At 61.4% G+C, this 115,343-nt stretch carries 102 protein-coding genes, 1 tRNA gene, 1 pseudogene and 1 riboswitch (1 of these 105 running past the window's edge); of the genes and pseudogenes, 67 read left to right on the top strand and 37 right to left on the bottom strand.

Annotated elements, in window-relative coordinates:
• The 6 genes from U3648_RS14075 to U3648_RS14050 all read left to right on the top strand — a co-directional run.
• Positions 1 to 175, top strand: partial view of a class I SAM-dependent methyltransferase gene (locus tag U3648_RS14075; protein WP_420859867.1) — the 3' end only. The gene continues 1,031 nt to the left of window position 1, outside the view; 175 of the gene's 1,206 nt are visible here — the last part of the coding sequence; its start codon lies beyond the left edge, outside the window; the stop codon is at positions 173 to 175.
• Positions 175 to 852, top strand: a complete 678-nt coding sequence (locus tag U3648_RS14070) for an SOS response-associated peptidase (protein WP_420859866.1) — start codon at positions 175 to 177, stop codon at positions 850 to 852. The genes U3648_RS14075 and U3648_RS14070 overlap by 1 nt, the downstream gene beginning before the upstream one ends.
• 36 nt (positions 853 to 888) lie before the next feature.
• Positions 889 to 962, top strand: a tRNA-Gly gene (locus U3648_RS14065).
• A 201-nt stretch (positions 963 to 1,163) separates the two neighbouring features.
• Positions 1,164 to 2,957: an ABC transporter transmembrane domain-containing protein gene (locus U3648_RS14060; RefSeq protein WP_420859865.1), complete on the top strand. Its 1,794-nt coding sequence runs from the start codon at positions 1,164 to 1,166 to the stop codon at positions 2,955 to 2,957.
• Positions 2,958 to 3,024: 67 nt separating this feature from the next.
• Positions 3,025 to 3,672, top strand: coding sequence for a suppressor of fused domain protein (locus U3648_RS14055; protein WP_420859864.1), 648 nt, complete (start codon positions 3,025 to 3,027; stop codon positions 3,670 to 3,672).
• A gap of 118 nt (positions 3,673 to 3,790) precedes the next feature.
• On the top strand, positions 3,791 to 5,683 hold the full coding sequence (locus tag U3648_RS14050) for an acyl-CoA synthetase (protein WP_420859863.1): 1,893 nt from the start codon (positions 3,791 to 3,793) through the stop codon (positions 5,681 to 5,683).
• Between the two features lie 69 nt (positions 5,684 to 5,752).
• Here U3648_RS14050 and U3648_RS14045 read toward each other — a convergent pair whose 3' ends face one another.
• Both U3648_RS14045 and U3648_RS14040 read right to left on the bottom strand, forming a co-directional pair.
• On the bottom strand, positions 5,753 to 6,835 hold the full coding sequence (locus tag U3648_RS14045; RefSeq protein WP_420859862.1) for a Gfo/Idh/MocA family protein: 1,083 nt from the start codon (positions 6,833 to 6,835) through the stop codon (positions 5,753 to 5,755).
• Positions 6,832 to 7,554, bottom strand: coding sequence for a GntR family transcriptional regulator (locus U3648_RS14040; protein ID WP_420859861.1), 723 nt, complete (start codon positions 7,552 to 7,554; stop codon positions 6,832 to 6,834). Before U3648_RS14040 ends, U3648_RS14045 begins: the two co-directional genes overlap by 4 nt.
• A 128-nt stretch (positions 7,555 to 7,682) precedes the next feature.
• Here U3648_RS14040 and U3648_RS14035 point away from each other — a divergent pair, with 128 nt between their 5' ends.
• From U3648_RS14035 to U3648_RS14010, 6 genes are all read left to right on the top strand, one after another.
• Positions 7,683 to 8,837, top strand: coding sequence for an LLM class flavin-dependent oxidoreductase (locus U3648_RS14035; RefSeq protein ID WP_420859860.1), 1,155 nt, complete (start codon positions 7,683 to 7,685; stop codon positions 8,835 to 8,837).
• Positions 8,837 to 9,721 (top strand): aldo/keto reductase, encoded by an 885-nt coding sequence (locus U3648_RS14030; protein ID WP_420859919.1) that lies wholly within the window; start codon positions 8,837 to 8,839, stop codon positions 9,719 to 9,721. Before U3648_RS14035 ends, U3648_RS14030 begins: the two co-directional genes overlap by 1 nt.
• Position 9,722: 1 nt before the next feature.
• On the top strand, positions 9,723 to 10,232 hold the full coding sequence (locus tag U3648_RS14025) for a flavin reductase family protein (protein WP_420859859.1): 510 nt from the start codon (positions 9,723 to 9,725) through the stop codon (positions 10,230 to 10,232).
• A 78-nt stretch (positions 10,233 to 10,310) separates the two neighbouring features.
• Entirely contained in the window at positions 10,311 to 10,907 is a 597-nt protein-coding gene (locus U3648_RS14020) for a TRAP transporter small permease (RefSeq protein WP_420859858.1), read from the top strand.
• Positions 10,907 to 12,478, top strand: coding sequence for a TRAP transporter large permease (locus U3648_RS14015; RefSeq protein WP_420859857.1), 1,572 nt, complete (start codon positions 10,907 to 10,909; stop codon positions 12,476 to 12,478). The genes U3648_RS14020 and U3648_RS14015 overlap by 1 nt, the downstream gene beginning before the upstream one ends.
• Positions 12,479 to 12,504: 26 nt before the next feature.
• Entirely contained in the window at positions 12,505 to 13,572 is a 1,068-nt protein-coding gene (locus tag U3648_RS14010; protein ID WP_420859856.1) for a TRAP transporter substrate-binding protein, read from the top strand.
• A 305-nt stretch (positions 13,573 to 13,877) separates the two neighbouring features.
• Here the strand turns inward: U3648_RS14010 and U3648_RS14005 are convergent, their stop codons facing one another.
• Positions 13,878 to 14,357, bottom strand: coding sequence for a tetratricopeptide repeat protein (locus U3648_RS14005; RefSeq protein ID WP_420859918.1), 480 nt, complete (start codon positions 14,355 to 14,357; stop codon positions 13,878 to 13,880).
• Between U3648_RS14005 and U3648_RS14000 the strand changes: the two genes are divergently transcribed.
• Complete coding sequence (locus U3648_RS14000) at positions 14,349 to 15,668, top strand: cytochrome-c peroxidase (RefSeq protein WP_420859855.1); 1,320 nt, start codon at positions 14,349 to 14,351, stop codon at positions 15,666 to 15,668. The genes U3648_RS14005 and U3648_RS14000 overlap by 9 nt on opposite strands.
• Before the next feature lie 228 nt (positions 15,669 to 15,896).
• On the opposite strand, the gene U3648_RS13995 is transcribed toward U3648_RS14000, so the two are convergent.
• Together U3648_RS13995 and U3648_RS13990 are read right to left on the bottom strand one after the other, a co-directional pair.
• A complete protein-coding gene (locus U3648_RS13995) occupies positions 15,897 to 16,142 on the bottom strand; it encodes a DUF2842 domain-containing protein (protein ID WP_420859854.1) in 246 nt (81 codons plus the stop codon).
• Positions 16,142 to 17,437: an adenylosuccinate synthase gene (locus U3648_RS13990; protein WP_129679339.1), complete on the bottom strand. Its 1,296-nt coding sequence runs from the start codon at positions 17,435 to 17,437 to the stop codon at positions 16,142 to 16,144. The genes U3648_RS13995 and U3648_RS13990 overlap by 1 nt, the downstream gene beginning before the upstream one ends.
• A 158-nt stretch (positions 17,438 to 17,595) precedes the next feature.
• On the opposite strand from U3648_RS13990, the gene U3648_RS13985 reads away from it, so the two are divergent.
• From U3648_RS13985 to U3648_RS13915, 15 genes are all read left to right on the top strand, one after another.
• Entirely contained in the window at positions 17,596 to 17,994 is a 399-nt protein-coding gene (locus tag U3648_RS13985) for a DUF6524 family protein (protein WP_420859853.1), read from the top strand.
• 49 nt (positions 17,995 to 18,043) lie between these two features.
• Complete coding sequence (locus U3648_RS13980; protein ID WP_420859852.1) at positions 18,044 to 18,319, top strand: hypothetical protein; 276 nt, start codon at positions 18,044 to 18,046, stop codon at positions 18,317 to 18,319.
• Between the two features lie 86 nt (positions 18,320 to 18,405).
• A complete protein-coding gene (gene secG, locus U3648_RS13975; protein WP_420859851.1) occupies positions 18,406 to 18,768 on the top strand; it encodes a preprotein translocase subunit SecG in 363 nt (120 codons plus the stop codon).
• 179 nt (positions 18,769 to 18,947) lie between these two features.
• Positions 18,948 to 20,591, top strand: a complete 1,644-nt coding sequence (gene pyrG, locus U3648_RS13970; protein ID WP_420859850.1) for a CTP synthase — start codon at positions 18,948 to 18,950, stop codon at positions 20,589 to 20,591.
• Positions 20,588 to 21,292, top strand: coding sequence for a hypothetical protein (locus tag U3648_RS13965; protein ID WP_420859849.1), 705 nt, complete (start codon positions 20,588 to 20,590; stop codon positions 21,290 to 21,292). Before pyrG ends, U3648_RS13965 begins: the two co-directional genes overlap by 4 nt.
• 89 nt (positions 21,293 to 21,381) lie before the next feature.
• The gene (locus U3648_RS13960) at positions 21,382 to 22,161 is read left to right on the top strand and encodes a 23S rRNA (adenine(2030)-N(6))-methyltransferase RlmJ (RefSeq protein WP_420859848.1); all 780 of its coding nucleotides are present in this window, start codon (positions 21,382 to 21,384) and stop codon (positions 22,159 to 22,161) included.
• A gap of 54 nt (positions 22,162 to 22,215) precedes the next feature.
• Positions 22,216 to 22,656, top strand: a complete 441-nt coding sequence (locus tag U3648_RS13955; protein ID WP_420859847.1) for a tellurite resistance TerB family protein — start codon at positions 22,216 to 22,218, stop codon at positions 22,654 to 22,656.
• Positions 22,656 to 23,453: a phosphate/phosphite/phosphonate ABC transporter substrate-binding protein gene (locus U3648_RS13950; RefSeq protein WP_420859846.1), complete on the top strand. Its 798-nt coding sequence runs from the start codon at positions 22,656 to 22,658 to the stop codon at positions 23,451 to 23,453. The genes U3648_RS13955 and U3648_RS13950 overlap by 1 nt, the downstream gene beginning before the upstream one ends.
• Before the next feature lie 78 nt (positions 23,454 to 23,531).
• The gene (locus U3648_RS13945; RefSeq protein WP_420859845.1) at positions 23,532 to 24,308 is read left to right on the top strand and encodes an ABC transporter ATP-binding protein; all 777 of its coding nucleotides are present in this window, start codon (positions 23,532 to 23,534) and stop codon (positions 24,306 to 24,308) included.
• 32 nt (positions 24,309 to 24,340) lie between these two features.
• The gene (locus U3648_RS13940; RefSeq protein ID WP_420859844.1) at positions 24,341 to 25,060 is read left to right on the top strand and encodes a transporter substrate-binding domain-containing protein; all 720 of its coding nucleotides are present in this window, start codon (positions 24,341 to 24,343) and stop codon (positions 25,058 to 25,060) included.
• A 63-nt stretch (positions 25,061 to 25,123) separates the two neighbouring features.
• Complete coding sequence (locus U3648_RS13935; RefSeq protein ID WP_420859843.1) at positions 25,124 to 26,008, top strand: ABC transporter permease; 885 nt, start codon at positions 25,124 to 25,126, stop codon at positions 26,006 to 26,008.
• Entirely contained in the window at positions 26,008 to 26,811 is an 804-nt protein-coding gene (locus tag U3648_RS13930) for an ABC transporter permease (RefSeq protein WP_420859917.1), read from the top strand. The genes U3648_RS13935 and U3648_RS13930 overlap by 1 nt, the downstream gene beginning before the upstream one ends.
• A gap of 249 nt (positions 26,812 to 27,060) precedes the next feature.
• Complete coding sequence (locus tag U3648_RS13925) at positions 27,061 to 28,395, top strand: glutamine synthetase family protein (RefSeq protein WP_420859842.1); 1,335 nt, start codon at positions 27,061 to 27,063, stop codon at positions 28,393 to 28,395.
• A 63-nt stretch (positions 28,396 to 28,458) separates the two neighbouring features.
• On the top strand, positions 28,459 to 29,139 hold the full coding sequence (locus tag U3648_RS13920; RefSeq protein ID WP_420859841.1) for a type 1 glutamine amidotransferase: 681 nt from the start codon (positions 28,459 to 28,461) through the stop codon (positions 29,137 to 29,139).
• A 3-nt stretch (positions 29,140 to 29,142) separates the two neighbouring features.
• Complete coding sequence (locus tag U3648_RS13915; protein ID WP_420859840.1) at positions 29,143 to 30,504, top strand: glutamine synthetase family protein; 1,362 nt, start codon at positions 29,143 to 29,145, stop codon at positions 30,502 to 30,504.
• On the opposite strand, the gene U3648_RS13910 is transcribed toward U3648_RS13915, so the two are convergent.
• The 10 genes from U3648_RS13910 to coxB form a co-directional block, all read right to left on the bottom strand.
• Positions 30,501 to 31,913 carry an FAD-binding oxidoreductase gene (locus tag U3648_RS13910; RefSeq protein WP_420859839.1) on the bottom strand — a complete coding sequence of 471 codons (1,413 nt, stop codon included), beginning with the start codon at positions 31,911 to 31,913 and terminating at the stop codon, positions 30,501 to 30,503. The genes U3648_RS13915 and U3648_RS13910 overlap by 4 nt on opposite strands.
• A gap of 235 nt (positions 31,914 to 32,148) precedes the next feature.
• Positions 32,149 to 32,739, bottom strand: a complete 591-nt coding sequence (locus U3648_RS13905; protein WP_420859838.1) for a GNAT family N-acetyltransferase — start codon at positions 32,737 to 32,739, stop codon at positions 32,149 to 32,151.
• On the bottom strand, positions 32,739 to 34,004 hold the full coding sequence (locus U3648_RS13900; protein ID WP_420859837.1) for a M16 family metallopeptidase: 1,266 nt from the start codon (positions 34,002 to 34,004) through the stop codon (positions 32,739 to 32,741). Before U3648_RS13900 ends, U3648_RS13905 begins: the two co-directional genes overlap by 1 nt.
• Positions 34,001 to 35,389 carry a threonine synthase gene (thrC, locus tag U3648_RS13895; RefSeq protein ID WP_420859836.1) on the bottom strand — a complete coding sequence of 463 codons (1,389 nt, stop codon included), beginning with the start codon at positions 35,387 to 35,389 and terminating at the stop codon, positions 34,001 to 34,003. The genes U3648_RS13900 and thrC overlap by 4 nt, the downstream gene beginning before the upstream one ends.
• Positions 35,389 to 36,072, bottom strand: coding sequence for an SURF1 family protein (locus tag U3648_RS13890; RefSeq protein WP_420859835.1), 684 nt, complete (start codon positions 36,070 to 36,072; stop codon positions 35,389 to 35,391). The genes thrC and U3648_RS13890 overlap by 1 nt, the downstream gene beginning before the upstream one ends.
• A 99-nt stretch (positions 36,073 to 36,171) precedes the next feature.
• Complete coding sequence (locus tag U3648_RS13885) at positions 36,172 to 36,993, bottom strand: cytochrome c oxidase subunit 3 (RefSeq protein ID WP_420859834.1); 822 nt, start codon at positions 36,991 to 36,993, stop codon at positions 36,172 to 36,174.
• A gap of 26 nt (positions 36,994 to 37,019) precedes the next feature.
• Complete coding sequence (locus U3648_RS13880) at positions 37,020 to 37,622, bottom strand: cytochrome c oxidase assembly protein (RefSeq protein WP_420859833.1); 603 nt, start codon at positions 37,620 to 37,622, stop codon at positions 37,020 to 37,022.
• The gene (locus U3648_RS13875) at positions 37,619 to 37,831 is read right to left on the bottom strand and encodes a hypothetical protein (RefSeq protein WP_420859832.1); all 213 of its coding nucleotides are present in this window, start codon (positions 37,829 to 37,831) and stop codon (positions 37,619 to 37,621) included. The genes U3648_RS13880 and U3648_RS13875 overlap by 4 nt, the downstream gene beginning before the upstream one ends.
• Before the next feature lies 1 nt (position 37,832).
• The gene (gene cyoE / locus U3648_RS13870; protein WP_420859831.1) at positions 37,833 to 38,768 is read right to left on the bottom strand and encodes a heme o synthase; all 936 of its coding nucleotides are present in this window, start codon (positions 38,766 to 38,768) and stop codon (positions 37,833 to 37,835) included.
• A 111-nt stretch (positions 38,769 to 38,879) separates the two neighbouring features.
• Entirely contained in the window at positions 38,880 to 39,710 is an 831-nt protein-coding gene (gene coxB / locus U3648_RS13865; protein WP_420859830.1) for a cytochrome c oxidase subunit II, read from the bottom strand.
• Positions 39,711 to 39,895: 185 nt separating this feature from the next.
• Between coxB and tldD the strand changes: the two genes are divergently transcribed.
• The 7 genes from tldD (at position 39,896) to U3648_RS13830 (ending at position 49,218) form a co-directional block, all read left to right on the top strand.
• The gene (gene tldD / locus U3648_RS13860) at positions 39,896 to 41,317 is read left to right on the top strand and encodes a metalloprotease TldD (protein ID WP_420859829.1); all 1,422 of its coding nucleotides are present in this window, start codon (positions 39,896 to 39,898) and stop codon (positions 41,315 to 41,317) included.
• Positions 41,318 to 41,415: 98 nt separating this feature from the next.
• Positions 41,416 to 42,570: a DNA-processing protein DprA gene (dprA, locus tag U3648_RS13855; protein ID WP_420859828.1), complete on the top strand. Its 1,155-nt coding sequence runs from the start codon at positions 41,416 to 41,418 to the stop codon at positions 42,568 to 42,570.
• Between the two features lie 142 nt (positions 42,571 to 42,712).
• On the top strand, positions 42,713 to 45,265 hold the full coding sequence (topA, locus tag U3648_RS13850) for a type I DNA topoisomerase (RefSeq protein ID WP_420859827.1): 2,553 nt from the start codon (positions 42,713 to 42,715) through the stop codon (positions 45,263 to 45,265).
• A gap of 132 nt (positions 45,266 to 45,397) precedes the next feature.
• A complete protein-coding gene (locus U3648_RS13845; RefSeq protein WP_420859826.1) occupies positions 45,398 to 46,387 on the top strand; it encodes a lysylphosphatidylglycerol synthase transmembrane domain-containing protein in 990 nt (329 codons plus the stop codon).
• The gene (locus U3648_RS13840) at positions 46,387 to 47,685 is read left to right on the top strand and encodes an FAD-binding protein (RefSeq protein WP_420859825.1); all 1,299 of its coding nucleotides are present in this window, start codon (positions 46,387 to 46,389) and stop codon (positions 47,683 to 47,685) included. The genes U3648_RS13845 and U3648_RS13840 overlap by 1 nt, the downstream gene beginning before the upstream one ends.
• The gene (locus tag U3648_RS13835; protein WP_420859824.1) at positions 47,682 to 48,419 is read left to right on the top strand and encodes an SDR family NAD(P)-dependent oxidoreductase; all 738 of its coding nucleotides are present in this window, start codon (positions 47,682 to 47,684) and stop codon (positions 48,417 to 48,419) included. The genes U3648_RS13840 and U3648_RS13835 overlap by 4 nt, the downstream gene beginning before the upstream one ends.
• Positions 48,420 to 48,525: 106 nt before the next feature.
• Entirely contained in the window at positions 48,526 to 49,218 is a 693-nt protein-coding gene (locus U3648_RS13830; protein WP_420859823.1) for a hypothetical protein, read from the top strand.
• Positions 49,219 to 49,353: 135 nt separating this feature from the next.
• On the opposite strand, the gene U3648_RS13825 is transcribed toward U3648_RS13830, so the two are convergent.
• From U3648_RS13825 to U3648_RS13815, 3 genes are all read right to left on the bottom strand, one after another.
• A complete protein-coding gene (locus tag U3648_RS13825; RefSeq protein ID WP_420859822.1) occupies positions 49,354 to 49,665 on the bottom strand; it encodes a hypothetical protein in 312 nt (103 codons plus the stop codon).
• A gap of 155 nt (positions 49,666 to 49,820) precedes the next feature.
• On the bottom strand, positions 49,821 to 51,254 hold the full coding sequence (locus tag U3648_RS13820; RefSeq protein WP_420859821.1) for a UbiA family prenyltransferase: 1,434 nt from the start codon (positions 51,252 to 51,254) through the stop codon (positions 49,821 to 49,823).
• A 2-nt stretch (positions 51,255 to 51,256) separates the two neighbouring features.
• On the bottom strand, positions 51,257 to 52,096 hold the full coding sequence (locus U3648_RS13815) for a lytic transglycosylase domain-containing protein (RefSeq protein WP_420859820.1): 840 nt from the start codon (positions 52,094 to 52,096) through the stop codon (positions 51,257 to 51,259).
• A gap of 353 nt (positions 52,097 to 52,449) precedes the next feature.
• On the opposite strand from U3648_RS13815, the gene U3648_RS13810 reads away from it, so the two are divergent.
• From U3648_RS13810 to U3648_RS13750, 13 genes are all read left to right on the top strand, one after another.
• The gene (locus U3648_RS13810; protein ID WP_129679275.1) at positions 52,450 to 52,635 is read left to right on the top strand and encodes a Flp family type IVb pilin; all 186 of its coding nucleotides are present in this window, start codon (positions 52,450 to 52,452) and stop codon (positions 52,633 to 52,635) included.
• A 25-nt stretch (positions 52,636 to 52,660) separates the two neighbouring features.
• Entirely contained in the window at positions 52,661 to 52,846 is a 186-nt protein-coding gene (locus U3648_RS13805; RefSeq protein WP_129679275.1) for a Flp family type IVb pilin, read from the top strand.
• 180 nt (positions 52,847 to 53,026) lie between these two features.
• Positions 53,027 to 53,212 (top strand): hypothetical protein, encoded by a 186-nt coding sequence (locus tag U3648_RS13800; protein ID WP_420859819.1) that lies wholly within the window; start codon positions 53,027 to 53,029, stop codon positions 53,210 to 53,212.
• Positions 53,213 to 53,359: 147 nt separating this feature from the next.
• The gene (gene cpaB / locus U3648_RS13795; RefSeq protein WP_420859818.1) at positions 53,360 to 54,223 is read left to right on the top strand and encodes a Flp pilus assembly protein CpaB; all 864 of its coding nucleotides are present in this window, start codon (positions 53,360 to 53,362) and stop codon (positions 54,221 to 54,223) included.
• Positions 54,224 to 54,433: 210 nt separating this feature from the next.
• Positions 54,434 to 55,858, top strand: a complete 1,425-nt coding sequence (locus tag U3648_RS13790) for a type II and III secretion system protein family protein (RefSeq protein WP_420859817.1) — start codon at positions 54,434 to 54,436, stop codon at positions 55,856 to 55,858.
• Positions 55,859 to 55,880: 22 nt separating this feature from the next.
• The gene (locus tag U3648_RS13785) at positions 55,881 to 56,540 is read left to right on the top strand and encodes an OmpA family protein (protein ID WP_420859816.1); all 660 of its coding nucleotides are present in this window, start codon (positions 55,881 to 55,883) and stop codon (positions 56,538 to 56,540) included.
• Positions 56,541 to 56,774: 234 nt separating this feature from the next.
• A complete protein-coding gene (locus U3648_RS13780) occupies positions 56,775 to 58,022 on the top strand; it encodes a CpaE/TadZ family protein (RefSeq protein WP_420859815.1) in 1,248 nt (415 codons plus the stop codon).
• 12 nt (positions 58,023 to 58,034) lie between these two features.
• Positions 58,035 to 59,504, top strand: a complete 1,470-nt coding sequence (locus U3648_RS13775) for a TadA family conjugal transfer-associated ATPase (protein ID WP_420859814.1) — start codon at positions 58,035 to 58,037, stop codon at positions 59,502 to 59,504.
• 5 nt (positions 59,505 to 59,509) lie between these two features.
• Entirely contained in the window at positions 59,510 to 60,478 is a 969-nt protein-coding gene (locus tag U3648_RS13770; RefSeq protein WP_420859813.1) for a type II secretion system F family protein, read from the top strand.
• Between the two features lie 7 nt (positions 60,479 to 60,485).
• Positions 60,486 to 61,463: a type II secretion system F family protein gene (locus U3648_RS13765; protein WP_420859812.1), complete on the top strand. Its 978-nt coding sequence runs from the start codon at positions 60,486 to 60,488 to the stop codon at positions 61,461 to 61,463.
• A 10-nt stretch (positions 61,464 to 61,473) separates the two neighbouring features.
• On the top strand, positions 61,474 to 62,034 hold the full coding sequence (locus tag U3648_RS13760) for a tetratricopeptide repeat protein (protein WP_420859811.1): 561 nt from the start codon (positions 61,474 to 61,476) through the stop codon (positions 62,032 to 62,034).
• Between the two features lie 27 nt (positions 62,035 to 62,061).
• Entirely contained in the window at positions 62,062 to 62,919 is an 858-nt protein-coding gene (locus U3648_RS13755) for a tetratricopeptide repeat protein (RefSeq protein ID WP_420859810.1), read from the top strand.
• Positions 62,920 to 62,921: 2 nt separating this feature from the next.
• Entirely contained in the window at positions 62,922 to 63,419 is a 498-nt protein-coding gene (locus U3648_RS13750) for a prepilin peptidase (RefSeq protein ID WP_420859809.1), read from the top strand.
• A gap of 77 nt (positions 63,420 to 63,496) precedes the next feature.
• On the opposite strand, the gene gndA is transcribed toward U3648_RS13750, so the two are convergent.
• On the bottom strand, positions 63,497 to 64,900 hold the full coding sequence (gene gndA, locus U3648_RS13745; RefSeq protein WP_420859808.1) for an NADP-dependent phosphogluconate dehydrogenase: 1,404 nt from the start codon (positions 64,898 to 64,900) through the stop codon (positions 63,497 to 63,499).
• 137 nt (positions 64,901 to 65,037) lie between these two features.
• Between gndA and U3648_RS13740 the strand changes: the two genes are divergently transcribed.
• The 3 genes from U3648_RS13740 (at position 65,038) to U3648_RS13730 (ending at position 68,241) form a co-directional block, all read left to right on the top strand.
• The gene (locus U3648_RS13740) at positions 65,038 to 65,451 is read left to right on the top strand and encodes an NUDIX hydrolase (protein ID WP_420859807.1); all 414 of its coding nucleotides are present in this window, start codon (positions 65,038 to 65,040) and stop codon (positions 65,449 to 65,451) included.
• 137 nt (positions 65,452 to 65,588) lie between these two features.
• Positions 65,589 to 67,070, top strand: a complete 1,482-nt coding sequence (locus tag U3648_RS13735) for an inorganic phosphate transporter (RefSeq protein WP_420859806.1) — start codon at positions 65,589 to 65,591, stop codon at positions 67,068 to 67,070.
• A 70-nt stretch (positions 67,071 to 67,140) separates the two neighbouring features.
• Complete coding sequence (locus U3648_RS13730; protein ID WP_420859805.1) at positions 67,141 to 68,241, top strand: cupin domain-containing protein; 1,101 nt, start codon at positions 67,141 to 67,143, stop codon at positions 68,239 to 68,241.
• 200 nt (positions 68,242 to 68,441) lie between these two features.
• On the opposite strand, the gene argF is transcribed toward U3648_RS13730, so the two are convergent.
• The 3 genes from argF to U3648_RS13715 form a co-directional block, all read right to left on the bottom strand.
• On the bottom strand, positions 68,442 to 69,368 hold the full coding sequence (gene argF / locus U3648_RS13725; RefSeq protein WP_420859804.1) for an ornithine carbamoyltransferase: 927 nt from the start codon (positions 69,366 to 69,368) through the stop codon (positions 68,442 to 68,444).
• Between the two features lie 20 nt (positions 69,369 to 69,388).
• On the bottom strand, positions 69,389 to 70,564 hold the full coding sequence (locus U3648_RS13720) for an aspartate aminotransferase family protein (protein ID WP_420859803.1): 1,176 nt from the start codon (positions 70,562 to 70,564) through the stop codon (positions 69,389 to 69,391).
• 209 nt (positions 70,565 to 70,773) lie between these two features.
• Positions 70,774 to 71,577, bottom strand: a complete 804-nt coding sequence (locus U3648_RS13715) for an ABC transporter permease (protein WP_420859802.1) — start codon at positions 71,575 to 71,577, stop codon at positions 70,774 to 70,776.
• 132 nt (positions 71,578 to 71,709) lie between these two features.
• Between U3648_RS13715 and U3648_RS13710 the strand changes: the two genes are divergently transcribed.
• Positions 71,710 to 72,306: a GcrA family cell cycle regulator gene (locus U3648_RS13710; protein WP_420859801.1), complete on the top strand. Its 597-nt coding sequence runs from the start codon at positions 71,710 to 71,712 to the stop codon at positions 72,304 to 72,306.
• Positions 72,307 to 72,377: 71 nt separating this feature from the next.
• Here the strand turns inward: U3648_RS13710 and U3648_RS13705 are convergent, their stop codons facing one another.
• The 13 genes from U3648_RS13705 to U3648_RS13645 all read right to left on the bottom strand — a co-directional run bounded on the left by U3648_RS13705 (position 72,378) and on the right by U3648_RS13645 (position 88,909).
• Positions 72,378 to 73,385: an ABC transporter ATP-binding protein gene (locus U3648_RS13705; RefSeq protein WP_420859800.1), complete on the bottom strand. Its 1,008-nt coding sequence runs from the start codon at positions 73,383 to 73,385 to the stop codon at positions 72,378 to 72,380.
• A 13-nt stretch (positions 73,386 to 73,398) separates the two neighbouring features.
• Positions 73,399 to 74,229, bottom strand: coding sequence for a carbohydrate ABC transporter permease (locus U3648_RS13700; protein ID WP_420859799.1), 831 nt, complete (start codon positions 74,227 to 74,229; stop codon positions 73,399 to 73,401).
• Positions 74,229 to 75,209: a carbohydrate ABC transporter permease gene (locus U3648_RS13695; RefSeq protein WP_420859798.1), complete on the bottom strand. Its 981-nt coding sequence runs from the start codon at positions 75,207 to 75,209 to the stop codon at positions 74,229 to 74,231. Before U3648_RS13695 ends, U3648_RS13700 begins: the two co-directional genes overlap by 1 nt.
• 85 nt (positions 75,210 to 75,294) lie before the next feature.
• The gene (locus U3648_RS13690; protein WP_420859797.1) at positions 75,295 to 76,572 is read right to left on the bottom strand and encodes an ABC transporter substrate-binding protein; all 1,278 of its coding nucleotides are present in this window, start codon (positions 76,570 to 76,572) and stop codon (positions 75,295 to 75,297) included.
• A 142-nt stretch (positions 76,573 to 76,714) separates the two neighbouring features.
• On the bottom strand, positions 76,715 to 77,779 hold the full coding sequence (locus U3648_RS13685; protein WP_420859796.1) for a LacI family DNA-binding transcriptional regulator: 1,065 nt from the start codon (positions 77,777 to 77,779) through the stop codon (positions 76,715 to 76,717).
• Positions 77,780 to 77,898: 119 nt separating this feature from the next.
• Entirely contained in the window at positions 77,899 to 78,402 is a 504-nt protein-coding gene (locus U3648_RS13680; RefSeq protein ID WP_420859795.1) for a DUF2478 domain-containing protein, read from the bottom strand.
• Between the two features lie 72 nt (positions 78,403 to 78,474).
• Positions 78,475 to 79,290: a peptidylprolyl isomerase gene (locus tag U3648_RS13675; RefSeq protein ID WP_420859794.1), complete on the bottom strand. Its 816-nt coding sequence runs from the start codon at positions 79,288 to 79,290 to the stop codon at positions 78,475 to 78,477.
• Positions 79,291 to 79,294: 4 nt separating this feature from the next.
• Complete coding sequence (narI, locus tag U3648_RS13670; RefSeq protein WP_420859793.1) at positions 79,295 to 79,999, bottom strand: respiratory nitrate reductase subunit gamma; 705 nt, start codon at positions 79,997 to 79,999, stop codon at positions 79,295 to 79,297.
• Positions 80,000 to 80,010: 11 nt separating this feature from the next.
• On the bottom strand, positions 80,011 to 80,715 hold the full coding sequence (gene narJ / locus U3648_RS13665) for a nitrate reductase molybdenum cofactor assembly chaperone (protein ID WP_420859792.1): 705 nt from the start codon (positions 80,713 to 80,715) through the stop codon (positions 80,011 to 80,013).
• Complete coding sequence (gene narH / locus U3648_RS13660; protein ID WP_420859791.1) at positions 80,715 to 82,238, bottom strand: nitrate reductase subunit beta; 1,524 nt, start codon at positions 82,236 to 82,238, stop codon at positions 80,715 to 80,717. The genes narJ and narH overlap by 1 nt, the downstream gene beginning before the upstream one ends.
• 3 nt (positions 82,239 to 82,241) lie before the next feature.
• Entirely contained in the window at positions 82,242 to 85,964 is a 3,723-nt protein-coding gene (locus U3648_RS13655; RefSeq protein WP_420859790.1) for a nitrate reductase subunit alpha, read from the bottom strand.
• 71 nt (positions 85,965 to 86,035) lie between these two features.
• Complete coding sequence (locus tag U3648_RS13650) at positions 86,036 to 87,427, bottom strand: NarK family nitrate/nitrite MFS transporter (protein WP_420859789.1); 1,392 nt, start codon at positions 87,425 to 87,427, stop codon at positions 86,036 to 86,038.
• 69 nt (positions 87,428 to 87,496) lie between these two features.
• Positions 87,497 to 88,909, bottom strand: coding sequence for an MFS transporter (locus U3648_RS13645; protein ID WP_420859788.1), 1,413 nt, complete (start codon positions 88,907 to 88,909; stop codon positions 87,497 to 87,499).
• Between the two features lie 252 nt (positions 88,910 to 89,161).
• On the opposite strand from U3648_RS13645, the gene U3648_RS13640 reads away from it, so the two are divergent.
• From U3648_RS13640 to U3648_RS13615, 6 genes are all read left to right on the top strand, one after another.
• On the top strand, positions 89,162 to 89,866 hold the full coding sequence (locus U3648_RS13640) for a helix-turn-helix domain-containing protein (RefSeq protein WP_420859787.1): 705 nt from the start codon (positions 89,162 to 89,164) through the stop codon (positions 89,864 to 89,866).
• Between the two features lie 185 nt (positions 89,867 to 90,051).
• A riboswitch (SAM-I-IV-variant riboswitch) is annotated at positions 90,052 to 90,154 on the top strand.
• 46 nt (positions 90,155 to 90,200) lie between these two features.
• On the top strand, positions 90,201 to 90,803 hold the full coding sequence (locus tag U3648_RS13635) for a hypothetical protein (RefSeq protein WP_420859786.1): 603 nt from the start codon (positions 90,201 to 90,203) through the stop codon (positions 90,801 to 90,803).
• 273 nt (positions 90,804 to 91,076) lie between these two features.
• Positions 91,077 to 91,706, top strand: coding sequence for a hypothetical protein (locus tag U3648_RS13630; RefSeq protein WP_420859785.1), 630 nt, complete (start codon positions 91,077 to 91,079; stop codon positions 91,704 to 91,706).
• Between the two features lie 54 nt (positions 91,707 to 91,760).
• Positions 91,761 to 91,958, top strand: a complete 198-nt coding sequence (locus U3648_RS13625) for a metallophosphoesterase family protein (protein WP_420859784.1) — start codon at positions 91,761 to 91,763, stop codon at positions 91,956 to 91,958.
• Between the two features lie 12 nt (positions 91,959 to 91,970).
• Positions 91,971 to 92,714, top strand: coding sequence for a hypothetical protein (locus U3648_RS13620; RefSeq protein WP_420859783.1), 744 nt, complete (start codon positions 91,971 to 91,973; stop codon positions 92,712 to 92,714).
• Between the two features lie 57 nt (positions 92,715 to 92,771).
• Positions 92,772 to 93,686 (top strand): metallophosphoesterase, encoded by a 915-nt coding sequence (locus U3648_RS13615; RefSeq protein WP_420859782.1) that lies wholly within the window; start codon positions 92,772 to 92,774, stop codon positions 93,684 to 93,686.
• 141 nt (positions 93,687 to 93,827) lie between these two features.
• Here U3648_RS13615 and U3648_RS13610 read toward each other — a convergent pair whose 3' ends face one another.
• Positions 93,828 to 97,163, bottom strand: coding sequence for a TM0106 family RecB-like putative nuclease (locus tag U3648_RS13610; protein WP_420859781.1), 3,336 nt, complete (start codon positions 97,161 to 97,163; stop codon positions 93,828 to 93,830).
• Between the two features lie 65 nt (positions 97,164 to 97,228).
• Between U3648_RS13610 and U3648_RS13605 the strand changes: the two genes are divergently transcribed.
• The 9 genes from U3648_RS13605 to U3648_RS13565 all read left to right on the top strand — a co-directional run bounded on the left by U3648_RS13605 (position 97,229) and on the right by U3648_RS13565 (position 113,732).
• Positions 97,229 to 97,894: a hypothetical protein gene (locus U3648_RS13605; RefSeq protein WP_420859780.1), complete on the top strand. Its 666-nt coding sequence runs from the start codon at positions 97,229 to 97,231 to the stop codon at positions 97,892 to 97,894.
• A gap of 337 nt (positions 97,895 to 98,231) precedes the next feature.
• A complete protein-coding gene (locus U3648_RS13600; RefSeq protein WP_420859779.1) occupies positions 98,232 to 99,092 on the top strand; it encodes a BrxR family helix-turn-helix transcriptional regulator in 861 nt (286 codons plus the stop codon).
• The gene (locus tag U3648_RS13595) at positions 99,085 to 99,885 is read left to right on the top strand and encodes a hypothetical protein (protein ID WP_420859778.1); all 801 of its coding nucleotides are present in this window, start codon (positions 99,085 to 99,087) and stop codon (positions 99,883 to 99,885) included. Before U3648_RS13600 ends, U3648_RS13595 begins: the two co-directional genes overlap by 8 nt.
• Entirely contained in the window at positions 99,873 to 100,433 is a 561-nt protein-coding gene (locus tag U3648_RS13590) for a BREX protein BrxB domain-containing protein (protein WP_420859777.1), read from the top strand. The genes U3648_RS13595 and U3648_RS13590 overlap by 13 nt, the downstream gene beginning before the upstream one ends.
• Positions 100,434 to 100,447: 14 nt before the next feature.
• Positions 100,448 to 103,891, top strand: a complete 3,444-nt coding sequence (gene brxC / locus U3648_RS13585; RefSeq protein ID WP_420859776.1) for a BREX system P-loop protein BrxC — start codon at positions 100,448 to 100,450, stop codon at positions 103,889 to 103,891.
• A gap of 9 nt (positions 103,892 to 103,900) precedes the next feature.
• A complete protein-coding gene (locus U3648_RS13580; protein WP_420859775.1) occupies positions 103,901 to 107,335 on the top strand; it encodes an Eco57I restriction-modification methylase domain-containing protein in 3,435 nt (1,144 codons plus the stop codon).
• A complete protein-coding gene (gene pglZ, locus U3648_RS13575; protein ID WP_420859774.1) occupies positions 107,332 to 109,677 on the top strand; it encodes a BREX-1 system phosphatase PglZ type B in 2,346 nt (781 codons plus the stop codon). The genes U3648_RS13580 and pglZ overlap by 4 nt, the downstream gene beginning before the upstream one ends.
• On the top strand, positions 109,674 to 111,725 hold the full coding sequence (gene brxL, locus U3648_RS13570; RefSeq protein WP_420859773.1) for a BREX system Lon protease-like protein BrxL: 2,052 nt from the start codon (positions 109,674 to 109,676) through the stop codon (positions 111,723 to 111,725). The genes pglZ and brxL overlap by 4 nt, the downstream gene beginning before the upstream one ends.
• A gap of 54 nt (positions 111,726 to 111,779) precedes the next feature.
• Positions 111,780 to 113,732 (top strand): GmrSD restriction endonuclease domain-containing protein, encoded by a 1,953-nt coding sequence (locus tag U3648_RS13565; protein ID WP_420859772.1) that lies wholly within the window; start codon positions 111,780 to 111,782, stop codon positions 113,730 to 113,732.
• A 246-nt stretch (positions 113,733 to 113,978) separates the two neighbouring features.
• Here the strand turns inward: U3648_RS13565 and tnpC are convergent.
• A pseudogene (gene tnpC / locus U3648_RS13560) lies at positions 113,979 to 115,223 on the bottom strand (IS66 family transposase); the annotation flags it as partial.
• Positions 115,224 to 115,343 lie beyond the last annotated feature (120 nt).

The following is a 115,343-nucleotide window of genomic DNA, read 5'->3' as shown; positions in this document are numbered from 1 at the left end:
CGAGGCCGCGCCGCTGATCGCACGGATCGACGGGCGCAGCAGCATCGGCGCGATCACCAAGGCGGCGGGGCTGACCACGGACACCGCCCGCCCGCTGTGGCTGGCGCTGGAACAGGCGCTGTCGCCCTGGGGGCTTTACCAATACTCGGCGCTCCTGAAGGGGCGGGTCCGCTGATGTGCGGGCGCATGGCGATCACCCTTCCGCAGGACGCGATGGCGCAGATGTTCGCCGCCACCCCTGACAACGACCTGCCGCAGGACCCCAACTTCAACGTCTGCCCCACGAACCGGATCGCGGTTGCCACCTCGGACGCGGGCGCCCGGCGGCTGCGACCGATGCGCTGGGGCTTCGTGCCCGCCTGGTACAAGACCCCGACCGACGGGCCGCTGCTGATCAACGCAAGGTCCGAAACCATCGCCGAAAAGCCCGCCTTTCGCGAGGCCTGCCGCCAGCGCCGCTGCCTGATCGCCGCCGACGGGTTCTATGAATGGGAACGGCCCAAGGGCGGACAGCCCTTGCCCTGGTATGTCACCCGGGCGGATGGCGTGCCGATGGTCTTTGCCGGCATCTGGCAGGACTGGGAAAAACCGGGCCACGACCCGCTGACCGCCTGCGCCATCGTCACCTGCGCGGCCAATGCCGACATGGCCCGCATCCACCACCGGCTGCCCGTGGTGCTTGACCCCGCTGACTGGGCGCTATGGCTGGGCGAGGAAGGCAAGGGCGCGGCCCGGCTGATGCGCCCCGCCCCGGATGGGGCCCTGCACCTGCGGCGGGTCGGGACCGAGGTGAACTCCAACCGGGCCAGCGGGCCGCAATTGATCGAACCGATCGGTGACGCGGGGGCTTGAACCTCCCCCGCGCTGCATCTTATACGGGGGGCCGAAGCGGGCGTTGTGTAATGGTAAGACCCTTGCCTTCCAAGCAAGAGATACGGGTTCGATTCCCGTCGCCCGCTCCATCCTTTCCCCAAGGGTCCAATCCATCGCGCCCGGTCCTGTCCTTCTTTGGGTGGGTAAATATCCCGGGGTGAATGGCCCGGAAGGGCCAGAGGGGCAGCGCCCCTTCGTCACCATGGGTCTTGACCCATGGGCCCCTCCTGCTTGCGCCCCGCGCCCGCGCCGCTTAAGTGGATGCAACGCGAACCCATGCAGGAAACGATATGTCTGACGCCCCGCTGCCCGTCGAGGCCGAACGTGCCAAGTCGAAACGCGTTGGCGCGCTGGCCGGTCTTTGGCCCTTCCTGCGCCCCTACCGGTTGATGATCGCGGCCGCCGGGGTGGCCCTTGTCCTGACGGCGATGATTTCGCTGACCCTGCCCTTGGCCGTGCGCCGCGTGGTCGACAATTTCGAAGGCGGGGCCACCACCCTTCTGGACCAGTATTTCGGCGCGGCGCTGGCCATTGCCGCCCTTCTCGCCGCCGGGACCGCGCTGCGCTACTACCTTGTCACCCGGCTGGGCGAACGGGTCGTGGCCGATATCCGCGAGGCAGTGTTCAACCGCGTCATCGGGATGAGCCCCTCGTTCTTCGAAAACATCATGACCGGTGAGGTCCTGAGCCGGATCACCACCGACACCACCCTGATCCTGTCGGTGATCGGCTCCTCCGTCTCGGTCGCGCTGCGCAACGTGCTGATCTTCCTTGGCGGCATGGTCCTGATGCTCTTCACCTCGGCCAAGCTGACCGGGCTGGTCCTGTTGATCGTGCCTGCCGTGATCGTGCCCATTGTCGTTCTGGGCCGCCGCCTTCGCGCGCTGAGCCGGGAAAACCAGGACTGGATCGCGGCCTCCTCGGGCAATGCGTCCGAGGCGTTGTTGTCGGTGCAAACCGTGCAGGCCTTTACCCAGGAAGTCCGTGCCGCCGCCCGATTTGCCGAAGTGACCGAGAAAAGCTTTGTCTCGGCCAAGCGCCGGATCGCGACCCGGTCGCTGATGACGATGATCGTGATCTTCCTGATCTTCGCGGGCGTCGTCGGTGTCTTGTGGGTTGGTGCGCGCGATGTGCGGCTGAACATGATGACCGTGGGCGAGTTGGTGCAGTTTGTCATCTATGCCGTCATGGTTGCCGGCGCGGTTGGCGCCCTGTCGGAAATCTGGGGCGAATTGCAGCGGGCCGCCGGCGCGACCGAGCGGCTGGTCGAACTGTTGAACGCCGACGACCGGGTGAAAGACCCGGACCAGCCCGCCCCGACCCCCGACATGCGGGGCGAGCCGATCCGGTTTGACGGGGTCACCTTCCACTACCCGTCCCGGCCCAACATGGCCGCGCTGGACAGAATCGACCTGACCGTTGCGCCGGGCGAAACCGTGGCCCTTGTCGGCCCGTCGGGCGCGGGAAAATCCACCATCATCCAGCTTCTGCTGCGGTTCTACGACCCCGACAGCGGTGCAATCCGGCTGGGCGACGCGGCCCTGACCGACCTGTCCCGCGCCGCCTTCCGCCAGCAGATCGCCCTTGTCCCGCAGGACCCGGTGATCTTTGCCGAAACCGCGCGGGAAAATATCCGTTTTGGCCGCCCCGATGCCACCGATGCCGAGGTCGAGGAGGCCGCCCGCGCCGCCGCCGCGCACGATTTCCTGACCGCGCTGCCCAATGGCTATGACACCTATGTGGGCGAACGCGGCGTGATGCTGTCGGGCGGCCAGAAACAGCGCATCGCCATTGCCCGCGCCATCCTGCGCGACGCGCCGATCCTGCTTCTGGACGAAGCGACCAGCGCGCTGGACGCCGAAAGCGAACGCCTTGTGCAGCAGGCGGTGGACCGGCTGGCCGAAACCCGGACCACGCTGATCGTTGCCCACCGTCTTGCCACCGTGAAAAAGGCCGACCGCATCGTCGTCTTCGACGAGGGCCGGATCGTGGCGCAGGGCACGCATGAGGCGCTGGTGGCCGAAGGTGGCCTCTACGCCCGTCTGGCCCGCCTGCAGTTCACCGAAGGTCTGGCCGCCGAATAACCATTCCTTGCCAGATTTCCCTGAATGCGGGATGCTTCCGGTCATTAGACAGGAAGGGACAGAGTTCATGGATTTGGCAGCGATCAGGAAAATTCGGGAAAAGGACGTCTATCCGGAGCTGTTCGGAGAGGCGAACCGACCGCCGTTCAAATTGCAGCAGGAAGTTTTCGGCGCCTTCGGCGATGTCGAGGTGGATGCCCATTGGCTGGAGTTCCAGATTTGCGAATTCAAGCCAACGACAGAGCGTGCCAGCTGGCTCTACGTCACCTCTGGCTATTCCGATCCGCAGGGCGTGGACCCTGCCGATTACAACCCCAACGGCGAATCCGGCGTCGGGGTCGAGTTCTTCCTTGAGACCGAGGAGAAGGCGGATTGGGCGATCATGCGCCTGCAAAGCCTTCTGACCTATGACCTGCTCTTGGCCGACGGGCAGGTGGACGGCGAGCCGCTGGCGTTTCACGATGTGATCCCGCTGAACCATCCGGTGGACGGCAATGACCGTTGCCAGATCATGAACATGGTGATGATCCCGCCCGAACGCCCGCCCGAGGCGTTTTCGCTTCCGTCCGGCAATGTGATGCTGGCGGGCTTTGTCGGGATCACCAATGCCGAACGCGACTTTGCCGCCGAGTTCGGGATGGAGCACCTGACCGACAAGCTGCGCGCCGCCGGGGCCTGTCCCCTAACCCTGCCCAAGCGGGAAAGCGTGGTCTGACGGACCGGCAAAAGGGGTGTTTCGCTGCGTCATACTTGCGCGACGCGACACAGCGATTACCTCTTGAGGCACAAGAAGGCGGGGCGAAGATCCCGCGTTACTCAGGGAGGAGTTAACGGTGACCTATGCGACGGTCGCGGATCGCGACGCAATCGTGAACGAAATGCCGTGGGACAAGCGCGATCTGCCGGTCACCACATATGGGATGCTGTCCCATACCGCCGCCGCCCATGGTGGCCGCGCGGCTGTCAGCTATCAGATCCTGTCGGACCCCAAGTCCAAGAAGGAAACCCTGTCCTGGTCCGAACTGAAGGACCGCACCAGCCAGACCGCCAACCTGCTGCGCAGCCTTGGCGTGGGGCCGACCGATGTGGTGGCCTATCTTCTGCCCAACTGCAACGAAACGGTGCTGACCTATCTGGGCGGGCAGGTCGCGGGGATCGTCAACCCGATCAACCCGCTGCTGGAGGCCGAACAGATTGCGGCCATCCTGCGGGAAACCAACGCCAAGGTTCTGGTCACCCTGAAGGGGTTCCCAAAGACCGACGTGCCGCAAAAGGCGGCCGAGGCGGTGCGCCTTGCCCCCAATGTCGAAACCGTTCTCGAGGTGGACCTTGTCCGCTACCTGTCGGGGCTGAAAAAGGTCATCGTGCCGCTGATCCGGCCCAAGGTCGCCGTGACCCACAAGGCAAAGGTGCTGGATTTCAACGCGGAAATCGCCAAGCAGCCGACCAAGCTGACGTTCGAGGATGTTCAGCAGGACCGGGTCGCCGCCTATTTCCATACCGGCGGCACCACAGGGATGCCGAAGGTGGCGCAGCACCGCTATTCCGGGATCATCTACAACGCCTGGCTGGGCGACCGGCTGTTGTTCTCGCCCGAGGACGTCCAGATTTGCCCGCTGCCGATGTTCCACGTCTTCGCGGCCATCGTCTGTATGGGCGCCTCACTGTCCTCTGGCGCGCATATCGTATTCCCGACGCCCGCCGGTTATCGCGGCGACGGGGTGTTCGACAATTTCTGGAAACTGGTCGAACGCTACAAGGTGACCTTCATGATCACCGTGCCGACCGCCATGTCCGCGCTGATGCAGCGCAAGGTCGATGCGGATATTTCCAGCCTGAAACTGGCCTTCTGCGGGTCGGCCCCGCTGCCGGTGGAGCTGTATAAACGCTTCGAACAGGCCGCCGGGGTGACCATCTGCGAAGGCTATGGCCTGACCGAGGCGACCTGCCTTGTGTCGATCAACCCGCCGGACGGGGAAAAGAAGATCGGGTCGATCGGCCTTCCCTTCCCCTATACCGATATCAAGATCATGGCGGTGGACACCCACGAGGAATGCCCGACCGACCATGTGGGCGAAATCTGCGTGTCGAATCCCGGCGTTTACATGGGCAACACCTATACCGAAGAGGCCAAGAACGCCGATCTGTTCTATCCCGGCCCGAAATCCAACGCCCAGTATCTGCGCACCGGCGACCTTGGCCGGGTGGACAAGGATGGCTACCTCTGGATCACCGGCCGCGCCAAGGACCTGATCATTCGCGGCGGTCACAACATCGACCCGGCCGAGATCGAAGAGGCGCTGGCGGGTCACCCCGATGTGGCCTTTGTCGGCGCGATTGGCCAGCCGGATGCACATGCGGGCGAAATCCCCTGCGCCTATGTGGAACTGGTTGATGGCGGCAGCGCCTCGGAAGACGAGCTTTTGGCCTATGCCAAAGAGAAGATCCACGAACGCGCGGCTCATCCGAAGCATCTGGAAATCCTGCCCGAACTGCCGAAAACCGCCGTGGGCAAGATCTTTAAGCCGGACCTGCGCAAGCGCGCGATCACCCGCGTCTATAACGAGGCGCTGGCCCATGCCGACGCCGCCGCCGAAGTGGCAGAGGTGGTCGAGGACAAGAAGCGCGGCCTGGTCGCCCGGCTGCAAAAGACCGGCACCGTGTCCGAACAGGACATTGTCAGTGCGCTTGGGGCCTTTACCCGTCCGTGGGAATGGATGGAGTAATCCGGTCGCAATGAACAATGGAAAAGGGCGCCCGCGGGCGCCCTTTTCTGTTTCGGATCGTCCGAAGGATCAAAGGCTGACAGCCTGCCCTGTCCGGGCGCTTTCCTGTGCGGCCAGCCCGATCCGGACGGCCCACATCCCGTCTTCCAACGTCACCTCGGGCGTGCCTTCGCCCCGGACCACGGCATTGAACCGCTGGTGCTGGTAGAAAGTGGATCCGTTGTGATCCCCGGCGGCCAGAAGCGTCGGGTCGACCGGAATCTCGGACATCCGGGGCCCCTTGGGGCTGCGCGGCGAGACAATCAGTTGCGGCACCGGCGGATCACCCAGATCCTTCGGCCAGAACCGGCCCGGACCGGGCACCAGCGCCTCGATCTTGCCGGTGGGACCGACCGCCGTGACCTCTTCCTGATAGCGCGACCCTTCGGCGAACATGCACAATTCCAACATCGCCCGCGCCCCGCCCGCAAAATCGACGATGACATAGGCATTGTCCCAGATGTCGGGAACCTGCCCGTCATAGGTTTCGTTCAGGTGATTTACCGACTGCCCGCCGGTGGCCATGACGCGCACCGGATCGTCCTTCAGGACCAGCCGCATCAGGTCGAAGAAGTGGCAGCATTTCTCGACCAATGTCCCGCCTTTATTAGCGTTGAACCGGTTCCAGTCGCCGATCTTGGGCAGGAAGGGAAAGCGGTGTTCGCGGATCGTCAGCATCTTGATCCCGCCGGTCGCGCCCTCGGCCTGATCCAGCAGGGCGGCGATGGGCGGCATATAGCGGTATTCCATCGCCACCCAGATCGGGGCGGGGTAGTCCGCGATCAGCTCTTGCAGAAACGCAACATCCGCCGGATCGGTATAGAGCGGCTTTTCACAGAGGATCGGCAAGGGGCGCGTGTCGCGGATTTCGCGTAGCTGGCTGACGTGCAGGTGGTTGGGGCTGACAATCACCAGCGCGCCAAGATCGTCTATCGCCAGCATATCAGCGATGGAGGCGCAGACGGTCGCGCCGCCCGCCTCTTTCGCCGCATGTTCGGCCAGCGAGGCAACCGGGTCGTAGACGGCTGTCACCCGCGCCTCGGGCAGAAGCGCGATGTTGTGGATGTGTTCGTGCCCCATCATGCCGCAGCCGATAAGCCCGTAGTTGATCATGTTTTTCCTCCGCCGATCCGGCTGACATAGTTGACCGTTTTCGGGTCGAACCAGTTACGTGAAAATTCCACCGCCCGGCCCAGGCTGTCGCGCCCGACCCGTTCGACATATCCTGCAATCTCTCCGACCCGCATGGGAAAGCGCGGGTCGGTCCAGTCGGGCACCGGCGCGACCGAAGCCCGGTCTTCCGCCGACAGGATCGTGACCCCCAGCGATTCGCGGTAGAAGAGGTAGAGCGATTCCGAGACCGCCCCGGCCTCGATTGTTTCTGCCAAAGACCCGTCGAGCCAGATTTCCTCCATCGCGGCGGGAACGCCGGACAGGAAGCGCAAACGCCGGAACCGCCAGCCGTCCGACGACGGTCCGAAGGCAGGCGCCCCTGCGGGCTTGGGCAGAAGATCGACCGACAGAACCTCTGCCGTGGGCATCCCCCCACCTTCTTTCAGTTCCAGCCGCAGCATGGAGTAGACAGAGGCGACCGAGGGTCTGTGTCGGATATAGTTCCCAGAGCCCTGCACCCGTTCCAGCAGGCCTTTTTCCTCAAGTATCCGCAGCGATTTTCGCAGGGTTCCGACGGCGGTATTCAACGAGGCGGCCATGTCCCGTTCGGGCGGCAGCTTGGCCCCGTCGGCCAGACGCCCGGCGGCGATATCGCGGATCAGCATCTCGCTGATCTGGACATAGATCGGAAGTGCCGTAATCGGCCTGCTGCGCGCCAAAACCCTGTTTCCCCCCTTGGCCGCATCTTTGGCAATGCGGCAAATTGATACACCATTGATGCATCAAAAATCAGATGCTATGCAAGGGGCAATCGAACGCGAACACAGCCACCGAATGGAAGACCCCAATGACCGTCGTCCCGATCACATCGCCGGACCTTGATGCCGCCGAAGTCAGTTGGTTTTCAGCACTTTGTTCGGACGACTACCGCTATCTTGGCGTTCCGGACGGGGCGTTGCGGTCGTCCTGGGAACATTGCCGCGATATCGTGCTTGAGGCGGAAAAACAGGGGTTCCGCAATATCCTTGCCCCGTCGTCCTATCAGGTTGGACAGGACACGCTGAGCTTTGTTGCCGGAATGGCGCCGCTGACCGAGCGAATCAACATGCTGGCCGCGATCCGCTGCGGCGAGGTGCAGCCGATCATGCTGGCCCGCACGGTGGCCACATTGGATCACATGATGAAGGGCCGGCTGACGCTGAACGTCATTTCGTCGGACTTCCCCGGTGAAAAGGCCGACAGTTCCTATCGCTACCAGCGGTCGCGCGAGGTGGTGGAGATCCTGAAACAGGCCTGGACCCAGGACGAGATCAACTACCACGGCGAGATTTACAATTTCGAAGGGCTGACCACCGATCCGGTCCGCCCCTATCAGACCGGCGGCCCGCTTCTGTATTTCGGGGGCTATTCGCCGGATGCGCTGGAACTGTGCGGCCAGCATTGCGACGTCTACCTGATGTGGCCGGAAACGAAGGACCAGCTGGCCGAGCGGATGAAGGCGGTGAACGCCGCCGCCGAACGCCACAACCGGACGCTGGATTATGGTCTGCGGGTGCACATGATCGTCCGCGACACCGAGGCCGAGGCCCGCGAATACGCCGAAAGCCTTGTGTCTAAACTGGACGATGAATACGGCCGCCTGATCCGCGAACGGGCCCATGACAGCGCGTCGCTGGGCGTGTCGCATCAGGCCCGCGCCCGCGAATTGGCCGACCAGTTTGGATACATCGAACCGAACCTCTGGACCGGCGTTGGCCGGGCGCGGTCGGGCTGTGGCGCGGCGCTGGTCGGCTCTGCCGATCAGGTGCTGTCGGCGATCGAGGACTATCGCAAGATGGGCATCCGCGCCTTCATCTTCTCGGGCTACCCGCATATCGACGAGGCGCAGCATTTTGGCCGGCTGGTCCTGCCCGAGCTGAAGACCTGTTCGATGCCCCATGCCTATGGCCGGGTTCCTGCCGAAACCCCTGCAACGCCGCTGGGCGCGGGAGAGCGCAAATGATGGACCGGATCGAAATTCAGGACGGTCTGTCCTTTTCCCGCATCGTCTATGGCCTGTGGAGGCTGGGCGATGATGCCGACACATCGCCCGCGCATGTGCAGGCCAAGATCGAGGCCTGCCTTGAGCAGGGCATCACCACGATGGATCAGGCCGACATCTACGGCGAATACATGGCCGAAGAGATCATGGGTGCGGGGCTGACCCCGGCCCTGAAGGACCAGATCGAGATCGTCACCAAATGCGATATCGTGGCCCCCTGTGGCCGGTTCTCGGACGCCAAGGTCAAGTATTACGACACCAGCCGCGCCCATATCCTGAAGTCGGTCGACGATTCCCTGCGCCTGATGGGGATCGACAAAATTGACCTTCTACTGGTTCACCGCCCCGACCCGTTCATGGATCACCATGAAACCGGCGCGGCGCTGGACGAGGTTGTGGCCAGCGGCAAGGTCCGCGCCGTGGGCGTGTCGAACTTCAAACCCTGGGACTGGACCCTTCTGCAATCGGCGATGAAGACGAAGCTGGTGACCAACCAGATCGAGCTGAGCCTGACCGCCCATGACGGGTTAACCAATGGCGATGTGGCGTTCCTTCAGGAACGGGGCCTGCCGCCGATGGCGTGGTCCCCGCTGGGTGGCGGCAGCCTGATGACCGCAGATACCGACCTGACCCGGCTGATGGACCAGATCGCCGCCGAAAGCGGCACCGACCGCGCCGCCGTGGCCACCGCATGGCTGCTGGCCCATCCGGCCCGCATTCTGCCGGTCATGGGCACCAACAACCTTGGCCGGATCGCCAAGATTTCCGATGCGCTCAAGGTGGAAATGGGCCGCGAACGCTGGTTCGAATTGTATACCGCGGCACTGGGACGGGAGGTCGCCTGACATGGACGGAGGCTGGGATCATCAGATGCAGGTTCTTGACCCGACAACGGATTCGCGTGGCTACCGCAGCGCGCTGGGCGCATTCGCAACTGGCGTGACCATTGTCACCACCGACAGCGACGAAGGCCCGGTGGGGATCACGGTGAACAGCTTTTCCTCGGTCAGTCTTGATCCGCCGCTGGTGCTGTGGTCCCCTGCGAAGGGGTCAAACCGGTTCCACCATTTCGCCGAGGCCAAGCATTTCGCAATTCATGTTCTCCACAGCCATCAGCGCTATATCTGCGAGGGGTTTGCCCGCAGCAAGACGGCGTTCGAGGGGCTGGACTGGGAGGTTGGAGACCATGGCGTGCCGATCATCGGTGGCTGCCTTGCCTGTTTCGAATGTGATCTGGAGGCCTCGCACGATGCGGGGGATCACGTGATCCAGGTGGGCCGCGTCCGCCGCGCCGCCTTTCGCGAAGGCGCGCCGCTGTTGTTCCAAAGCGGCAAACTGGTCAGCCTGCCGGGCTGATCCATCCGGACCGGGCCGAAAAGAGCCCGGCCGATCCAACGGGACGGGGCATTGCGCCCCGATATAGGGAGGACCGCAATGGCGGTATTGATGGGGCTGCTTTGGCCCCTCGAGCGATTGAACAACGCTGTTCTGGCCGTCGGCCGCGTCATCGCGGTCGCGGCCCTTGCCGTTATGGTCTGCCTGATCCTTGGGCAGGTCTTTTTCCGCTATGTGCTGAACGACGCCCCCAACTGGACCGAGGAAGGCGCCCGGTTCGGAATGCTGTGGATGACCGGGCTGATGGCGCCGCTGGCCTTTCGGCAGGGCGGGTTCGTCGCCATCGACATGCTGGAACGCGCCCTGCCCAAGATCGGCGCGACGCTGCTGTCGCTGGCCCTGTTGTGCATCTCGTTCTGGGTTCTGATCATCGCCTGGGACAAGGGGCTGAACAACCACGTCGACAGCCTGACCGGGCGCGGCTGTTCATCCTCGCTACGCTGGCCCTTTGGGATCGAGGTCGGCAAATGCGGGCCGAAGTTCGCCAACCAATATCAATACGCGGCGCTTTGGGTGGGGATCAACCTGCTGATCCTCGTGAACGTCGAGCTGATCCTGCGCAACCTGATCACCCTGATGGGCGGGGCCGACCGGCTGACCGACCTTCGGGGCGAAGACATGGCGGGGGCTGACTGATGCTGTTGTGGTTTCTACCCCTTTTCCTGATCCTGATCATGATCGGCCTGCCGGTGGTTTTTGCCCTGCTGGCCGCCCCCTTCGGCCTGTTGGTTCTGGACGATCAGGCCCGCCAACTGTCGGTCCTCTATCGAAATTTTTACAACGGGATGGACAGCTTCCCGCTGATGGCCCTGCCCTTCTTCATGCTGGCGGGCGAGATCATGAACCGTGGCGGCATCACCATCCGCCTGGTGGAGTTTTCGCAGGCGATCATGGGGCATCTGCGCGGCGGGCTGGCCCATGTGAACATCCTGTCGTCGATCCTTTTCGCGGGCCTGTCCGGGTCGGCGGTGGCCGATACCTCGGCCCTTGGGTCCACCCTGATCCCGGCGATGGAAAAGAACGGCTATACCCGCAAATTCGCCGCCGCCGTGACAGCGGCCAGTTCGGTGATCGGGCCGATCATCCCGCCCTCGGGGATCATGATCATTTATGCCTATGTCATGGGCGAAAGCGTCGCGGCCCTGTTCCTTGCCGGGATCGTGCCGGGCATCCTTGTCGGCGTAGGACTGATGATCATGGTCCGCGTCATGGCCGACCGTTACGACCTGCCCAAGGCGGAACGGATCGTCACCAAGAACCAGACAGTCAGCCCGGTGGAATACTGGGTCAGCTTCCTGCTGCTGCGGCTGAATGTGGCGGGCCTGTTGATGGCCGTCTATTCGGGCCTTTCGGTGCGGGTCGGTCTGGCCACGCTCGCCGACAATGGCGACAAGCTGCACCAGATCAACCTGTGGATCGTCTTTGCCGTCATGCTCGTCATCGCGCATGGGCTGATGATGGGTTACCGCCGCCGCGTCAGCCACGATTTCCGCATGGTCTGCAAAAAGGCAATCGCGCCGCTGCAAACCCCGATCATCATCCTTGGCGGCATCCTGATCGGGGTGATGACCCCGACCGAGGCCTCGGCCATCGCGGTCCTTTATGCGCTGATCGTCAGCTTCTTCGTGCTGCGCTCGATGACCGTGAAAGACCTGATCGAGGTGCTGTCACGCTCGGCGCTGGCCACCTCGGCGGTGTTGATGCTGGTCGGTGCGGCGGTGGCGTTCAAGACGGTGGTGTCGCTGTCCTATGCGCCGCAGATCCTGACCGAACAGATCCTGAGCCTGAGTCAGAACCCGTTGGTCCTTCTGTTCCTGATCAACGTGCTCTTGTTCATCGTCGGCATGTTCCTGGACGCCGGGCCCGCGATCATCATCCTTGGGCCGATCCTTGGCCCGATCTTCGTCGAACTGGGGGTTCACCCGGTTCACTTCGCCATCATCATGAGCGTCAACCTGACCGTCGGCCTTGCCACCCCGCCCATGGGGCTGGTGTTGTTCGTCGCCTCAACGGTCAGCCGGGAGCGGGTGGAAACCATCGCCCGCGCGATCCTGCCCTTCCTTGCAGTCGAGGTCGCGGTGATCTTCCTGATCACCTATTTCCCGCAAATTTCGATGACGGTTCCCTATCTTGCGGACTTCTTGGGATGTTCGCCGGACGCCGGCTACATGGCGTGCATAAGCCCTGAGCCACAATTCACCAACTAAGAGACAGCCAACTGGGAGGACTCCGAATGCTGAAACATCTCTTGACCGCGGCGACCATTACCGCCGCTTCCTTTGCGGGGGTCGCCGCATATGCCGAAGGGCATGGCGAAACGATCACCCTGCGCGCCACCGCGAACTCGAACGAAGCGGACGAAGACTATGCCGGTCTGATCGTGTTCAAGGACTACGTCGAAGCCGCATCGAACGGCGCGATCGAAGTGGAACTGTTCATCGGCACCCAGCTGTGCTCGAACGGCGCCGAATGCCTTGAGGGCGTGTCGGAAGGGTCGATCGACATCTACATTTCCACCTCGGGCGGGGCCGCGGGCATCTTCCCCTATGTGCAGGTTCTGGACCTGCCCTATCTGATGGCCGACGACCGCGTGGCCGAACACGTGCTGCAAGGTGATTTCGTGCGCACCATGCGCGACATGGCCCTTGCCGACAGCGGCGACACCATCCGTCTGATGACCATTGGCAACACCGGCGGCTGGCGCAACTTCGCCAACACCCAGCGGCGCATCCAGACCCCCGCCGACATGGAAGGCCTGAAGATCCGCACCGTGGTCGCCGATTTGCCGCAGGAACTGGTCCGCGCCCTTGGCGCCTCGCCGACCCCGATCCCGTGGCCGGAACTGTTCACCTCGTTCCAGACCGGCGTTGTTGACGGGTCCAAGAACGGCATCACCGACATCATGGGCATGAAGTTCCCCGATGCGGGCCTGCAGTACATCACCCTTGATGGGCACGCCTATATGGGCGCCCTGTGGTGGATGAACAACGACAAGTTTATGGACATGGACCCGGCGATGCGCCGCGTTGTCGTGGACGGCTTCTATGCGCTTCAGCAGGCCACCTTTGCCGCGCCCAAGCGGGGCGCGATCCAAGCCTATGCCGATTTCGTTGAAGGTGGCGGTGACATCTACGTCCCGACCCCGGAAGAAAAGGCCATGTTCGCCGAGGCCGCCGCCCCGGTGCAGGGCTGGTTCCGCGAGAACGTTCAGGGCGGGGACCAGATCCTTGACGCGCTGATCGCCGCCGTGGCCGATGCCGAGGCAGACCTTGCCGCCGCCTACGAGGCCGACCTGAACTAAGGGTTCAGAGGTCCGAGACAGGGGCCGCTCCGGGACACCGGGGCGGCCTTTCATCTTGTGAAGGGGCCGTCAGGCATGAGCTTTGGTCCGACGTTCGCAGGAGGCCCATCGGCAGACCGCGGGATGGCGATCAACGCCGGTGCTGTGCGCTTTATCTCTGCCACGTCCGCGCTCCGCATAAGCGATGTACCCAGTCCCGCCAAATCGCCAGCCCCGTGGGCGGTCTGGCGATGGGCCGGCACCTTCGGTGCCATTCGGCCCCGGCCAAAGGATGGCCGTTTCCCCCCACAACGCGGACCAAGCCATTACCGGAACGGATACATCCATGGCCGGTAGTCGTCGATCAGCACCTGCGCCCGCGCCCGTTCCTCGGCCGTCATCCGTGGGGTCAGTTCTTCCAGTGAATCCGGTGCGTCCACGTCCCCGCCGATGGCCGACAGCGCATACCACAGGTAGGCCCGCACAAGGTCCGGTTCGGGGATGCCGCGCCCGACCTCGTAATACCAGCCCAGACCCGATTGCGCCCCCGGGTGCCCCTTCAGCGAGGCCCGCAGATACCAGTCGAAGGCCCGCTCGTCGTCCCGTTCCACCCCAAGGCCCAGCGCATACATGACCCCGATCAACTCTTCCGCGTCGGCATTGCCCGACCGTGCCAGCACCCGGAACTGTGCCATCGCCTCGGCAAATTCGCCCGCCTCCATCAGGTCCCGTGCCTCTTCCAGATCGGCGGCGAAAACCGGGGTTGAGACTGCCAGACAACCTGCCAGAATGATCCCATGAAACATCGTCTTGCCTGCGGTCTTCATCTGGTACTTGTCCTTCTGGCCGGGTCGCTTCGGGCGGACCCCGAACCGATCAGCCTTGATGATTTCCTGCAAGTGGACGCGGCGCAAGCCCGGATCGGGCAGTTGCTGTTTTATGACCCGATCCTCAGCGGCAATCGCAATATTTCCTGCGGTACCTGCCACCATCACGACCACGGCAGCGGCGACGGGCTAAGCCTTGGGATCGGCGAGGGTGGCACGGGCGTTGGCCCCGACCGCACCCCCGGCGAAGGTCCCGACCGCATCCGCAAACGCATTCCACGCAATGCACCGGGGCTGTGGAACCTTGGCCACCGCTCTGTCCGGGTCATGTTCCACGACGGGCGGCTGGAGGTGTCGGATCAGTTCGGCAACGGCTTTGATAGCCCGGCAGAGGAATGGCTGCCGCAGGGGCTGGACAATATCCTTGCCGCGCAGGCCCTGTTTCCACTGACCGCCCAGTTCGAGATGGCGGGCAACGTGGGCGAGAACGAGGTGACAGGTGCGGTTCATGACCGGATCGACCTTGGTTGGCCGGTCATTGCCAAACGGGTCCGCACCATCCCCGAATACGGAGAGATGTTTGTCGCTGCCTTTGACCACATCGACGACCCAAGCGAGGTCACCATCGTCGAGATCGGAAATGCGCTGGGGGCCTTCATGGCCCGCGAATGGATCAGCATCGACAGCCCCTATGACCGCTGGCTGGCCGGGGACGCGACGCTGCCGGACGACGCGGACCGGGGGCGCGAGTTGTTCTTTGGACGGGCCAATTGTGCGTCCTGTCATTCGGGGCCTTTGTTCACCGATCAGGGATTCCACGCCCTTGGCCTGCCCGCCTTCGGCCCCGGCCGCACCCGCCCCTTTGACCCAATGCCACGCGACGTGGGCCGGATGGGGGAAAGCGACCTTCTGGAGGATGCCTACAGGTTCCGCACCCCGTCCCTGCGCAACGTCGCCCTGACCGCGCCCTATGGCCACAACGGGGCCTATGCGACGCTGGAGGGGATCATCCGCCACCATGCGGACCCGGTAGGCACTGCGGCCAACTGGACGCCCGCCGACGCGGGTCTGCCCGATGTGCCCTGGCTGGCGGCGGGGGATTTCGCGATCCGTCAGGACCGGCTGGAAATGGCGCGGCAGGCCGCGCGGCTGGATATCGTGCCGGTGGCCCTGACCGAGGAAGACATCGCGGATCTGGTCGCCTTCCTTGAGGCGCTTACCGGGACCACGGCGGGCACGCGCCCGCTTGGGCGTCCCGACAGGGTGCCGTCTGGCTTGCCGGTGGATTGAAGGGCCCCGCCCGATCCGGGGCGGGCGCTTTGGCCGGGCAGGTCTGCTTGATTTATGGTTCCGCCACGTCGGCGGCCTGTGCTGATCGATACGGCGCAATGCGCCCGCCCATGGGGCGGGGCGGGCGCGGCCCGGGCTAGTCGCCCGCGCCAAGACCTACTTCCGACTGAAGGAAGGATGACGTTCCGCGCGGCTCGCGCAACGGACAGGCACTCGCCCGCGCCTGTCCTATTCCTCGGTCGGCGCGTTCGGGTCGGCCTTGCCGATCCCCTTGAAGATGAACTTCAACGGCAGCGCCCAAAGCACCCCCAGCCCGACATAAATCGCCAGTTCCACAAGGATCGACGGCTTGTCCATCGGGTCGGGATGGACCAGCCCGATCACCGTGACCGCGGCCACGATATAGACCGGCAGCCCGACCAGAAGGATAGCAATCGCCCAGCGCTTGCGCGCCTTGTAGGACAGCCCCGCCATCAGTCGGCGAAGGGGTCGGTGACGAGGATGGTATCCTCGCGCTCGGGCGAGGTGGACAGAAGCGCCACCGGGCAGTCGATCAGCTCTTCGATCCGGCGCACGTATTTGATCGCGGCGGCGGGAAGGTCGGCCCAGCTGCGAGCACCTTCGGTCGACTCTGACCAGCCTTCGATCTCTTCATAGATCGGGGTGCAACGCGCCTGCTGATCGGCGGCGGTGGGCAGGTAGTCCAGCCGTTCGCCGTCCAGATCGTAGCCGACACAGATTTTCAGGGTCTCGAACCCGTCCAGCACGTCCAGTTTCGTCAGGCAGATGCCGTTGACGCCCGAGGTGGCGCAGGTCTGACGCACCAGCGCCGCGTCGAACCAACCACAACGGCGCTTGCGCCCGGTGGTGGTGCCGAATTCATGCCCCCGTTCGCCCAGCCGCTGGCCATCCGCGTCGAACAATTCCGACGGGAACGGGCCTTCGCCCACGCGGGTGGTATAGGCCTTCACGATGCCAAGCACATAGTCGATCGACCCTGGCCCGATGCCCACACCGGTCGCCGCCTGCCCGGCGATCACGTTCGAGGAGGTCACGAAGGGATAGGTTCCGAAATCAATGTCCAGAAGCGCGCCCTGCGCCCCTTCGAACAGGATCCGCTTCCCGGCCTTGCGCTTTTCGTTCATCACCTTCCAGACCGGGCCGGCGTATTGCAGGATCTGCGGCGCGATTTCCTTCAGCTGCGCAATCAGCGCCTCGCGGTCCACCTCCTCAAAGCCCAGCCCCCGGCGCAGCGGGTTGTGATGCTGAAGCGCGCGGTCGACGCGGGCAATCAGGGTTTCTTCGTCGGCCAGATCGGCCACGCGGATGGCGCGACGCCCCACCTTGTCCTCATAGGCCGGCCCGATGCCGCGCCCGGTGGTGCCGATCTTGGTGCCTTTCGAAGCGGCCTCTTCCCGCGCCCGGTCCAGCTCTCCGTGTATCGGCAGGATCAGCGGGGTGTTTTCCGCGATCATCAGGGTTTCGGGGCTGATCTCGACCCCCTGCCCGCGGATCGTTTCGATCTCTTTCAGCAGGTGCCACGGGTCCAGCACGACGCCGTTGCCGATCACCGACAGCTTGCCGCCGCGCACAACGCCCGAGGGCAGCGCATGCAGCTTGAACACCGCCCCGTCGATCACCAGCGTGTGGCCCGCGTTATGGCCGCCCTGGAACCGGGCGATGACATCGGCCCGTTCGGACAGCCAGTCCACGATCTTGCCCTTGCCTTCGTCGCCCCACTGCGCGCCGACAACCACCACATTCGCCATGATCGGAATCCCCTTTGGATCAAACCCGCGCCCGTATAGCCGCCCGCGCCGCCCAGCGAAACCGGATTTTCAACGGCGCGACAGTTGGACCGGGCTGGACGGAACCGACATCGCTCGCCATTGTTGGCCCGTGTATCAGCAGGACAGAGGGCGTGCAGATGGTTGGTTTTGGGATCCGGTGGGCGTTTGCCTTTGTCCTTCTGGCCGCGACCTATAACCCGACCGGCTGGAACCTGACCCGTTGGGGGATGGAAAACTGGGAAACCCAGATGCCGCTGACCCTGTTTCTGGGGCTGCTTTTGCTGGTGGGCTATATCATCTACCTGCGGGCGACGCTGCGGTCGATCGGGCTGTTCGGAATGCTGCTGATCCTGCTGATCGCGGCGACCTTTCTTTGGGTCCTCTATGACTATGGCTGGATCAGCCTTGAAGACCCGACCGTGAACACATGGATCGGTCTTGTGTTGATGTCGCTGGTCCTTGGGATCGGCTTGAACTGGAGCCATGTGCGCCGCCGCCTGTCTGGCCAGTCCGACATGGACGATGTCGATGAATAGCCCACGCCGCGCCATATTCCCGTCAGGTTGACCTGCGACACGAGGGCCCATGACACCTGAATATTACATCGGACGCGCGCTCTATTTCCTTTCTCTCGCCTGTTTGGCGGTGGTTGTCCTGTTCGTTGCCTTGTTGGCGATGAACGGGCCAGAGGGGATTGGGTGGGCGATCATCTTTGGGATCTTCATGGGCATTCCGGCGATGGCCTTCTTCATCGTGATGCGAGCATTAGGTCTTCATATCCCAGCGGACCGGCCAGACCCCGACGACTATCTGACCTTGCCGGACGGCACAGTGGTGCGGCGGGACGCAGAGGCATCCTAGGGCACGTATTTCCACGGTTTGGGGTTGCGGCGACGGCCCCTTGCTTCTAGATACCTCCCGTTCACGACAGGCAGAATGAGAGCCCCATGGAAAACGTTGTCCTTGTCATCCACCTGATCCTTGCGCTTTCGCTGATCGGTATCGTTCTGATCCAGCGGTCCGAGGGCGGCGGCCTTGGCATGGGCGGCGGCGGTGGCGGCGTCATGTCGGCCCGCAGCGCGGCGACCGCACTGGGCAAACTGACCTGGATCCTTGCCATCGGGTTCATCTGCACCTCGATCGCGCTGACGATCATCGCGGCGGAAAAATCGGCGGGCGCGTCGGTTGTCGACGGGGCCACCGAAGCGACCGAGGCCGCGCCGGAAGCACCGGTTGATGACGGGCTTGGCCTTGATCTTCTGCCGCCGTCGGGTGGCGATACGGAATCGCTCCTGCCCGGCGCAAACTAAGGCCGAAACCACAACCTGTTGCCGCCCGATGGGTGGCAATTACAGGATATTGCGTATCCGGTTGCGTTCGCGGGGCGAATCCGGTTATACTTAAATCCCGTGAGTATGTGGCCCGATGGACCGAACAACGGGCCGCATTTCCTGACAATTTGGAATGAACGAACGGGGGACGGCCACCGATGGCGCGCTATATTTTCATTACGGGTGGTGTGGTGTCTTCCCTTGGCAAGGGGCTGGCCTCGGCCGCCTTGGGCGCGCTGTTGCAGGCCCGTGGCTTTTCCGTCCGGCTGCGTAAGCTGGACCCCTATCTGAACGTCGATCCCGGCACCATGTCGCCCTTTGAACATGGCGAGGTTTTCGTAACCGACGACGGGGCGGAAACCGACCTCGACCTTGGCCACTACGAACGGTTTACCGGCGTCCCCGCCCGCAAGACCGATTCCGTGTCTTCGGGCCGGATCTATTCCAACGTGCTGGAACGGGAACGGCGCGGCGATTATCTGGGCAAGACCATTCAGGTCGTCCCCCACGTCACCAACGAGATCAAGGATTTCATCCGCATCGGCGATGACGAGGTGGATTTCATGCTCTGCGAGATCGGCGGAACCGTGGGCGACATCGAGGGCCTGCCGTTCTTCGAGGCGATCCGCCAGTTCGCCCATGAAAAACCGCGCGGCGAATGCATCTTCATGCATCTGACCCTGCTGCCCTATCTGGCCGCCAGTGGCGAGTTGAAGACCAAGCCGACGCAGCATTCGGTCAAGGAACTGCAATCCATCGGCCTTGCCCCCGATGTGCTGGTCTGCCGGTCCGAACATCCGATCCCGGAAAAGGAACGCGAAAAGATCGCCCTGTTCTGCAACGTCCGCAAAGAGGCCGTGGTCGCCGCCTATGACCTGAAGTCGATCTACGAAGCGCCGCTCGCCTATCACAACGAAGGGCTAGATCAGGCGGTGCTGGATGCCTTTGGCATTTCCCCCGCGCCCAAGCCGAACCTCGAAAAATGGCTGGATGTGCAGGACCGCATCCACAACACCGACGGCGAGGTCAATGTCGCCATCGTCGGCAAATACGTGCAGTTGGAAGACGCCTATAAGTCGATCAAAGAGGCGCTGACCCATGGCGGCATGGCCAACCGGGTCAAGGTAAACGTGCAATGGGTCGATGCCGAAGTCTTTGACCGCGAAGACGCCGCCCCGCATCTGGAAGGCTTCCACGCAATCCTTGTTCCCGGCGGCTTTGGCGAACGCGGCACCGAGGGCAAGATCAAGGCGGCCGAGTTCGCCCGCACTCGCAAGATCCCCTATCTGGGCATCTGTCTGGGAATGCAGATGGCGGTGATCGAGGCCGCCCGGAACGTCGCCGGTCTGGACAAGGCCGGGTCAGAGGAGTTCGACCACGAGGCCGGGGAAAAGCGGTTCGAGCCGGTCGTCTATCACCTGAAGGAATGGGTACAGGGCAACCACAAGGTCGAACGCAAGGCGGACGACGACAAGGGTGGCACCATGCGCCTTGGCGCCTATTCCGCCGCGTTGGCCGACGGATCGCGCGTGGCCGAGGTGTATGGCGCGACCCAAATCGAGGAACGCCATCGCCACCGCTATGAGGTGGACATGAAATACCGCGACAAGCTGGAGGCCTGCGGGCTGCAGTTTTCCGGGGTCAGCCCCGATGGCCGCCTGCCCGAGATCGTCGAATGGAAGGACCACCCTTGGTTCATCGGCGTCCAGTATCACCCGGAGCTGAAGTCGAAACCCTTCGACCCGCACCCGCTGTTCGCCGATTTCGTGCGGGCCGCCGTGGAAACCTCGCGGCTGGTATGATCCGCTGGGGCCTTGTGTTCTGGGCGGCATTTTCTGCCCTGCCAGCACAGGCCGACGTTCTCCGCGCAGACTATGCCGAGATGGCCGGTCGCCTTGCCGGGCGGCTGGATTTCGAGGATTTCGCCCCCAAGCCAGAGCCGGGAATGTCGGTCGACAGCCTGATCGAGGCTGAGGGGATCACCTTGGGCGAGCACGTCGTCGGGCGACCGCCGCAGACGGCTCCCGGCCCCGGTCCCGGCCAGTTCGATGCGTTCTTCAACCTGATGGGTCTGCCGCCAGACCTGCCCATCGCACCCGGAACACCGGGGCGGAACATGGCCGTTTCCCTGCACGACGGGTTGGGATCGAATGCCCTTTACCCACTTGGACCGGTTGGGTTTCCGGATGTCGGGGCGCTTGGCGAGGGCACCATTGCGGTTCGCTTTGATACCGACCAGACCGAATTCGGCTTTCGTCTGCACGCCGACTACGACGATCCCTTGGGCAGTCGACCCGCGCCGGGGCGGGCCTTTCTGATGATCTTTGGGCGGGACGGGGCACCGATCGGGTTCGATGTCATCCGCTTGCGCCATGGCCCGATGGACCTTGCATGGCGCGTTGACGGGGGACCGGGGGCCGCTGGGTTCACGCTGGCCCCGGATGACCCCGGCGGCTATGCGCTGGACGATTTCATCTTTGCGCTTGTCGCCCCCGCCAGCTAGGACCGGGGTGGTGGGTTGAAACCCACCCTACCCCCGGCGCAGACCCCGTAAGGTGGGTCTTGACCCACCTGACCCGAAAGGCCCCGGCCATGCTGTCCTATCAACACGCCTATCACGCCGGGAACATGGCTGATGTGCACAAGCACGCGGCTCTCGCCTGGGTGCTGGATTACATGGGGCAAAAGCCGAAACCCCTGTCCTATTTCGAAACCCACGCGGGCCGGGGGCTTTATGATCTGGACGCGGTCGAAGCGCAAAAGACCGGCGAGGCGGCGGCGGGCATCGACGTGGTGGACCGGCTGGGCTGGTTCGCCCCGGATCATCCCTTTGCCCGCGCCCTTGCGACCATCCGCGCCACCCATGGGCCCCGCGCCTATCCCGGATCGCCCCTGATCGCGGCAGAGGTTCTGCGCGGCGAAGACAGCCTGCGCCTTGCCGAGTTGCACCCGCAGGAGGTTGCCGCCCTGCGCGAGGTCATGGGCCTTGGCGCCCAGATCGACCAGCGCGACGGGCTTGAGTTGATCCTGTCCGCCGTGCCGCCCGATCCGGGCCGGGGCGTGCTTCTGGTGGACCCGTCCTACGAGGTGAAAGCCGATTATGACGCGATGGCGCAATTCCTGCGCCGGGTGCATCGCAAATGGCCGGTGGGCGTGCTGATCCTGTGGTATCCGATCCTGCGCGATGGTCGCCACGCCCCGATGCTGTCGGCACTGGAACAGGCGATCCCCGGTGGCACCCGGCACGAGGTCGCCTTTCCCCCGGCCCGCGAGGGCCACGGAATGGTCGGGTCGGGCCTGTTCATCGTGAACCCGCCCTATGGGCTGGACGCGGAACTGGCGCGGCTGTCGGGGCTGTTCGCGTCTTTGTGATGCCGGGCGGCCTTGCCCCTTCCCCGCGCGGGATTGCTGGCCTATGTCTTTGACATGTTCGCTGATCTTCTCAAGCGCCTGACGGCCCCCGCCCCTTCCCCGCTGCCCGACACGGACGCGCGGCTTGCCCTTTGTGCCCTTTTGGTGCGGCTGGCCAAGGCCGACGGGGATTATCAGGTGGGCGAGATCGCCCTGATCGACCGGATGATCGCCGCCCGCTACGATCTGAACCCGGTCGAGGCGGCCAAACTGCGGGCGCAGGCCGAGGCGCTGGAACATGACGCCCCCGATACGGTGCGGTTCACCCGCGCGATCAAGGATGCGGTCCCCTACGAGGACCGCGAGGCGGTGATCGAGGCGCTGTGGCGCATCGTGCTGGCCGATGGAATCCGTGAGGAGCATGAGGACCAGCTAATGCGCATGGTCGCGCCGATGCTGGGCGTCAGCGATCAGGACAGCAACCGCATCCGCCTGTCGCTGGAGCGGCCCGCCTGATGTACGCCGCGCTTCCGATGTATGACCGGCCGCAGCACGCCGCGGCGCATGATGCCCTCTGGGCGCTGATCCGGGATGGTCTGCGGGACCGGGGCATCGCCGCCCCCGACACGCTGGACCGCGACACCGGCCATGTGGACGGCTGGGCCCGGCCCGATCTTGTCCTGTCGCAGATCTGCAACCTGCCGTGGCGTGCCCGGTTCCGGGGTAAGGTCACGATGATCGGGGCGGCGGACTATGGCATTCCGGGCGTCGATCCCGGCTATTACACTTCGGTCTTTGTGGTCCGGGCGGATGACCCGGCCACCGACCCGGCCTCCTGCGCCGACTACCGGCTGGCCTATAACGAACCCCTGTCCAATTCTGGCTATGGCGCCCCCCAGCTTTGGGCCGCCGCGCGGGGGTTCCAGTTTGCCCCGCACATCCGCACCGGATCGCATCGCGACAGCATGGAGGCCGTGGCCGAGGGTCGCGCGGATATTGCCGCCATCGACACGCATACCTTCTGGGTGCAGGGGCAGATCGACGATCCGCTAGTCCCCCGGCTTCGGGTCATCGGCACCACGGACGCGACCCCCGGCATGACCTTCGTCACCCGCCCGGGGCAGGACCCGGCCCCCTATTTCGCGGCCATTGCCGAGGCGATCGCCGCCCTGCCGTCTGAACACCGCGACACCCTGCGGTTGCGCGGCCTCGTTCCCCTGCCCGACAGCGCCTATGACATCCCCCTGCCGACCCCGCCCGGGGAAGTGCCGGATCGGCAAGTCGGGCTTGCCGTTTCGGGCAAAGCGACCTAGCGTCAAGCCACAAAGGGCGTTGCAAAGTGGCGGAAATTCCGCCCTACTCAGCCCCTGAACAGGGAAGAGCTGCCGACCGTGACCACAGAAACACCCGTGATCGAAATCCGCGACCTGCACAAATCCTACGGGTCGCTTGAGGTGCTCAAGGGCGTCGATATCAAGGCCAATGCAGGCGATGTGGTATCGCTGATCGGATCGTCCGGGTCCGGCAAATCCACGCTTCTGCGCTGCGCCAATCTTCTGGAAGACAGCCAGCAGGGCGATGTGTTGTTCTGCGGCGAGCCGGTCAAATGGGGGGGCAGCGGGTTGAACCGCCATCCCGCCGACCATGCCCAGATGATCCGCATCCGCACCAACCTGTCGATGGTGTTCCAGCAGTTCAACCTGTGGTCCCATATGACCATCCTGCAAAACGTGATGGAAGCGCCTGTCACCGTCCTTGGCCGCGACAAGGCCGAGGTCGAGGAAGCGGCCCGGAAATACCTTGCCAAGGTGGGGATCGGCGACAAATGCGATGCCTACCCGGCCCAGCTTTCGGGCGGCCAACAGCAGCGCGCCGCGATTGCCCGCGCCCTGTGCATGGAACCCAAGGCCCTGTTGTTCGATGAACCCACATCGGCGCTGGACCCGGAACTGGAACAGGAAGTTGTAAAGGTGATCAAGGATCTGGCCAGCGAGGGCCGCACCATGATCATCGTGACCCATGATATGCGAATGGCCCATGATGTTTCGGATCACGTCGTGTTCCTGCACATGGGCAAGATCGAAGAGGAAGGCGCCCCCGCCGACCTGTTCGGCAACCCACAGACCGACCGGCTGCGGCAGTTCCTGTCCGCCACCGTTCCGGCCTGACCCTGAAGATCAACACCAACTGGGAGAAAACCATGAAGAAACTTATGCTCTCCACGGCGATCGCGGCCTTTGCCGCCGGGGCCGCCTATGCGGAAAGCCACAGCGTTGTCCGCATGGGCACCGAAGGCGCCTACCCTCCGTGGAACTTCATCAATGACGCCGGCGAGGTTGACGGGTTCGAGCGTGAACTGGGTGACGAGCTGTGCGCCCGCGCCGAACTGACCTGTGAATGGGTCACCAACGAGTGGGATTCGATCATCCCGAACCTCGTGTCCGGCAACTACGACACCATCATCGCGGGCATGTCGATCACCGACGAACGCGACGAGGTCATCGACTTTACCCAGGCCTACACCCCGCCGGATCCGTCGTCCTACCTTGCGATGGACGCGGGTCTTGACGTGACCGGCGCCGTGATCGCCGCGCAGGCTGCGACCATTCAGGCCGCCTATGTCGCCGAACAGGGCTGGACCCTTGTCGAATTCCCGACGCCCGAGGAAACCGTGAACGCGGTCCGCAACGGCGAGGCCGACGCGGTTCTGGCCGACAAGGCCTTCCTTGATCCCTTCGTGGGTCAGGACGGGCTGGTGATGCTGGAGCGCTCCGAGATGATCGGCGGCGGTGTCGGCGTCGGCGTGCGTGAATCCGATGGCGAGCTGAAAGCCGCCCTCGACGCGGCGATCCAGTCCATGAAGGACGACGGGTCGCTGAACGCGCTGATCGAAAAGTGGGAAGTCGCCAGCACCTGGTAAGACCCCAAGCGACCCCCGCGCATCCAGCGCGGGGGTCTTTCCTGATGGACGTGATGGACGCCCATGTTCGAATTCTGCGTTGAACCCGACACCCTCGGCCGCATCCAGTGGCTTTCGTGCTACCTGACCACGGGCAAGCACATGAATTTCTATTGGTCGTTCCTGACGGTTCTGGTCCTTCTGGCCATCACCGCGCCGACCGCCCTGTTGTTCGGATTTGGCGGGGCCAGTGCCGCCCGCAGCGCCTTTGCCCCGCTGCGCTGGTTCGGCAAGGCCTATATCGCAATTGTTCGGGGCGTGCCCGATATCGCCTTCTTCCTGTTCTTCGTGATCGCGCTGGACCAGTTGTTCGAATACATCCGTCACCGGATCAAATGCCCCGACTGGGAAGAACCGATCCGGCAGGGCAACGATTTCATCGTCTGCGCCGCGGCCAAGCTGCCCTTGGGCAACGCGCCCCAATGGGTGCATGAAACCTATGGCTTTTTCCTTGCGGTGCTGACCTTTGCCATCGTCTTTGGCGCCTTTGCCGCCAACGTTCTTTATGGCGCGATGCAAGCGGTGCCCCGCGCCCAGCTTGAAACCGCCGAGGCCTATGGCATGTCCCGCCGCCAGGTGTTCCGCCGGATCCTTGTGCCGCAGATGTGGCTTTATGCTTTGCCCGGTCTGTCGAACCTGTGGATGATCCTGATCAAGGCGACGCCGCTTCTGTTCCTTCTGGGGGTCGAGGACATCGTCTATTGGGCCCGCGAACTGGGCGGGTCCATCAACGAACGGTTCACCGATTACCCGCACGGCGACTGGCGCATCTGGTATTTCCTTGGGCTGCTGGTCTTCTACCTTGCCTTCACCCGCGTCTCTGAAATCGCCTTTGACCGGCTGACCATGCGGCTGACCCACGGGCAGGCCACCATCGGCGGCGAAGCCATGCGGAAGGCAGCGACATGATGACCTGCTGGGAAACGATCAACGCCTACGCCCTGCGGTCCATCGGCATCGGCGAACGGCTGCTGCCGCGGGACGATTTCACCCTGTGCCAGCAATTCACGCTGATCGGGTCGGGGATGATCTGGAACCTTTACTACGGCGTCCTTGCCATCGGGATCGGGTTCTTCTTTGCCTCTGCCCTTGCGGTGGCGAAGGGATCGACCAACCGCTGGCTGCGCAAGCCCGCCGAATGGTTCATCTTCGTGTTCCGGGGATCGCCGCTGTTCATCCAGTTCTTCTTTGCCTACTTCCTGTTCCTGAGCCTGAAGCAGGCCGGGATCATGCCGTGGCTGACCGCCGCGCAGGCCGGGGCGCTGATCGTGCTGATCCTGAACACATCCGCCTATTCGGCCGAGATATTCTATGGCGCGCTGCGGGCTGTGCCCAAGGGTGATGTGGAGGCGGCGGATGCCTATGGCCTGTCCGGCTGGCCCCGGTTCAAGCGGATCATCTGGCCCACCATGCTGCGCCTTGCCTGGCCCGCCTATACGAACGAAGCGATCTTTCTGTTCCATGCCACGGCGCTGGTGTCGTTCTCGGGCTTTCCGACATGGGGGCAGCGGGGCGACGCGCTGTATTATGCCAGCTATTTCGCGGACAAGACGTTCAACCCCTTCGTCCCCTACCCGATCCTGGCCTTCTATTTCATCCTGCTGACCCTGACGGTGATCACCATTTTCGGCCGTGTGAACAAGCGGCTGAACCGGCACCTGCCACAAGAACGGCGGCAAAAGATGCGCCTGCGGATGAACCTGATCCGCTGACCTGCGCAGCGGGGCGAAAGATTTCGCTTGCCTGCCCCGCTGTCGCCAGAGTATCCAACATATGATCAAATTTTTCCGGTGATCCCGAACCGCCGCGATTCTTGACGAAACGCGGGCAGTCAGGCGCTACAACCGGCTTTCAAAAATTTGATCATAATAATTGGGCCAAGGGCATGGCCGCACTGTCTGCGCGACGCGCTGTCGCCGCATCCATTCGCCACCGTGCCCTGGTCCCCCATAGGTGAGACCATGACAAGCTGGCTTGACGCCCACCCGGAATACAAAAGCATCCGCGCCGGGGCGGCGGATCTGAATGGACAGGCGCGCGGCAAACGGATCCCGATCCGCTTTGCCCGCAAGATCGAAGAAGAGGGGATGCGATTCCCCCTTTCGGTGCTGAACCTTGATATCTGGGGCGAGGATGTCGAAGACAGCCCCCTCGTCTTTGAAATCGGCGACCCCGACGGCGTGCTGCAACCGACCGAACGGGGCTATGTGCCGATGCCCTGGCTGAATTCGCCTTCGGCGCTGCTGCCCTTGTGGATGTATACCGAAGATGGCCAGCCCTTTGGCGGCGACCCCCGCCATGCGCTGGCCATGGTCGTCGAGCGCTACAAGGCGCTTGGCATGACCCCGGTCGTGGCGACCGAGATGGAGTTCTACCTCGTCGACGATTCCGGCCGCGAAATTCAGCAGCCCGCTTCCCCCCGGTCCGGCAAGCGCCGTCCCGGGGCGGAAATCCTGTCGCTGCGGGCGCTGGACGCCTTCGACAACTTCTTCAACGATCTCTACGATGGCTGCGACGCCATGGGGATCGAGACCGAGGCCGCGACGTCCGAAGTCGGCCTTGGCCAGTTCGAGATCAACCTTGTCCACGTGGATGACGCCCTGCGCGCCGCCGACGATGCGTGGCTGTTCAAGATGCTGGTACGCGGGTTGGCGCGGAAACACGACATGGCCGCCAGTTTCATGGCCAAACCCTATGAAGACTATGCCGGGAACGGGATGCATGTGCATTTCTCGGTCATCGACAAGGACGGGAAAAACCTGTTCGCCGACGGCACGCATGAAGGCACGCCCCTTTTGCGGCAGGCGATTGCAGGCTGTCTGAAGGGCATTCCCGATCTGGCGCTGATCTTCGCCCCGCACGGCAACAGCTATGACCGGCTGGTCCCCGAAAGCCATGCGCCGACCGGGGTCTGCTGGGCCTATGAAAACCGCACCGCCAGTGTCCGCGTGCCGGGCGGCAGCCCCGCCGGGCGCCGCGTGGAACACCGGGTCGCCGGGGGCGACGTGAACCCCTACCTGTTCCTTGCCGCTGTTCTGGGATCGGCCCTGATCGGGATCGAAGACGGGCTGACCCCGCCACCACCGATTTCCGGCAATGCCTATGAACAGGATCTGCCGCAGATCCCCGCCACATGGGCCGAGGCGATCGACGCGCTGGAAGAAAGCGAACTGGCCAAGCGGATCCTTCCGGAACAGCTGATCCAGAACTTCGTTCTGACCAAGCGGCAGGAGCTGCATTACTTCCGCGAGCTTAGCCCAAACGAAAAGCTGGACCTCTACCTCGACACGGTTTGACAGCCGCTTGTGGCAAATCACAAGCGCGCGTAACCTGACCCCTGACAACCTTATCGGTGACCCATGAAGATCGGTATTTTGCAAGCAGGGCATTCGCCCGACGCCCTGAAGGATGATTGGGGCGACTACGGATCGTTCTTTGAAAAGATGCTGGGCGAACGGGGATTCGACACGGCGGTCTATTCCGTCGTGGATATGGAATTCCCGCAGGGCGTTCAGGACTGTGACGGCTGGCTGATCACCGGGTCGCGGCACGGGACCTATGACGACCTGCCGTTCATCCCCCTGCTGGAGGAGTTCATCCGCAGCGCCTTTGCCGCCGCCGTCCCCATGGTCGGGGTCTGCTTTGGCCATCAGATCATCGCGCAGGCCCTTGGCGGCAAGGTCGAGAAATTCGCGGGCGGCTGGGCCGTGGGCCGGACCGAATACGACATGGGCGGCGAAACGGTCGCGCTGAACGCATGGCATCAGGATCAGGTCACCGCCATTCCGGACGGGGCCGAGGTCTGCGCCAGCAACGATTTCTGTAAATACGCGGCGCTGGTCTACGACACCCGCGCCTTCACCGTGCAACCCCACCCGGAGTTTGAGCCGGGCTTTGTGAAGGGGCTTGCCGAAACCCGCGGTCGGGGTGTCGTGCCCGACCCGCTGCTGGACGCGGCGATCGACAATACGGACCGGCCCGTCGACAACGCCGCCTTCGCGCAGCGCATCGCCCGGTTCTTCAAGGAAAGAAAGCTCTGACCCATGAGCACCGACTGGACATCAAAACTGCCCGACGCGGCCAAGGAATACCTGACGGACCGTCGTCTGGACGAGGTAGAATGCATCATCTCGGACCTGCCCGGCATCGCGCGGGGCAAGGCCGTTCCGGCCTCGAAATTCGGCAAGCAACCCTATTTCCACCTGCCCGATTCCATCTTCTACCAGACCATCACCGGTGACTGGGGTGAAGCCGCGGGCGAGGAAGGGTTCATTGAACGCGACATGATCCTGAAACCGGACATGTCCACCGCCAGCGCCGCGCCCTGGACGGGGGACTGGACGCTTCAGGTGATCCACGACGCCTATGACCGCAAGGACAAGCCTATCCCCTACAGCCCGCGCAACGTGCTCAAGCGCGTGGTGGACCTGTATCGCAAGCAGGGCTGGGAACCCGTGGTCGCCCCTGAAATGGAATTCTACCTTGTCGCCCGGAACCTTGATCCGGCCAAGAAGATCGAGCCGATGATGGGCCGGTCGGGCCGTCCCGCCGCCGCGCGTCAGGCCTATTCCATGACCGCCGTCGATGAATTCGGCCCGGTGATCGACGATATCTATGATTTCGCCGAGGCGCAGGGGTTCGAGATTGACGGCATCACCCAGGAAGGCGGCGCCGGCCAGCTGGAGATCAACCTGCTGCACGGCGACCCGGTGAAACTGGCCGACGAGGTGTTCTATTTCAAACGCCTGATCCGCGAGGCGGCGATGCGCCACGACTGTTTCGCCACCTTCATGGCCAAACCCATTGCCGAAGAACCGGGCAGCGCCATGCATATCCACCATTCGGTGGTGGATATCGAAACCGGGCAGAATATCTTCTCGGGGCCACAAGGCGGCGAGACCGATGCCTTCTTCCACTTCCTTGGCGGGATGCAGAAATACCTGCCCTCGGCCATCGCGGTTCTGGCGCCTTATGTGAACAGCTACCGCCGTTATGTCCGCGACCACGCCGCGCCGATCAACCTGGCCTGGGGGCGTGACAACCGCACCACCGGTATCCGGGTGCCGCTGTCCGGGCCCGCCAGCCGCCGGATCGAAAACCGGCTCGCCGGGATGGATTGCAACCCCTACCTTGGGATCGCCGCGTCGCTTGCCTGTGGCTATCTTGGGATGATGAACGAATGCTGGCCCGACAAGCAGTTCAAGGGTGATGCCTATGACGGAGAGGAAGATATCCCCCGCGTCATGGGCGACGCGTTGGACGTATTCGAAGGCGCGAAAGAAATGCATGAGGTTCTGGGCGAGGAATTCGCCCGGGTCTATTCCATCGTGAAGCGCACCGAATACGAGGAATTCCTTCAGGTGATCAGCCCGTGGGAACGGGAACACCTGCTGCTCAACGTCTAGCCTTTCGCCCGCACCACCGCGCCGGGGTTCATGATCCCGGCGGGGTCCAGCGCATCCTTGATCCGGCGCATCAGCTGCAGCTTTACCGGATCGGCATAGCGTTCAAGGTCCCCGACCTTGAGCCGCCCGACCCCGTGTTCGGCGCTGACTGATCCGCCCAGGTCATGCACAAGGTCATGGACACATGTCTTGATGGCCTCGCGCTGGTCCAGATACTCCGCCTTGTCCCGACCCTTGGGTGGAAACACGTTGTAATGCAGGTTCCCGTCGCCAAGGTGCCCGAAACAATTGATCCGGAAGTCGCCCAGCGCGGCCAACGCCCGCCCGCCCCGGTCAATGAACTCGGGGATCAGCGACAGGGGCACGGACACGTCATGGGACGAGATCGACCCGATCCGGCGGTTGGCCAGCGGGATCGATTCCCGGATCGACCAAAGCGCGGCGGCCTGCGCGTCGGAACTGGCCACGACCCCGTCGGTGACGATCCCGGCCTCAAACGCCTCGGCGAAGAGGCTTTCCAGAACATCGACCGGCACAATGCCCGTTGGCAGACCAAGGTCGATCAGCACCATCCAATCGGGTTGCTCGGCAAAGGGGTGGGTCACCTCCGGCCCGACCTCGGACAGGAAGTCGGTGCCCTGCCGGTGGATCAGTTCGAAGGCGGAAATGGTTTCGCCGACCCGCGCCCCCGCCAGCGCCAGCAGGTCCAGCGCCGCCGCCGGATCCGGCACCGCCAGCATCGCCACCCCATGGGCGGCAGGCCGGGGCGACAGGCGCAGCGCGGCGGCGGTGATGATCCCAAGGCTGCCTTCTGACCCGATGAACAGGTCGCGCAGGTCATAGCCGGTGTTGTCCTTGCGCAGCCGGGTCAGGCCGTTCCAGACCTCGCCCTGCGCCGTCACCACCTCAAGCCCCAGAACCTGCGCCCGGGCATTGCCATAGCGCAGCACGTTAACCCCGCCCGCATTGGTCGCCAGAAGCCCCCCAATCCGCGCCGACCCTTCCGATGCAAGGGACAGGGGAAACAGCCGGTCCACCGCCGCGGCGGCGGCCTGCACATCGGCCAGGATCGCGCCTGCCTCGACCACCAGGACGTTTTCGCTGGGCAGAACTTCGCGAATGGCGGTCATCCGCTCCAGCGACAAGACTACGGGCGCGGGGCCATCGGCCAGGATCTGCCCGCCCACCAACCCGGTGCCGCCGCCGTAGGGCACGACCCCCACGCCCGCCGCTGCACACGCGCGGACAATCTCGGCCACCTCATCGGTATTTGCGGGGGCTAGGACGAAACCCTGCCCCTGCCAGCGGCCGCGCGGTTCCTCGAAATAGCTGGCCCCTTCGCGCAGCGCACCGGGCGCAAGGCGGGCCGCCAGGCCGTCAACAAACTCTGCCGTCGCCGGGTTCAGCATACTGTCCGCCCTCTCGCGCAGGGTGGGTCAAGACCCACCTTACTCCCCCACTCTCATTTTGCCCGGCGGCGGTTCGGAATAATGCATTCCTTTCGCTGCCTCTCGCTCCGCTCGAACGCAAAAGCGAGGCTTGTGTCTTGTTTTCCAAACCGCCGGAATACTCCGGGGTGAATGGCCCGGAACGGGCCAAAGGGGCAGCGCCCCTTCGTAAGGTGGGTTTCAACCCACCACCCCCTCAGGCCAGCCCGACCCCGGTCTTACCGCGCCGGTCATGGCGCAGGTTGGCGTAAAGCACGTGATTGCGCCAGCGTCCGTTGATCTGAAGATAGCTTTGCGCAACGCCCTCGTATTTATAGCCGCAGCTTTCCAGCAGGCTGCGCGATGGCGTGTTTTCCGGCAGGCAGCCCGCTTCGATCCGGCTCAGGTCAAGGGTGGTAAAGGCATAGTGGACCAGCGCCGTGATCGCCTCGCGCATGTAGCCGTGGCGGGCGTAGGGTTCGCCGATCCAATAGCCGGTGGTGCCCGCCTGTGCCGGGCCGCGCCGGATATTGTCCAGTGTGATCGCCCCCAAAAGCGCCTGATCCTCGCGCCGGATCAGGAACAGCGGCACCGCCGATCCGTTGTTGATCGACCGCTGCGCCCAATAGACCCGGTTGGTAAAGGCCTTGCGGCTCAGGTGATCGTCCGCCCAAGTGGGTTCCCACGGGGTCAGGAAATCGCGACTGATCCGGCGCAGGTTGGCCCAATCCCGAAAATCGCCATGCATCGGCGGGCGCAGGGTCATCCGTTCGGTTTCGATCCGAACCTTGCGCCGCGTTCCCAGCATCAGGCGACAAGCCTTTCGCGGATCTCCTCCAGCCGCGGTGCGGCCTCTGCCGGGCCGTAGACGGCCAGTGCCGTACCCACTCGCCCGACAAGGTCTTCGCCGAACCGCCGCACCTCGTCGACGGTCACCGCGTCGATCTTTTCCACGGTTTCCTCAAGGCTCGGAATGCGGTCCCAGATTTGCAGCATCCGCGCGAGCCGTTCGGCCCGGTTCGACGGGCTTTCCAGCCCCATCAGCATCCCGGCCTTCATTTGGGCGCGGGCGCGGGCGACCTCGGCCTCGGTCATGTCCTCGGCGGCGCGCTTCATTTCATCCACGGTGATGGTGGCCAGTTCGGCGATCTGTTCGGCGGATGTGCCCGCGTAGACGGTCGTCATGCCGGTGTCGTCATAGGCCCCGGCCTGCGCGAAGATGGTATAGCACAGGCCCCGCCGTTCGCGGATTTCCTGAAACAGGCGCGACGACATACCGCCGCCCAGGGCGATGGAATGGATCTGCGCGGCAAAAATCATCGGGTCGCGGTAATCCGGCCCTTCGAAGGCCAGCGCGAAATGCACCTGTTCAAGCGGCTTCAGCACCCGGTGTTCGCCGCCCTTGAACAGGGCCGGCACGGCCCTGTCCGCCGCACGAACGCGGGGCAGATGCCCAAACAGCGCTTCGGCCTGCCGCACGATCGCGTCATGGTCGACGGCCCCCGCCGCCGCCAGGATCATCTGGTCCGGCCCATAGCGTTCCCCGACGAAGCCTGCGAGGTCATCGCGGGTAAAGGCCCGGACCCGTTCGACCGGGCCAAGGATCGTCCGGCCCAGCGGCTGATCGGGATAGGCCGCTTCCTGCAACCAGTCGAACACGATATCGTCGGGCGTATCCAACGCCTGCCCGATCTCTTGCAGGATCACGCCGCGTTCGACCTCGATTTCGGCGGGGTCGAAGACGGGGTTCACAAGGATATCCGCGATCAGGTCAAGGCCCAGCGGCACGTCCTCTTCCAGCACCCGCGCGTAATAGGCGGTGGTTTCCCGGCTTGTATAGGCGTTGATATAGCCGCCCACGTCCTCGATCTGTTCGGCGATCTGAAGCGCGCTGCGGGTCTTGGTTCCCTTGAACGCCATATGTTCAAGGAAATGGGCAATCCCGTTCTGTTCGGCCCGTTCGTGCCGCCCCCCGGCCATGACCCAAACCCCGACCGAGGCCGATTTCAGCCCCGGCATGTTTTCAGTCACGATCCGAAGGCCGTTGGGAAGCGTGTGCAGCTGGACGGTCAAGCGCGGCGCCTTTCGCGGATCAGCGCGGTCAGCGCGCCAAGGTCATTGGGAACGCGAGTCACCCGTTCGTCCCGGTCAAACAGGTCGGCCATGCGCGGCGGCAAGGCGGGCCGGATGCCGGAGGCCTGTTCCACCGCGTCGGGGAACTTGGCCGGGTGCGCCGTGGCCAGTGTGATCATCGGCACCTCGGACAGGAAGCTTTCGGCCACCTTCACGCCCACGGCGGAATGTGGGCAGAGAACCTCGCCCGAGGCAGTTTTTTCGGCGCGGATCGTGGCCAGCGTTTCCTCTTCCGAGGCGCGGCCGCTGTCGAACTGTTCCTTCAGCCAGTCATAGGCCCCCTGGCTGACGTGAAACTCACCCTTGTCCTTCAGGTCGGCCATCTGTTCGGCCACCACCCCGCCATCGCGCCCGTAGGCGTCGAACAGGGCGCGTTCGAAGTTGGAGGAGACCTGAATATCCATCGACGGGCTGATCGAGGGGGTGACGCCCTGTTTCTTCTGGACGCCGGTCTCCAGCGTCCGGTGCAGGATGTCGTTCTGGTTGGTGGCGACCACCAGCCGGTCAATCGGCAGCCCCATCCGCTTGGCGATGTAGCCCGCGAAGATGTCCCCGAAATTGCCGGTCGGAACGGTAAAGCTGACCGTGCGGTGCGGCGCCCCAAGGCTGACGGCGGAAGAGAAATAATAGACCACCTGCGCCAGAACCCGGCCCCAGTTGATCGAATTGACCCCGGCAAGGCCGACCTCGTCCCGGAACGCGAAGTCGTTGAACATATCCTTCAGCGCGGCCTGGCAATCGTCAAAGTCGCCATCCAGCGCCAGCGCGTGCACGTTCGATTCCGCGGGCGTGGTCATCTGGCGGCGCTGCACCTCGGACACGCGGCCATGCGGGAACAGGATGAACACATCGACGTTGTCGAGGCCCTTGAACGCCTCGATCGCGGCGGACCCGGTATCGCCCGATGTCGCGCCGACGATGGTGATCCGCTTGCCCGACCGGGTCAGCGAGGCCTGGAACATCTGGCCGATCAACTGCATCGCGAAGTCCTTGAACGCGAGCGTTGGGCCGTGGAACAGTTCCAGCAGGAAATGGTTCGGGGCAAGCTGCACCAGCGGCGCACGGGCGGCATGGCCAAAGCCCGCATAGGCGGCGTCGATCAGCCCCTTGAATTCCGCATCCGTGAAGGTGTCGCCGATGAAGGGGCGCATGACCGCAAAGGCCACCTCTTCATAGGATTTGCCTGCCAGCGCCGCGATCTCGTCCTTGGTCAGGGTCGGCACGGTTTCGGGCACATATAGCCCTCCGTCGCGGGCCAGCCCGGTCATCATTGCCTCTTCGAAGGTCAGCGCCGGGGCCTGACCCCGGGTCGAGATATAGCGCATTAGTTTTCGTCCCTGCGGATGCGATAGATCAGATACAAGGTCATCACGGCCCAGACCAGAGCCAAGAGAAACCATGTGATGGCATATTCGCGGTGATCGTTCTTGATCCCGCGCGTGTCTACGGGCAGCGGCGTCAAACGCGGGTCCGGGTGCGACGCGGTCCGCAAAACGACCATTGTTTCTTCGGTTTGCAGAACTTCGGCCATGGCGGCCACGTCCCGTGCATACCAAAGGTTGCTGGCAAGGTCGGGGTCCGGGGTCGAGGAGGTCTTGTCGTCCGGCCAGATCAGGTTGCCTGTCACCTCGTTAACCACGTCGACCTGCGGCAGCGGCGGTTCGGCCTTGCGGTCCTCGGGCAAAAGCCCGTGGTCCAGCAGGACGCGCCGCCCGTCGGTGGTTTCAAAGGCGGTGATGATCCGGTAGCCGATCCCCATCGCGGTGCCCGATGTGAACACCCGGTGTTCCGGCCCGACCGCCGTGCCGGTCATCCGGACCGACAGGTAGTTCTGGGTGTCATAGTCGGGATTGTCCGGCAAGGGCACCGGATCCTGGGCGATCCGCGCGTCCATCATGGCCAGAAGGTCCAGTTTCCAGTCCAGCCGCTGCAATTGCCAGGTGCCAAGCCACAGAAGGACCGCGCAGCCGGTAGCGCCCATCAGGACCGGGAAGAACAAGCGCCGCATGGCCGCTTCTCCTGTCTTCTCAAAAGGGAACGCGCGGGGCTGTCCCCGCGCGTCCGATGTTGTTTGTCAAAGCGGGGGCGGGGTCAACCCCGCGCCTGCTTAGCCGCCCCAGATGTAGACGGCAGCGAAGAGGAACAGCCAGACAACGTCCACGAAGTGCCAGTACCAGGCGGCGGCCTCGAAGCCGACGTGCTGCTGCTGGGTGAAGTGGCCGCGCTGCACGCGGATCAGGCAGACCAGCAGGAAGATGGTGCCGATGATCACGTGGAAGCCGTGGAAGCCGGTCGCCATGAAGAAGTTGGCGCCATAGATGTTGCCCGACAGGCCAAAGGCCGCGTGGCTGTATTCGTAGGCCTGGAAGAAGGTGAACAGCACGCCAAGGCCAACGGCAAGGATCAGCCCCTGCTTGATGTCGCGCCGGTTGTTTTCATGCACCAGAGCGTGGTGCGCCCAGGTCGCGGCACAGCCGGACAGAAGCAGGATCAGGGTGTTCATCAGCGGCAGGTGCCACGGATCGAAGGTTTCGATGCCTGCGGGCGGCCAGACACCATCAACCGCCGGGCTTTCCGGCCCCATCGGGTACATGGCGTGTTTGAAGAAGCTCCAGAACCAGGCGAAGAAGAACATCACCTCGGACATGATGAAGAGGATGAAGCCATACTTCAGGCCGATCTGAACGACCGGGGTATGGTCCACGCCGCCTTCACCCTCGGCGACCACATCTGCCCACCACGCGTACATGGTGTAAAGCACCAGCGCGAGCCCGATCAGGAAGAAGTAGGGCTTGCGCGCCTCGTCCGACAGCTGCGGAGACATCCACAGAACGGCGCCGAACAGCATGATGAAGGCCCCGACAGCGCCGGTGAACGGCCAGATCGAAGGCGGTAGAATGTGGTAGTCGTGGTTCTTTTCGTGAGCCATGTCGGTCGTTCCCTGCGGCTTGGTCCCTAGTTCGTTTCTATGGCGGCTGGCGCCACGTTTGTCAAAGCGGCCTGCTGTTCTTCTTCCGGCAGGTCGATCTGGTAGAAAGTATATCCCAGCGTGATCGTGTGGATGTATTTGCCTTCGCGGTCGTCCACGATGGCCGGGTCAACGAAGAAGCTGACCGGCATCATCACCGATTCACCCGGTTGCAGCACCTGTTCGGTGAAGCAAAAGCATTCGATCTTGTCGAAAAACTGCCCCGCCTGATAGGGCGTGACGTTATAGGCCGCCTGTCCGGCCACCGGCACATCGGTCGTGTTCGTCGCCTGATAGAAGGCCAGCGCGGTTTGTCCGATCTTCACGGTCATTTCCCGCTGGGCCGGTTCAAAGGTCCAGGGCATGTCGCGTTCGATCGACGCATCGAAGCGGATCGTGATTTCCTGATCCAGCACAACGTCGCTGCCCTGTTCGGCCACGTTCGGCACGCCGCCAAATCCAGTGACCCGGCAGAACCAGTCGTAAAACGGCACCGATGCCCAGGCCAGCCCGCCCATCAGCAACACGACGCTGACCAGTTGCAGCACGGTCTTCTGCGGCCCTTCAACGGTCTTTCCGAACATTTTCATTCAGAGCCCTCCGTCGATTGAGTTGCAGGTTCAATTTGTGGCCGGGCGACATGGTCAAAGCGTTCGAACTTTCCCGCCTCGCCCAGTTGCAGTACCTTGACCACGGTCAGTCCAAAGACGATCCCGACAAAGCCGATCAGCAGCAAAAGCAGGCCGATGTTGCGGCCCTTGCGCCGTTCGTGCAGTTCATGTTCGACCTTGATCGCCATCTTACCAGCCCCCAAAGCCTACGCCACGCAGCGCGGCCTCGGCCATCAGCGCGGTGAAGTGCAGGAAGAGGTAGGCCAGCGAAACTTTGAACGCGCGCCGTTCTAGCGCAAAGCGATCCGCCTCGGCCTCGCCCTCGGACTTGCGGGCCCAGACGTCGTAGCAGGCCTTGCCGAACCACAGGTTCAGCGCCACGGCGGTCACAAGGTAGATCGGGCCGCCGATCGAGGTGAATGCGATGGCCAGCGATACCGGCACCAGCGCGACCATGTAGCCAAGGATATGATTGCGGGTGACCCGCCGCCCGTGGGTTTCGGTCAACATCGGCACGCCGGCGCGGCCATAGTCGGACTTCACGAAGATCGCCAGCGACCAGAAATGCGGCGGGGTCCACATGAAGATGAGTGCGACCATCAGCGCCGATTCGACTGTGACGGTCCCGGTGGCCACGGCCCAGCCGATCATCGGCGGCAGCGCCCCCGACAGCCCGCCAATCACGATGTTCTGCGGCGTCGAGCGTTTCAGCCAGATCGTATAGACCACGGCGTAAAAGAAGATGGTAAAGGCCAAAAGCCCGGCGGCCAGCCAATTGGCAGCCAGCCCCAGCAGCACGACCGAGAAGCCGGACAGGGCCAGCCCGATGGCCAGCGCCTCTTCCGGCTGGACCCGGCCGGACGGGATCGGGCGACCCACGGTCCGCTTCATGATCCGGTCGATATCAGCATCCCACCACATGTTCAGCGCGGCAGAGGCCCCTGCCCCGACAGCGATACAAAGGATACCGACGAAGGCAATGAAGGGATGCACCGGCACCGGGGCCACGAACAGGCCCGCCAGCGCCGTGAAGACCACAAGCGACATCACGCGCGGCTTCAACAGGGCGAAATAATCACCCATGCTGGCCTCGTAGGTCGTGTCTTGCAGGCTTGCGTCGGTCATGTCCTGTCCATCTATCCGGGGGTTGTCCCCGGTGAAGATAGCGCGCCAGCCCGAAGGTCAGCGCGCCAAGGCGTCGCAGGCGGCCCGGGTATCAGGCCGCCCGTGTCACGATCAGGCGCCAGCGCCGTTCGCGGCCAGCCATTCGGCATAGGCCTCTTCGCTGACCACTTTCACGGTGATCGGCATATAGGCGTGGTCCTTGCCGCAAAGTTCGGAACACTGACCGAAGAAAATGCCTTCCTGCTCGGCGTTGAACCACAGGTGGGCGTTGCGGCCCGGCACGGCGTCCTGCTTCACGCCGAAGGCCGGGATGGTCCAGGAGTGGATCACGCCTGCCGGGTCAGCGGTCACGGTCATCACGATGGTCTTGCCCACGGGGACGACAACGGCGGTATCGGTGGCAAGACGGTATTCGGCCTGAGTGTAGCCGAACTCTTCCATCTCGTCTTCCTGCAGCATGAAGCTTTCGAATGCGATGCCTTCGTCGGTGTATTCATAGCCCCAGTACCACTGGTAGCCGATCACCTTGATGTGGATGTCGCCTTCGGGGATTTCCTGCTGTTTGAACAGGACCGGAAGCGAGAAGGCACCGATAAAGACCAGAATGACGATCGGAACGATGGTCCACGCCACTTCCAGCGGCGAGTTATGGGTGAAAGTCGCGGGCGTTTTGTTCATGCGGCTGTTGTAGCGCAGGATCACATAGGCCAGCAGCGCCACGACAAACAGCGTGATGCAGGTGATGATCACCAGAAGCAGCCCGTCCAGCCACTGCAGGTCGCGGGCCAGTTCGGTCGCGGCGGGCTGGAACCCGATGCCCTGTTCAATCGGGGCCCCGACGATCGGCAGGTCCTGCGTCACGTCTTGAGCAGAGGCGGCAGCGCCGGCGAGAATCAGCCCGGCGGTCGCCGAAAGCTTGGAGACGAGGTTGGTCAGTCGCATGTCATACCCTGTTCTTATCGGCATCTTCGCCGCGTCCCTGAGACAGCCATGCCGACAGAAGGGCATGGAATCCCGTTGTATCCGGGAAAGCATGTCCCATATCCTGACAGACAACTCAAGAACTCCAATTGCGGCAAAAGGGCGCTTTTTGACCCAGATCAACGCCGCGCACAGGAAAAAACGCCATGACAACAGACCCGTTCCGCCCGTTCGAGACGAATTTGGACTTCGACACCGCCCTGAAACGGGTGCAGGAGGCGACCGCGGGAGCGGATGACGGCGAATTGTTCCTTGAACGCCGCAAGTCGGAAATGTTGGCCTTTGACGATGGCCGCCTGCGCACGGCAAGTTTCGACGCCTCCGAAGGGTTCGGCCTGCGGGCGGTGAAAGGCGAAACCGCGGGCTATGCCCATTCCACCACGCTGGACGATCACAGCCTGGCCCGGGCAGTTGCCACGGCGCGGCTGGCCGTGGGGGATGGTGGCGGGGTCATGGCCCCCGGCCCCAAGGCGACCAACCGCAAGCTTTACAGTGACGCAGACCCGATGCTGGCCGCGACCTTCCCCGCCAAGATCGATGTCCTGCGCGAGATCGACGCTTTTGCCCGCGGTCTTGACCCGCGCGTCGTGCAGGTGTCGGCCAATCTCGCCGCATCGCACCAAGAGGTGGTGATCCTGCGCCCCGACGGGCAGTTGGTCACAGACACCCGGCCTATGGCCCGGCTGAATGTTTCGGTGATCGTCGAACAGGATGGACGCCGCGAATCCGGCAGCGCCGGTGGCGGCGGGCGCACCGACCTGTCCGGCCTGATCCGCCGCGATACGTGGGAGCCGCAGGTGCGCGAGGCGCTGCGCATCGCGCTGGTGAACCTTGATGCAGAAGCCGCCCCGGCGGGGGTGATGGATGTGGTCCTTGGGCCCGGCTGGCCCGGTATCCTGCTGCACGAGGCGGTAGGCCATGGGCTTGAAGGCGATTTCAACCGCAAGGGCAGTTCCGCCTTTGCCGGGCTGATGGGCCAGCAGGTCGCGGCAAAGGGTGTTACCGTTCTGGACGACGGCACCATCCCCGACCGGCGCGGGTCGATCACCGTGGACGATGAAGGGACGCCTTCGGGCAAGAACGTCCTGATCGAAGATGGCATTCTGGTGGGCTACATGCAGGACCGGCAGAACGCCCGGCTGATGGGGGTCGACCCCACCGGCAACGGACGGCGCGAAAGCTATGCCCATATCCCGATGCCCCGGATGACCAATACCTACATGCTGGGCGGCACTGCCGACCCGGCCAGCCTTGTCTCAGACCTGAAGGACGGGATCTATGCGGTGGGCTTTGGCGGCGGGCAGGTGGACATCACCAACGGCAAGTTCGTCTTCTCCTGCACCGAGGCCTACCGCGTGAAAAACGGGGTGATCGGCGCCCCGGTCAAGGGCGCGACCCTGATCGGGGACGGGGCCACCGCGATGAAGCAAATCCGCGGGATTGGCAACGACTTGGCGCTGGATCCCGGCATCGGGAATTGCGGCAAGGCAGGGCAGTGGGTGCCGGTGGGCGTGGGCCAGCCCAGCCTTTTGATCGGCGGCTTGACGGTGGGTGGGGCCGCGGCCTGACCCGGCCCATCAAAGTTTTTCGGCATTTGCGGTTCGGCTTTACCGCCGGTTAACCATTCCGATTCTACACCTGTCATCAGCAACAGGCGGAGACACGGATGACCGAAGAACACCCTTCTTCCACTCACCCCCCACTCCCACCCACCACGGAAGATGATCGGTTTTCGTGGCTTCGCCTGCTGCGCTCGCGCCGGGTCGGCGTGATGACATTCTATCGCCTCCTCAGCGAACACGGGACCGCCCAGGATGCGCTTGCCGCGCTGCCCGGGGTGGCCCGTGCCGCTGGCGTGAGCGACTATGCCCCCTGCCCCGAAGGCGTAATCGCCGCCGAACTGCGCGCCGCGCGGGCCGCCGGCGCGCGGCTGATCTGTCGGGGGGAACCGGGCTACCCCACTGCGTTGGCCGCGCTGGATGATGCGCCGCCGATGCTGTGGTCGCGGGGCGACCCGGCGCTTCTGTCCCGGCCGATGGTGGCGATGGTAGGGGCGCGGAACGCCTCGTCCCTTGGCACCCGCACTGCCCGGAAACTGGCCACCGACCTGTCAGAGGCCGGGTTCGTCGTCGTGTCGGGACTTGCCCGCGGGGTCGATGCCGCCGCCCATGCCGCTGCCCTGCCACTGGGCACCATCGGCGTGGTCGCGGGCGGGGTCGATGTGATCTACCCCAGCGAAAACACCGACCTGCACCATGACATCGCCAAACAGGGACTGATCCTGTCGGAACAGCCGATGGGCCTGCAACCGCAGGCGCGCCATTTCCCGGCCCGCAACCGGATCATCGCGGGGCTTGCGCAGGGGCTTGTGGTGGTGGAAGCCGCCGCGCGGTCCGGCAGCCTGATCACCGCTGACGCCGCGCTGGGACTGGGGCGCGAGGTTCTGGCCATTCCCGGCCACCCCTTCGATGCGCGGGCCGCAGGCTGCAACCGGCTGATCCGCGATGGGGCCACGCTGATCCGCGGGGCCGAGGACGTCATTGCCGCCCTTGGCGACCCGGCCCAGCCTGCGCTGCCGCTTCAGGCGGCACCGGCCCCCCGGCCCGAAACGCCGCCGTCCACGTCCAAGCGGAATCTGCGGCAGACCGCGGCCCTGCACCAGCTGATCCTTGACCGGCTCGGCCCGTCGCCCGTGGCCGAAGACCAGCTGATCCGCGATCTTTCGGCGCCGGCGACCGCTGTCGCCCCGGTTCTGGTCGACCTTGAACTTGATGGGCGGATCACCCGGCAGGCAGGCGGGCTTCTGGCCCGGGTGGACTAGGCCCGACACCCCGAAACTGGCCGCGACGGAGGGGGAAAATACCGCCCCCCGACGCATTGGGCAGATGGGCACATTGACAATGCCCCCCGGCGTCCCACATGTTCCGCCGCCATAGTGACCCAGCCAGTTTCCAAGGAATCCCATGCCCGTTGTCGTCGTCGAATCCCCGGCTAAGGCCAAGACAATCAACAAGTATCTGGGATCCGACTACACGGTTCTGGCCTCCTACGGACATGTCCGCGACCTGCCCCCGAAAGACGGATCGGTCGATCCCGACAACGGATTCGAAATGATCTGGGAGGTGGCGAATGATTCAAAAAAGCACGTCAAGGCCATCGCCGACGCGCTGAAAGATGACAACGCCCTGATCCTTGCCACCGACCCCGACCGCGAGGGCGAGGCGATCAGCTGGCACCTGCAGGAGACCCTGACCAAGCGCAAGGCGATCAAGAAGGACACTGCCGTCAGCCGGGTAACCTTCAACGCGATTACCAAATCCGCCATCGAAGAGGCGATGAAGCACCCCCGGCAAGTCGATGCGCCGCTGGTCGAGGCCTATCTGGCCCGCCGCGCGTTGGACTATCTGGTCGGGTTCAACCTGTCGCCGGTCCTGTGGCGCAAGCTGCCCGGCGCGAAATCGGCCGGCCGGGTGCAATCGGTTTGTTTGCGCCTGATCGTCGAACGCGAGATGGAGATCGAGGCCTTCCGTGCACAGGAATACTGGACCGTCAAGGCGATCCTGCAAAACCCGCGCGGGGCCGAGTTCGAAGCGCGTCTGACGGTTCTGGCGGGCAAGAAGCTTGATAAACACGACATCAAGGACGCGACACAGGCCGAACTGGCGGTTCAGGCGATCACCAGCCGTGACCTGACCGTGCAATCGGTCGAAGCCAAGCCGGTCAGCCGGAACCCCTCTCCGCCCTTCATGACCTCGACCCTGCAACAGGAAGCCAGCCGCAAGTTCGGCATGGGTGCGCGCCAGACCATGTCCGCCGCCCAACGCCTGTATGAGGCGGGGCTGATCACCTACATGCGGACCGACGGGATCGACATGGCGCCCGAGGCGGTGATGGCCGCCCGCGACGCGATCAAGGCGAAATTCGGCGACAACTATCTGCCGGACAGCCCGCGGATGTACAAGAACAAGGCCAAGAACGCGCAGGAAGCCCACGAATGTATCCGCCCGACGGACATGATGCGGTCGGCCGAGGATCTGAAGATTTCCGACGCGGATCAGCGCAAGCTCTATGACCTGATCTACAAGCGCACCATCGCCAGCCAGATGGCCGCCGCCCGGATGGAACGCACCACCGTCGATATCGGCAGCGCCGATGGGCAGGTCGTGCTGCGCGCCACCGGTCAAGTCGTCCAGTTCGAAGGCTTCATCGCGATCTACGAAGAAGGCCGCGACGACAGCGTTGTCGATGATGACGACAAGCGCCTGCCGCAACTGTCCGAAGGCGAACCGGCCAAGAAGCAGAAGATCGACCCCGAACAGCATTTCACCCAGCCGCCACCCCGCTATACCGAGGCGACGCTGGTCAAGAAGATGGAAGAACTGGGGATCGGCCGCCCGTCCACCTATGCCTCGATCGTGACCACGATTCAGGACCGCGACTATGTGACCAAGGACAAGGGCCGCCTGATCCCGCAGGACAAGGGCCGGTTGGTCATTGCTTTCCTTGAAAACTACTTCCGCCGCTACGTGGGCTATGACTTTACCGCCGGTCTGGAAAACGAGCTGGACGAGGTCAGCGCGGGCGACGTGAATTACAAGGACGTGCTGGGCCGCTTCTGGCGTGATTTTTCCGCCGCGTTGGCGGAAACCGCGGAACTGCGGATCACCGACGTTCTGGAAAAGATCAACGAGGTGCTGGAACCGCACCTGTTCCCCCCGACTGAGGACGGGACCGACCCGCGCCTCTGCCCCAACTGCGGGCAGGGCCGGTTGTCGATGCGCACCGCCCGGTCCGGCGGCGCTTTCATCGGCTGCTCCAACTACCCCGAATGCCGCTACACCCGCCCCTTCGGCCCACCGGGCGCCGAGGGTGAGGGCATCGGGCCGGACGGAAAGCTGCTCGGCCATGACAATGGCGACCCGATCAGCCTGCGCGATGGCCGGTTCGGCCCCTATGTCCAGCGTGGAGAGCCGACCGAGGATCAGCCCAAGCCGCCCCGCGCCAGCCTGCCCAAGGGCTGGCAACCCTCTGAAATCGATCTGGAAAAGGCGCTTATGCTGCTTAGCCTCCCGCGCGAGGTTGGCCCGCATCCGGAAGATGGCGAGATGGTCGAGGCCGGGATCGGCCGCTATGGCCCCTTCGTGAAACACGGCAAGGTCTATGCCAATATCAAGGAGGTGGACGAGGTGTTCACCATCGGGATGAACCGTGCCGTGGAAGTGCTGGCGCAAAAGGCGGCATCGCGTGGTGGCCGCACCGCCGCCGCACCGCTGAAAGAGTTGGGCGACCACCCGGACGGCGGCGCGATGGCCGTGATGGCCGGCCGCTATGGGCCTTACGTGAAATGGGAAAAGGTCAACGCGACCCTGCCCAAAGACGTGGACCCGGCCGAAGTGACGGTGGAAATGGCGATTGAACTGGTCAATGAAAAGGCCAGCAAGAAGGGCACCAAGAAGAAGGCCGCCCCGAAAAAGGCCGCGCCAAAGAAAGCCGCGGCCAAGAAGAAGGCCAGCTAGGGAAAACACCGGGGCGGCGCGGCCTGCCGCCGCCCTGAAAATTGTTTCCCATTCCGCAACAGCACCATATTCTTGCCCAATTCTGTCGCTATCCGGGCGGCAATGAACACAGGCAATATCGCAGCAGGTCCGATGACCCCCACAGCCCCCGCCCCCCAGTCGCCCCGCAGGCGCTGGCGCGACATCGCCCTTTTGGGCGGGTTGTTCGCGTTGGTGATCGCCGGGTTGGCCGGGCTGGCCGCCGCAACGGGCTGGGAAGAAACGCTGCACCAGGTGTCCCGCCTGCATCTGTGGCAGGGCGCGGCGCTTCTGGGCCTCAGCCTTGTTAACTACCTGTTTCGCGGGGCGCGATGGCACCTGTTTGCACGCCGCATGGGCCTGCCCACGGGGTTCTGGCAGGACATCCGCCATTTCCTTGGCGGGTTTGCCATGTCTGTCACCCCCGGCCGGGTGGGCGAATTGATCCGGATGCGCTGGCTTCGGCGTGAAACCGGTTGGGCGGTGGAACGCACCGCACCTCTGGTCCTGATGGACCGGGCCAGCGACCTTGCGGCGATGGCGGTGATCCTTGGGCTGGGGCTGACCCTTGGCACCGGCGGGATCGCCTATGCCACACCAGTGGTCGTTTTGGCCCTTGCTGCGGCCTTTGTCGCGACCCGCCCCCGGTTGTTGTCTGGCATGGCCGAAGCCGTTTACCGGCTGACCGGACGCTTCCCACGACTTATGGCGCGGGTGCGTCGGGCGGCGCGGTCGCTGGGCGTCTTTTCGGACCCGAAGACCGCCATCCTTGCCCTGATCCTGGGCCTGACCGGATGGCTGGCTGAAGGACTGGCTTTTCATTTCCTGCTGATGTGGATGGGTGCAGACATCGGATTCTGGATGGCAGTTGCCATTTTCACATTTTCGACCCTCGCGGGCGGGCTGACCGGTGCGCCGGGCGGTGTCGGCGGGGCGGAGGCGGCAATGGTCGCCCTTCTGAGCCTGCAGGGCGTTCCGCTGGAGGTGTCGATCCCCGCCACGGCCATCATCCGGTTGACCACGCTCTGGTTTGCCATCGGCATCGGGCTTCTGGTCTTTCCGCTGGCCGAACGCGCCTCGAACCGGGCGGTAGGGGCGGGCTGATGCGCTGGAAGACAGACAGCTATGCCGGGTGGGGCCGTGCCCTGCGGGCGACGGGTGATCTGGCCCGCCCCGAGCGCCGGGCCGATCTGGACAGTGCCATCGCCCCCGCGATTGGCAAACGCCGATCCTATGGCGATGCCGCGCTGAACGACGGCGGTCGGGCCATCGACATGACCCGGCTGGACCGCATCCTGTCCTTCGACGAAGACACCGGCCTTCTGGAGGTCGAGGCGGGCATGCAACTGGGCGATATCGTCCGGGTCTTTTCGCCGCGCGGCTGGCTACCGCCGGTTCTGCCCGGCACGGGGTTCGCCACGGTGGGTGGGGCCATCGGCATGGATGTGCACGGCAAGAACCACCACAACGCGGGCAGTTTCGGCCAGCATGTGACCCGCATCCGCCTGCTTCAGGGGGATCAGCGGCGGACCATCACCCCGCGAAACCGCGCCCTGTGGCAGGCGACGCTGGGCGGGCTGGGTCAGACCGGTATCATCCTGTCGGCCACAATCCAGATGAAGCGCTGCGCCGGGCCGGTGATGACCGTCACGGAACGGCGGGCCGAAGGCTGGGACGAACATATCGCCATGCTTGATGCCTCTGCCGCCAGCTATTGCGTCGGCTGGATCGACGCGACCGCGACGGAACAGGCGCTTGGCCGCGGCATCGTCGAAGAGGCGGAACCGGCCCGCGGGTTGATCCCGCGCCGGGGCGCGCCAAAGGCGGTGCCGCTGGACGCGCCACACTTTGCGCTGTCCGCCCCGATCGTAAGGGCCTTCAACGCGCTATACTATCGCCGCGTGCCGGACCATGGCCGCACCGTGGTGCGGTCGATGCCGGATTTCTTCTTTCCGCTGGACAAGATCCACGACTGGAACCGCCTGTATGGCAAGCGCGGGTTTCACCAGTTCCAATGCGTGGTCCCGCTGGATAAAAAGGACCGCCTGCGTGACATGCTGACCCTGATCGCCGGGTCCGGCCTCGCCTCGCCCCTTGCCGTGTTGAAGCGGATGGGCGCGGGGCGCGCTGGATACCTGTCCTTCCCGATGGAGGGCTATACGCTGGCCGTCGACTTCCCGGCCCGACCCGAAGCCCCCGACCTGATTGTAAAACTCGAACAGATGACGGTGGACGCGGGCGGGCGGCTGTATCTGGCCAAGGACGCGTTGGCCAGCGGCGAGCGGATCAAGGCGATGTATCCCGACTGGCCAAAATGGCGCGATGCGGTCAATGCCGCCGACCCCGACCACCTGCTTGAAACCGACATGACCCGCCGACTGACCCTAAGGAGCCCCGCATGACCGACACATGGATTATTCTTGGGGCCACCTCCGGCATGGCCCGCGCCTTTATCCGCGACATGGCCGAAGAGGGTCACGGCCTGATCCTGTGCGGCCGCAAACAGGAGGTGATGGAGGAGATCGCCACCGATTGCCGTGCCCGTGGGGCCGGTTTCGTTGATCTGATGCCCATCGACATGCGTGACCCGGACAGCTTTGCCCCGATTGTCGAAAAGGCATCCGGCCTGTCCGGCATGATCAATGTCGCGGTGTTCACCGGCACCATGCCGCCGCAGGACCAGATCGACGCCAACCCGGCCCTGATCGACGGCACCATCGCCGACAGTTTCACCGGCCCGGCCCGGTTCCTGACCACGATCGCCCCCTACATGGAACAACGCGGCGGCGGGTCCATCGTCGGGATCACATCCGTTGCGGGGGACCGGGGGCGGCTGGGCAACTATGTCTACGGCGCGGCCAAGGGGGGCTTTGCCACCTACCTGTCCGGGCTGCGCAACAAGCTGGGCCGCGCGGGCGTGCATGTGATGACGGTGAAACCGGGGCCGGTGGATACGCCGATGACATGGGACCTGGGCAAGCAACCCTTCATGACCACGCCAGAGGCCGTGTCTGCCGATATCCGGCGGGGCCTGAAACGGCGGCGCAACGTGATCTACACCGCGAAAATCTGGGCGCTGATCATGCTGGTGATCCGGATGATCCCGGAACCGATTTTCAAGAAGATGTCGTTCTAGACTATGAATTGAGTTTGGACAGATCACCCGCCAGTCGTGCTATTCCCCATGCTCAACGGCTAAGGTCGAACGATCCCAATGGGATCATCTGGTTGAGGACAATCAATTGACGCATGCGTCCGAATTTTTTGAACGGTTTCTTCCAGTTTCGCAGGTCTTGCACTTCTTGCGATGCGATTTCGATTTCCTTTTGAATTACGTTGTCCCTTGGCAGCAACAGATTGCCGCGAACTTTGGCGTTCCCTTCGTCTCGAGACCGGTCGAGCAAGGAGATTTGACCTACGACCAGAAGCTGCAACTCTGCTTACCCATCGTGTACCCAGACATGACCCGCATCGTAATCAGCGCAACTCAGTCAGATTGGATCTGTCTCTGGGGGAATGGCGGGTATGGCATTGATGGTGACGCGATCCAGAGACACGTTGGAAGGAAGTTCAACCTCGAACGCCTTGAGATAATGCATATCATGACCCGCAGTCCCGGTTCGTCGCAGTTCAGCTACACTGGACCCGGTGAGAACGGGCGGCGTCGCTACATTGCGGCCCACAAGGAATCCCGTTGGGAGTTTCATCAGTTCGGAGAGCCATTTCCGTTCGAAGATCAGGACGCCTACAAGGAACGCCTGATCAAGAAGCGCCTTACAGCCGAATTATTGGACCGATATTGCCGTGAGTTTGGGATACGGCTGATGGATGAAGATTTCTATTTCGGTCGCACCGTATTGCTGCCGAAGCGGGGGCAGCCGCAGACACGGGTAGTTTCGGAGACGTTTGGCGATCCGGATTTCTTCGCAAGGTAGTGGGAGCCGAAACCTAGACAGCGACATCCGGTGGGGCCTGAACCGATCTTCAGAAGATGTCGTTCTAGGGCAGTTCGCCCGCGTCACATCTGAAAGCAGGTGAGGCCAAGCGCAATCGGTTCGACCAACCTTGCCCTAGTTGATCGCACGGACAAACTGGCTTGAAAAGCTTACATTATATACGTGAAACTCGCCTTCGGGCGTAATCACCAGTTCGGTAATGTTGGCTTGCTGGAACTTGTCCTCGCGGTCTAGATCGTTGACCTTCAGGCTGACGACAATTGCGCCATCTTCGATCCCCATGATCTTGTAGTCATAATCGACCCGCGCTCCGAAACAGGTGATTTCCCCGCCTTCGATAACCAGTTCCGACTGCCCATCTTCGGCCTCTACCCAACGGCCCTGCATCTCGGCTGGCAGGGGGGCGCTGCGGTCAAATTCCTTCATCCCGTCTCCTTTCAATTCCTCGGACAACCCGGGAGTCGAAATGAACCCGACCAGCAAAGAAAGGCCACCGGAAAGAAACGTCCGCCTGTCATGCATCCCGTCCAAATGACTAAACTCTTCCCACAACTACGAAGATTCCGGTCGATTATGGACCTCTAGAACCCGAACCATTCCTGCCATAGCCCTGCCGCGTAGAACATCAGCGCCAGCGTCATCAGCAAGAGCCCCACGCCGCGCTTGTCCTTCAGCGCAAAGACGATGGGGTCGTAGTCCTGTTTGCCATACCAGCCCAGCCGGATCATCCGCAGCAGCCACCAGGCGATGGGGATCAGGGCCACCCACAGCAGCCATTGCGTGGGATAAAGCGCCTGTGCCTGCGCCGAGAGGCTGTAAAGGAAGAAAATGACCAGCGCCCCCGCCATCCCGAGGCCCGAGACATTCAGCAGGTCTTCGCGGTCGGGCCGTCCGTATCCGCGCCCCGGCAACCGGTCGTCATTCGTGGCCAGCGTCAGTTCGGTCAGCCGCTTGACGCAGCCCAGCGTGACGAAGATCGGGAAGATGAAGATCAGCATGAAGACCGAGGCATCGACCCCGCTCGCCGCAGCGCCCGCCACGACCCGCAATGTATAGAGTGTCGCCAGTGTGAAAATATCGACCCAGCGCATCCGTTTCAGCCGCAGCGAATAGGCCAGCGAGAGGGTCATATATATAATGACGACAATCAGGAACCCGGTGCCCAGATACCACCCCAGCCCCAGCGCGATCAGCGCCAGCACAAGTGTCGCCACCATCCCAACCCGGATTGGCACCGCGCCGCTGGCAAAGGGCCGCTTGCATTTCTTCGGGTGCAGCCGGTCTGCCTCGAGGTCCAGAAGATCGTTCACCAGATAGATGCAGGACGCCGCCGCCGAAAAGGCGGCGATCCCGATGCAGACCATAAGGAAGGTCGACAGGTCGAAATTATGGGCGGCGATCATTGGCAGGATCAGCAGCACATTCTTGACCCATTGGTGCGGCCGGATCGCCTTGAACAGGTCCGTGATCCGCCAGCCGCCCGGGATCTCGGTCACGCCATGGCCGGTTTGGGCCAGTTTGCGGGCCGCCCCCCCTGCCCGGCCCACCACGACCGCATGGCTGGAATGGGTCCAGATTTCCATGTCGGATGTGTGATCGCCCGCGTAGATGAACCCCTTGTCCCCGTATTCCGCCACCAGCGCCTCGGCCTTGTTGGCGCCTTTGAGGTTGATTTCAGGGGTCGAGCCCAGCGCCCCGTCAAAACCGTGCGCCCGGGCCAGCCTGTCCACCAACCGCCCGTCGGATGCAGAGGCCAGGATCACCTCGCGCCCTTCTTCCTGTGCGCCCTTCGCGATCTCGGCCAGGGCCGGGTTGACGGGCAACAGATCCGCGCGGATCGGGGCGATGTCGAACAGCGCCGCCTTGAGCGCGGCGGGGCGACGCAGGTTGGCAAAAGCCGCCTTGATCGTCGCAATCGGCGCGGTGCCAAGGCCCGCCCAAAAGGATTCGAACAACATATCCGTGCGCAGGAATGTTCCGTCCACATCAAGGACAAGGGGACGTCGGTCAGCCAAGGTCAGCCTCCGGAAGCAGCAGGTAGGGTAAAGACGCAGCCGTCTGACACCAATTCAGGCGGGGTCATGCACAGGCCACGGGCCACGCCCCAGGCCGACAGGACCTTGGGCACATAATTGCGGGTTTCAGGAAAGGGCGGGACGCCCGAATGATCGCGGATATTGCCCTCGCCCGCGTTATAGGCGGCAAGGACAAGAATGGGGTCGTCGTCGAATTCGCCCATCAGCCAATCAAGATAGGCCACCCCGCCCGCGATATTCTGGGCCGGATCATAGGGATCGGTCACGCCAAAGCGGGTGGCCGTGTCCGGCATAAGCTGCATCAGCCCCTGCGCCCCGGCCCGGCTGCGTGCATCGGAATCGCCTGCGCTTTCCACCGCGATGACGGAGAGGACCAACGCAGGCGACACGCGGGTGCCGACCGTTGTGCGCAGGATGTCGGTTCCATGGGCCTTTGCGATCTCGTGCAGGGATTGCAGGCGCGGCGGGGTGACGCCTTTGCCCTCGGGCGGGTTGGACAGGGTGATGGTTGCCAGGGTCAGCCGCCCCGGTGCGCTGTCTTCAAGCGCCGGAGAGATCGCCGCCCAGAACCAGTCCGACCCCGACAGGCCCGGCACGGCACCCGCCACGGCATCGGTTCCCGGTGCGGGCGCGCTGACAGCGGCGGCCGGAACGTCAGGGCGCGGCGTGACCTGAACATTGATCAGCTGCTGTTGCCCGGGCTGCGGGACGGTCACACGCTTGAAGGTAAAGTCCGGTTGCAGCCGGTCGCCTTCGGCCAAGGCCGTCTGGCACGCCAAACCGGCGGCCAAAGTGATTGCCGTCGCGAAGCGCCGCTTCATTGCGGTTCTGCCCTGCCTCGTTGTTGTTGGGTCCAGTATCGCATCAATTGAGAATCCACGCCAGTCCGGGGTGAAAATCGGCCCGAAAACGCGCGATCTTGCACGGCAAATCACCTGACAAGAAGGATATTCCGCAATCCTTTGTATTTTTTTCTGATTGCTTTTCAATTACTTAGTAGATTTTTCCGTCGAAAATAGACTTGATGCAAAATTGCACGAATGCAGTCCAATTCCTGCCCCAATCCACTGGCTATATCTCCTCATCCAAGTCGGACACCGAGCCAACATGAGGCGGCGCGGCACCTACCGGCAGAGGACCGAAACCGAGCAAAGACCCTGAGGAGGGACATGAAATGCTGAACTTCATCAAGAACTTCCGTCGCGACGAAGACGGTGCCGTGACCGTTGACTGGGTCGTGCTGACCGCCGCCATCGTGGGCCTCGGCATTGCCGTGCTGACCTCCGTTGGCCAGGGCACCACCGCCCTTGGCGACCGCATCAGCTCGCAGCTGTCGGCTCAGTCGCTCGTTACCTACTAATTCCTGACATCCAAGGAGAATACCAATGCTGAACTTCATCAAAAACTTCCGTCGTGACGAAGACGGCGCCGTGACCGTTGACTGGGTCGTGCTGACCGCCGCCATCGTGGGCCTCGGCATTGCCGTGCTGACCTCCGTCGGCCAGGGCACCACCGCCCTTGGCGACCGCATCAGCTCGCAGCTGTCGGCTCAGTCGCTCGTTACCTACTAATCGCATCGCGATTGGACAAAAGGGCCGCGGTCTACCGCGGCCCTTTCCATGTGTTCGACCTTGTTTTTGCTGGTGAATCCGCCCCCGGTTTTCCTTCAACCGATCACGATTCCACCACAATCCCCGGGCACAGTTCCAACAGGAATGGGAAGCGGTTTTCCCGCGTACAGGAGAAGTGTAATGTTTCGCAAGCTTATCGAATTCCAGAATGACGACGAAGGTGCCGTCACGGTTGACTGGGTCGTACTGACGGCTGCTGTCGTCGGCCTTGGAATTGCTGTGGTGACCACCATCGGCAACGGCGCCCTGGATCAATCGACAGGGGTTGGCGCCCGGCTGAGCGCACAGTCCGTTGCGACCTATTGATCACGAACAACTCTGATCGTTTCCAATTGGACCAAACTCCTTCTTTCGGTCATCGACTGGGCACGATCCTGACACAATGTCAAACCAAGCTGGCACAAAGACCAGTTGTCCGGGGCACTGCCCCAATTGAGTTAAGAGGAAGAGCAAATGCGTGCGGTTTTCGGACTTGTACTTCTCGTCGGACTTGGCCTGGCAGGGTTCGCCGTGTACACGGTCAAGGGATACTTTGACGAACAGAAGATCCTGATGGATCAGCAGGCGGCCGTTGCGGCGCAGGCGGTTCCGACGGTTGAGGTTCTGGCTGTGAACCGGTCGATCGGCTACGGCGAAACGCTGATGCCCGAAGACGTGATCATCATCCGATACGCCGAACCCTTCTTGCCCGAAGGCGTGTTCCGCACCGGCGAAGAGCTGTTCCCCAATCAGAATGAAGAGCCCCGCCTTGTGGTTCGCCAGATGGAACCGAACGAACCCGTCCTGGCCATCAAGGTCACCGAACCGGGCGAGAGCGCCGGCCTGAATTCCCGCCTGACCCCTGGCATGCAGGCCTATGCGATCGACGTGAACGTCCGGTCCGCCGTGTCCGGCTTTCTTCGCCCCGGTGACCGCATCGATGTCTACTGGACCGGCGACGTGTCCCAGTTCGGCCTGAACGGCACGGGCGGGATCACGACGAAGCTGATCCAGTCGGGTCTGACCATCGTCGCCGTCGACCAGAACACCGACAGTGGCCGTTCTGCCGTATCCGACCGCGTCCGCACCGTCACGGTCGAGGCCACGACCGCGCAGGTCGCCGCCCTTGCCACCGCGCAAAGGTCCGGGGAACTGTCGCTGGCGCTGGTTGGACAGGGTGACACCGTTGTATCGACCGCTGTCGAAGTGGACCAGGCAACCCTTCTGGGGATTGCGCCCCAGGTTCAACAGGCCGCCCCGGAACAGGAACAGGTTTGCACCATCCGCACCCGCCGTGGCGCCGAGGTGGTCGAGATCCCGATCCCCTGCACCAACTGAACCAGCACAAATCGCACATTCACGGCCTGCTCAGGATTGCACTTGAGTGGGCCGTTTGCCTTCTGGCGACGACAGAGTGTTGCGACTTGTCCACATTACCTTTGGCCAATAGTGCTTTGATTCTTGCAAAAAATGACGTTTCAGCGCAGTGTTGACCAAACTACGGGCGTAAAGACCCGAAATCGGGCGTGATCGGAGAGGCAGGTCACAATGAAATATGACAAATTCATCAAGGCGGCGCTGGCTGGCCTTGCTTTGGCAGTTGCGACTGTTCCGTCGGCTCCCATGGCCGAAACTCTTCAGGTGATGCGCGGCGCACCATCAAGCGCGCTGAACGTGCCAATGAACCGCGCTGTCGTCGTGGAAAGCGACACCCCCTTTACAGAGTTGTCGATCGCCAACCCCGGCATCGCCGATATCTCGTCCCTGTCGGATCGCACGATCTATGTGCTGGGCAAGGAACCGGGCCGCACGACCCTGACCCTTCTGGGGGCGGATGGCCGCCTGATCACCAACGTCGAGGTCCACGTGACCCCCGACCTGGCAGAATTCAAGGAACGTCTGCAACAGATCCTGCCGGGCGAAAACATCGAAGTGCGCAGCGCCAACGACGGGATCGTCCTGTCGGGCACCGTGTCGTCCATCGCGCGACTTGATCGCGCGCTGGAATTGGCCGAACGCTACGCCCCGGAACGCGTGTCAAACCTGATGAGCGTCGGCGGCACCCAGCAGGTGATGCTGAAAGTCCGGTTCGCGGAAATGCAGCGGTCCGTTTCGAAATCCCTGTCCAGCTCGCTTGCCATTCAGGGCACGACCCTAGGCGGCGACCTTGGCATTAACGGCGGGTCCAACACGCTGACGACTGCTGGTCTGGTTCAGGAATCCCTGAACGGCAACAACATCGGGCCGGGCGATACAAACGGCGCGGTGATGTTCGGTTTCAACGCGGGCGGGCTCGAGGTTGGCATCCTACTGGAAGCACTGGAATCGCGCGGCGTCGTCCGCACCCTTGCCGAACCCAACCTGACCGCCCTTTCCGGTCAGGAGGCACGGTTCCTTGCCGGCGGCGAATACCCGGTCCCCGTGGTGCAGACCACCGGATCGACCACTGTCGAATACAAACCCTTCGGCGTGGAGCTGAATTTCATCCCGCGCGTGGTCGATGGCGACATCATCAACCTTGAACTGGAAGCCGCGGTATCGTCGATCGACCCGACCAACGGCGTTGTCCAGTCCGGGTTCACCATCGATGCCTTCCGCAAGCGCGAAATCTCGACCACGGTCGAGATGCGTGATGGCGAAAGCTTTGCAATTGCAGGACTTTTGTCCGACGACTTCCGCGACCTGAATGGTCAGGTTCCGTGGCTTGGTGACATTCCGGTGCTGGGCGCCCTGTTCCGCAGCGCGGAATACGAACGCCAGCAGACCGAACTGGTCATCATCGTCACTCCGCATCTTGTGACCCCGACGCGGGGCGAGGCGCTGGCCCTGCCGACCGACCGGGTGCAGCCGCCCAGCGAACGCGATCTGTTCCTGTTCGGCCGTGTCGCCAACGACATGCCGACCCAAGGCGGTGCCGGAGAGGTTGCGCGGCAGGATTTCAGCGGGTCTTATGGCTACGTTCTGGACGACTAGGATCAAGTGAGGGGCTGACATGATGAAACGACTGATCATATCGCTGACAGCCCTTGGCGCGCTGTCTGCCTGTTCCCAGGGAATGCCCGGCGCGACATCCTTCTTCCGCGAGGCGGGGGCGGTTGTCGATGGCGGTGACTTTGGCAATGCGACCATGAACAACACGCTGATCCAGACCGGGCAGCTTGACTATGCGATCAACCTCAACCGCCGGTTCTCGGCCGAGGTTCCGACGACCATCAACTTCGAATTCAACTCGACCGCGTTGGATGAAGAAGCCCGCGCGATCCTTCGCCAACAGGCGGATTGGATCAAACAGTTCCCCGAAGTCCGGTTCAAGGTCTACGGTCATACCGATCTTGTCGGTTCAACCGCCTACAACCGGCGCCTTGGCCTGCGCCGCGCCCAGGCAGTGGTTTTGTATTTCGAAAGCCAGGGCATCAGCCGCAGCCGTCTGGAAGCGACCGTTTCTTACGGCGAAACCCAGCCGCTGATCGTGACCGAAGGCCGCGAACGGGCCAACCGCCGCACCGTGACGGAAGTGTCGGGCTTTGTTCAGAACCACCCGACCATCATGAACGGGCGCTATGGCGAGGTCATTTTCCGCGAATACGTCAACAGCGCGGTTCCCGCAACAACCCTGTCGGGCATTTCCGGAAGCGACCTATCCACCAGCAACTAGGCTGCCAAAGGCCAGATCAACCGTTTCGGAAAGGGCGTCAACACTGGCGCCCTTTTCCCGTTATCGTCCTCTGATTCCGCACAATTACAGTCTTTTGGCCGCAATCTGGTCACGTTTGTCCCCGATGGTCATCGGCAATGGGACAACCATGTCCGGATGATTCCGGCATCGTTTCCGGGCAACAGGCTTCGTTTTTTTCCGCCCGGGATCGCAAGTAACAAAGGACGACTGGCAATGAGTGGGACTGCCCTTCTTCAACCTGAACCGATGCCGTTGGTGACGTGCACGGTCAGCCGTGATGTTCAGATTTTCGATCTATTGATCGAGGATATGGAAACTGCGCTTGGCGAACGCTGGGGCGACCTGGGATTCGACGATGCGCTGGCCTTTCTTGCTCAACCCGAGGCGAAGGCGCTCGAATTCCTGGCCATCGCGCTGGATGCCGAGGACGAGGCGGACCTGTCCCCCGTCACCCGTGTGATTGCCACGGCAAAGTCGATGGGAATCAAGGTGATCCTGATCACCGAAGATGTCAGCCCCGCGTCGCTGCACGCCCTCTTGCGCGAAGGCGGCGATGAATTCGTCCCCTACCCGCTCCCCGAAGGGGAACTGGCGCAGGCGATCGAGCGGGTCCTGACCCCGGAAGAGGAAGAACCCGTCGCCCCCGAGATCCAGAACAAGCTGAAGGCGACCGGCGACCGGTCCGGCGTTGTGATCCCGGTGCAGGGCATGGCTGGCGGTGTTGGTGCCACGACCTTTGCCGTGAACCTTGCATGGGAACTGGCGAATGTCGAAAAGAACGACCCGCCGCGCGTGGTTCTTCTGGACCTCGATTTTCAGTTCGGCAGTGCCTCGACCTATCTTGACCTGCCCCGCCGTGAGGCTGTGCTGGAAATGCTCAGCGACACCGAGGCGATGGACAGCGATGTCTTCATGCAGGCCCTTCTGTCCTACAATCAGCGACTTCAGGTGTTGACCGCGCCGACCGACCTGATCCCGATGGACCTTGTCGGACCGGCCGATATCGAACGGATCATCGAAACCGCCCGCGTCAATTTCGACTATGTGGTCATCGACATGCCGACCACCATGGTGGAATGGAGCCAGGCTGTGCTGGAAGCGGCGCATGTCTATTTCGCCCTTCTGGAACTGGATATGCGGTCGGCCCAGAACACCCTGCGGCTCAAGCGGGCGTTGCAGGCAGAGGAACTGCCTTTCGACAAGCTGCGGTTCCTTCTGAACCGGGCGCCCAAGTTCACCGATTTGAACGGCAAGGCGCGGGTCAAGCGGCTGGCCGAGAGCCTGGGCATTTCGATCGAAGTGCAACTGCCCGATGGCAGCAAACAGGTTGCACAGGCGGACGACCACGGGATGCCTCTGTCGGAAACGGCACCGAAGAACCCGCTGCGCAAGGAAATCCTGAAATTGGCGACATCGGTCCACGAGGTGAACACCTCGGACGCGATGGAAGCCCGCGGATAAGGCAGGCAAGCGATGTTTTCCAAATACAAGAAAGTATCAGCAACCGGCCCAGCCCCCGCCCCGGCGGGCAAGCCGGTGTCGCGGCTGGACGCACTCAAGGCCGCGCCAGCCGCCAATACCGCCCCCGAGGCCGAGGCCCGCAAGTCGCTGATGAAGACGATGCCGAACCGCGCCGCTGAAGTGCGTCCGGCTGACAAGGAGAAAAAGCGCAAGGAACGGCTGGGCGAAATCAAGCTCGAGCTGCACAAGGCGCTTCTGGACAACCTGAACCTTGCGGCGCTTGAAAAGGCGACCGAGCAGGACTTGCGTCAGGAAATCAACTCTATCGCCACCGAAACGCTAGAGGAGATGGGCGTTGTCCTGAACCGGGAAGAGCGGCAGGCCCTCAACCAGGATCTTTACGACGAAGTGACGGGCCTTGGCCCGCTTGAAACGCTTCTGAAGGACGACACCGTCAACGATATTCTGGTCAACGGACCGCAGCAGATCTTCGTCGAACGGGACGGCAAGCTGCAGCTGACCGACATCACCTTCAAGGACGAACGCCACCTTCTGCGGATCATCGACAAGATCGTATCCGCCGTGGGCCGCCGCGTCGATGAATCGAACCCCTATGTCGACGCCCGTCTTGCGGATGGGTCGCGTTTCAACGCGATGGTGGGTCCGATCGCGGTGGATGGATCGCTGGTTTCGATCCGGAAATTCAAAAAGGAAAAGCTCGGGATCGATGATCTCGTGCGTTTTGGCGCCTTTTCCGAGGAAATGGCCGCCTATCTTCAGGCTGCCGTCGCCACCCGCCTGAACGTGATCGTGTCGGGCGGGACCGGTTCTGGTAAGACGACCACGCTGAACGCCCTGTCGTCCTTTATCGACGACAGCGAACGCATCCTGACGATCGAGGATACGGCGGAACTTCAGCTGCAACAGACCCATGTGGGCCGGATGGAGAGCCGCCCCGCCAACGTCGAAGGCAAAGGCGCGGTCAGCCAGCGCGACTGTCTGCGCAACGCGCTGCGGATGCGTCCGGACCGGATCATCGTCGGGGAAACCCGTGGCGAGGAAGTCATCGACATGTTGCAGGCCATGAACACCGGCCACGACGGGTCCATGACCACGATCCACGCCAACAGCGCCCGCGACGGTGTCAGCCGTCTTGAAAACATGATCGCGATGGCCGGGATCGAAATGCCGATCAAGGCGGTCCGGTCCCAGATTGCCAGCGCTGTGAACCTGATCGTGCAGGCCAGCCGTCTGCAGGACGGGTCGCGCCGCATGACCTCGATCACCGAGATCACCGGCATGGAAGGCGACGTGATTTCGATGCAGGAAGTGTTCCGGTTCCAACGCGTCGGACTGACGCCGGACAACAAGATCATCGGCCATTTCACCGCGACCGGGGTCCGGTCGCACTTTTCCGAACGGTTCCGGCTGTGGGGCTACGACCTGCCGGCGTCGATCTTTGAACCCTTCGCGGCGGAGTAGAACAGATGACGATCTCTGCAGAACCGATCATCTACGGATTGATCTTTGTCGCCGTTCTGGTGCTGGTCGAAGGCCTGTATCTGACGGTTTTCGGCAAGTCGATCAGCCTCAACAGCCGCGTCAACCGGCGGCTTGAACTGCTGGAAAAAGGCGCGGGTCGCGAACAGGTGCTTGAACAGCTCCGCAAGGAGATGACCCAGCACCTCAAGTCGCAGTCCATCCCACTGTATTCGATCCTTGCGGCAAAGGCGCAAAAGGCAAACATCGCCTTTACCCCGACGCAGTTGATCATGATCATGGGCGTCCTGTCTGTCGTGGCCTATGTCTGCCTGACCATGGGCACCGAAGCGGGGGCGCCGGTTCGTATCGCAGTCGCCATCGCGATGGGCATTGGCGGGGTCTACATCTGGGTCAACAACAAGGCCAAGAAGCGCACCGCCATGATCGAGGAACAGCTGCCCGACGCGGTAGAACTGATGGTTCGGTCGCTGCGAGTTGGTCACCCGTTCTCTTCGGCGGTGGCGATTGTGTCAAAAGAGGTCGCCGACCCGCTGGGAACCGAAATGGGCGTCATCTCGGACGAGGCCGCCTATGGCCGCGACATGGGCGAAAGCCTGAAGGCCATGGCCGAACGGATGGACATGCAGGATATGCGCTTTCTTGCCGTGGCCGTGACGATCCAGCAGCAGTCGGGCGGCAACCTGGCCGAAATCCTGGACGGTCTGTCCAAGGTGATCCGGTCGCGGTTCAAGTTGTTCCGCCGGGTCAAGGCGATCACGGCCGAAGCCAAATGGTCGGGTATGTTCCTGTCGGTCTTCCCGCTTCTGGCGCTGGTCGGCATCAACGTCTTGCAACCCAATTACTATGACGAGGTCAAGGAAACCGCGGTGTTCATTCCGGCCTGTCTGGTTGTAGCTGGCTTTCTTGTCGCGAACGTTTTCGTGATGCGCACACTCGTCAACATCAAGGTGTGAGGCGGACATGGATATTCTGAACCAGATCAATACCATGCTGACGGACATGTTGGGACCCTTTGGCCCGCTTCTGGCGCTGGGGTTCCTTGGTGTCGTCATGGTCCTCGTGACCCTGCCTGTCCTCTTGAAAAAAGAGGAAGATCCGCTCGACAAGTTGCGTGCTGGCATTCAGGCTCAGGCCACGCCGACCTCGGCCAAGCTGCGGACAGCGTCGGGCAAGGACAAGCTCGAAAAATACTCCAACTTCCTCGAACCGCAGGACGAAGAGGAATATTCGGCCGTCAAGCTGAAGCTCTTGCAGGCGGGCTACCGGTCCAAGAACGCAGTCCGGCTTTACCACTTTTCCCAGTTCGCGTTGGGGATTGTGCTTCTTCTGGTCGGTGTTGGCTATGCCATCCTCAAATCCTCAACCGGGGAACCGTCCACTCAGGCCACCATCCTGTCGATCCTGATCCCCGGCGCGGCGGGCTATATGCTGCCGAAGTATTGGGTCACCCGGCGTCAGGGTGAACGCCAGAAGGAAATCGAAAACGGCTTCCCCGACAGCCTTGACATGATGCTTGTCTGCGTCGAGGCCGGTCAGTCGCTGGACCAGTCGATCATTCGGGTGGCCCGCGAAATGCGGTCGGGGTTCCCGGCACTGGCCGACGAGTTTGAGATGGTCAGCTATGAAATGAAGGCCGGTAAGGACAAGACGCAGGTTCTGCGGGACATGCAGGAACGCTGCGGTGTGCCGGATGTGACATCCTTTGTGACCGTGCTGATCCAGTCGCAGCAGTTCGGGACATCCATCGCCGAGGCGCTGCGGGTCTATTCGTCGGAAATGCGGGACAAGCGGGTGATGCGGGCCGAAGAAAAGGCCAACACCCTGCCCACCAAGATGACGCTGGCCACCATGATGCTCACGGTTCCGCCACTTCTCATCATTCTGATTGGCCCCTCGGTCTATGATATCTATGATACGCTGAGCAACGCGAACTTCTAAGAGCAGTCTCATGCGTTTTCCATCGCTGGTTCTTGCCGCGGCCGCCTGTGCCGCGCTGGCCGCCTGCACGTCGGGCGGCCTTAACCGTGGGGACGGGGTTTATGCCCCCGGCGTCGCGGGCGAGACGGATGTGGATGGGCTTCTGGTCGGTCACAGGCTGATGGCGGCGGGGGAATACGAACTCGCGCTCAAGGCCTATACCCGCGCCGCCGCGCAGCAGGGATTGAACGTCGATACCCTCTCGGCACTTGGGTCCGCGAACTTGCGGCTGGGGCGGTTGGGACAGGCCGAACGACTGCTGCGCCGCGCTGTCGAAGAAGACGCCGATTTTGCCGCCGCGTGGAACAATCTGGGCGTGGTCCTGATGGAAATGGGCCAGATCGGTGAAGCGGCAGAGGTCTTCCGTCGCGCCTATGCAACGGACAACGGCAATTCCGACCAAATCCGGGACAACCTGCGCTTGGCGCTCGCTTTGTTGGAAAATCCCGGCTATTCTCCGGCGCAAGAGAACGAAGAGTTCCAACTGGTGCGGCGGGGAACGGGCGATTACGTGATCCTGACTGCGCCCTGAGGCAAGAGCAGCAAAGGACGCAGATCAATGCGCCATTCCGTATTTCTTACCCTGTCGATGCTGGGCGTCGTCACCCTGTCCGCCTGTGAACAATCGGGCGATGCGGCCGTGGCCCGTGCTATGCAGGATGTGAACGTCGTCGACGAAACAAACCTGAACGACGTGATGCTGACCGTGGCCGACCCGAACGAGGCGGTCGCCTATTTCCAGCGCGCCAGCGCCAACGATCCGGGCCGGATCGACCTGATGCGCGGGCTTGGCCTGTCGCTGGTACGGGCCGGTCGCGCGCCCGAAGGCGTCGTCGCCTGGAAGGCCGTTGTCGACCACGCCGAGTCCAATGACGGCGACCGCGTCGAATTGGCTGGTGCCCTGATCCGGGACAACCAGTGGGACCGCGCCGAAGAGGTGCTGAACGCCATCCCGCCCACCTACGAAACCTATGACCGTTACCGGCTGGAGGCCATGGTTGCCGACAGCAACGAGGACTGGACCCGCGCCGACAGTTTCTATGAAACCGCCGTAGGGCTGACGACGACACCGGGCGGGGTTCTGAACAACTGGGGCTATTCGAAACTGACCCGTGGCGATTTCGACGGGGCCGAACGGCTGTTCACCGACGCGCTGCGCCATGATCCGCAGATGTTCACCGCCAAGAACAACCTCGTTTTGGCCCGTGGCGCCCAGCGGCAGTATGACCTGCCGGTCATCCCGATGAGCCAGGTCGAGCGTGCCCAGCTCCTCTATACGCTCGCCCTGACGGCGGTAAAGCAGAACGACATCACCATCGCCAAGGGTTTGCTGCGTGAAGCCATCGACACCCATCCGCAGCATTTCGAAGCCGCGGTGCGCAGCCTGCGGGCGCTTGAAGACAACGTGACGAACTAGGAATGGGCGGACCAACCCTGACACAGGCGGCGTGGTTTCTGCCCGCCGTGATCCCGATTGGCCTGTTTGTCGCGTACAGCGACCTGTCGCGAATGAAGATTCCCAATGTCGCAGTCTATGCCCTTGTCATCGGTTTTGCGGTGCTTGGGCTGGCGGCCCTGCCACTTGAGGTCTGGCTGTGGCGCTGGACCCATTTTGCGGTGGTGCTTATCGTGGGGATGGTCCTGAATGCGGTCGGCGCATTCGGGGCCGGAGACGCCAAGTTTCTGGCCGCCGCCGCGCCCTTTGTCGCCCTGTCCGACCTGTCGCTGATCTTCTACCTGCTTGCCGGAAGTTTCATCGCCGGGTGGCTGGCCCACCGGATCGCGAAACACAGCCCGCTTCGGCGGATCGCCCCCAATTGGCAAAGCTGGGAGTCCGGCAAACGGTTCCCGATGGGGTTCCCGCTGGCGATGGCGCTGATCCTCTACCTGCTGATCCCGGTCTTCCGAACCATCTAAGGTAATGGTGGGTTGAAACCCACCTTACGCTTCGGCGCGCAGATTTCGTAAGGTGGGTCTTGACCCACCTTGCCGGTTCAGTCCCACCACGGGCCGTGGCTGCCCGCCTCTCCACCGATCCGTTCAAACCCGTGCATCCCGAAGAAATCCCGCTGCGCCTGAATCAGGTCGGTGGTGCCGCGCCCCTGCCCCATGGTTTCGACCCAGGCCAGCCCGGCCGACAGCGCGGGCACCGGATGCCCCGCCCCGACCGCCGCCGCAACGACCCGGCGCAGCGCCGGAACCGCATCGCGCAGCATCCCGGCAAAGCTGGGCGCGAAGATCAGCTGCCCCTCGGGCAGATCCCCCCGGAACGCGGCCGAGATATCGTCCAACAGCGCCGAGCGGATGATGCAGCCTGCCCGCCATATCTCGGCGATGCGGGCGAAATCGAGACCCCAGTCATAATCCGCCGAGGCGGTGGCAAGGATGCGGAACCCCTGCGCATAGGCAATGATCCGGCCCGCCAGCAGCGCGGATTCGTAGTCCGAGGCGGGCAGATCCACCGCCTCGCGCGGCAGCGACAGGATCGGCTCTCCAGCAACGCGGCTCGTTTTTTCAGAAGACCAGCTGCGGGCGCCCACGGCAGCCTCGATCGCGCTGGCGGACTGACCCATCTTCAGCGCCTCGATCACGGTCCAGCGCCCGGTGCCCTTTTGCCCCGCCCGGTCAAGGATCACGTCCACCGCCGGCTTGCCGGTCTCGCCATCCACCGCCTGCAACACCTTGCCGGTGATTTCGACCAGATAGGATTTCAACACGCCCTTGTCCCAGGCTTCGAAGCGCGCGCCGATCTCGGCCGGGGCCATGCCCTGCCCGTAGCGCATCAGCCCATAGGCTTCGGCCAGCATCTGCATGTCGGCGTATTCGATCCCGTTGTGCACGGTCTTGACGAAATGCCCCGCCCCGTCCGGGCCAAGGTGATCAGCGCAGGGCGACCCGTCGAACTTGGCCGCGATGGAGTCGATCACCGGCTTGATCCCCTCGAATGCCGCCCGTGTGCCGCCAACCATGATCGACGGGCCGTTGCGCGCGCCCTCTTCGCCCCCTGACACGCCCATCCCGATAAAGGTCAGGCCCCGCCCTTCGACCAAGGCGGTGCGGCGGCGGGTGTCATGGAAATCCGTATTGCCCGCGTCGATGATCGCGTCGCCCGGTTCAAGGATCGCGGACAGCTCTTCGATCGCGTCATCGACAGGTGCGCCCGCGGGGACCATGAGGATGATCGCGCGGGGGGCGGCCATGGCGCGGGCCATGTCGGCAAGACTGGCATGCGTGGTCAGACGGGCGGCAAGGGCCCCCGCCTCGGCCCGGAAGGCGCTGGTCACGGTCTCGGTCCGATTGGCGACATGCAGGCCGAACCCGTTGTCGAGGATGTTCAGCGCCAGCGCGCTGCCCATTGTCCCCAGCCCATACAGTCCAAGCGTCGCGATCTGGGCCATGTGCCAGTCTCCATTCAGTTATTTGAAACCATGTTCAGCATTTGTTATACGATAGGGAATACAATTAAAAACAATTGGCAGGTATCGGGATGACATCGATTTTTCGATCGGCTTGGGCCGGGGTAATTGAGCCGCTTTTGAAACGCCCCCCGGCGTTGCAGCTGGCGGCCTTGTGCTGGCGCAACGGTGCAAAGGGGCGCGAGGTGCTGCTGATCACATCGTCCAATGGCCGCTGGATCCTTCCCAAGGGCTGGCCCATCGACGGGCTGACCGCACCCGAGGCGGCGCTTCAGGAAGCCTGGGAAGAGGCCGGGGTCAAGACCGGGAAGGCCAGCAAGACCTCGATGGGCGCCTATGACTGTCGCAAACGGTTCGACAGCGGGTCGGAAATTCCCTGCCGCACCGAAGTGTTCGAGGTCGAGGCGATCGAGGTCGCAAAGGACTACCCCGAAAGCGAGATGCGCAAGCGCCGTTGGGTCACCCCGACCGACGCGGCCGAGATGGTGGCCGAGCCGGGGCTGAAGGCCATTCTGGCCGCATTCGCAGAATAATCCGCGACCCTGATCGGGTTTTCGTTGAAATCGAGGGCCGGGGCAGCTACCCCGCGCCCCGAAGTGTGACGGAATCGTAAACGTTTTGTGACCGTCGCCGAACCCTTGCCCTGCGGGCAACCGGAATCGAGGACGCGATGACCGAAAAGACCCCCAATAACCAGTGGAAGACGCTCGACCGCGACCTTGGGCGGATCGCGACGCTGGAATCCGCCACCCAATATGTTGCCCGCCCGATGATCGGGCTGGGGGTCGCACTGGCCTTCATGGTGATTGCGGGGCTTGCGGCGGGGCTTTTGTTCGGGGCGTCCCCAACCAATTGGGTCGTGATCGCCGCCGCGATCTTCGGGGCCTATATGGCGCTGAACATCGGGGCCAACGACGTGGCCAACAACATGGGCCCGGCGGTGGGCGCGAACGCGCTGACCATGGGCGGGGCCATCGTGATCGCCGCCCTGTGCGAAAGCGCAGGCGCGCTTTTGGCCGGGGGCGACGTTGTTTCCACTATTTCGAAGGGGATCATCGACCCGGACAGCGTATCGAACTCCCAAATCTTCATTTGGGCGATGATGGCGGCGCTGATTTCTTCGGCATTGTGGGTCAACCTGGCCACCTGGATCGGGGCGCCAGTATCGACCACCCATTCGGTTGTGGGCGGGGTCATGGGCGCGGGCATCGCCGCCGCCGGGTTCGCCGCGGTGAACTGGCCCACGATGGGCACGATTGCCGCAAGCTGGGTCATCTCGCCCGTGCTGGGCGGGGCCATTGCCGCCGGGTTCCTCGCCTTCATCAAGACCTTCATCATCTATCAGGACGACAAGATCGCCGCCGCGCGCCGCTGGGTGCCAGTGCTGATCGGGATCATGGGCGGCACCTTTGCCACCTATCTTGCCCTCAAGGGCCTAAAGAAGATCATCTCGATCGACCTTGGGCCTGCGCTGTTGATCGGGGTCGTGTCCGGCGCGTTGATCTATGTGGTCTCTGCCCCGCTGATCCGGCGGCAGTCCGAGGGGCTGGAAAACCGGAACAAGTCGCTCAAGGTGCTGTTTGGCCTGCCGCTGGTTCTGTCCGCCGCGCTTCTGTCGTTCGCACACGGGGCCAACGATGTGGCCAACGCGGTCGGCCCGCTGGCCGCAATCGTCCACGCCGAAGAGTTCGGCGAATTCGCGGGCAAGGTGCATATCCCGCTCTGGGTTATGATCATCGGCGCCTTCGGGATTTCCTTTGGCCTGATGCTGTTCGGGCCGAAACTGATCCGGATGGTCGGCAGCCAGATCACCAAGCTGAACCCGATGCGCGCCTATTGCGTGGCCCTGTCGGCGGCGATCACCGTGATCGTGGCCAGTTGGCTGGGGCTGCCGGTGTCGTCCACCCATATCGCGGTTGGCGGGGTGTTCGGTGTCGGGTTCTTCCGGGAATGGCACGCCGAACGGCGGATTCGCCAGACCTCGGCCAGCCGTCCCGCAGCCAAGCGGATCGCGGCAGAGGAACGCCGCCGCCGCAAGCTGGTTCGGCGCAGTCATTTCATGACCATCGTCGCGGCATGGGTCATTACCGTCCCCGCCGCGGCGCTTCTGTCGGGTCTGATTTTCCTCGGCCTTCAGGCGATGTTCGTCTGATCCCTGACCAAGGGTTGCGAAGGACCGGTTTTCCTGCAGGAATGGCCTTGACCAACCCCGGGGGGCCGCGATGACCAAGACGACTGACATCCTCGCCGAAGTGCTTTTGCCCACGCAGGAGTTGCGGGACGACCTGCCCTTTTTCACCAAGGTGCTGGGGATGCGGCTGGAAAACATCTTTCCGGCCGATGACCCGGCGGTGGCGTCGTTCTCGGGTCACGGGCTACGGGTGCGGATCGAAAAAGGGGCCGACGTGCCGCCGGGCAAGATCCGGATCCTGACCGATGACCCCGACAGTTTCGCAGATGGGGCGCGGAACCTGACCGCCCCCAATGGCACCAGGATCGAGCTTGTGCCGCTCAGCCCGAAACTGGTCCAACCGCCCACGGAGCATGAATTCGGCGTGCGTCAGCTGCGCGATGGGGCGCCGTGGGTGATTGGCCGGGCGGGAATGCATTACCGCGACCTGATCCCATCGCGGCTGGGCGGTGCGATGATCGCCAGCCATATCCGCATTCCCGACGGCGGCCCGGTGCCAGACATGGTTCACTATCACACGGTCGGGTTCCAGCTGATCTTCTGCTACAAGGGCTGGGTCGATGTCCTCTATGAAGATCAGGGGGATATGATCCGGCTGCACGCAGGGGATTGCGTGATCCAGCCGCCGGAAATCCGGCACCGGGTCTGCGAAGCCTCCGACGCGATCGAGGTGATCGAACTGGGCGTTCCCGCCGAACATATCACCACCATCGATCACGATTTCACCCTCCCCAACGGCAAGGGCGACCCGGACCGGGAATGGCAGGGCCAGAAATTCGTCCACCATGTCAAGGACAGGGCCCGCTGGCAGCCGTTCCGCATTCCCGGTTTCACCTGTCGCGATACGGGGATTTCGGCGGGCACCAAAGGCGTCGCCAATATTCAGGTCGCCCGCTTCGATGGCAGCGCACCCCCGCCCCGCACCACCCACGACAGCGACATCCATTTCACCTTCGTGATGGAGGGGTCGATGGTCCTGCAGGCCGAGGGCCAGCCCGACCACCCGGTTGAGGCCGGAGATGCCTTTGTGATCCCGCCGGGTCTTGCCACCCGTTATGTCGGGTGCTCCGCCGATCTGGAACTGCTGGAAGCAAGCCTGCCCGGGAATTTCCGGACCGACATTCTGGACTAGGGGGTGGTGGGTTGAAACCCACCTTACGTTTGAGGGGCGCTGCCCCTCTGGCCCTACCGGGCCATTCACCCCGGGATATTTATTAACCCAAAGAAGGGGACTGGAGTCAGCGTCCATTCTTCTTGGGGTTAGAAATATCCTCTGGGGGTCCGGGGGGCGAAGCGCCTCCGGGTAAGGTGGGTTTTAACCCACCCTCTCCGTCAGGCCCCGAGACACCAGCGCATGATGGCCTTTTGCGCGTGCAGCCGATTTTCCGCCTCGTCGAAGATCACTGAATGCGGGCCGTCCATGACCTCGGACGTGGCCTCGTCGTCGCGGTGCGCAGGCAGGCAGTGCATGAACAGCGCGTCGGGCTTGGCCCGGTCCATCAGCGCCGCGTTGACCTGATAGCCGCGCAGCTGGTTGTGCCGCCGTTCCCGGGCCGACTGCGGATCGTGCATGCTGACCCATGTGTCGGTGACCACAAGGTCCGCCCCGTCCACGGCCTTCATCGGGTCGCGTTCGATGTTGATGTTCACGCCCTTGGCGCGCGCCTCTTCCACGAAGAGTTTTTCGGGGTCCAGCGTTTCCGGCCCGGTAAAGGTCAGGTCGAACCCGAATTGCCCGGCCGCATGGATGAAGCTGGCGCAGACGTTGTTGCCGTCGCCGGACCAGACGACCTTTTTCCCGGCAATCGGGCCGCGGTGTTCCTCGAAGGTCAGGATATCGGCCATGATCTGACAGGGGTGGGTCCGGTCCGTCAGCCCGTTGATCACCGGCACGCTGGCATATTCCGCCATTTCCAGCAGGGTCTGCTCTTCGAATGTCCGGATCATGATCAGGTCGACATAGCGCGACAGGACGCGGGCCGTGTCGGCGATGGTTTCGCCATGGCCAAGCTGCATGTCGGCCCCGGACAGGACCATCGTCTGCCCGCCCATCTGCCGCACGCCCACGTCAAAGCTGACGCGGGTCCGGGTCGAGGGTTTTTCAAAGATCAGGGCGACCATATGCCCGGCCAGCGGCTGATCGTCGTCCGGCGTGCCCTTGGGCCGCCCGTTGCGGCTGTCCTTCATCGCGCGGGCATTGTCGATCATCGCCCGCAGGTCGGATTGGCTCGTCTTGTTGATATCAAGGAAGTGGTTCATCTGTCGTCTCTTTCTGCCACTCAGGCCCCAAGGGCGCTTGCGGCCTTGTCCAACCGGGCCACGGCCTCGGAAATCTCGTCTTCGGTGATGGTCAGCGCCGGCAATATGCGGATCACGTTGTCGGCGGCGGGCACGGTCAGCACTTCGGCGTCATAGCCTGCCTTGACCACATCGGCGTTCACCGCCTTGCATTTCAGCCCGAGCATGAGGCCGGTTCCCCGCACCTCTTCGAACACCTCGGGGTGCGCAGCGACCAACCCTTCCAGCTTTTGCCGGAACAGGCCCGCCTTTCGGTTCACATCGGCGAGGAAACTGTCCTCGGCGACAATCCCCATCACCGCATTGCCCACCGCGCAGGCCAGCGGGTTGCCGCCATAGGTGGACCCGTGGGTGCCCGCCGTCATCCCGTTGGCGGCCGCTTCGGTGGCCAGCACGGCGCCCAGCGGGAAACCGCCACCGATCCCCTTGGCCACCATCATGATGTCGGGGCTGACCCCGGCCCATTCATGGGCAAACAGCTTGCCGGTCCGGCCGACGCCGCATTGCACCTCGTCCAACATCATCAGAATGCCGTGTTCGTCGCACAGATCGCGCAGCCCCTTCAGGCAGGCGTCGGGCAGCGGGCGAATGCCCCCTTCGCCCTGCACCGGTTCGACAAGGATACCGGCGACATCGGATTCCGCCGCCGCCGCACGCAAGGCATCGTGATCCCCCCATTTCAGGTGGACAAAGCCGGGCAGAAGCGGACCAAACCCCTTGGTCATCTTTTCCGACCCGGCGGCAGCGATCCCCGCGGCGGACCGGCCGTGGAACGACCCTTCGAAGGTAATGATCTTGACCCGCTCGGGCTGACCAGCGTCGTAGAAATGCTTGCGTGCCATCTTGACCGCAAGTTCACAGGCCTCGGTGCCCGAGTTGGTGAAGAACACCGTATCGGCAAAGGTCTTGTCGACCAGCGCATCGGCCAGCGCCTGCTGCGCCGGGATCTGATAAAGGTTCGACACGTGCCACAGGTTTTGCGCCTGCTGGGTCAGGTTTTCCACCAGCGCGGGGTGGGCATGGCCCAGCGAATTCACCGCGATCCCCGCGCCGAGGTCCAGAAAACGTCGGCCGTCCGCCTCCTCCAGCCAGGAGCCTGCCCCCTTCACAAAGGTGAGGGGTGCGCGATTGTAGGTCGGTAGGACGGATGTGATCATGGGAATAGCCCTGAAAAGATGAAGCCAGAGTGGTGCCGCAGGCACCGGGGCAAGTCAACGCGTTTGGAAGGCATGAGGACGCAAGAAGACGCCCGGCGCGTGTCAGCGTCGGCGTCGGGTCGTGGAAATGGTCGCGTGCATCGTCATGCGACGACCCTTAGGGCATCCCGCACTGATTGAAAAGCGCAAAATTGGGGCAATATTGCCCGTTATGGCTTGAGCCGGTATCCACTTCGGAACCAGCGCCAGCAGATGGTCAGCACCACGCCGCAGGCCAGCGCGGCGATCCACAGCCCCCGTTCCGGCGGGCTGTCGGACACGCCGATCATCCCGAACCGCACCCCGTCGATGATGTAGAAGAACGGGTTCACATGGCTGAGCGTCTGCAGCACCGGCGGCAGCGCGTCGATCGAATAGAACGTGCCCGAGAGGAACGAGAGCGGCGTGACCACAAAATTGGTGATCGCCGCCAGTTGGTCATACTTGTTGGCAAAGATCGCCGCGATCAGCCCCAGCCCGCCCATGAAGACGGACCCGAGCATGACAAAGGTCAACGCCCAGAGCGGATGTGCCAGCCCGACCCCAAGAAACAGCGCCGACCCGGCCGCGATGACCACGGCCACGATCAGCCCGCGCGCGACCGCCCCGGCGATATAGCCCGCGACCAGTTCGGCGGGCGACAGGGGCGGCATCAGCGTGTCAACGATATTGCCCTGCACTTTGGCAGAGGTCAGGGACGAGGCGGAATTGGCGAATGCGTTCTGGATCACCGTCATGGTCAGGATGCCAGGGGCAAGGAACTGCATGAAGGGCACCCCCATCACGTCGCCGCGCGACGGGCCGATGGCGATGGTAAAGATCATCAGGAACAGACCGGCGGTAATCAGGGGCGCCATGATGGTCTGGGACCAGACGTTCATGAACCGCAGCACCTCGCGCCGGGCAAGGGTATAAAGCCCCAGCCAGTTGACCGCGCCGAACCGGCGCACCCCCATTTCCGCCCTGCTTTCCATGCCACACCTTTCCCCAGATCGATTCGACCGCTTGTATCCCGCGCCACTGTGCTTAGAATAGGGGGCTGACCCAAGATGCAAGGCCGGGCCGGCCCAGACTGCCCCCCGCCCCAGATAGCCAAAGGAACCGACATGTCCTGGACCGACGAACGCGTCGAGCTGTTGAAAAAGATGTGGGGCGAAGGCCAGTCCGCAAGCCAGATCGCAAAGGAACTGGGCGGCGTGACCCGCAACGCCGTGATCGGCAAGGTGCACCGGCTGGGCCTGTCGAACCGGTCCGGCGGTGGTGGCACCGGCGGCGCGGCAGCGGCAAAGCCCGCTGCCAAGGAAAAGCCCGCGCCCAAGGCGAAGGCCGAGCCCAAGGCCCCCTCCAAGCCCAAGGCCGACCCGAAGCCCGCCGCCGAGAAGGAAGAGGCCGACCCCGCGCCGATCCCGATGAGCGCCGCCCGCCGCGCCATCATTCCCGCAGGCCAACCCCTGCCGCCCCAGCCGTCGACCAATGAAATCGACCCCGAGGCGCTGGCCAAGGTGAACGAGGTCGAAAAGACCGCCAAGAAGCTGTCGTTGATGGAACTGACCGAACGGACCTGCAAATGGCCCATCGGCGACCCCGCGACGGAAGAATTCTGGTTCTGTGGCCTGCCCGCGCAACAGGGCAAACCCTATTGCGAGGCGCATGTGGGCGTGGCGTTCCAGCCGATGTCGTCGCGCCGGGATCGCCGCCGCTAGGACACTGCAGCCTGAATTGAAAAGGGGCGCGGAACCGGTCCGCGCCCCTTTTCTTTTGCTCTGTCGTCCCGTTACTTGATCGGACGCCCGTCCTCGCCAAAGCGGTGGACGTGGCCATCCTTCGGACGCAACGACACTTCGCGACCCAGAACACCGGTGTTCTTGCCCGCCTGCCGCACGATCACCGGTTCTTCCGCCCCAATCTCGACAAACAGGAAGTGATCGGACCCAAGGTCTTCGGTGTGAACGACTTTCCCGGTCCAGGTCCCCTGCCCGTCTTCGGCGAGCTCCAGATGCTCGGACCGGATACCGAGGGTCGTGCAGTCGAAAGCCTTCGCGAAATCGCCGGTCAGGAAGTTCATCTTCGGCGACCCGATGAAGCCCGCCACGAAGGTGGAGTTCGGGCTGTCATACAGCTCTGCCGGGGTGCCGACCTGTTCGACCAGACCATCCCGCAGCACGCAGATACGGTCGGCAAGGGTCATCGCCTCGACCTGGTCGTGGGTGACGTAGATCATGGTCACGTCTTGCATGTCGTGGTGCAGCTTGGCGATTTCCAGACGGGTCTGGACGCGCAGCGCCGCATCAAGGTTCGACAGCGGTTCGTCGAACAGGAACACGCGCGGATCGCGAACAATGGCCCGGCCAATGGCGACACGCTGACGCTGGCCACCGGACAGCTGCTTGGGCAGGCGATCCAGCAGGTGGTCGATCTGGAGAAGCTCGGCCGCCTTGCGCACGCGTTCGTCCTGTTCCGCCTTCGACGCCTTGGCCAATTGCATCCCGAAGGCCATGTTGTCGTAGACTGTCATATGCGGATAGAGCGCGTAGCTTTGGAACACCATCGCGATACCACGCTTGGACGGGATCACGTTGTTGACCACTTCGTCGTCGAACAGCAGGTCGCCGCTGGTAATCTGCTCCAGACCGGAAATCAGCCGCAGCAGCGTGGACTTGCCGCAGCCCGACGGGCCGACGAAGACCATGAATTCGCCCTTGCGGATATCAAGGTCGATCCCCTTGATGACTTCGACCGCGCCATAGGACTTTCGGACGTTCTTGAGTTGGATGTTTGCCATGATTTCTCTCCGATCAGCCTTTGACGCCGCCTGCGGTCAGGCCCGCGACGATCTTGCGTTGGAAGATGAGCACCAGAACGATCAACGGCACGGTCACGATGACGCTGGCTGCCATGATCGGGCCCCACGGAATTTCCTGCACCGATGCCCCGGACAGAAGCGCGATGGCCACGGGCACGGTGCGCTGGGTTTCCGAGATGGTGAAGGTGAGCGCGAAAAGGAATTCGTTCCACGCCCCGATGAAAGCCAGAAGCCCGGTGGTGACAAGGGCCGGCCACAGGAGCGGCAGGAACACCTTGGTGATGATGATCCACGGGGTTGCCCCGTCGACGATGGCCGCCTCTTCGATCTCGACCGGCAGTTCCCGCATGAAGGTTGTCAGAACCCAGACGGTGAACGGCAAGGTGAAGATCGTGTAGGACAGGACCAGCGCGTAGGGCTTGTTATAGAGGCCCAGCAGGTTGATCAGCTCGTAGAGCCCCGATAGCACCGCGATTTGCGGGAACATCGACACCCCAAGGATCGTCATGAGCAACAGGCCCCGCCCCCGGAACCGCACCCGCGCCAAGGCATAAGATGCGGTCACCGCCAGCAGTAGCGCGAAGAACACCGTGGTCGAAGCGATCAGGACCGAGTTGAACACGGACCGAACGAAGCTGCGCTGATTCAGGACGGATTCATAGTTCCCAAGGTCGAAGGCTTCGGGCAGGAAGTTCGGCTTGAAGATCGCCGTGCCTGTCTCGAAGCTGGTCATCACCGCGTAGTAGAACGGGAAGACCGCGATCACGACGATGACGACAACGCCAAAATAGAACAGGACGTTTTGCAGAAGGCTACGTTCCATCAGCTTTTCTCCCCGGCGAGGTCAACCTTGCCCAGCTTGATGTACAAGAGGACGAAGACCGTGATGATGACGAACAGGAGCGTCGACATGGCAGAGCCTTCACCGTAATCGCCGAACTGCTGGATCTCGCGGTAGCTGAGAACCGACATGGTCACGGTCGCGTCGGACTGCGGCGTCAGCAGGTAGATCAGGTCGAAGATGCGCAGAGCGTCGAGCGCCCGGAAGATGACCGCGACCATGATCGCGGGCCGTAGGAGCGGCAGCGTTACCTTGAAGAAGACCTTGAAGGGGTTGATCCCGTCCAGCCGCGCCGCTTCGTACATGTCGCGCGGGATCATCTGAAGCCCGGCAAGGATGAGAAGCGCCATGAAGGGGGTTGTCTTCCACACGTCCACGATCAGCACCGCGATCATCGCCGTATCGGCAGAGGCGGTCCATGCGATAGGTTCACTGATCAACCCGACGCTGAGCATCATATGGTTGATGATCCCGAACTGGTCGTTAAGCATCCACCCCCACATCCGCGCCGAAACAACGGTCGGGATTGCCCAGGGGATCAGGATGGCGGCGCGCACAAGACCGCGCCCTTTGAATTCCATATTGAGAACCAGCGCGACCAGCAGGCCGAAGAAGGTTTCAAGCGCCACAGAAACGATCGAGAAGCGGACAGTGTTCCAGACCGCGTTCCACCAATCGCCATCGACCAGCACGCCGCGCCAGCGGACCTCGCCGTTCGACCGGACCCGCCGTTCGATGTAGTTCTCGAACCCGATCCATTCGGACTGGCCGTTGAAAATCGTGTTCGCGGATGCATCTGTGAATGAGAAGCTGATCGAGCGGAACAGCGGCCAGGCGGCCACAAGCGCAAGCATGATCAGCATTGGAACCAGGAACGTATAGGCCGCGCGGACCCGTTGCTGTTGCAGATTGAGTTCCCGGCCACGGCCACGATGTGCCGTGTTGACATCTGATGTCGACATTGTCCCCTCCCGGAAAGTGCCCTCCCCCTAGGGGTGGGTAGGTTGACACCGGGCGTTGCCCGCCCGGTGCCAGTGCTGGACGGGATTATTTGTCCAGCAGGTCTTCGAGGTCGATTTCCAGATCGGCCAGCGCGTCGGCCGCCGACTCTTCGCCCGAGATCACGGAGTGAACAGCGGTGAAGAACAGGGTCGAGACTTCGTTGTAGTCCTGACGGGTCGGAGCCGACGGACGCGGCACGGCCTGCAGGAAGACGTCCTTCCACTGCGGGATGATCGGCTGCGCGGCGGCGATGTCGGCATCGTCATAGAGCGACATGATCGTCGGCAGGTTCGATTCATTGATCGCGCGCTGCTTCTGAGCTTCGGGGCCAGCAAGGTACATGGCCAGCGAAATCGCGGCTTCCTGGCTGTCCGAGTACTTGGACACGGCAACGTTCCAGCCACCCAGCGTTGCGGCCGAAGTGTCGTGGCCCTGACCGGTAGGCAGGGTGGTCACGGCGAACAGGCCTTTGACAGCCGAGTCATCGCCATTGCCGAGGCCGTAGGCATAGGGCCAGTTGCGCATGAAGACGGCATTGCCGGTCTGCCAGACGCCACGGGCTTCTTCTTCCTGATAGGCCAGAACGCCTTCCGGAGAGATGGTGCCCGGCCAGGTCGCGGCCAGTTCCAGCGCCGCAATGGCGTTCGGGTTGTTGATGGAGATGGTCCCATCGGGTTCGATGATCTGGCCACCGCCGGAGGACTTGACCCATTCCAGAGCGTCACAGGTCAGGCCTTCGTAGGCGTTACCCTGCCAGACGAAACCCCAAAGGTCGTTGTTGCCTTCGGCACGCTCGGCGTCCTGAATGGCCTGAGCCATCTCGGTCAGCTCTTCCCAGGTCGACGGCGGGGCGTCATAGCCGTGCTTTTCCAGAAGGTCGGTCCGGTAGTAGAGCGCCGGGGCGTCGGTGAAGATCGGCAGGGCGACCAGACGGCCGTCCACAGTTTGCGATTCAACGATCGACGGGAAGTGCGTTTCCATCAGTTCGCCAGCGACGTCCGACATATCCACGAAGTGGTCAGCCAGCTGCGGCGCCCAGATCACGTCGGTCTGGTACATGTCGATGTCACCGTTGCCAGCGGCAAGCCACAGGCGGTACTGACCGAATTGGTCGGTGGTGGACGACGGCATCGGGACGATGGTCACGGTGTGGCCGGTCGCTTCTTCCCAAGGGGCGACAAGCGCGGCAAAGTTTTCGATCGCGGCACCGGTGGCGCCGGACACATAGGTGATTTCGTCAGCGGCGACGGTGGTCGCGGCAAAAGCGGCAGCGGAAACGGCCGCAGAGGTCCGCAGAAGAGCGGATTTCAAAGAGATCGTCATAAGGTCCTCCCAGTTGCAAAGGCCCGGTCCTGGACGGGAGCCGAACCAAAACGGTTCGAGAATTTCCCGAAACGTTTCGGCAACGTTAGCGCCAACAGTCTCGATCCGTCAATATGATTCCTTCAAGAAGCGCCAAGGTCGCTTATGCCCGCTTGGCGCGGCGGGTCTCGGGGGTTGCAGCCCCCCGGAACCCAGCACCCGCCCCCCGTTCGATCAGCTTGTGCGGACCGATCTGCTGCACCTCACTCAACGGGGCACCGTCAAGGGTCGCGTTCAGGAAACGCGCCAGCGGTTCCCAACTATCCCCCAGTGGCGCCTCGGTTGTGGTCATAGGAACGCCCAGCCCGTCCGCGCTGACATCGGGCAACTTGTCGTCGTGGGCGACGATCGCAACGTCTTCGGGAACCCGCAGACCCATTGCTTGAACGGCGGAAATAATTCCCTTTGCAATCCGCAGGTTACTGGCAATTAGACCCGTCGGCTTTGGCCCATCTGACTGAAACAGCCGCACCGTTTCCAACAGTCCCAGATCGGCAGTCATTGTACCGGCCGCTTCGAATTCGGGCCGGTGCGGCAACCCGTGGTCGCGCAGGGCCTGCCGGTATCCCACGAAGCGGCGTTCGACAAAAGACGCCCCCGGCGCCCCGTTGATGATCGCAATTTCGCGATGACCCTGTTCGGCCAGATAGGATGTCAGTTCGTATCCGACCGCCATATTGTCGATATCAAAGAACGGGTAGTCGGGTTCGTCCATCGTCTGTCCATGCAGGACGAAGGGCACGTTACGCGACCGCAGAAAATTGACCCGCTCGTCAGCCACCTGGGGCGTCATGATGATGAACCCGTCCAAAGACCTGCTGCGCACAAGCTTGTCGTAGACATCCAGATGGTTGTGGTGGTCATCCGCCATATGCAGCATGAACTGGCGCCCGAGGCGGGTAAATTCCTTCGACAACCCGGCCACGAACTTCATGAAATACCATGAATCGGACGGGTCCGGCATCACCGGATAGACAAGCCCCACGATCCCGGAGCGCCCGGTCACAAGCCGCTTTGCCAATACATTTGCTTCGTAATTCAAAGACTTGGCAGCATCCCGGACACGCAGCTTGGTCTTTTCGCTGACGTCGCCATGATCATTAAGCGCACGGCTGACCTGTGTGATGGACAGGCCCAGATGGCGGCTGAGATCTTTGAGTGTTGTCATGACTTGTCTGCGCCAACGCGCCTCCTGTTGAGGCTATAATGACCAACCGAAACGTTTTGGCAACAAGAATCAATAATGGCGCCCATCCGTAACGACGGACCAGATCTAGCGACAGCGTTTCAGACCGCCTCGGCCATGTCCCTGGCATATTGCATGCACCACGCCTGCAAGGCATCTGCCGCTGGGGCGATTTCTTCGGCGAAGTCACCGGCGAAGTCGAGGAACGCACCCATGTTGAGGCCATTCGTGCCAACGATCACCGGGATGTCCAAGGCAAGGGCGTTTGCAATGACGCTCCGGAACCCCCGACCTTCGGCTTCGTGTTTCCCGAATTTGTTGATGATCAGGAAATCGGTTTCCTTCGTCAGGCTGGCGTCCACATGTCCGACTGCCTTTTCAAGGGCCGAGGGATCCAACCGACACCCCTTTGACTGTCCGCCCAGCGATTGCGAGATGCGGATGACCGGACCGTCTGGCAGGACTTTCACATCCATGTCACAGGGCCCATCGTCCGGCCGGTCGGAATTGACCTGAACCGTGCCGGCGACACGATAGCCCCGATCCAACAGGAAATTGGAAAGCCTTTGCATCATCAGGTCGGTGTCGCCACGTCCGGGCGCCATTGAGTATCCGATTTTCATTTGGGTCTCCGGTTCTTTCTTACATCGGCCTTCGGGCCGATGGAGCCTGCGCCGTCAGGCGCGGGCGTATTTGGTATCTGATTTGAGGGTTGCGCCAACGATCTCGGCCTTGTCGACAAGCTGATCAAGAAAGGCCTTGGCGGCGCGGGACCACGCGGCCTTTTCCCAGGCTTCCGCAATCTTCGGGCGGACGGTTTCATAGGGCAGCACATGGGTGGGCGCGGCGGCGTCCATCCGGATGATATGCCAGCCATGCCGCGACAAGACCGGCTTGGCCGTGATCTCGCCCTCGGACAGGGTTCGAAGCGCGGCTTCGAATTCCGGCACGGTATCACCCGGACCCAATTGCCCAAGGGTCCCGCCCGATGATTTTGAACCACAGTCGCTTTCGGCCTCGGCCAACCGGCCAAAGCCGCGCGGGTTGCCCAGCGCCTCGGTGGTCAGGGTCTCGGCCCGCTGGCGGGCGACCTCGGTTGCCACGGGCTGGCGCGGGTCGCAAGCGATCAGGATATGCGACACCTCCCACAGCGGGGCCGACCGGAACCGCTCCGGATTTCTTGCCCATTCCCAGCGCAGGGTCTCCTCGTCTGGATCGGGAATGTCGATTGCTTGTTCGAGAAGGCCCCGGATCAGGGCCTCCTCTTCGGTTTCAAATCGGCCCGGTCCAACCTCGACCGGGTCGGCGGCAATCCCGCGCCGCCGTGCCTCTTGCAATAGCAGCGTGCGGGTAGCGATGGCATTGGCAGCCTTGCGCCACGCCAGACCGGGCTTGTCCTTGGGCGCATCGTGGTTCTGCGCCTCCTGTGCGATGATGGCCTGCGGAACGGTCTCGCCGTTGATAACCAGATCGGGGAATAGCGGTGCGGTCATCGGATCACTCCGCCGGGTGGCGACGCTTGCGCGACCGCACGATCTGATAGCCGGGCCGGTTGAACAAATAGCGGATCGGCGCGCCAAAGCCGGACAGGATATGCACCAGCCGGGTGAAGGGGAACACAAGGAAGATCGTCAGCCCAAGGAACAGGTGCAGTTTGAAGATCAGCGCGGCGTGTTCGATGTAGCTGGCTGCCTGCCCGTCAAAGGTAAAGATCCCCTGCGCCCAGGACATAAACAGGGTCATTTCATGCCCGTCGAGGTGCTGAAGCGAGACATAGATCGTACCCAGCCCCAGCACGAGCTGCGCCAGAAGCAGCGACAGGATCGCCGTGTCGGCAAAGCTGGAAGTGACGCGGATGCGCGGATCGGTCCAGCGGCGGTGAAACAGCATCAAGCCACCGATCAGGGCCATCACACCGGCGATGCCGCCCGCGACAACCGCCAGAAGCTGTTTGGCCCCGTGGCTGATGCCCAAGGCGTCGAAGACCCAGATCGGGGTCAGCAACCCGATCAGGTGCCCGAAGAAGATCACCAGCACACCGACGTGAAACAGGATCGACCCCCAGATCAGCTGCTTGCGGCGCAGCATCTGGCTGGACGAGGTTTTCCATGTGAACGGGTCTCGGTAATATCTCGCGATCGACCCGATGATCAGGACGGACAGGGCGATGTAGGGGTAGATACCAAAAAGGAAATTATGCATCTTGGCCTCCGTTATTCCGCGGCGACGCGCGGGTCGGGGTTGATGGGCTGATCCATGCGGGTCAGCATGTCACGGACCTGCGGGCAGCCTGCGTTCGGGTCGGGGCCAAAGCGCACTTCGCTTTCCTCCCAGACCGCGTCGAGGGCCTCCAGATCGTTCGGGTCCACCTCGGGCTGGTCGAGAAGTTCCGCGACCGCCTCCTTGTCCGCTTTCGCGCCCGAAAGCTGCAAAAGGGCGGCGAACACGGCGGCATAGGGGCTTTCACGCCGGGCAAGCCGGGCGCTGAGAGCCTCGAAGATATGCGCCGCGTCCGCCAAGGTTTCCTGAGCTTCACTGTGGGAACGCGTGGCCAGGAATTCGAGAAGGACCGGAAGGTGATCCGGCAGTTCCGAGGTGACAGGTTCGAACCCGCCATCCCGATAGGTTTCCAGAAGCGACACCATCGCCCCGCCCCGGTCCCGGCTTTCGCCGTGAACATGTTCAAACAGGTTGAGCGAGAGGGTGCGTGACCGGTCGAAGAGCATCACGTATTGCTCTTCGATGTCATAGATGTCGCGCCCGCTCAGCTCCTCCACCAGCGGGCGCAACGCCCGGCGCGCGGCGGCGGTCAGCCGGGTGTCGGCGGCAAGGACGCCTCCGATTTCCGGCATGGCCTGCTGCAATTCGCGCGTCGGGTAACTCAGGATCAGCGAAAGGGCTTTCAGGGTCCGGTCCATCACATCACCTCCGTCGGCATTTTGAGGGGTTTCTTGGAACCGCCGAACAGCGATCCCTTGGAGATGCCGGTCGAACAGCCGTTGCTGTCGGTAAACCCGCATCCGCCGCGCAGGTCGTAGGCATCCTCGACCTGTTCACGGTGAGTGGTCGGGATCACGAAGCGGTCCTCGTAATCCGCAAGCGCCATGATCTTGTACATGTCTTCGATCACCCGACCACTCAGGCCGACGCCTGCGGCAACGGCTTCGTCATTGACCCCATCCACGGTTTTCGCCCGCATGTAGGCCCGCATCGCCAGCATCCGTTCAAGGGCGGCAGCGATGGGCGCCTCGTCCCCGGCGGTCAGCATATTGGCCAGATAGCGCAGCGGGATACGCAGGGACCGCACGTCCGGCATGGCGCCGTCGCTGCCGATCGCGCCCGCCTCTGCCGCGTTCTGAATGGGCGACAGCGGCGGGATGTACCAGACCATCGGCAATGTCCGGTATTCGGGGTGCAGCGGGAAGGCGACCTTCCAGTCCATCGCCATTTTCCAGATCGGGCTTTCCTTGGCCGCCTTGATCCAATCCTCGGGCACGCCCTCGGCCCGGGCCGCGGCGATCACCTCGGGATCGTTTGGATCAAGGAAGACGCCAAGCTGCGCATCGTAAAGGTCGGTCTTGTCCTCGACCGAGGCCGCCTCGGCGATCTTGTCGGCGTCATAGAGCATCACGCCAAGATAGCGGATCCGGCCGACACAGGTTTCAGAACAGACCGTCGGGTTGCCCGATTCAATGCGCGGATAGCAGAGCGTGCATTTCTCGGATTTGCCGGTCGACCAGTTGTAATAGACCTTTTTGTATGGACAGCCGGACACGCACATCCGCCAGCCCCGGCATTTTTCCTGATCGATCAGGACGATCCCGTCCTCTTCGCGCTTGTAGATCGCGCCCGAGGGGCAGGAAGCGGCACAGGCCGGGTTCAGGCAGTGTTCGCACAGCCGGGGGAGATACATCATAAAGGTGTTCTCGTATTCCCCGTAGATCTGTTTCTGGATGCCTTCGAAATTGTAATCCTCGGACCGTTTGGCAAATTCACCGCCAAGGATTTCCTCCCAGTTGGGGCCCTTTTCGATCTTCTCCATCCGTTCGCCGGTGATCTTCGACCGGGGGCGGGCCGTGGGGAAGGCCTTCATCTCGGGCGCCGATTTCAGGTGGTCGTAGTCGAAATCGAAGGGTTCGTAGTAGTCGTCGATTTCCGGCAGATCCGGGTTGGCGAAGATATTCGCCAGGATGCGCCACTTGGCGCCCTGCTTGGGCTGCAACTTGCCCGACTTGGTCCGCACCCAGCCACCGTTCCAGCGATCCTGATTTTCCCAGTCGGTCGGGTAGCCGGTGCCGGGTTTCGTCTCGACGTTATTGAACCACGCGTATTCGACGCCATCGCGGCTGGTCCAGACGTTCTTACAGGTGACTGAACAGGTGTGGCAGCCGATGCATTTGTCGAGGTTCAGCACCATGCCGATTTGTGCACGTACTTTCATGGCTTATGCCTCCTTTCCGGTGGCTTCTTCATCAAGCCAGTCGACGTTCTTCATCTTGCGGACCACGACGAATTCATCGCGGTTCGATCCGACCGTGCCGTAGTAGTTGAACCCATAGGATTGCTGCGCGTAGCCGCCGATCATATGGGTCGGTTTCAGCGTGGCGCGGGTGACGGAATTGTGGATACCGCCGCGGTTCCCGGTCTTTTCGGACCCGGGCGTGTTCACGATCTTTTCCTGCGCGTGATACATGAAGGTCGTTCCGTCCTTCATCCGCTGCGACACCACCGCCCGCGCGGTCAGCGCGCCGTTGACATTGTACAGTTCGACCCAGTCGTTATCGACGATCCCGGCCTTCTTGGCGTCATTTTCGGACAGCCAGATCACAGGCCCGCCCCGGTTCAGCGTCAGCATCAACAGGTTGTCGGAATAGGTGCTGTGGATGCCCCATTTCTGGTGGGGGGTGATGAAGTTCAGCACGAGGCTGTCGCCCGCATCCTGCACGTCCGCGTTGATCGTCTTGAGGTCAACCGGCGGCCGGTAGGACATGAACCCTTCGCCAAAGGCCCGCATCCACAGGTGATCCTGATACAGTTGCTGGCGTCCCGTGAGTGTGCGCCATGGGATCAGTTCGTGGACGTTGGTGTAGCCCGCGTTGTAGCAGACCTTTTCGCTTTCCAGCCCCGACCATGTCGGCGACGAGATGATCTTGCGTGGCTGCGCGGCAATATCGCGGAACCGGATCTTTTCGTCTTCCTTGGGCAGGGCAAGGTGGGCGTGTTCACGACCCGTGGCCTTGGACAGCGCCTCCCATGCCTTGACCGCGACCTCGCCGTTGGTTTCCGGCGCCAGCATCAACACCACCTCGGTCGCGTCGATGTCGGTGACGATCTTGGCGCAGCCCTTGGCGGGTCCGTCTTCCCAGACGCCGTTCAGATCGCGCAGGTGCTGCACCTCGTGGTCCGTTTTCCACGCGATCCCCTTGCCGCCATTGCCCAGCTTGTCCATCAGCGGCCCAAGCGCGACGAAGCGGTCGTAAAGCGCGGGGTAGTCCCGTTCGACCGCGATATAGTTCGGCGCGGTCTTGCCCGGGATCAGGTCGCATTCGCCCTTCTTCCAGTCCTTGACCTGATCCTGCGCCAGTTCGCCGGGCGTGTCGTGCAGAATCGGCAGGGCGACGATGTCGGTCTCCTTGCCAAGGATCTCTGGCGCGACTTCCTGAAACTTTTTGGCGATGGCCTTGAAGATTTCCCAATCGGATTTCGACTCATAGGCCGGGTCAACAGCCGCCTGAAGCGGGTGGATGAACGGGTGCATGTCGCTGGTGTTCAGGTCGTTCTTTTCATACCAGCTGGCCGTTGGCAGCACGATGTCGGAATAGACCGCCGTGGTGCTCATCCGGAAGTCGATGGTCACCAGCAGGTCCAGCTTGCCGCGCGGGGCGTCGCTATGCCACTTGGCTTCCTTCGGCAGTTGCCCGCCTTCCTCGCCCAGATCCTTGCCCATGACCCCATGATCGGTGCCCAGCAGGTGCTTGAGGAAGTATTCGTGCCCCTTGCCGGACGATCCCAGAAGGTTCGACCGCCAGACAAAGAGGTTGCGCGGCCAGTTTTCCGGCGCATCCGGGTCCTCGCAGGACATCTCCAACGCGCCGGACGTCAGCTGTTCGGCGACAAAGGCGGGGATTTCCTTGCCCGCGGCCTTGGCGGCCTTTGCGACCTCCAGCGGGTTGGTCTTGAGCTGCGGGGCCGAGGGCAGCCAACCCATCCGTTCGGCCCGGATGTTGTAGTCGATCATCGACACGTCCCAATCGCCCTCGGGTGCGGTGGGCGACAGGATTTCCCCCGCCGTCAGCGTCTCGTAGCGCCACTGGTCGGTATGCGCATACCAGGCGCTGGTCGAATTCATGTGGCGCGGCGGGCGCCCCCAATCCAATGCAAAGGCCAAGGGCAGCCAGCCGGTTTGCGGCCGCAGCTTTTCCTGTCCGACATAATGCGCCCAGCCGCCACCGGACTGACCCACGCAACCGCACATCACCAGCATGTTGATGACACCGCGATAGTTCATGTCCATATGGTACCAGTGGTTCATCGCCGCGCCGATGATGATCATCGACTTGCCGTTGGTCTTTTCGGCGTTCAGCGCGAAGTCGCGGGCGACATGGGCGATTTTGTCGGCGGAAACGCCGGTGATCTTTTCCGCCCAGGCCGGGGTGCCCGGCACATCATCGGAATATTTCGTCGCGACCCAATCGCCGCCCAAACCCCGGTCCAACCCGTAGTTGGCGCAGAACAGGTCGAAGACCGTGGCAACCATTTCCGTCTTGCGGCCAATCTTGATCTTCTTGACCGGCACGTTCTTGGTCAGGATGTTCGGGCGTTTGTCCCCGGTCGAGAAGGACTCGGTCGCATCGGCGCCGAAATAGGGAAAGTCGATCCCCACCACGTCGTCGTGGTCCTCTTCAAGGATGAAGGACATCGACAGGTCGGTGTCCGCCTCGGCGGCGCGGGTTTCAAGGTTCCACTTGCCCGCCTCGCCCCAGCGGTAGCCGATCGACCCGTTCGGGCTGACCAGCCCGCCAGAGGTGCGATCCCAAGCGACGGTTTTCCATTCCGGGTTGTTCTTTTCGCCCAGCTTTCCGGTCAGGTCATCGGCCCGCAGGAACCGGCCCGGCACCAGTTGGCCGTCCTTTTCCTCGATCCGGACCAGCATGGGGAAGTCGCTGTATTTGCGGCAGTAATCGGTGAAATATTCGGACTGGCGATCAAGGTGGAATTCCCGCAGGATCACGTGGCCAAAGGCCATCGCCAACGCGGCATCCGTGCCCTGCTTGGCGTTCAGCCAGACATCGCCGAATTTGGCGGCTTCGGAATAGTCGGGGCAGATCACGGCGGACTTGGTGCCGCGATAGCGGGCCTCGGTGTAGAAATGCGCGTCCGGGGTCCGGGTCTGGGGCACGTTCGACCCCCAGAGCAGCAGATAGCCCGCGTTGTACCAATCGGCGCTTTCCGGCACGTCGGTCTGTTCGCCCCATGTCATCGGGGACGCGGGGGGAAGGTCGCAATACCAATCATAGAAAGACATGCAGACGCCGCCCAGAAGCGACAGGTAACGCGACCCGGCAGCATAGGAGATCATCGACATGGCCGGGATCGGCGAGAAGCCGAACACTCGGTCCGGGCCATAGGTCTTGGCGGTATAGGCGTTGGCGGCGGCCGTGATCTCGGTCGCTTCGTCCCAGCTGGCCCGGACGAACCCGCCCTTGCCGCGCGTTTCGACATAGCCATTGCGCAGGACCGGGTCGTTCTGGATCGCGGTCCAGGCCTCGATCGGGGACATGGTTTCGCGCATCCGTCGCCAGACCTTCAGAAGGCGGCCCCGGATCAGCGGGTTTTTCACCCGGTTCGCGGAATAGAGATACCAGCTGTAGGACGCGCCGCGGGCGCAGCCGCGCGGTTCATGGTTGGGCAGGTCGGGCCGGGTCCGGGGATAATCCGTCTGCTGGGTTTCCCAGGTCACGATCCCGGACTTGACGTAGATCTTCCACGAACAAGATCCGGTGCAGTTCACCCCATGGGTCGAGCGGACGATCTTGTCGTGCCGCCAGCGGTTTCTATAGGTGTCTTCCCAGTCGCGGTTTTCGCGGGTCGTCTGGCCGTGGCCGTTGGAAAAACGGTCCAGTTCCTTAGACGAGAGGAAGTTCAATCTGTCGAGCAGGTGGCTCATCTCAACTCTCCTTGGGGTGTCGGCGGCCCCGCGCGGTTGCCCGCGCAGGACACATGGCGTTCAGCGGGTGCTCAGCACGAGACCGGCGCGTTCTTGCGGCTGTAGAAGATCCAGGTGATCACGACGCAGAGGATGTAGAAGATCAGGAAGCCCCAGAGCGCGCCGTGCGGCTGACCCGTCATGCCGATCGAGGTCCCGTAGGCCTTGGGGATGAAGAAGGCCCCGTAGGCGGCGATGGCGCTGGTGAAGGCGATGATCGCGGCACTTTCCCGTTCGGTCGTGCGCTGGATGTCCGCCGGGTTACCGTTGGGCATCAGGCGGGGGATTTCCTTTTTCATGATCGAGGGGATCATCTGGAAGGTCGAGGCGTTACCGACACCGGTCAGGAAGAACAGCGCCATGAAGCAGGCGAAGAAGCCCCAGAAATTGCCGGCATAGTCACCCGAGGGCAGGAATTGCAGCACGCCCCAGACCGCGACGATCATGCCCAGGAAGACCCAGAAGGTCACCCGGCCACCGCCGAACTTGTCCGAGACCCACCCGGTTGCGGCCCGGCTAAGCGCGCCGACAAGCGGCCCGAGGAAGGCATAGGACAGCACGTTCACATCCGGGAACTGCGTCTTCATTAGCAGCGGGAAGCCCGCGGAATAGCCAATGAAGCTGCCGAAGGTGCCGGTGTAGAGGATGCACATCACCCAGTTGTGGAACCGCTTGAGAATGCTGAGCTGGTCGGCTAGCGATGCCTTGGCATCGGCGATGTCATTCATCCCGAACCAGGCCGCGATGGCGCTGACAAGGATAAAGGGCACCCAGACGAAACCCGCGTTCTGAATCCACAGCTGGCTGCCGTCCGACAGGGTGACGGGCGCGCCGCCGATGGCACCGAAGACACCTGCGGTGATGACCATCGGCACGACGAATTGCATGACCGACACGCCAAGGTTGCCAAGGCCCGCGTTCAACGCCAGCGCGTTGCCCTTTGTGGCCTTGGGGTAGAAATAGGCGATGTTGGCCATGGAGGACGCAAAGTTGCCGCCGCCAAAGCCGCACATCAGGGCTAGGGCAAGGAACATCGCATAGGGGGTTTCCGGGTTCTGAACCGCGAAACCGATCCCAAGCGCGGGAAGCAGCAGCGAGAGGCTGGACAGTGTCGTCCATTTCCGGCCACCAAAGATCGGGATCATGAAGCTGTAGAAGATCCGCAGCGTCGCACCCGACAGCCCCGGCAGGGCCGCCAGCCAGAACAGCTGCCCGGTGGAGTATTCAAACCCGATCGCGGGCAGTTTCGCCACGACGACCGACCAGACCATCCAGACCGAAAAGGCCAGAAGCAGGTTCGGGATCGAGATCCAGAGGTTGCGGGTTGCGATGGATTTGCCCTTGTCGGCCCAGAACTGCGGGTCTTCGGGGCGCCAGTCGATCAGGGTGTGCCCCTGCTGGCCGGATGTTGCGGTGATCGCCATTGTGATGTCCTCGCGGGTTGGCGTTTTCTGTGTGGGGCGGCCAGTTCGCCGACCGCCCCGTGTATCGGCCTAGCTGGCCGGATGTTGCGTGGTCTTGGTCCGGGCGATGGCCTGAAGCCCTTCTTCGAGGGCGGCGTTCGCGCGTTCGGCCTTGGCCCGCAGCGTGTTGATGTTCGCGGCGGCGAAATTGGCGCGCTCTTCGTCTTCCTGCCGGGTCGAGAAGCGGACGAAGAAGGCAAGGAAAGAAGCGCAGGTGACGATGATCCCGAGGATCAGGAAGGCCTGGCTCCAGTCGATCATGTTCTTGAACAGGAAGCCCGCCAGAACCGCCCCGGCATTCCCCCCTGCCCCGACCACGCCGGCAACCGCGCCAAGGGCCTTCTTGTTGATGAAGGGAACCACCGAGTAGGTCGCGCCTTCGGACATCTGCGTGAACAGCGAGAAGACGATCAGCGCCGGCAGAGCCAGGAACAACACCTGCATCTGACTGAACACCATCAGCGCGCAGCCTTCGAACAGCAGGCAGATGAACAGCCAGAAGCTGCGGCCCCGCAGCCCCCAGAGTGCGCCGAAGTTGTCACCGAAGATCCCGCCCAGCGTGCGGGCGAAAAGGTTCATCAGGCCGAAAGAGGCAGCGACGAAACCGGCGGCGATCAGGCTCAGGTCGAAGTAGTCGGCGAAGTAGAGGGCGGCCACGTTGTTGACCGTCAGTTCGATCCCGAAACAGGCCCCGTAGATCACGAACAGCACCCAGACCCTCGGGTCCTTCAACGCCTGCATGTAGTTGCCCGTGACCTTCTTCTTTTCTTCCATCATGCCCTTGGCGCGCAGGTCGTCAAAGTTGCCGTCCGGCGCATCCTGCGTGAGGAAGTAATAGGCGATCCCGATCAGGAAGATGATGACGCCGACGACGACCATGGACAGGCGCCAGCCGACCGCCTCGGAGAACCCAAAGCCCACAACAAAGACCGAGAACAGAAGAGGCATGACAAACTGCGTGACACCGCCGCCAAGGTTGCCCCACCCGGCCGAGGTCGCGTTCGCCTGGCCCACCACATTCGGCGCGAACATCACGCTGGTGTGGTATTGGGTGATGACGAAGGACGCCCCGATCCCACCGATCAGAACCCGGAAGATCAGGAAGCTTTCAAAGTTCCACGACAGGCCGATGCCCATCACCGGGAAGGCACCGAGGATCAAAAGCCATGTATAGGCCTTCCGGGGCCCGATCCGGTCGCACAGCCAGCCGATGAACAGCCGCGCGAAGATTGTGATCGAGACCGACCCGATAATGGCCCAGCCGATCTGATCCTTGGTCAGTTGCAATTCGTCCCGCACCACCGCCATCAGCGGCGCGATCCCGAACCATGCAAAGAAGCACGAGAAGAACGCGAACCACGTCATGTGGAATGTTCTGATCTGCGGCATCCTCACGTTAAGGAAATTCGACCACAATGCCGTGGCCTTGTTCTGTAGTTCCATCTCTGTCCCTCCAATTTCAGGCGAGTCATGCGCCTCTCTTGGGTTGGGACCGTGATGGGGGACATGGGGCACCCCGTGTTTGATCTGGATCAGATTTTCATTTTTTCCCCTTAAAATAAATGACTTACAGAAATTCATCAACCAAACGGCAGCGACTCATCAAACCGAGCGCATAAACCTGTCAACTCGTCGCTTGACAAATATCAATCAGGAGACGCACCTTGGCGACCACGGACCTGGGGATGTCAGCCAATGCCAAAATCATATTATGACGACGTGCGTCGGCTGCATCTGTTCGAAAAAATGTCGCGGGACAAGTTCGACGACCTGATGCGCGGGTCCTACGTTCAGAACTTCCCGCCCCAAATCGACATGATCCACGAAGGCGAAACCAGCGATTTCCTGCATGTCGTCCTAAGCGGCGCCGTCGAACTGTTTTCAAGCTGGAACAACCGCGAAACCACCATGGCGATCATCCGTCCGATTTCCACATTCATCCTTGCCGCGACGATCAAGAATGCCCCCTATCTGATGTCCGCCCGGACAATCGAAAAAAGCCGGATCGCCCTGATCCCAAGCCAGGACGTGCGCGCCGCCTTTGACGCGGACAATGATTTCGCGCGGGCGATCGTGACCGAGCTTGCCCAATGCTATCGGGGCGTCGTCAAATCCCACAAGAACGTCAAACTACGAACGTCTCTGGAACGGCTGGCCAACTACCTCTTGCGACAGTCCAACAGCAACGGCAGCGCCCTGCAATTCGACCTGCCGTTCGAAAAGCGGACCCTGTCGTCCCTTCTTGGGATGACGCCGGAAAACCTCAGCCGAGCCTTCAAGAGCCTTTCGCTCTATGGGGTCTCGGTCGACGGGCGGCGGATCATCATCGGGGACATCGAGGTGCTTCGGGCCTTCGCGAAACCCAATCCGCTGATCGACGGTGTCCCCGCCCAAGAATAGGATTTCCAGGGCAAGACGACGAAATGACCGGCATCATATGGTAGGATGGCGGAGGGAATCGAACTGGTCGCGAACTCTCTCCGATGGCGATGTCATTTACTGCGGATTCTTTCGAGAAGATGCGGGAAGAAATACTTCGATTGGCGTTCGCCCATTGAAAACCGGCGCGACTACACATACGTTTAAAAGTGCATCAAGAGTGAGGCTATGCCTCCGCCAACCTGCCAAACCCGGCAAGGTGGTCGCCCGAAAGGGGATGCGGCCAGATCGGCAACTAATGGGTTGGCCTCATCCACAAGCGATTGTCCTGCCGGTCTCGAACAAGGAGACCGCAATGATTACACGTCGAGATTTCATCGCCACAACTGCCGCCACTGCGTCTAGCCCATTGGCTGTGCATGCCGCAGGGGAGCAAGACACCCGCTCACCCCTGAAAGCCCAGCCACGGGTACGGACACTGTTTACCAAACAAACCGGTGACGGTCGGCTACTGCTCTTTAGCGACGGCCCTGAGACGCCATCGAAACTGATCAAGCCAGAGGCTCTTGAGCGGGCATTCGGCCCAGGCACCGATCTCGTCCTGCAACAACCGGATCATTGGCGTATGATCGAAGAAGGCTGGTTTGCGAAAGAGGATCTCTACGAGCCAACCGAGTTCGAAGATCCCGCGTTTCGCATTTGGCATGCAAACTACCGGCCCGAAACGGAAGCTCACGACCTTCTGTACGATCTTTTCAGCGACCAAATCACCGGCCCCTTGGGCGCCCGTATCCCGGACGTAGGGCTTGAACTGGGAGAACACCCGAGCACACCGAGATACGCGACGGCCAAGCTTGATGGTGACTGGTGTCTGCCTCACCTCAGGGCTGAAGTCGCTGAACGTACAAATTGGGTTGTCATCGACGTCGGCAACGCCTTCGGCGAGGTGGAACGATGACCTGCTGTGTACGAAAAGGGACCCTGCCCCCGCGGGCGTTGTGCATTTGCGGAAGCTGGGACGTCGAGATGATCTGGATGCACGGCTTGACCGATGGCCACAAGTGCAACCGATGTGGGCGGGCCTGGAACGAAGAATACGACATCGAGATACGGCCTTCCGATCTCAACTGGGCCCATCTCCCGGCTGTAGGCGCCGCCAAGTACGCCAGACAGCAAGGCTGGCTGCCTGAACATTGAAATTCTGAGAAGATACAAAAATTCTGGAGAAACCATGATGTCAGAAGATTTCGATCTCGACTTCAGACCCAAATCCTACTGGGGCCCACAGAGCCTGGCTTCCTACTTCGGAAGCCACATCACCGGAGAACTTCGAAGGCAGGCAGCCAAGAATGAGGCCGCTTCTGGATCAGACCTCGCCGTGCCCACCGAACCAACGCTCGATAGCACGGCCCGATCAATACAAGGTTCAATCCATCCCTGGCTCATGGGCGGGGAGTATCTTCCCCCTCTCCGCCCGGATGAAGTGGAGATAGCGCGGGTCACCTTGCGATCGGTAACGATGGACGTCTTTTCGATCAGGGCGCGGCGCTCTGGGGAACGGATCTATTTCCGACTGGTCGATGAATACATGGAGCAGGAACCGCCAGAACGTTTCACCGTGAAGCCGCGCTGGGCCAAGAGCCCACTGTCGATGCGGCAGGTCATAGCTATCATCGACGAAAACGGCCTCATCGATGACTACAGAGATTTGAACTTCGATGGGTCCAATGCCGACGAAATCTTCAATTTTGCGACAGCGTCCTCGGAGTTTTACCCCGAGCTCGCAGCATACTTCGATCACCAAAATGAAAAATGGCTCGAAGAGCAAATCAGACAGTCTTCAGACGATAACGACGAATGAGAAGCGCCATTCAGGGTGCTGAGCAGAAACCAAAAATAAGGAAAGGAACGTTGGATGCACGATATAAGTCCTGACATTCACGGCCAGGCAGGAAAACTCAAAATCGCACTGAGCAATCTCGGCTACGTCGAGGGAAACGGAGCCTGGCGTCACAGCCAACCGAAACGCCACGTCATTAATATCATTGATTTCATTGACTTCGGCCTCGACAATCGGGAGCTCATTCGAGCCAATCGTTTTGCGTGTGAATGAAAGGATTAGCAGATGACATTTATCGAAGAGTTTTCTGAAATCGAGGCACTGCTTCTTCCTGATAGTGATGACGAGGATGCGGGCACTTCGGCATACAAGGACGAGGAGATCGACCGCCTTCCGGTCATCGCGCATGAGGTCGCTGAGTATGAAAATGAGATTGACGACTCCCCACATCACTCATGGCGCTCTGAACGCTCGCTTCTAGTGGCAGAGGTCCCTGATCGCGCCGATTGCTATGCGCTTCTGGAGCTGGATTGGGATGATAACTGGGGAACATGGACGTGGTCCTGTGAAGCCGTTGTCGAAGGCGCACCCTCACGCAAAGCCGCAGCAACCGCGATGCTGGAAAGATATGCGAGGGAGCGGCTCTCGAACAGCGGCGGCGGAGCCTATCAGGCGTTCCTGGAAAGCCTTCTTCCACCGCCGGAGACTGTCGAACCTAACGAACTGGTTTCGAAACTTATTCAGGAAGCTCAAGGTCTCATTGATGCTGAAGAGTCTTCGGGGGGCGATGACTTTCCGGTGGAAACTGAACTGCGCGAAAATGAGCAGGTTGTCTGGGTTGCCAGCACCTTCGATGGATTCGCTCTGGTCAATGTTTTTGAGGTGCGCTGCGCCTCGCAACCAACACAATTTGTCGCGCTGTCGCACTCTGATGGTGGGGTGGTATTCCGATACGATGGTCCATGGGCAAGTCTTGAAGATGCGCAAAGAAGCTTCGCCACCGAAGAAGGCTGGACGATTGTAAAATGAAATCTTCTAAGAAAGTGCCACGGGGTGCTTTGAGCAGCAAAAGAGGCGCAGCACCGTATGTATGACATCATCCCTGACATTCATGGACAGGCAGGAAAACTAAGAGGGGCTCTCCGCAATCTCGGATACTCCGAGAGGCGCGGTGCGTGGCGGCACAGTGACCCGAAGCGTCATGCGGTCTTTCTAGGTGATTTTATTGACCGTGGACCCGACAATCGGGAGGTGATCCGCATCGTTCGGGGAATGATCGAAGCCGGCGCTGCGTCCGCTGTTATGGGAAACCATGAACTGAACGCGATACATTTCCACACCAGAGATGAGAACGGGCCGCTCAGGGCTCACTCTGAAAAGAACATGGCTCAGCACGCGTCATTTCTGAAGGAGTTTCCATTGGGGTCATCAGACGCCCGCGAAGCCATCGCCTGGATGCGAACCCTTCCTCTTTTTCTCGAGTTCGACAGTTTCCGGACGGTACATGCGTGCTGGAACGAAGCAGGCATCCAAGAATTGAAAGCACTGACCAGGAACGGCGTCATGTCAGAGGATCAGCTGATCAAGGCCGCGGACAAACGGCATGCGCTGTTCGAGCTTGTCGAAACCGCTCTCAAAGGCCCTGAACTTCAGCTGCCCGATGGCTTCTTCTTCGTCGACAAGGGTGGTCACGAGAGACGAGAGGTTCGCAGGAAGTGGTGGGACGGAAAGGCGGTTTCATGGCGCGACATCGCAATCTCGGTGCCAAACCCAGAACAACTACCAGACCGTGAACTGCCTGACGATGTTTTGACCTCCGCCTACCCGAGCGACGCAACCCCCGTATTTTTCGGCCACTACTGGATGACGGGCAGCCCGCTTCTTCAGGCTGAGAATGCACTTTGCCTCGACTATTCCGCGGGACTCGATGGGCCCGTCGTCACCTATCATGCTCGGCCAGGACAGAATTCCATTTCGCTCGAGCACCTTCGGGTACATTAGCGGCCTCTTAGCCCAACAAATTTGCATTGTCCGCAACATCGCATCAGCGATGTGGGCCCGGTTCATCGCTCAAATCGACATGTTGAGTGCAATTCCGCGCGACGAATGGAGCGCGATAGCAAATAAGATTGATAGGCTGGTTTATTCCCCCTGCCACTGGGGCAGAGCGCAAAGCGTATTCACCAGCTGCATTTGCTCGACAGTGGTGCATTTTGCCTCACGCAATCGCGGCGCACCAAATACCAGCGCGAGCCCCTTGGCACGTGACACAGCGACATTGATGCGGTTCAGCGAGAACAGAAACTCCATCCCGCGCGAGGTTTCTTCGGCGGAGGATGCGGTCATGGAAACCAGGCAGACCGGTGCCTCTTGTCCCTGAAACTTATCGACGGTGCCGACACGCACGCCGGATGGAAGCGCATCCCGCAAAGCGTTTACCTGTGCGTTGTATGGGGCGACGACGATGATGTCCGTCTCGCGCATCGGCCGCGTGCTGCCGTCCTTCTCCGTCCAGCTTCCACCAAGAAGCTTGGCGACGGTTCCTCCAATTGCGACGACTTCTTCCTGTGCGATCTGTGCATTGCCCTCATGCGGGACCGGCACCCAGAAAGCTCCGGCTTCGGGGAGCGCCGTGCCTGTCACGCACTGGTTAGCCGTATCAGGATGGCTGGTCAGTCGGCCTTCATACACCTGTTCCGAGACAAACCGACAGACCTCCGGGTGCAAGCGCCTGGATGTGGGAAGGAAAATGCCCCGGTCGGCTGGAACCGTCGCATGCTCACCGAGCATCCAATCCAGGCACGACAGGTTCGCAGGCTTGGGATGCGCACCCTGGATGACCTGCGGCAACTGGCGTGGGTCGCCCACAAGCACGATGTTTCGCGCGGCACGCCCCATGGCAGCCATGTTGGCGAGCCCAACCTGGCCAGCCTCGTCCACGAAAAGCCAATCAAAGGCCTGCACGTTCTCGTCGCGCGAAAAGAACCAAGCGGTGCCGCCCACGACATGGGCTTCTGATAGCGCAGGGTCGTCGTTTGCCTGCGCGCGGGTGATCCCGGAAAATCCGTCGGGATACCCATCCTCACCGCCACCGACCTTGTGCGCCAATTCGGCATTTTCCAACGTGATGTCGGGATCGTCATCCTCGAGGGCGAGAAGACAACCCATCAAAACATTGCGGATCGCCTCGTGACTGTTCGAGGCGACTCCAACGCGGAACCCTTGGCGGACAAGGGACAGGATCGCGCGGGCGCTGACATAGGTCTTCCCGGTGCCGGGTGGTCCCTGGATCGGCAGGACCGTTTCATCCATGTCATTCACCACGGCGATAGTGCCCGTTACGGGGGCTACCACGCCCAGAAGATCGCCCCTTGGGCCAGAGCGCAGACGCGGTGCAGCGCGCGACAGCAGGTCGTCCACCGCCGTGTACCGGCGCGCGTCGCACTGATCGTCGATCACATCACGCAGGGCATTTGCAATGACGCCCGTCTGGATCGGCCAGTCCGGATGCAGTGTCAGCTGGTCCCCAAGAAGGTCGGCCTTGCCGGGACCTGCTTTGACCGTGATCTCACGTGCCCGCCGATCCATGGATTCGATGCCGACCGTTGTCGGGGGACTGTCGAATACGGGAACCGTCGCCTTCTTGCCGCTCCGAAGTTTCGTTTCCTGTTCGGGATAGGTGTATCGGCGCGCGAAGGATCGCTTGACGGGTTCGACAGGACCAGCTGCCTCAAGCCCTCCAAGCGCATCGAGATCGTCAAGCAGATCATCTTCCTCCTTCGCTGCGCTATCGAACACGGCCCATTGCGCGGGCTTCGCCTCGCGGCTGTGAAAGACGCCGAGGTTGAACAGCATATCCTGCCGAGCCTCCGGCAAGCCTGATGCTGCCAGCAGTTTGCGCAGAGCTTGCGTGTCGGCATCTTCTTCAACCTCTTTATCGCCTGCATCCGGGGCAAGTGTCGGCCAAGGGCCGGCGGGGCGGATGCCTGCCAGCCAGTCGCGCAATTCCTCAGTGGAGATACAGTCGATGCGGTTGTAATCCTCGATCTCGTCCAGAATCTGCTGGTCCTGCGTTTCGCGCCAGCGCTCATACGCCACGACCGAGCCACCCGCCGTCTTGACCTCGCCGTCGCGCTTGCGATCATAAAATACCTCCATCGATTTGATGGAATAGTTCGGTTCCGATCCGATCAGCCCGCCGCGCACGACGGCGAACAGATCTACGAAGCGGCGTTCCCTCAACAACCGGTCGAGGAAAGCCTCACCGATCCCATATTTCGTGGTCAGGCGTTTGAGCGCTGTGATCTCGTATGGCGCGTAGTGATAGATGCGCGCAGTGGGGTATTGTGAAATCCGCTCACGAAAGAACGCCAGCAAGTCCGACAATGCCCGCGCTTCGGCATCGTGGTCATGTGCCCAGAACGCCTGGAACCGCCCGTCGAACCAGATGCCGTGCAGGTATTCGAGGCCGCCCTCGTAGTGTGGATCGCCTTCAATGTCGTAGAACAGGTCGCCCGGCTGCGGTTCCGGCAACAGGTCGAAGCCCTTGCCAGGCTCAGGTGCCCGTAGTTCGAAATCTGGCTCCCCGGTTTTGCGGGCCTGCTGCAGGCGGGCCTGAGTGACCAAACGGGCCTGGGTATTTTCGGCCATTCCGCGCACTGGGTGATCCAGCGTCGAGAGAGCCTCCAATGTGTGAACACCCGCGGCTTCTAGCTTTTTCACCTGACCACGACTGATGTTGGCGACATTGAACAAGCTGTCTTCGGCCTGCCAGACGCTGTTGCAGTGATCAGCCCAGCGGCACAGACCGCAATCAGCACATGGCACCGGGCGTGTTGGCTGCGGATCGGCGACGAAGGCTTCCAGCCGATCACGCGCCATCCTTGCGTAGGCCGCGTAATCCGCCAGGCGCAGCGTTGCGCGGGTGCCGTCGCCCAATTCCACATGGGCGAATTCAGGCGCCACACCTTGAACTTCCGCCAACAGATCAGAGTACAGGACCAACTGGAGCACATGTTTGGGATCGGCCTTACGCTTCAGTTTGGTATCTGCGACTTCATAGCTGAACGGTCCGAGTTCGGATGGCGTCTCAACACGCTCCAGGAAGTCGGACCAGCCGCCCCAATTGCCAGACAAAAACGCGCCCTGAAACACAACATCCGGACCAGCGGCAAGCGCTGCGCGCGTTGCCTCGGCGTTTGCGCCAAGATCACCACGCTCGATTTTCATCACGGTGCAGCCAGCGTCCTCAAGGTTATCGAGATGCGCCATCTCATGTGCGTCGCCCTGTTTTTGAAGAAGCATGGCATCCTCAGTATCCACGCCAGGCTTAGGTCCTTCGCCGCGCAAATACATGAGATCAAGAGCCGTTGCGTGTGCACAGCCCGTGAAACGCATCAAATCCGACGCTGAAAACAATAAATGGCTTTTGAACTTCCGCACCTGCCTGTGAACCCTTTGCTCCTGAAATTGTCTCATCGACAGCTCACACTATGGGGAATAGCATTGTTAAATCAAAGAAATCTCGGGAGCCGGGCTCGCCAATGACAAAAGCCATCGACCACGCCGCATTAAAAACCAAACAACGTGCCATTCGAGATGGCTTTCCTGAAACCATGGGATTACGCGTCCATCGCGCGATTAGTTGGATCGGGCGTGGTGAAGCCTGCAACGACGATGATGACGCACGCTTCATATTTCTTTGGATTGCTTTCAACGCGGCCTACGCAGACGAACAGGAATTTCAGTCCATAGCGCCGGGTGAACGCGCAGCATTCTTAGATTTTTTTGGAAGGCTCGACCAACTCGACAAGGACAGGCGAATCTACCACGCGCTTTGGCAGCGATTTTCAGGTCCAGTGAGGATGCTCATGGAAAACCGCTATGTGTTCAATCCGTTTTGGCAGCATCACAATGGGATCGATGGGTTCGATAATTGGGAGGAAAGATTCAAGGCTTCCGCCAGATCCTTCGCGCAGTCCTTCCAAGCTGGTGACACAACCCGAGTCCTGAGCTTTGTGTTTGATCGCCTCTACGTCCTGCGCAACCAGCTCGTTCATGGTGGCTCAACCTGGAACAGCAGTGTCAACCGGTCTCAGGTTCAAGACGGCGCTGAAATCCTTGGGTTTCTTATGCCTGTATTCGTCGACATTATGATGGACAATCCCGATGAAGATTGGGGTAAGCCGTTTTATCCCGTCGTCGAATAGGTCCGATAAGGCGGGAGCCGCGGGAAACGCCGGACGATAGGCCGGATCGAGCTCGGCAGTGGGGGGATGGCGGCGAACCCGTCGGAGCCAACCAAGCCGGCTCGAGTTTTCGCCCGGCCGCGCGGCCGCAAAGCGGCGGCGATATTCGCAGGCATGCCGAGGAAGAGCGGGCTCAGCACGCCCGCTTCTCCAGTTGCGGTCCAGTCCTGTTCATTCGAGCAAACCCCCGAAAGATCGCGGGATTTCGATTGAACCCGACACGACTCCCCGCTACCGTGCGGTCAGCACAAAAAATGGTTGCGTACATTAATCATGCGCGCCGAGTCGGGAGTGCGAAGTGGATAACGACAAGTCGGAGCTTCGTTGGGGAGTCGCGCAGCGCCTCGAGTTCATCGAGTTCCGATTGTTTTGGGAGGGGCACGTGAACCGGAGTGATTTGATGGAGCAGTTTGGACTATCGGTGAACCAAGCGTCCGCCGATCTGAACCGCTATATCGGTATAGCGCCGGACAACATGGTCTACGACAAGAGTGCGCGGACGTATGTCCGAGGCCCCGAATATGCCGCACAGTTCCTGAAACCCGATGCTAGCCGCTACCTTGCGCAGCTTCGCTCTTTGGCTGATGGCCTCATGGACAGCGACGACGCGTGGATTGCTGAACTACCAGCCTATGACGCCGCGCCCACTCCGGCCCGTGGTGTGAACCCCGTGACACTGCGATCTGTTGTCGGTGCAATCCGACGCTCTGAGGCGATCGAGGTGAAGTATCAGTCCCTCTCGCGCCCGGAGCCGAGCTGGCGGTGGATCGCGCCTCACGCCATTGGGTTCGATGGCTTTCGATGGCACACCCGGGCGTTCTGTAGAACCGACGAAGTCTTCAAGGACTTCCTGCTTTCGCGCATCCTCCAGACGCGCGGTGTAGAAGCCAGCGGAGCCACCGATGCGGCCGATGCCGAGTGGCAAGAGCACGTCACGCTTGAGATTGCTCCCCACCCTGAACTCTCCGAGAACCAGAAGAAGGTGATCGCGCTTGACTATGGGATGCGCGGTGGCAGGGCGAAAATCAAGGTTCGACGCGCTCTGCTATACTATGCTCTGAAACGTTTAGGACTCGATACCGATCCAGGCGCCAGGAAACCGCAAGATCAACAGATCGTATTACTCAACCCATACGCCACAGGCATTCACAATGAATAACAGATCTGACGCATACAACGAGGAGGCGAACCTCCAGATCTACGGGTTTAGTGGTGAAACAGGCGGTGCGCACGCCTCTCGCACAATCATGGTCGACGAACTCCAAAGGCTTTTTGAAGTAGTTCAAGACCCTTTTGCTGCACGTGATCAATACCGAATGGCGATTATTGAACAAAATGCACTAGGAAAGAGATCTGACAAAACACGAATGCTGACATATCGACACCTTTCTGATCTTTACGGACTTGATTCCAGCTTGTTGGTGTTTCGCGGTCTGAGGTTCTTTTGGGGGAGAGAAGTCGACGGTCAAGCTCTGCTTGCACTTCAGTGTGCGTACGCGAGGGATGCCCTTTTAAGATCGTCAGCCCCCTATATTCTCTCGACTCCCGAAGGAACTACCATTTCACGCGAGTCAATGGAAACGCACATTGAAACTGTTTTTCCGAACCGATTCAGCGCAGCGACGTTAAAATCAACAGCACAAAATCTAAACTCATCTTGGACCAAGGCTGGGCACCTTTCCGGTCGTGCCGTGAAAATCCGCCGCAGGGCAAATCCAACGCCGGGAAACGCCGCGTATGCTGTTTTTCTGGGGTACCTAGCGGGATTAAGGGGGCTCTCACTTTTTGGCAGCCCCTACGCTAAGCTTCTAGACTGCAGCGCGGAGCGGTCACTTGAGTTAGCACAACAAGCTGCACAAAAAGGATGGATTAGCGTTAACCATATCGGCGATGTCTTCGAAGTTTCATTCCCAAATCTTCAGCAACATACTGATAGGGAATGGCAGCGATGAGCCGAGTGAAACGCCTTATCAAGTCCTACTCGCAGTTCATCTCAGTACCTTGGCGAGACGACGCCGCTGCGGCACAGCGAGTGGTCTTTTGTGTTTATCATGAGACTGAGGAGCGCGCGCTGAGGACCAAAATTGATGAGTTCGAACTCGCTTCCCGACAAGCTGGCCACGATTGGTACCTTCATGATCTTACGGACACATTCGCAGAGTGGTTGACGTCACAGCGATATGCAAAATCATATTTCGAAAAACCAGACTTACTGGCGACAATATACCCTAGGTACTTAGATCACCTTGCGAAAGATTTTGAGCGCCGAATATCAGAGCTAAAGCCACCTCAGAACTTTGTTATTGCGATCTCTGGTGTTGGCAGTTTGTTTGGATTTGTAAAAGTCAAAGATGTCGTGGACCGCTTGGCCCCCATGGTTTCTGGCAGGCTCGTAATATTCTTCCCCGGAAGTTACGAGGAAAATAACTACCGGCTTCTCGACGGCTACGATGGCTGGAATTACCTCGCCGTGCCCATAACAGCTGACAAAATTTTCTGAGAAAGAGACCCTGAATGCAACTCCGCTCGCTCTATCGGCAAGACCCATCCGCCCGTAAACTCGTCAACGAAGGCGTCGCCAACGTCAATGATGGCACGTCGTCTCTCGCTAGAGATGTTCTGCGTTATGAGCTCGAGACCTTTGTATGCGACGGGCAGTATGGCTCCGGTATGGCGCATATCCTTGATACTTATCTGAAAAACATTGATCAGGCGCAGCAACCTGCTGTTTGGGTCAGCGGCTTCTACGGATCTGGTAAATCCCATATGGTTAAGATGCTGCGCGCACTTTGGATGGACACCACTTTTGACGACGGCGCGACAGCGCGAGGCATAGCAGACCTACCTCAAGAGGTTCGCGATCACCTTAAGGAATTGACGGTCCAGTCTCGTCGCTATGGCGGCCTTCACGCAGCTTCTGGAACGCTAGGGGCTGGCGCCAGCGGCAGCGTACGCCTCGCTCTTCTTGGAATTGTGTTCAGATCTGTCGGTTTGCCGGAGCAGTATCCTCTCGCGCGGTTCGTAATGTGGTTGAGGAAAGAGGGAATAGAAGACCGGGTTCGCGCTCACATAGAAGCCGGCGGCTTTGACTGGGAGGAGGAGTTGGCAAATTTCTACGTCGCAGAAGGTCTTCATGCGGCTCTTATCGAAGCCAAACCGCAACTTTTTGCCTCATCCAATTCTATGGTTGATGCTCTTCAAAACACCTATCCGAATGTTCAGGATGTATCCAATCAGGAAATGATCTCCGCCATTCGCGCCGCAATTTCACGCGAAAACAAACTTCCTCTTACCCTGGTTGTACTCGACGAAGTGCAGCAGTTTATCGGCACCAGCGGTGACCGAGCGATCGAAGTGCAAGAAATGGTCGAAGCAGTCGTCAAAGACGAAAGCCTTGGCGGCAAACTCACCTTTGTCGGAACCGGTCAGACCGCGGTCACTGGTACGCCCACACTCGCAAAGCTCCAGGGTCGCTTCACTATCCGCATTGAGCTTTCAGACACGGACGTCGATGCTGTGGTGAGGCAAGTTATTCTTGCCAAAACGACTGAGGCCTCACCCAAGATTGAAGCCATGATGCAGGAGAACCTAGGTGAGATATCAAGGCATCTGAGTGGAACTAGCATTGGCCATCGGCAAGATGACGTTGCTTTCTTTGCGCAGGACTATCCAATCCTTCCAGTCCGTCGGCGCTTCTGGGAAGCGGCCAATCGAGTTCTGGACGCATCAGGCACCGATAGTCAACTTCGCAACCAACTAAGCCTTATTCATAAGGCGATCAGAGAAAGTGCTGATAAAGATGTCGGGTTTTCGGTCCCTGCGGATTTCCTCTATTTTGATGGGGCAGATAAGCTTTTGCAGGCGAGGATCCTGCCACGAAAGCTGCACGAAAAGACCATGTCTTGGATACATGGTAGCGAGGATGAAAAATTAACCGCTCGCGCCTGTGGTGTTGTGTTTCTGATCAACAAAATCAGTAGCAGTAACTCTGAAATTGGGATCAAGGCGTCGATTGACACAATCGCGGACCTGCTAGTCGAAGATCTTCCAACGGGCTCTTCGGAGCTACGAAGCAAACTTCCCAAGCTGCTCGACGTATGCGACCTTATCATGCGCGTGGGCGATGAGTATAGAATTCAGACAGAAGAAAGCTCGGCTTGGAACGACGAATTCCTCAGTCAGAAAGCTACGCTGGCGAACCAATCCCATCGAATCGAAGCAGAGCGCGATGACCTTATCCGGAAGAAATTTGGCGCTCTCGTCGGGCGTGTGTCGCTGCTTCATGGCAACTCAAAAGTGACACGGGATGTGAGCGCGATCTTCGATCCAACGCTTCCGCCCGATGCCAACAAGAGGATCTATGTATGGATACGTGACGGCTGGGCAACTGATGACAATTCCGTTCGCGCGGACGCTCGTCAGGCCGGCAATCAATCCCCCACTGTATTTGTCTTTATTCCCCGACGCTCTGCAGATGATCTGCGGAACAATATTCTCGAGTTCAAGGCGGCTAGTGCAACTCTTGATAAGCGTGGCGCTCCAGATACCCCAGAAGGCAAGGAAGCGCGCGGCGCAATGGAGACCATACGTCAGGTTGCCGAAGCGAAAATCAACGAATTGGTCTTGGAGGCCATGTCCGGCGCCCGCGTGTTCCAAGGAGGAGGCAATGAGCTGACCGGGGATGGGCTACAGGCAACAGTTACTGAAGCCGCTGAGAACTCGCTCACCAGGCTCTACCCCCAGTTTGCGGTCGCAGACAATACCGGCTGGTCCAAGGTGTATGATAATGCCCACAAGGGAGCGCCGGACGCCCTGAAAGCAGTCGGTCATGAAGGGGAACCTGAAAAGAATGCAGTCTGTAAAGCCGTCCTATCGTTCATCGCTGGAGGAAAGAAAGGGACGGACATTCGTGATCATTTTGAGGGTCCGCCGTTTGGCTGGTCACGGGATGCGGTCGATGGCGCACTGCTTGCCCTTCTTGTTTCCGGGTTGATCAGAGCAGAGGATGAACAACACCGCGCTTGCGATGCAAAAAAATTGGAGCGCAAATCGATTGGCAAGGCGTCATTTATTGTCGAAGCCACGACCATCTCGACACCTCAGCGCATTCAAATTCGAAAGGTTCTTCAGAAGGTCGGCCTTACTGCGAAACAAGGTGAGGAACTTTCGTCAATTCCCCAGTTTGTTCAAAACGTCACGGACCTCGCCAATCGCGCGGGCGGTGACGCTCCAAAACCGAAGACGCCCGAACTCTCGTTGATCGATGATATCAGACGTGCCTCCGGCAACGAGCAGCTCTTGTCCATCTATAACAGCAGAGACGAGCTCACATCCTCAATCGATACCTGGACTCTCCAGGCCAACGAAATCGACACTCGGTGGCCCAGCTGGGAGACCCTGCGACGACTTGCAGAAAGGGCCAATGGCCTGACTGATGCTGATGTTCTGCGGACACAAGTTCAGTCGATCGAGGATCAGCGTCAATTGTTGACTGATCCGGATCCCATGAAACCGCTGGTGGCGAGTTTCACACAGATGCTGCGTGACGAACTTAATCGTCTCGTTGAGGCTTACAAACAACAGCACGAAGCTGGAATGGCGAAGCTAAAGGCCGACGACAACTGGCAGAAACTTCAGCCGGAACAACGCAACCGTCTTCTCGCAGAACAGAAACTCACCAACAGTGACATGCCGGAAGTCAAAGTCGGCAGCTCTGCTGAAGTTCTTCAGACGCTGCAGACTTTGACTTTGTCCGCGTTCGAAGACCGGGTGAAGTCGCTCTCATCCCGTTTCAATGAAGTGCAGACCCAGGCGGCGGAGATGATGGAGCCAACGGCCAAGACCATCCACCTGCCCAGCCGCACGCTGAAGTCCGAGGCAGACCTCGAAGCATGGCTCGAAGAAGCCCGCACTGACCTTGCCGCAGCCCTTGCCCAGGGCCCCGTGATTATTCGATAGGACGCCTGTATGCAGCCGCTTGAAAAAACCCTACGAAACCAACTGGAGCGCACTGTAAAAGCGGCGCGGACGGTGGCGGAGGACGCTGCCGAGGCGGCGCTGCAGCAATTGGGCGTGGGCGACGCAACCGCTTTCCCGCACCTCTCGGAAGACGAACGCGACCTCCGGCGGCGCTTGCGCATTCACGGGCGTCAGCTGGGCGACAGACGCCATACCGAACGCGAAACGCAGGAACTTGACCGGCTGATCGAAGAAGTCGGGTACGAGCATTGGCACCGTATGCTCTTTGCCCGCTTTCTGGCCGAGAACAACTTGCTCATGTACCCCGACCCCAGCGGGCCGGTCCCTGTTTCGCTCGAGGAATGTGAAGACCTGGCGCCCGATGAAGGCGCGGCCAACGGGTGGGAGCTGGCGGCGCAGTACGCGGCCAGGATGCTGCCGCAGATCTTCCGGCTGGACTCCCCTGTGTTCCAGCTGTCCCTGCCGCCGGAGTATCAGCAGCGGTTGGAGAAGCATGTCGAAAGCCTGCCGACCGAAGTCTTCACGGCGTCGGACTCGCTCGGCTGGGTCTATCAGTTCTGGCAGGCGGACAACAAAGAGCGGATCAACAAATCCGAGGTGAAGATCGGCGCGCGGGAACTGCCCGCTGTGACCCAACTGTTCACCGAACCCTATATGGTCAGCTTCCTGCTGGACAACGCGTTGGGGGCCTGGTGGGCCGCCCGCCGTTTGACAGAGCAGGACCTGAAAACCGCGACCAGCGAAGAGGAACTACGCCGCAAGGCATCGATCCCCGGCGTGCCGCTCGATTACCTGCGCTTTGTCCAGGACGAGGACGGCACCTGGGCCCCGGCGGCCGGAACGTTTGATGGGTGGCCGGAACAGCTGAAAGACCTCACCACGCTCGACCCCTGCTGCGGATCGGGGCACTTCCTTGTGTCGATCTTCCTGATGCTGGTGCCGATGCGGATGGAGCGGGATGGCCTGAACGCGCGGGACGCGGTGGATGCCGTGCTGCGGGAGAACATCCACGGGTTGGAGATCGATCAGCGGTGTGTAGAGTTGGCGGCCTTTGCGCTGGCATTGACTGCGTGGAAATACCCCGGCGCGGGCGGCTACCGGGCGCTGCCGGAATTGAACCTTGCCTGCTCCGGTCTGTCTGTCAGCGTGGCCAAGGAGGAGTGGAAGCAGCTTGGACTTGGCAAGCGCAACCTGACCATCGCGCTGGATTGGATGCACGACACGTTCCGCGATGCGCCGGTGCTTGGAAGCTTGTTGAATCCTGCAAAATCGGCAGCGGCCAAAATTGTTAACTGGGAAGAGCTTTCGACCACACTGGACCAAGCGCTACGGCAAGAACATACACTCGAACAAATGGAAGCCGCTGTCGTCGCACAGGGTTTGTCAAAAGCTGCGCTTCAACTTGCTGCCAAGTACACTTGGGTCGTTACCAATGTCCCCTATCTAGGGCGCGGCAAACAAACTCAAAAGCTGATGGATTATTGCGACAGAAGATACCCTGACGCAAAAAATGATCTTGCAACGGTATTCCTCGATCGGTGCTTGGAATATACTGAAGATCGCGGAATTGTTAGTGTTGTGATGCCTCAAAACTGGCTGTTTCTTCCTAGATATCGAACCTTTCGAGAAAACAAGTTGAGGCACGATGAATGGAACCTTTTGGCCCGACTGGGTGCCGGAGCCTTCGAGACTATAAGCGGTGAGGTAGTGAAGGCTATATTGCTGACGCTCACCAATGATAAAAAAAGTCGAAGAGATAATTTTGGAGAAAACTCCGTGGATAATATTATCCATGGGGTAGATGTTGCTGACCCAAAGTCAGTCACCGATAAGGCGATTGCATTGGCCGAAGTCGATATCCGTTCTGTTTCCCAAAACAAACAACTGTTAAACCCGGATGCTCGCATCACCCTTGAAGACACCGATGACTTGCCCCTGCTGGCAGACCGGAGCTCGAGCATAGAGGGCTTATCGACCGGTGATAATCCCAGGTTCATTCAGAATTTCTGGGAGTCTCCAAAGCTAGACGAGAATTGGGAGTACTTTATTCAGAATGCAAAAGAAACGAGCTTCTATACAGGGCGCTCTGATGTTCTGAGATGGTCGCAAGGCGAGCTCAAGAAGTTTCCCAGCGCTCACAACTTCCCATCCGAAATCATGAACGGCAAGCCAATACTAGGTCAGCTCGGCCTCCGTGTTACTCAGATGTCTGACCTTCCAGCAACCATCTACTCGGGTGAAATATTCGGGAAAAGCGCGGCAGCAGTTGTCCCACATAATCAAGATGAATTAGCCGCATTTTGGTGCTTCATCTCTGATGAAAACTACAAGAATGAAGTTAGGCGTATAGACCAGAAGGTTTACGTGTCTTGCGGAACCATGGTGAAAGTCCCGTTCGACCTTGAATACTGGACAAGGGTTGCAGAGGATCGTTTTCCGAATGGTCTTCCAGAACCTTACACGGACGATCCGACCCAATGGGTCTTCCACGGCCATCCGTGCGGCTCCGTCATTTGGGACGAAGACACCAAATGGACCGCTGAGGGCTCGCTCCGCACCGATGACACCGTGCTCCATGTCGCGGTCGCCCGCCTGCTAGGCTACCGTTGGCCCGCAGAGCTCGACCTGGGTATGGAACTGGCAGATGAGCAACGTGCATGGGTGGACCGCTGCGACGACCTGCTGCCCCACGCGGATGACGACGGCATTGTCTGCATCCCGCCAATCCGGGGCGAAGCCAAAGCCGAAGACCGTCTGCTGAACCTGCTCGCCGCCGCCTATGGCGACGCCTGGACGACCAGCACACTGCCTCAGCTGCTGGCAAGCGCCGGCCATGCGGGCAAATCGCTCGACAGCTGGTTGCGCGACAAGTTCTTCAACCAGCACTGCAAACTGTTCCCGCACCGCCCCTTCATCTGGCACATCTGGGACGGCCTAAAGGATGGCTTTGCCGCGCTGGTCAACTACCACAAGCTGGATGGCAAGACGCTCGAGACGCTGATCTACACCTATCTCGGCGACTGGATGAAAACCCAACGCGACGACATCGCCCGCGGTGTTGACGGAGCACAGGAAAAGCTGGCCGCGGCCGACGCGCTGAAAAAGAAGCTGGAGCTGATCCTGGAGGGGGAAGCCCCCCACGACATCTTCGTACGTTGGAAGCCGCTGGAGGAACAGCCGATCGGCTGGGATCCCGATCTGAACGACGGCGTGCGCCTGAACATCCGCCCCTTCATGACCGTCGGCGATGTGGCAAAACGAGATGCAGGCGTCCTGCGCGACAAGCCTAACGTCAAATGGACCAAGGATCGCGGCAAGGATGTCGCCTCTGCCCCATGGTTCGATACGTTTAACGGCGACCGCATCAACGATCATCATCTGAGTCTGGCCGAGAAGAAGGCTGCGCGGGAGGCTGCCAAGTGAAGGTGATCAACCGCTTGCAAAACGCTGTCCGTGGTGCGGCGGCCTATAACCCGGAGGTGCAGGTCAAACCCGCCTGCATCCTCTGGCCTGATCCGGACCGGCAGTGGGAAGCAGTTGTGCCGCAGCTTCAGGATGCCCTGCCGGAAATGGTGGTGCTGGGCGACTACGCCCCAGATCGGCGGACCGGCCCTGCAATCTGGTTGCGCTGTGCCATCGCGGGAACCCTGGACGGCATCGACTTCCCGGTTGGCAGCGTCCCGATTCTGTACCTGCCTGGTGTGGCGCGAACCGACCTGCGTGCCGTGAACGAATGCCCCGACGCCCTCAAACCACTCGCCGAACTGCAATATCGCGGCACGATCTGGTCACAGGTCAGCGCCAAGGACTGGACTGTCCTCGCGTTTCTGAAGTCTGCGCAGGGAGGCCTTGGCCTCGAAGTGACTGCGGACGGCGATACCCGCGCCGCCATGATCACCGCACTGAATGAAGTTCTGGAGCAGGATGTGTCCGCACTTGAAGGCAAAAGGCTGGACCGGGATTTCTTCAACGGCCTGTTGACCAGCGGAGATCTGACGCGTGATGTGCTGACTTGGATCGATCAGGGCGACGCCTACGCTGAACGCATCGGTTCGGCGGCCTGGGGAGCGTTCAGCGATATCTGCGTCTCGCAACTCGGTCTCGATCCCAGGACCGCTGGCGTTCTCACTGGTGCTGAAAAGCTTGCGGGTCGCGAGGGTCAGTGGGGCGCTGTCTGGGAGCGGTTCTGCGAAGCCCCGCAGCGATACCCGAACATCCCCGATACGCTTCGAAAATGCCAAATGCCCTCCTTCGACTTGTTGAGTGACATTTCGACAAAGGGTTCATGGCCGCAATGGAATGATGCGGAAGAAGAGGCGCTACGTCAGAAGCTGCTGGAGCTCGAGACGGTAACGGATGCAGACGCCCGATCAACTGTGCTGGAACTCGAAGCAGTACATGCGGACAGACGGGCTCTGGTCTGGGCAGAAATGGGCCAAGCGCCGCTTGCCAAGGCGCTCAGACATCTTGGTGATCTTGCTGAGATTACAAAACAATCCCTGGCTGGTGGGACGCTGGATGACCTTCAAGGCGCCTACACAGAAAACGGCTGGAAGGCAGATGACGCGGTATTGTCGGCTCTGCAGGAGACGAATACGGACGCCTCAGCGGCGTCAGTGATTGCCGCTCTACGGTCGATCTACTTGCCTTGGGCAGAAGCTTCCGCACGCCATGTTCAGACGCTTGTCGAAAGTGAAGGCTATCCTGGTGGGACGGTTGCATCAAAGCCCAAAGCCAGCAAGACAAACTCCGAATGCATCTTGTTCGTCGATGGGCTGAGGTTTGACCTTGGGAAACGGCTGTCAGCCTTACTGGAATACGCCGGACTGGAAGTGATCGAAACCCCAGCGTGGTCAGCTTTGCCAAGCGTTACCTCGACAGCGAAACCTGCGGTCTCACCGGTATTGCATGAGATCGAAGGACGCGACCAGAGCGAAGAATTCGACCCTTCAGTCGCCGCGTCTGGCCAGTCTCTAAGGGGCGGTCACCATTTGAAGAAGTTGATGGTAAATGCAGGATACCAGGTGTTGCCTCGGAATGAAGTCGGCGATCCTGCTGGAATGGCTTGGACGGAATTGGGTGACATCGATCACGAAGGCCACCAACGCGGCTGGAAACTGGCCCGCTATCTCGACGTGCTGATTGCGGAAATAAGAAATCGTGTCGCCCAACTTATCGAAGCTGGCTGGAAAAGTGTGCGCATTGTAACTGATCACGGATGGCTATTGATGCCAGGAGGATTGCCAAAAACGGAGTTGCCGAGCGCACTATCAGTGAACAAGTGGGGACGATGCGCAGCGATCAAACCCGGCGCCAAAATAGATACTCCGCTCTTTCCTTGGTTCTGGAATCCCTCACATCATTTTGCTCTTGCCAATGGCATTGGCTGTTTCCGCCTGGGTCAGGAGTACACTCATGGAGGATTGAGCCTCCAAGAGTGTCTGACCCTTCACTTGCAAGTGAAGCCCTCATCGAACGCTAAAGAGACAAACGTCGAAATCTCAGACGTTGTTTGGAAGGGACTGCGCTGCACAGTTGTGCTCGCTGTTCCCAATGAAACTCTGACGCTCGATATTCGCCAACGACCAGCTGACCCGGGGAGCACCGTTGTCGTAAAACCAAAGCCTTTTGCAGCCTCGGGGTCAGCATCAGTCGTCGTCGAAAACGAGGACCTTGAAGGGGCCAAAGCGACACTGGTCATTGTTGACGGATTAGGCGCAACTGTCGGCCAAGTAACGATAGATATTGGCGGAGAAGGTAAATGATCGAGCTTGACGACATTGACCGAAAAGCGGCAGCAAGCCTCGATGGCTACCTCGTTCGAAAGGACCTAGTCCGAACCTTCAGCCGACAGTATCCGGTGCCGACTTATGTGGTAGAGTTCTTGCTCGGCAGATATTGTGCCAGCATTGATCCAGACGAAATCGAAGAAGGCTTGGAGATTGTTGAACGGCAGTTGAAATCACGAACGGTTCGCGCCGGTGAAGAAGAGCTCTTTAAGGCTCGGGCCCGTGAAGAGGGTAGCGTCAAAATAATTGATATAATTACCGCGAGGCTGGACGCCAAAACAGACTCCTACGTTGCTTCACTTCCAAGCTTGAGGCTGACAGACGTGCGGATCAATCCTGAGCAGATTCAGGAACATGAGCGAATGCTGACGGGAGGGTTCTACGCCGAGGTAACGCTGAACTATGACGCGTCGATCGCACAAGAAAGTAAGGGACGTCCCTTCGGAATTACGGCCCTACGGGAAATTCAACTCTCTAAGCGAGACGTGCTCGGCGATCTTGCGAAAGCGCGACAAACGTTCAGCACTTCTGAGTGGAAAGACTTCCTGCTGCGCTCAATTGGCTTGGAACCTCGAGACCTAACAGCGCGCCAAAAGGATGCAGTTATGCTGCGCATGGTGCCATTCGTTGAGCGCAACTATAACATGGTCGAGCTTGGCCCAAGAGGAACCGGCAAAAGCCACCTGTTTCAACAAGTTTCACCCTACGCACATTTGATATCGGGCGGAAAAGCCACTGTAGCCAAAATGTTCGTTAACAATTCAAATGGGCAACGCGGTCTTGTCTGCCAGTATGATGTTGTTTGTTTTGATGAGGTCTCAGGCGTGTCTTTCGATCAGAAAGACGGCGTCAACATCATGAAAGGCTACATGGAGTCAGGAGAGTTCAGCCGAGGGAAAGAGAGCATTCGCGCCGACGGAAGCATCGTTCTGGTTGGAAATTTCGATGTCGATGTCGAGCACCAACAGCGCGTCGGGCACCTTTTCGGCCCTCTGCCTCCAGAGATGAAGGACGACACCGCTTTCATGGATCGGATCCATGCCTTCTTGCCCGGTTGGGATGTGCCAAAAATCAATAAGGGACTTCTAACTTCACATTTTGGCCTAGTGAGTGACTTTCTCTCGGAATGTTGGAGCCAGCTGCGCAACGAAAGCCGAGTTGGTTCGCTTCAGGGAAGAGTTTATTTAGGAGGGGCATTGTCTGGACGAGACACAAATGCCGTGAATAAGACGGCAAGCGGGCTCCTTAAGCTTCTTTATCCGACGGCGAATGGCGTAAGTGACGAGGATATCGAGTGGGCAGTTAGGATTGCGCTTGAAGCGCGTCGCCGAGTGAAAGAACAACAGAAGCGTGTGGGTGCAGCGGAGTTCCGAAACACTCATTTCAGCTACACAATGGGAGACGATGGGGTCGAAAAATTTGTTTCAACGCCTGAGTTACAGAATGACAACAGTATCGCAGGTGATCCACTCGAACCCGGCCAAGTTTGGACAGTTGGGCCAGGAGGCGAAGCGGAACATCCGGGATTGTTCCGAATTGAAGTCAATGAAGGCCCCGGCTCTGGAGTGCGGATACTGAACAAACCCGTTCCTGCGGCTTTCAAAGAGAGCATCGGGTATGCCGAACAAAACCTCTATGCGCGAGCTCCTCAGTTAGTAGGAGACAAAGATCCACGTCATCACGAATTTTCCGTTCAACTTAGGGCCTTTGATGCTGCAAAGACTGGCTCAAAGACTGGCGTTGCGGCGCTCGTCGCTCTTTGTACCGCTCTATTGAAGAAGACTACGCGCGGCGGCCTTGTAATTGTCGGTGAGGTCAATCTCGGGGGGTCGATCGAAACGCTTCACAACCCCGTGGAGATGGTGGAGATCGCAGTCGAAAAGGGAGCGACAGTGGTCTTAATGCCGGTTGCATGTAGGCGTCAGCTGTTCGACTTGTCCGATGATATGGCAACTAGGGTGGATATTCAGTTCTATTCAGACGCTCGTGACGCACTTCTGAAGGCAATTTCTGATGTCCCATGAACAAGGACACTTGCCCCGCCAGCGCATGCGTAACTGATTTTTTGGAGAAGCCCCGTGAAAATTTCGACCATACTCGACCACATTGACAGCGGGCACATGGCGCTGCCGGAGTTCCAGCGCGGCTACGTGTGGAACCGTGACCAGGTCCGAGGCCTCTTTGATTCAATGTACCGGCGCCATCCCGTTGGCGGGCTGCTTGTTTGGGCGACCGAGGCGAAGACTGCGACACATCGCGGTGATGGTCCGATCGCTACGGGTATCGTCAAATTGCTGTTGGATGGCCAGCAGAGGATGACATCGCTTTATGGGGTTGTGAGAGGGCACCCGCCCAAATTCTTCGATGGAAACCCTCAGGCCTTTTCGGGTCTTCGTTTCCACCTCGGGACGGAAACCTTCGCCTTCTATCAGCCGATCAAGATGCAGGATGATCCTCTGTGGATCGACGTTACCGCCTTGATGAAGGCCGGAAGCGCGGGCCTTGGCAGCTTTGTTGCGCAGCTCTCAGCTGACCCTGAACACGTCTCCAACGTCGGCGACTTCGTGGGTCGACTGAGCAAGCTTCTCAGCATCACCGACATCGACTTGCATGTCGAAGAAGTCACCGGTGCTGACAAGACGCTCGACGTCGTCGTCGACATATTCAACCGCGTAAACAGCGGTGGCACCAAGCTGTCAAAGGGCGATCTCGCCCTTGCCAAGATCTGCGCCGAATGGCCCGAGGCCCGCGATACCATGAAGGCAAAAATCAAGGATTGGTCGGATGCAGGGTACCATTTCAATATCGATTGGTTGTTGCGGTCGGTGAACACCATCCTCACCGGAGAGGCGAAATTTAGCTATCTACATGACAAGGATGCCATCGATATTCAAGATGGCCTGAAACGAGCCTCAAAGCATATCGACACCTCATTGAACTTGATTGCCGGAAGGCTCGGCCTTGACCACGACCAAGTGTTCTTCGGCCGTTTCGGGGTTCCGGTCATGGTCCGATATATGGACAAAAAGAACGGCGGCCTTGATGCTAAGGAACGCGACAAGCTGCTGTTCTGGTTCGCACAAGCTGGAATGTGGGGTCGCTTCTCGGGCTCGACAGAAACGGTCATTGACCAGGATCTGGCCGCTCTCGAAGGACCTAATGGCGGCCTGGATGCGCTCATAGAACAGTTGCGCCTCTGGCACGGAGGCCTGAGAGTCGAACCGGGCCACTTCACCGGATGGAGCCTTGGCGCTCGGTTCTATCCCGTTCTTTATATGCTTACCCGTATGGGCGAAGCTTCCGATTGGGGAACAGGTTTGGCGCTCAAGGCAAACATGCTTGGCAAAATGAGCCGTCTGGAAGTTCACCACATCTTCCCAAAAGCTCAGCTGTACAAACGGGAATACCGCCGCGCCGAAGTGAACGCGTTGTCGAATTTCTGCTTCCTCACCAAAGACACAAACCTGAACATTAGCGACCGGCTACCCGAGGATTATTTTCCCGAGGTGGAAACGAAACACCCCGGCGCATTGGCGTCACAATGGATCCCAATGGACCCCGCGCTTTGGAAGATCGAACGCTATCTCGACTTCCTTGAAGCAAGGAAGACCCTACTTGCCGATGAAGCAAACAAGAGATTCAAAGAACTTTTGCATGGCGACACGCAATGGTTGGCGGGTGCAACGACACCTCCCGTTGCGCCGACTTCCAAACCGATCGGTGGAATAACCAGCGAAGCCGAAGAACAAGAGTTGGAAACACTGAACCAGTGGGTGGAAGATCAAGGCCTACCGCGTGGACTGGTCGCCTACGACTACGCTGACCCGGAAACCGGCGCGCAAAAAGCTGTCTTTGATCTGGCGTGGCCAAACGGCCTTCAGCCCGGGTTAACGGGACCCGTTGTAATATTGCTGAACGAACCCGCGGAAGTTTTGGCATTGGCTAGCTCGGCTGGATTCCGATGCTTCACCGCCATAGTTGAGTTCCAAGCATACGTGAAATCTGAGATTTTGAACTCCGAAGCTGCGTAGCCCGACATACATTGGAGTTGAGGCGGCCATTACCATCTTCGGATGCAGCTGAAAACAATTCAGCCACTAAGCGTCAGTCCCAATGCACTGCCCCACACGCGCGCGACTGCTCGCGCATCACAGCATAGTCCCGCACCATCTCGACAACGGCCGATCCGTCCGGCAGCATCGCCATTTCCTCGGCCGCCCGTGCCTGAAACGTGACCGTCCGGTGAAGGTGCTCTGGCGAGTGTGGCTGGTTCCCGGTTACGCTGCTTGCGCAGCGTAACTCCAAGGCATCAGCTCGTCGAGTCGGTTGATCTTGTGGTCGGCGATGCGCTCAAGAACCCAGGTCAGCCAGGCTTGCGGATCGATGCCGTTCAGCTTGGCGGTTTCGATCAGGGTGAAAGCGATGGCCATGGCTTTTCCGCCGCCCTCAGAACCGGCGAACATCCAGTTTTTCCGGCCTATGGCCACGGGCTTCATCGCCCGCTCGGCGGAATTGTTGTCGAGCTCCACAGAGCCGGTATCGAGATAGGGGCGAGCTTTCGGCAAACGGCCAATGGCGTAGCGAATTGCTTGGGCCAAGGGCGACTTGCCAGAGATCCGAGGCAACTGGGCGTGCAGCCACTCTTCGAGGTCATCGAAGACCGGCTTGGCCTTTGACTGCCGGAGCACCACCCGTTCGTCAGGTGGCTTGCCACGCGCGTCCTTCTCGACGGTATAGAGGTCGGCGATGCGGCGTATGGCTTCTTCGGCAATAGCCGATCCCTGCGAGGCGAAGACGTCTACGAACTTGCGCCGCACATGTGCCATACAGGCCATCTCGCGGGCCTTGTCGTCGCCGAACAAGCCATTGAACCCGGAATATCCGTCGGCATGGACCCAGCCCTTGTAGCCGGAGAGGTGGCTAGTGGGATGGGCACCCTTTCGATCTACTGTGAACTGATACCAGACGCAGGGCGGCGATTGCCCGGACCAGGGCCGTTCATCTCGGACGTAGGTCCAGACCCGCGCGGTTTTTGTCCTCTTCTGCCCCGGCGCCAGCATCTTCACCGGCGTATCATCAGCGAAAAGGGCCTCGCCCTGTCGGACTTTTCGGCCAATGGCATCAGCGAGCGGCTCCAGCAGCGCCGCCGAGCTCCCCACCCAGTCGGCGAGTGTGGAGCGATCCAGATCGACGCCTTCACGGGCGAAGATTTGCGACTGGCGGTATAGCGGAAGGTGGTCGGAATACTTGCTGACCAGCACATGCGCCAGTAGCCCCGGACCGGGGCGACCGCGATCAATCGGACGAGAAGGAGGGGGCGATTGGACAATCGCCTCGCAGCAGGAACAGGCCATGCGCGGACGCACGATCCGGTTCACGACGAACCGACCGGGGACATACTCCAGCTCCTCGGTCACATCCTCCCCGAGCGTCTTCAAGGCACCGCCACAGCGGCGGCATTCCTCACCGGGCGACAGGATCTCGTTATTGCGTTGCAGGTGATCGGGCAGTGGCTTGCGGCTGTGCCGACGCGCCGGTTTGTCCTCTTCGGATTCGGTGGCGGGCTTTGGAATAGCCCCCTGAAAGTGGTCCACCAACTGGGATAGTTTGTCCCGCAAATTGGAGGATCAGCGATGGCTGGG

Origin of the sequence: Marivivens marinus, assembly GCF_035969385.1 — a bacterium.
Classification (GTDB): Bacteria; Pseudomonadota; Alphaproteobacteria; order Rhodobacterales; family Rhodobacteraceae; genus SELP01.
This window is presented reverse-complemented; position numbering and strand designations above follow the sequence as displayed.

Coding starts and splice junctions, on each gene's coding strand:
- U3648_RS14060 (WP_420859865.1), top strand. CDS start 1,164: ATGTCTGACGCCCCGCTGCCCGTCGAGGCCGAACGTGCCAAGTCGAAA.
- U3648_RS13800 (WP_420859819.1), top strand. CDS start 53,027: ATGTTTCGCAAGCTTATCGAATTCCAGAATGACGACGAAGGTGCCGTC.
- U3648_RS14025 (WP_420859859.1), top strand. CDS start 9,723: ATGGACGGAGGCTGGGATCATCAGATGCAGGTTCTTGACCCGACAACG.
- argF (WP_420859804.1), bottom strand. CDS start 69,368: ATGAACCACTTCCTTGATATCAACAAGACGAGCCAATCCGACCTGCGG.
- U3648_RS13780 (WP_420859815.1), top strand. CDS start 56,775: ATGAGTGGGACTGCCCTTCTTCAACCTGAACCGATGCCGTTGGTGACG.
- U3648_RS13845 (WP_420859826.1), top strand. CDS start 45,398: ATGACCCCCACAGCCCCCGCCCCCCAGTCGCCCCGCAGGCGCTGGCGC.
- U3648_RS13720 (WP_420859803.1), bottom strand. CDS start 70,564: ATGATCACATCCGTCCTACCGACCTACAATCGCGCACCCCTCACCTTT.
- U3648_RS13875 (WP_420859832.1), bottom strand. CDS start 37,831: ATGGCGATCAAGGTCGAACATGAACTGCACGAACGGCGCAAGGGCCGC.
- U3648_RS13695 (WP_420859798.1), bottom strand. CDS start 75,209: ATGTCGACATCAGATGTCAACACGGCACATCGTGGCCGTGGCCGGGAA.
- U3648_RS13835 (WP_420859824.1), top strand. CDS start 47,682: ATGACCGACACATGGATTATTCTTGGGGCCACCTCCGGCATGGCCCGC.
- U3648_RS13765 (WP_420859812.1), top strand. CDS start 60,486: ATGGATATTCTGAACCAGATCAATACCATGCTGACGGACATGTTGGGA.
- U3648_RS14030 (WP_420859919.1), top strand. CDS start 8,837: ATGGACCGGATCGAAATTCAGGACGGTCTGTCCTTTTCCCGCATCGTC.
- narH (WP_420859791.1), bottom strand. CDS start 82,238: ATGAAAGTACGTGCACAAATCGGCATGGTGCTGAACCTCGACAAATGC.
- secG (WP_420859851.1), top strand. CDS start 18,406: ATGGAAAACGTTGTCCTTGTCATCCACCTGATCCTTGCGCTTTCGCTG.
- U3648_RS13690 (WP_420859797.1), bottom strand. CDS start 76,572: ATGACGATCTCTTTGAAATCCGCTCTTCTGCGGACCTCTGCGGCCGTT.
- U3648_RS13905 (WP_420859838.1), bottom strand. CDS start 32,739: ATGCTGGGAACGCGGCGCAAGGTTCGGATCGAAACCGAACGGATGACC.
- U3648_RS14045 (WP_420859862.1), bottom strand. CDS start 6,835: ATGATCAACTACGGGCTTATCGGCTGCGGCATGATGGGGCACGAACAC.
- U3648_RS13990 (WP_129679339.1), bottom strand. CDS start 17,437: ATGGCGAATGTGGTGGTTGTCGGCGCGCAGTGGGGCGACGAAGGCAAG.
- U3648_RS13935 (WP_420859843.1), top strand. CDS start 25,124: ATGTTCGAATTCTGCGTTGAACCCGACACCCTCGGCCGCATCCAGTGG.
- U3648_RS13580 (WP_420859775.1), top strand. CDS start 103,901: ATGCAGCCGCTTGAAAAAACCCTACGAAACCAACTGGAGCGCACTGTA.
- tldD (WP_420859829.1), top strand. CDS start 39,896: ATGACAACAGACCCGTTCCGCCCGTTCGAGACGAATTTGGACTTCGAC.
- U3648_RS14055 (WP_420859864.1), top strand. CDS start 3,025: ATGGATTTGGCAGCGATCAGGAAAATTCGGGAAAAGGACGTCTATCCG.
- U3648_RS13770 (WP_420859813.1), top strand. CDS start 59,510: ATGACGATCTCTGCAGAACCGATCATCTACGGATTGATCTTTGTCGCC.
- U3648_RS13815 (WP_420859820.1), bottom strand. CDS start 52,096: ATGAAGCGGCGCTTCGCGACGGCAATCACTTTGGCCGCCGGTTTGGCG.
- U3648_RS13950 (WP_420859846.1), top strand. CDS start 22,656: ATGTACGCCGCGCTTCCGATGTATGACCGGCCGCAGCACGCCGCGGCG.
- U3648_RS13985 (WP_420859853.1), top strand. CDS start 17,596: ATGGTTGGTTTTGGGATCCGGTGGGCGTTTGCCTTTGTCCTTCTGGCC.
- U3648_RS14000 (WP_420859855.1), top strand. CDS start 14,349: ATGAAACATCGTCTTGCCTGCGGTCTTCATCTGGTACTTGTCCTTCTG.
- U3648_RS13750 (WP_420859809.1), top strand. CDS start 62,922: ATGGGCGGACCAACCCTGACACAGGCGGCGTGGTTTCTGCCCGCCGTG.
- narJ (WP_420859792.1), bottom strand. CDS start 80,715: ATGGACCGGACCCTGAAAGCCCTTTCGCTGATCCTGAGTTACCCGACG.
- U3648_RS13650 (WP_420859789.1), bottom strand. CDS start 87,427: ATGGCGATCACCGCAACATCCGGCCAGCAGGGGCACACCCTGATCGAC.
- narI (WP_420859793.1), bottom strand. CDS start 79,999: ATGCATAATTTCCTTTTTGGTATCTACCCCTACATCGCCCTGTCCGTC.
- U3648_RS13825 (WP_420859822.1), bottom strand. CDS start 49,665: ATGAAGGAATTTGACCGCAGCGCCCCCCTGCCAGCCGAGATGCAGGGC.
- U3648_RS13910 (WP_420859839.1), bottom strand. CDS start 31,913: ATGCTGAACCCGGCGACGGCAGAGTTTGTTGACGGCCTGGCGGCCCGC.
- U3648_RS13685 (WP_420859796.1), bottom strand. CDS start 77,779: ATGACAACACTCAAAGATCTCAGCCGCCATCTGGGCCTGTCCATCACA.
- brxL (WP_420859773.1), top strand. CDS start 109,674: ATGATCGAGCTTGACGACATTGACCGAAAAGCGGCAGCAAGCCTCGAT.
- U3648_RS13675 (WP_420859794.1), bottom strand. CDS start 79,290: ATGACCGCACCGCTATTCCCCGATCTGGTTATCAACGGCGAGACCGTT.
- U3648_RS13605 (WP_420859780.1), top strand. CDS start 97,229: ATGACAAAAGCCATCGACCACGCCGCATTAAAAACCAAACAACGTGCC.
- thrC (WP_420859836.1), bottom strand. CDS start 35,389: ATGCGCTATATCTCGACCCGGGGTCAGGCCCCGGCGCTGACCTTCGAA.
- cyoE (WP_420859831.1), bottom strand. CDS start 38,768: ATGACCGACGCAAGCCTGCAAGACACGACCTACGAGGCCAGCATGGGT.
- U3648_RS13755 (WP_420859810.1), top strand. CDS start 62,062: ATGCGCCATTCCGTATTTCTTACCCTGTCGATGCTGGGCGTCGTCACC.
- U3648_RS13955 (WP_420859847.1), top strand. CDS start 22,216: ATGTTCGCTGATCTTCTCAAGCGCCTGACGGCCCCCGCCCCTTCCCCG.
- U3648_RS13960 (WP_420859848.1), top strand. CDS start 21,382: ATGCTGTCCTATCAACACGCCTATCACGCCGGGAACATGGCTGATGTG.
- U3648_RS13630 (WP_420859785.1), top strand. CDS start 91,077: ATGATGTCAGAAGATTTCGATCTCGACTTCAGACCCAAATCCTACTGG.
- U3648_RS13775 (WP_420859814.1), top strand. CDS start 58,035: ATGTTTTCCAAATACAAGAAAGTATCAGCAACCGGCCCAGCCCCCGCC.
- pyrG (WP_420859850.1), top strand. CDS start 18,948: ATGGCGCGCTATATTTTCATTACGGGTGGTGTGGTGTCTTCCCTTGGC.
- U3648_RS13715 (WP_420859802.1), bottom strand. CDS start 71,577: ATGGAAAGCAGGGCGGAAATGGGGGTGCGCCGGTTCGGCGCGGTCAAC.
- U3648_RS13610 (WP_420859781.1), bottom strand. CDS start 97,163: ATGAGACAATTTCAGGAGCAAAGGGTTCACAGGCAGGTGCGGAAGTTC.
- gndA (WP_420859808.1), bottom strand. CDS start 64,900: ATGGCCCAGATCGCGACGCTTGGACTGTATGGGCTGGGGACAATGGGC.
- U3648_RS13880 (WP_420859833.1), bottom strand. CDS start 37,622: ATGAAAATGTTCGGAAAGACCGTTGAAGGGCCGCAGAAGACCGTGCTG.
- U3648_RS14020 (WP_420859858.1), top strand. CDS start 10,311: ATGGCGGTATTGATGGGGCTGCTTTGGCCCCTCGAGCGATTGAACAAC.
- cpaB (WP_420859818.1), top strand. CDS start 53,360: ATGCGTGCGGTTTTCGGACTTGTACTTCTCGTCGGACTTGGCCTGGCA.
- U3648_RS13980 (WP_420859852.1), top strand. CDS start 18,044: ATGACACCTGAATATTACATCGGACGCGCGCTCTATTTCCTTTCTCTC.
- U3648_RS13590 (WP_420859777.1), top strand. CDS start 99,873: ATGGCAGCGATGAGCCGAGTGAAACGCCTTATCAAGTCCTACTCGCAG.
- U3648_RS13785 (WP_420859816.1), top strand. CDS start 55,881: ATGAAACGACTGATCATATCGCTGACAGCCCTTGGCGCGCTGTCTGCC.
- U3648_RS13635 (WP_420859786.1), top strand. CDS start 90,201: ATGATTACACGTCGAGATTTCATCGCCACAACTGCCGCCACTGCGTCT.
- U3648_RS13705 (WP_420859800.1), bottom strand. CDS start 73,385: ATGGCAAACATCCAACTCAAGAACGTCCGAAAGTCCTATGGCGCGGTC.
- U3648_RS13965 (WP_420859849.1), top strand. CDS start 20,588: ATGATCCGCTGGGGCCTTGTGTTCTGGGCGGCATTTTCTGCCCTGCCA.
- brxC (WP_420859776.1), top strand. CDS start 100,448: ATGCAACTCCGCTCGCTCTATCGGCAAGACCCATCCGCCCGTAAACTC.
- U3648_RS13680 (WP_420859795.1), bottom strand. CDS start 78,402: ATGGCGCCCGGACGTGGCGACACCGACCTGATGATGCAAAGGCTTTCC.
- U3648_RS13625 (WP_420859784.1), top strand. CDS start 91,761: ATGCACGATATAAGTCCTGACATTCACGGCCAGGCAGGAAAACTCAAA.
- U3648_RS14010 (WP_420859856.1), top strand. CDS start 12,505: ATGCTGAAACATCTCTTGACCGCGGCGACCATTACCGCCGCTTCCTTT.
- U3648_RS13790 (WP_420859817.1), top strand. CDS start 54,434: ATGAAATATGACAAATTCATCAAGGCGGCGCTGGCTGGCCTTGCTTTG.
- U3648_RS13920 (WP_420859841.1), top strand. CDS start 28,459: ATGAAGATCGGTATTTTGCAAGCAGGGCATTCGCCCGACGCCCTGAAG.
- dprA (WP_420859828.1), top strand. CDS start 41,416: ATGACCGAAGAACACCCTTCTTCCACTCACCCCCCACTCCCACCCACC.
- U3648_RS14015 (WP_420859857.1), top strand. CDS start 10,907: ATGCTGTTGTGGTTTCTACCCCTTTTCCTGATCCTGATCATGATCGGC.
- U3648_RS13940 (WP_420859844.1), top strand. CDS start 24,341: ATGAAGAAACTTATGCTCTCCACGGCGATCGCGGCCTTTGCCGCCGGG.
- U3648_RS13645 (WP_420859788.1), bottom strand. CDS start 88,909: ATGGAACTACAGAACAAGGCCACGGCATTGTGGTCGAATTTCCTTAAC.
- U3648_RS14005 (WP_420859918.1), bottom strand. CDS start 14,357: ATGTTTCATGGGATCATTCTGGCAGGTTGTCTGGCAGTCTCAACCCCG.
- coxB (WP_420859830.1), bottom strand. CDS start 39,710: ATGCGACTGACCAACCTCGTCTCCAAGCTTTCGGCGACCGCCGGGCTG.
- U3648_RS13640 (WP_420859787.1), top strand. CDS start 89,162: ATGCCAAAATCATATTATGACGACGTGCGTCGGCTGCATCTGTTCGAA.
- U3648_RS14035 (WP_420859860.1), top strand. CDS start 7,683: ATGACCGTCGTCCCGATCACATCGCCGGACCTTGATGCCGCCGAAGTC.
- U3648_RS14070 (WP_420859866.1), top strand. CDS start 175: ATGTGCGGGCGCATGGCGATCACCCTTCCGCAGGACGCGATGGCGCAG.
- U3648_RS13995 (WP_420859854.1), bottom strand. CDS start 16,142: ATGGCGGGGCTGTCCTACAAGGCGCGCAAGCGCTGGGCGATTGCTATC.
- U3648_RS13930 (WP_420859917.1), top strand. CDS start 26,008: ATGACCTGCTGGGAAACGATCAACGCCTACGCCCTGCGGTCCATCGGC.
- U3648_RS13925 (WP_420859842.1), top strand. CDS start 27,061: ATGACAAGCTGGCTTGACGCCCACCCGGAATACAAAAGCATCCGCGCC.
- U3648_RS13890 (WP_420859835.1), bottom strand. CDS start 36,072: ATGCGGCGCTTGTTCTTCCCGGTCCTGATGGGCGCTACCGGCTGCGCG.
- U3648_RS13655 (WP_420859790.1), bottom strand. CDS start 85,964: ATGAGCCACCTGCTCGACAGATTGAACTTCCTCTCGTCTAAGGAACTG.
- U3648_RS13810 (WP_129679275.1), top strand. CDS start 52,450: ATGCTGAACTTCATCAAGAACTTCCGTCGCGACGAAGACGGTGCCGTG.
- U3648_RS13840 (WP_420859825.1), top strand. CDS start 46,387: ATGCGCTGGAAGACAGACAGCTATGCCGGGTGGGGCCGTGCCCTGCGG.
- U3648_RS13700 (WP_420859799.1), bottom strand. CDS start 74,229: ATGGAACGTAGCCTTCTGCAAAACGTCCTGTTCTATTTTGGCGTTGTC.
- U3648_RS13595 (WP_420859778.1), top strand. CDS start 99,085: ATGAATAACAGATCTGACGCATACAACGAGGAGGCGAACCTCCAGATC.
- U3648_RS13805 (WP_129679275.1), top strand. CDS start 52,661: ATGCTGAACTTCATCAAAAACTTCCGTCGTGACGAAGACGGCGCCGTG.
- U3648_RS13710 (WP_420859801.1), top strand. CDS start 71,710: ATGTCCTGGACCGACGAACGCGTCGAGCTGTTGAAAAAGATGTGGGGC.
- U3648_RS13915 (WP_420859840.1), top strand. CDS start 29,143: ATGAGCACCGACTGGACATCAAAACTGCCCGACGCGGCCAAGGAATAC.
- U3648_RS13620 (WP_420859783.1), top strand. CDS start 91,971: ATGACATTTATCGAAGAGTTTTCTGAAATCGAGGCACTGCTTCTTCCT.
- U3648_RS13615 (WP_420859782.1), top strand. CDS start 92,772: ATGTATGACATCATCCCTGACATTCATGGACAGGCAGGAAAACTAAGA.
- U3648_RS13885 (WP_420859834.1), bottom strand. CDS start 36,993: ATGGCTCACGAAAAGAACCACGACTACCACATTCTACCGCCTTCGATC.
- U3648_RS13730 (WP_420859805.1), top strand. CDS start 67,141: ATGACCAAGACGACTGACATCCTCGCCGAAGTGCTTTTGCCCACGCAG.
- U3648_RS13760 (WP_420859811.1), top strand. CDS start 61,474: ATGCGTTTTCCATCGCTGGTTCTTGCCGCGGCCGCCTGTGCCGCGCTG.
- topA (WP_420859827.1), top strand. CDS start 42,713: ATGCCCGTTGTCGTCGTCGAATCCCCGGCTAAGGCCAAGACAATCAAC.
- U3648_RS13735 (WP_420859806.1), top strand. CDS start 65,589: ATGACCGAAAAGACCCCCAATAACCAGTGGAAGACGCTCGACCGCGAC.